The sequence below is a fragment of the Actinomadura harenae genome, assembly GCF_003696215.1.
GTDB lineage: Bacteria > Actinomycetota > Actinomycetes > Streptosporangiales > Streptosporangiaceae > Spirillospora > Spirillospora harenae.
This window is the reverse complement of the sequence record NZ_RFFG01000004.1, coordinates 57,672-171,543: the sequence shown is the minus strand read 5'-3', so window position 1 is coordinate 171,543 and position 113,872 is coordinate 57,672. Positions and strand designations below refer to the sequence as shown.

General features: G+C 71.9%; 106 protein-coding genes, 1 tRNA gene and 2 pseudogenes (2 of these 109 only partly in view). 42 read left to right on the top strand and 67 right to left on the bottom strand.

Annotation, left to right across the window (positions count from 1 at the left end):
* Window positions 1-595, bottom strand: partial view of an SDR family oxidoreductase gene (locus EBO15_RS03855; protein ID WP_122192895.1) — the 5' portion only. Its footprint begins 314 nt before the window's first position; only the first 595 of its 909 coding nucleotides appear in the window; the start codon lies at window positions 593-595; its stop codon lies beyond the left edge, outside the window.
* Window positions 596-604: 9 nt separating this feature from the next.
* Window positions 605-1,408 carry an SDR family oxidoreductase gene (locus EBO15_RS03850; protein ID WP_122192894.1) on the bottom strand — a complete coding sequence of 268 codons (804 nt, stop codon included), beginning with the start codon at window positions 1,406-1,408 and terminating at the stop codon, window positions 605-607.
* A gap of 63 nt (window positions 1,409-1,471) precedes the next feature.
* Between EBO15_RS03850 and EBO15_RS03845 the strand changes: the two genes are divergently transcribed.
* From EBO15_RS03845 to EBO15_RS03830, 4 genes are all read left to right on the top strand, one after another.
* Complete coding sequence (locus EBO15_RS03845; RefSeq protein WP_122192893.1) at window positions 1,472-2,221, top strand: enoyl-CoA hydratase family protein; 750 nt, start codon at window positions 1,472-1,474, stop codon at window positions 2,219-2,221.
* 29 nt (window positions 2,222-2,250) lie between these two features.
* Complete coding sequence (locus tag EBO15_RS03840) at window positions 2,251-3,099, top strand: CoA transferase subunit A (protein WP_199744310.1); 849 nt, start codon at window positions 2,251-2,253, stop codon at window positions 3,097-3,099.
* Window positions 3,096-3,839, top strand: a complete 744-nt coding sequence (locus EBO15_RS03835) for a CoA-transferase subunit beta (protein ID WP_122192891.1) — start codon at window positions 3,096-3,098, stop codon at window positions 3,837-3,839. Before EBO15_RS03840 ends, EBO15_RS03835 begins: the two co-directional genes overlap by 4 nt.
* A gap of 83 nt (window positions 3,840-3,922) precedes the next feature.
* Window positions 3,923-4,975: an NAD(P)H-dependent flavin oxidoreductase gene (locus EBO15_RS03830; protein WP_122192890.1), complete on the top strand. Its 1,053-nt coding sequence runs from the start codon at window positions 3,923-3,925 to the stop codon at window positions 4,973-4,975.
* A gap of 70 nt (window positions 4,976-5,045) precedes the next feature.
* Here the strand turns inward: EBO15_RS03830 and EBO15_RS03825 are convergent, their stop codons facing one another.
* Window positions 5,046-5,681, bottom strand: coding sequence for a TetR/AcrR family transcriptional regulator (locus EBO15_RS03825; RefSeq protein WP_122192889.1), 636 nt, complete (start codon window positions 5,679-5,681; stop codon window positions 5,046-5,048).
* Between the two features lie 71 nt (window positions 5,682-5,752).
* On the opposite strand from EBO15_RS03825, the gene EBO15_RS03820 reads away from it, so the two are divergent.
* Window positions 5,753-6,295, top strand: coding sequence for a peroxiredoxin-like family protein (locus tag EBO15_RS03820; protein ID WP_122192888.1), 543 nt, complete (start codon window positions 5,753-5,755; stop codon window positions 6,293-6,295).
* On the opposite strand, the gene EBO15_RS03815 is transcribed toward EBO15_RS03820, so the two are convergent.
* The 13 genes from EBO15_RS03815 to EBO15_RS46715 all read right to left on the bottom strand — a co-directional run bounded on the left by EBO15_RS03815 (window position 6,255) and on the right by EBO15_RS46715 (window position 20,476).
* On the bottom strand, window positions 6,255-7,658 hold the full coding sequence (locus tag EBO15_RS03815) for an MFS transporter (protein ID WP_199744309.1): 1,404 nt from the start codon (window positions 7,656-7,658) through the stop codon (window positions 6,255-6,257). The genes EBO15_RS03820 and EBO15_RS03815 overlap by 41 nt on opposite strands.
* 100 nt (window positions 7,659-7,758) lie before the next feature.
* On the bottom strand, window positions 7,759-8,733 hold the full coding sequence (locus tag EBO15_RS03810; RefSeq protein ID WP_122192887.1) for a quinone oxidoreductase family protein: 975 nt from the start codon (window positions 8,731-8,733) through the stop codon (window positions 7,759-7,761).
* Window positions 8,734-8,760: 27 nt separating this feature from the next.
* Complete coding sequence (locus EBO15_RS03805) at window positions 8,761-9,516, bottom strand: SDR family NAD(P)-dependent oxidoreductase (RefSeq protein ID WP_122192886.1); 756 nt, start codon at window positions 9,514-9,516, stop codon at window positions 8,761-8,763.
* Window positions 9,517-9,609: 93 nt separating this feature from the next.
* Window positions 9,610-10,470 carry a helix-turn-helix transcriptional regulator gene (locus tag EBO15_RS03800; RefSeq protein WP_122192885.1) on the bottom strand — a complete coding sequence of 287 codons (861 nt, stop codon included), beginning with the start codon at window positions 10,468-10,470 and terminating at the stop codon, window positions 9,610-9,612.
* A gap of 95 nt (window positions 10,471-10,565) precedes the next feature.
* Window positions 10,566-11,747, bottom strand: coding sequence for an acyl-CoA dehydrogenase family protein (locus tag EBO15_RS03795; protein ID WP_122192884.1), 1,182 nt, complete (start codon window positions 11,745-11,747; stop codon window positions 10,566-10,568).
* A gap of 44 nt (window positions 11,748-11,791) precedes the next feature.
* Window positions 11,792-12,613 carry an FAS1-like dehydratase domain-containing protein gene (locus tag EBO15_RS03790; protein ID WP_122192883.1) on the bottom strand — a complete coding sequence of 274 codons (822 nt, stop codon included), beginning with the start codon at window positions 12,611-12,613 and terminating at the stop codon, window positions 11,792-11,794.
* Window positions 12,610-13,791, bottom strand: a complete 1,182-nt coding sequence (locus EBO15_RS03785; RefSeq protein ID WP_122192882.1) for a CoA transferase — start codon at window positions 13,789-13,791, stop codon at window positions 12,610-12,612. The genes EBO15_RS03790 and EBO15_RS03785 overlap by 4 nt, the downstream gene beginning before the upstream one ends.
* Window positions 13,792-13,887: 96 nt before the next feature.
* Window positions 13,888-15,042 (bottom strand): acetyl-CoA C-acetyltransferase, encoded by a 1,155-nt coding sequence (locus EBO15_RS03780; protein WP_122192881.1) that lies wholly within the window; start codon window positions 15,040-15,042, stop codon window positions 13,888-13,890.
* 17 nt (window positions 15,043-15,059) lie between these two features.
* Window positions 15,060-15,677 (bottom strand): TetR/AcrR family transcriptional regulator, encoded by a 618-nt coding sequence (locus EBO15_RS03775; protein ID WP_122192880.1) that lies wholly within the window; start codon window positions 15,675-15,677, stop codon window positions 15,060-15,062.
* A gap of 14 nt (window positions 15,678-15,691) precedes the next feature.
* The gene (locus EBO15_RS03770) at window positions 15,692-16,468 is read right to left on the bottom strand and encodes an SDR family oxidoreductase (protein ID WP_122192879.1); all 777 of its coding nucleotides are present in this window, start codon (window positions 16,466-16,468) and stop codon (window positions 15,692-15,694) included.
* Entirely contained in the window at window positions 16,465-17,646 is a 1,182-nt protein-coding gene (locus tag EBO15_RS03765) for an acyl-CoA dehydrogenase family protein (protein ID WP_122192878.1), read from the bottom strand. Before EBO15_RS03765 ends, EBO15_RS03770 begins: the two co-directional genes overlap by 4 nt.
* Before the next feature lie 76 nt (window positions 17,647-17,722).
* Window positions 17,723-19,615 carry a PP2C family protein-serine/threonine phosphatase gene (locus EBO15_RS03760; RefSeq protein ID WP_233615911.1) on the bottom strand — a complete coding sequence of 631 codons (1,893 nt, stop codon included), beginning with the start codon at window positions 19,613-19,615 and terminating at the stop codon, window positions 17,723-17,725.
* Window positions 19,616-19,699: 84 nt separating this feature from the next.
* Entirely contained in the window at window positions 19,700-20,476 is a 777-nt protein-coding gene (locus EBO15_RS46715; RefSeq protein ID WP_147481370.1) for a serine hydrolase, read from the bottom strand.
* Between the two features lie 175 nt (window positions 20,477-20,651).
* Between EBO15_RS46715 and EBO15_RS03750 the strand changes: the two genes are divergently transcribed.
* Window positions 20,652-20,728 (top strand) — tRNA-Pro (locus EBO15_RS03750).
* 103 nt (window positions 20,729-20,831) lie between these two features.
* On the opposite strand, the gene EBO15_RS03745 is transcribed toward EBO15_RS03750, so the two are convergent.
* A complete protein-coding gene (locus EBO15_RS03745) occupies window positions 20,832-21,551 on the bottom strand; it encodes a site-specific integrase (protein WP_233615909.1) in 720 nt (239 codons plus the stop codon).
* Between EBO15_RS03745 and EBO15_RS44025 the strand changes: the two genes are divergently transcribed.
* Window positions 21,529-22,836, top strand: a complete 1,308-nt coding sequence (locus EBO15_RS44025) for a hypothetical protein (RefSeq protein WP_158628126.1) — start codon at window positions 21,529-21,531, stop codon at window positions 22,834-22,836. The genes EBO15_RS03745 and EBO15_RS44025 overlap by 23 nt on opposite strands.
* A gap of 336 nt (window positions 22,837-23,172) precedes the next feature.
* Here EBO15_RS44025 and EBO15_RS03735 read toward each other — a convergent pair whose 3' ends face one another.
* The 5 genes and pseudogenes from EBO15_RS03735 to EBO15_RS47205 all read right to left on the bottom strand — a co-directional run.
* A complete protein-coding gene (locus tag EBO15_RS03735; protein ID WP_158628125.1) occupies window positions 23,173-23,715 on the bottom strand; it encodes a polymorphic toxin-type HINT domain-containing protein in 543 nt (180 codons plus the stop codon).
* Window positions 23,612-24,334: a WD40 repeat domain-containing protein gene (locus EBO15_RS03730; protein WP_147481369.1), complete on the bottom strand. Its 723-nt coding sequence runs from the start codon at window positions 24,332-24,334 to the stop codon at window positions 23,612-23,614. Before EBO15_RS03730 ends, EBO15_RS03735 begins: the two co-directional genes overlap by 104 nt.
* Window positions 24,335-24,349: 15 nt before the next feature.
* Window positions 24,350-24,442, bottom strand: a pseudogene (locus EBO15_RS47215) (WD40 repeat domain-containing protein); the annotation flags it as partial.
* Window positions 24,443-24,463: 21 nt separating this feature from the next.
* Window positions 24,464-24,577, bottom strand: a complete 114-nt coding sequence (locus tag EBO15_RS47210) for a WD40 repeat domain-containing protein (RefSeq protein ID WP_122192871.1) — start codon at window positions 24,575-24,577, stop codon at window positions 24,464-24,466.
* A gap of 22 nt (window positions 24,578-24,599) precedes the next feature.
* A pseudogene (locus EBO15_RS47205) lies at window positions 24,600-24,665 on the bottom strand (hypothetical protein); the annotation flags it as partial.
* A 750-nt stretch (window positions 24,666-25,415) separates the two neighbouring features.
* Between EBO15_RS47205 and EBO15_RS03720 the strand changes: the two are divergent.
* On the top strand, window positions 25,416-26,564 hold the full coding sequence (locus tag EBO15_RS03720) for a hypothetical protein (RefSeq protein WP_122192870.1): 1,149 nt from the start codon (window positions 25,416-25,418) through the stop codon (window positions 26,562-26,564).
* 3 nt (window positions 26,565-26,567) lie between these two features.
* On the opposite strand, the gene EBO15_RS03715 is transcribed toward EBO15_RS03720, so the two are convergent.
* From EBO15_RS03715 to tdh, 5 genes are all read right to left on the bottom strand, one after another.
* On the bottom strand, window positions 26,568-27,986 hold the full coding sequence (locus tag EBO15_RS03715) for an alpha/beta hydrolase (RefSeq protein ID WP_122192869.1): 1,419 nt from the start codon (window positions 27,984-27,986) through the stop codon (window positions 26,568-26,570).
* 130 nt (window positions 27,987-28,116) lie between these two features.
* A complete protein-coding gene (locus EBO15_RS03710; RefSeq protein WP_122192868.1) occupies window positions 28,117-28,830 on the bottom strand; it encodes a LytR/AlgR family response regulator transcription factor in 714 nt (237 codons plus the stop codon).
* Complete coding sequence (locus EBO15_RS03705; RefSeq protein WP_147481368.1) at window positions 28,827-29,876, bottom strand: sensor histidine kinase; 1,050 nt, start codon at window positions 29,874-29,876, stop codon at window positions 28,827-28,829. Before EBO15_RS03705 ends, EBO15_RS03710 begins: the two co-directional genes overlap by 4 nt.
* Window positions 29,877-29,938: 62 nt before the next feature.
* Window positions 29,939-31,108, bottom strand: coding sequence for a glycine C-acetyltransferase (locus EBO15_RS03700; RefSeq protein ID WP_122192866.1), 1,170 nt, complete (start codon window positions 31,106-31,108; stop codon window positions 29,939-29,941).
* Window positions 31,109-31,120: 12 nt separating this feature from the next.
* The gene (tdh, locus tag EBO15_RS03695) at window positions 31,121-32,161 is read right to left on the bottom strand and encodes an L-threonine 3-dehydrogenase (RefSeq protein ID WP_122192865.1); all 1,041 of its coding nucleotides are present in this window, start codon (window positions 32,159-32,161) and stop codon (window positions 31,121-31,123) included.
* Window positions 32,162-32,372: 211 nt separating this feature from the next.
* Here tdh and EBO15_RS03690 point away from each other — a divergent pair, with 211 nt between their 5' ends.
* From EBO15_RS03690 to EBO15_RS03675, 4 genes are all read left to right on the top strand, one after another.
* Window positions 32,373-33,515, top strand: coding sequence for a M20/M25/M40 family metallo-hydrolase (locus EBO15_RS03690; RefSeq protein ID WP_122192864.1), 1,143 nt, complete (start codon window positions 32,373-32,375; stop codon window positions 33,513-33,515).
* Window positions 33,508-34,290 carry a GNAT family N-acetyltransferase gene (locus EBO15_RS03685; protein WP_233615907.1) on the top strand — a complete coding sequence of 261 codons (783 nt, stop codon included), beginning with the start codon at window positions 33,508-33,510 and terminating at the stop codon, window positions 34,288-34,290. Before EBO15_RS03690 ends, EBO15_RS03685 begins: the two co-directional genes overlap by 8 nt.
* The gene (gene menC / locus EBO15_RS03680; RefSeq protein ID WP_122192862.1) at window positions 34,287-35,384 is read left to right on the top strand and encodes an o-succinylbenzoate synthase; all 1,098 of its coding nucleotides are present in this window, start codon (window positions 34,287-34,289) and stop codon (window positions 35,382-35,384) included. The genes EBO15_RS03685 and menC overlap by 4 nt, the downstream gene beginning before the upstream one ends.
* A 107-nt stretch (window positions 35,385-35,491) precedes the next feature.
* Window positions 35,492-37,081, top strand: a complete 1,590-nt coding sequence (locus tag EBO15_RS03675) for a PucR family transcriptional regulator (protein ID WP_122192861.1) — start codon at window positions 35,492-35,494, stop codon at window positions 37,079-37,081.
* Here the strand turns inward: EBO15_RS03675 and EBO15_RS03670 are convergent.
* From EBO15_RS03670 to EBO15_RS03635, 8 genes are all read right to left on the bottom strand, one after another.
* Window positions 37,056-39,038, bottom strand: coding sequence for a prolyl oligopeptidase family serine peptidase (locus tag EBO15_RS03670; protein WP_122192860.1), 1,983 nt, complete (start codon window positions 39,036-39,038; stop codon window positions 37,056-37,058). The two genes, EBO15_RS03675 and EBO15_RS03670, sit on opposite strands and share 26 nt — an antisense overlap.
* Window positions 39,035-40,045 carry an erythromycin esterase family protein gene (locus tag EBO15_RS03665; RefSeq protein WP_158628124.1) on the bottom strand — a complete coding sequence of 337 codons (1,011 nt, stop codon included), beginning with the start codon at window positions 40,043-40,045 and terminating at the stop codon, window positions 39,035-39,037. Before EBO15_RS03665 ends, EBO15_RS03670 begins: the two co-directional genes overlap by 4 nt.
* Complete coding sequence (locus EBO15_RS03660) at window positions 40,027-41,856, bottom strand: ABC transporter substrate-binding protein (RefSeq protein WP_122192858.1); 1,830 nt, start codon at window positions 41,854-41,856, stop codon at window positions 40,027-40,029. Before EBO15_RS03660 ends, EBO15_RS03665 begins: the two co-directional genes overlap by 19 nt.
* A 4-nt stretch (window positions 41,857-41,860) precedes the next feature.
* Window positions 41,861-42,679, bottom strand: coding sequence for an ABC transporter permease (locus tag EBO15_RS03655; protein ID WP_122192857.1), 819 nt, complete (start codon window positions 42,677-42,679; stop codon window positions 41,861-41,863).
* Window positions 42,676-43,626: an ABC transporter permease gene (locus tag EBO15_RS03650; protein ID WP_122192856.1), complete on the bottom strand. Its 951-nt coding sequence runs from the start codon at window positions 43,624-43,626 to the stop codon at window positions 42,676-42,678. Before EBO15_RS03650 ends, EBO15_RS03655 begins: the two co-directional genes overlap by 4 nt.
* Complete coding sequence (locus EBO15_RS03645) at window positions 43,619-45,526, bottom strand: dipeptide ABC transporter ATP-binding protein (protein WP_122192855.1); 1,908 nt, start codon at window positions 45,524-45,526, stop codon at window positions 43,619-43,621. Before EBO15_RS03645 ends, EBO15_RS03650 begins: the two co-directional genes overlap by 8 nt.
* 54 nt (window positions 45,527-45,580) lie before the next feature.
* Complete coding sequence (locus EBO15_RS03640; protein WP_122192913.1) at window positions 45,581-46,918, bottom strand: serine hydrolase domain-containing protein; 1,338 nt, start codon at window positions 46,916-46,918, stop codon at window positions 45,581-45,583.
* A gap of 86 nt (window positions 46,919-47,004) precedes the next feature.
* Window positions 47,005-47,490 (bottom strand): MarR family winged helix-turn-helix transcriptional regulator, encoded by a 486-nt coding sequence (locus EBO15_RS03635; RefSeq protein ID WP_122192854.1) that lies wholly within the window; start codon window positions 47,488-47,490, stop codon window positions 47,005-47,007.
* A gap of 148 nt (window positions 47,491-47,638) precedes the next feature.
* Between EBO15_RS03635 and EBO15_RS03630 the strand changes: the two genes are divergently transcribed.
* Window positions 47,639-48,985: an FAD-dependent oxidoreductase gene (locus EBO15_RS03630; RefSeq protein ID WP_122192853.1), complete on the top strand. Its 1,347-nt coding sequence runs from the start codon at window positions 47,639-47,641 to the stop codon at window positions 48,983-48,985.
* On the opposite strand, the gene EBO15_RS03625 is transcribed toward EBO15_RS03630, so the two are convergent.
* From EBO15_RS03625 to EBO15_RS03590, 8 genes are all read right to left on the bottom strand, one after another.
* Complete coding sequence (locus tag EBO15_RS03625) at window positions 48,967-49,539, bottom strand: type 1 periplasmic-binding domain-containing protein (RefSeq protein WP_199744308.1); 573 nt, start codon at window positions 49,537-49,539, stop codon at window positions 48,967-48,969. The two genes, EBO15_RS03630 and EBO15_RS03625, sit on opposite strands and share 19 nt — an antisense overlap.
* On the bottom strand, window positions 49,536-49,835 hold the full coding sequence (locus EBO15_RS03620; RefSeq protein WP_122192851.1) for an Ada metal-binding domain-containing protein: 300 nt from the start codon (window positions 49,833-49,835) through the stop codon (window positions 49,536-49,538). Before EBO15_RS03620 ends, EBO15_RS03625 begins: the two co-directional genes overlap by 4 nt.
* A complete protein-coding gene (locus EBO15_RS03615) occupies window positions 49,832-50,551 on the bottom strand; it encodes a 2OG-Fe(II) oxygenase (RefSeq protein ID WP_122192850.1) in 720 nt (239 codons plus the stop codon). Before EBO15_RS03615 ends, EBO15_RS03620 begins: the two co-directional genes overlap by 4 nt.
* Before the next feature lie 19 nt (window positions 50,552-50,570).
* The gene (locus tag EBO15_RS47010) at window positions 50,571-51,068 is read right to left on the bottom strand and encodes a methylated-DNA--[protein]-cysteine S-methyltransferase (protein WP_122192849.1); all 498 of its coding nucleotides are present in this window, start codon (window positions 51,066-51,068) and stop codon (window positions 50,571-50,573) included.
* Between the two features lie 100 nt (window positions 51,069-51,168).
* Complete coding sequence (locus EBO15_RS03605; RefSeq protein WP_122192848.1) at window positions 51,169-51,954, bottom strand: 2OG-Fe(II) oxygenase; 786 nt, start codon at window positions 51,952-51,954, stop codon at window positions 51,169-51,171.
* 148 nt (window positions 51,955-52,102) lie between these two features.
* Window positions 52,103-53,272 (bottom strand): cytochrome P450, encoded by a 1,170-nt coding sequence (locus EBO15_RS03600; protein ID WP_122192847.1) that lies wholly within the window; start codon window positions 53,270-53,272, stop codon window positions 52,103-52,105.
* On the bottom strand, window positions 53,269-54,987 hold the full coding sequence (locus tag EBO15_RS03595) for an N-acyl-D-amino-acid deacylase family protein (protein WP_122192846.1): 1,719 nt from the start codon (window positions 54,985-54,987) through the stop codon (window positions 53,269-53,271). The genes EBO15_RS03600 and EBO15_RS03595 overlap by 4 nt, the downstream gene beginning before the upstream one ends.
* Complete coding sequence (locus EBO15_RS03590) at window positions 54,984-55,778, bottom strand: SDR family oxidoreductase (protein ID WP_122192845.1); 795 nt, start codon at window positions 55,776-55,778, stop codon at window positions 54,984-54,986. The genes EBO15_RS03595 and EBO15_RS03590 overlap by 4 nt, the downstream gene beginning before the upstream one ends.
* 102 nt (window positions 55,779-55,880) lie before the next feature.
* Here EBO15_RS03590 and EBO15_RS03585 point away from each other — a divergent pair, with 102 nt between their 5' ends.
* Window positions 55,881-56,720: an SDR family NAD(P)-dependent oxidoreductase gene (locus EBO15_RS03585; protein WP_122192844.1), complete on the top strand. Its 840-nt coding sequence runs from the start codon at window positions 55,881-55,883 to the stop codon at window positions 56,718-56,720.
* 13 nt (window positions 56,721-56,733) lie between these two features.
* Here EBO15_RS03585 and EBO15_RS03580 read toward each other — a convergent pair whose 3' ends face one another.
* The 7 genes from EBO15_RS03580 to EBO15_RS03550 all read right to left on the bottom strand — a co-directional run bounded on the left by EBO15_RS03580 (window position 56,734) and on the right by EBO15_RS03550 (window position 64,827).
* Complete coding sequence (locus tag EBO15_RS03580; protein WP_122192843.1) at window positions 56,734-57,309, bottom strand: pyridoxamine 5'-phosphate oxidase family protein; 576 nt, start codon at window positions 57,307-57,309, stop codon at window positions 56,734-56,736.
* A 2-nt stretch (window positions 57,310-57,311) separates the two neighbouring features.
* On the bottom strand, window positions 57,312-57,668 hold the full coding sequence (locus tag EBO15_RS03575; RefSeq protein ID WP_122192842.1) for a hypothetical protein: 357 nt from the start codon (window positions 57,666-57,668) through the stop codon (window positions 57,312-57,314).
* Between the two features lie 16 nt (window positions 57,669-57,684).
* On the bottom strand, window positions 57,685-58,836 hold the full coding sequence (locus EBO15_RS03570) for a peptidogalycan biosysnthesis protein (protein ID WP_158628123.1): 1,152 nt from the start codon (window positions 58,834-58,836) through the stop codon (window positions 57,685-57,687).
* Between the two features lie 94 nt (window positions 58,837-58,930).
* On the bottom strand, window positions 58,931-59,686 hold the full coding sequence (locus EBO15_RS03565) for a class I SAM-dependent methyltransferase (RefSeq protein WP_122192840.1): 756 nt from the start codon (window positions 59,684-59,686) through the stop codon (window positions 58,931-58,933).
* A 257-nt stretch (window positions 59,687-59,943) separates the two neighbouring features.
* Window positions 59,944-60,486 carry an EF-hand domain-containing protein gene (locus tag EBO15_RS03560; protein ID WP_199744307.1) on the bottom strand — a complete coding sequence of 181 codons (543 nt, stop codon included), beginning with the start codon at window positions 60,484-60,486 and terminating at the stop codon, window positions 59,944-59,946.
* Window positions 60,487-61,576: 1,090 nt separating this feature from the next.
* Entirely contained in the window at window positions 61,577-63,370 is a 1,794-nt protein-coding gene (locus tag EBO15_RS03555) for a serine/threonine protein kinase (protein WP_158628122.1), read from the bottom strand.
* 164 nt (window positions 63,371-63,534) lie between these two features.
* Entirely contained in the window at window positions 63,535-64,827 is a 1,293-nt protein-coding gene (locus EBO15_RS03550; RefSeq protein WP_122192837.1) for a cryptochrome/photolyase family protein, read from the bottom strand.
* A gap of 137 nt (window positions 64,828-64,964) precedes the next feature.
* Between EBO15_RS03550 and EBO15_RS03545 the strand changes: the two genes are divergently transcribed.
* The 5 genes from EBO15_RS03545 (at window position 64,965) to EBO15_RS03525 (ending at window position 70,056) form a co-directional block, all read left to right on the top strand.
* Window positions 64,965-65,915, top strand: a complete 951-nt coding sequence (locus EBO15_RS03545) for a MerR family transcriptional regulator (protein ID WP_158628121.1) — start codon at window positions 64,965-64,967, stop codon at window positions 65,913-65,915.
* Between the two features lie 151 nt (window positions 65,916-66,066).
* Window positions 66,067-66,567, top strand: a complete 501-nt coding sequence (locus EBO15_RS03540) for an RNA polymerase sigma factor (protein WP_122192835.1) — start codon at window positions 66,067-66,069, stop codon at window positions 66,565-66,567.
* A 41-nt stretch (window positions 66,568-66,608) separates the two neighbouring features.
* Window positions 66,609-67,580, top strand: a complete 972-nt coding sequence (locus EBO15_RS03535) for a YbgA family protein (protein ID WP_233615916.1) — start codon at window positions 66,609-66,611, stop codon at window positions 67,578-67,580.
* Window positions 67,581-67,622: 42 nt separating this feature from the next.
* Window positions 67,623-69,152: an SDR family oxidoreductase gene (locus EBO15_RS03530; protein WP_122192834.1), complete on the top strand. Its 1,530-nt coding sequence runs from the start codon at window positions 67,623-67,625 to the stop codon at window positions 69,150-69,152.
* Window positions 69,142-70,056: an NAD(P)H-binding protein gene (locus EBO15_RS03525; protein WP_122192833.1), complete on the top strand. Its 915-nt coding sequence runs from the start codon at window positions 69,142-69,144 to the stop codon at window positions 70,054-70,056. The genes EBO15_RS03530 and EBO15_RS03525 overlap by 11 nt, the downstream gene beginning before the upstream one ends.
* A 164-nt stretch (window positions 70,057-70,220) precedes the next feature.
* Here EBO15_RS03525 and EBO15_RS03520 read toward each other — a convergent pair whose 3' ends face one another.
* The 8 genes from EBO15_RS03520 to EBO15_RS03485 all read right to left on the bottom strand — a co-directional run bounded on the left by EBO15_RS03520 (window position 70,221) and on the right by EBO15_RS03485 (window position 75,155).
* Window positions 70,221-70,859 (bottom strand): hypothetical protein, encoded by a 639-nt coding sequence (locus EBO15_RS03520; protein WP_147481367.1) that lies wholly within the window; start codon window positions 70,857-70,859, stop codon window positions 70,221-70,223.
* A gap of 4 nt (window positions 70,860-70,863) precedes the next feature.
* A complete protein-coding gene (locus EBO15_RS03515; protein WP_267898377.1) occupies window positions 70,864-71,883 on the bottom strand; it encodes an IS110 family transposase in 1,020 nt (339 codons plus the stop codon).
* Between the two features lie 114 nt (window positions 71,884-71,997).
* Entirely contained in the window at window positions 71,998-72,462 is a 465-nt protein-coding gene (locus EBO15_RS03510; protein ID WP_122192830.1) for a hypothetical protein, read from the bottom strand.
* 42 nt (window positions 72,463-72,504) lie between these two features.
* Window positions 72,505-72,810: a hypothetical protein gene (locus EBO15_RS03505; RefSeq protein ID WP_122192829.1), complete on the bottom strand. Its 306-nt coding sequence runs from the start codon at window positions 72,808-72,810 to the stop codon at window positions 72,505-72,507.
* A gap of 131 nt (window positions 72,811-72,941) precedes the next feature.
* Entirely contained in the window at window positions 72,942-73,367 is a 426-nt protein-coding gene (locus EBO15_RS03500) for a hypothetical protein (RefSeq protein ID WP_122192828.1), read from the bottom strand.
* Window positions 73,367-73,837: a helix-turn-helix domain-containing protein gene (locus EBO15_RS03495; protein ID WP_122192827.1), complete on the bottom strand. Its 471-nt coding sequence runs from the start codon at window positions 73,835-73,837 to the stop codon at window positions 73,367-73,369. The genes EBO15_RS03500 and EBO15_RS03495 overlap by 1 nt, the downstream gene beginning before the upstream one ends.
* The gene (locus EBO15_RS03490) at window positions 73,831-74,169 is read right to left on the bottom strand and encodes a hypothetical protein (RefSeq protein ID WP_122192826.1); all 339 of its coding nucleotides are present in this window, start codon (window positions 74,167-74,169) and stop codon (window positions 73,831-73,833) included. The genes EBO15_RS03495 and EBO15_RS03490 overlap by 7 nt, the downstream gene beginning before the upstream one ends.
* Before the next feature lie 278 nt (window positions 74,170-74,447).
* Window positions 74,448-75,155 carry an ATP-binding protein gene (locus EBO15_RS03485; protein WP_122192825.1) on the bottom strand — a complete coding sequence of 236 codons (708 nt, stop codon included), beginning with the start codon at window positions 75,153-75,155 and terminating at the stop codon, window positions 74,448-74,450.
* A 783-nt stretch (window positions 75,156-75,938) separates the two neighbouring features.
* On the opposite strand from EBO15_RS03485, the gene EBO15_RS03475 reads away from it, so the two are divergent.
* A complete protein-coding gene (locus EBO15_RS03475) occupies window positions 75,939-76,793 on the top strand; it encodes a helix-turn-helix domain-containing protein (protein ID WP_122192823.1) in 855 nt (284 codons plus the stop codon).
* A gap of 13 nt (window positions 76,794-76,806) precedes the next feature.
* Complete coding sequence (locus EBO15_RS47005) at window positions 76,807-77,106, top strand: DUF397 domain-containing protein (protein ID WP_122192822.1); 300 nt, start codon at window positions 76,807-76,809, stop codon at window positions 77,104-77,106.
* Here the strand turns inward: EBO15_RS47005 and EBO15_RS03465 are convergent.
* On the bottom strand, window positions 76,988-77,629 hold the full coding sequence (locus EBO15_RS03465) for a hypothetical protein (protein ID WP_199744306.1): 642 nt from the start codon (window positions 77,627-77,629) through the stop codon (window positions 76,988-76,990). The two genes, EBO15_RS47005 and EBO15_RS03465, sit on opposite strands and share 119 nt — an antisense overlap.
* A 52-nt stretch (window positions 77,630-77,681) precedes the next feature.
* Window positions 77,682-82,115 (bottom strand): BREX system serine/threonine kinase PglW, encoded by a 4,434-nt coding sequence (pglW, locus tag EBO15_RS03460; RefSeq protein WP_122192821.1) that lies wholly within the window; start codon window positions 82,113-82,115, stop codon window positions 77,682-77,684.
* A 235-nt stretch (window positions 82,116-82,350) separates the two neighbouring features.
* On the opposite strand from pglW, the gene EBO15_RS03455 reads away from it, so the two are divergent.
* The 4 genes from EBO15_RS03455 to EBO15_RS03440 are packed head-to-tail and all read left to right on the top strand — an operon-like array spanning window position 82,351 to window position 90,540.
* Window positions 82,351-83,937: a TIGR02677 family protein gene (locus EBO15_RS03455; RefSeq protein ID WP_233615904.1), complete on the top strand. Its 1,587-nt coding sequence runs from the start codon at window positions 82,351-82,353 to the stop codon at window positions 83,935-83,937.
* Window positions 83,934-85,151: a TIGR02678 family protein gene (locus EBO15_RS03450; protein ID WP_122192819.1), complete on the top strand. Its 1,218-nt coding sequence runs from the start codon at window positions 83,934-83,936 to the stop codon at window positions 85,149-85,151. The genes EBO15_RS03455 and EBO15_RS03450 overlap by 4 nt, the downstream gene beginning before the upstream one ends.
* Window positions 85,148-89,302 carry a TIGR02680 family protein gene (locus tag EBO15_RS03445; protein ID WP_122192818.1) on the top strand — a complete coding sequence of 1,385 codons (4,155 nt, stop codon included), beginning with the start codon at window positions 85,148-85,150 and terminating at the stop codon, window positions 89,300-89,302. The genes EBO15_RS03450 and EBO15_RS03445 overlap by 4 nt, the downstream gene beginning before the upstream one ends.
* 11 nt (window positions 89,303-89,313) lie before the next feature.
* A complete protein-coding gene (locus EBO15_RS03440) occupies window positions 89,314-90,540 on the top strand; it encodes a TIGR02679 family protein (RefSeq protein WP_199744316.1) in 1,227 nt (408 codons plus the stop codon).
* A gap of 76 nt (window positions 90,541-90,616) precedes the next feature.
* On the opposite strand, the gene EBO15_RS03435 is transcribed toward EBO15_RS03440, so the two are convergent.
* Window positions 90,617-91,144, bottom strand: coding sequence for a hypothetical protein (locus EBO15_RS03435; protein ID WP_122192816.1), 528 nt, complete (start codon window positions 91,142-91,144; stop codon window positions 90,617-90,619).
* A complete protein-coding gene (locus tag EBO15_RS03430) occupies window positions 91,141-92,754 on the bottom strand; it encodes a CehA/McbA family metallohydrolase domain-containing protein (protein ID WP_122192815.1) in 1,614 nt (537 codons plus the stop codon). Before EBO15_RS03430 ends, EBO15_RS03435 begins: the two co-directional genes overlap by 4 nt.
* A gap of 151 nt (window positions 92,755-92,905) precedes the next feature.
* Here EBO15_RS03430 and EBO15_RS03425 point away from each other — a divergent pair, with 151 nt between their 5' ends.
* Window positions 92,906-93,766, top strand: coding sequence for a hypothetical protein (locus tag EBO15_RS03425; protein WP_122192814.1), 861 nt, complete (start codon window positions 92,906-92,908; stop codon window positions 93,764-93,766).
* Between the two features lie 413 nt (window positions 93,767-94,179).
* Here EBO15_RS03425 and EBO15_RS03420 read toward each other — a convergent pair whose 3' ends face one another.
* Window positions 94,180-94,359 carry a hypothetical protein gene (locus tag EBO15_RS03420; protein ID WP_122192813.1) on the bottom strand — a complete coding sequence of 60 codons (180 nt, stop codon included), beginning with the start codon at window positions 94,357-94,359 and terminating at the stop codon, window positions 94,180-94,182.
* A gap of 180 nt (window positions 94,360-94,539) precedes the next feature.
* The gene (locus tag EBO15_RS03415; RefSeq protein WP_122192812.1) at window positions 94,540-94,752 is read right to left on the bottom strand and encodes a cold-shock protein; all 213 of its coding nucleotides are present in this window, start codon (window positions 94,750-94,752) and stop codon (window positions 94,540-94,542) included.
* 179 nt (window positions 94,753-94,931) lie between these two features.
* Here EBO15_RS03415 and EBO15_RS03410 point away from each other — a divergent pair, with 179 nt between their 5' ends.
* Both EBO15_RS03410 and EBO15_RS03405 read left to right on the top strand, forming a co-directional pair.
* On the top strand, window positions 94,932-96,116 hold the full coding sequence (locus EBO15_RS03410; RefSeq protein WP_122192811.1) for an alpha/beta hydrolase family protein: 1,185 nt from the start codon (window positions 94,932-94,934) through the stop codon (window positions 96,114-96,116).
* Window positions 96,117-96,255: 139 nt separating this feature from the next.
* On the top strand, window positions 96,256-96,882 hold the full coding sequence (locus EBO15_RS03405; protein WP_122192810.1) for a hypothetical protein: 627 nt from the start codon (window positions 96,256-96,258) through the stop codon (window positions 96,880-96,882).
* Here the strand turns inward: EBO15_RS03405 and EBO15_RS03400 are convergent.
* A complete protein-coding gene (locus tag EBO15_RS03400) occupies window positions 96,879-97,043 on the bottom strand; it encodes a DUF3073 family protein (RefSeq protein WP_122192809.1) in 165 nt (54 codons plus the stop codon). The two genes, EBO15_RS03405 and EBO15_RS03400, sit on opposite strands and share 4 nt — an antisense overlap.
* A 224-nt stretch (window positions 97,044-97,267) precedes the next feature.
* Here EBO15_RS03400 and EBO15_RS03395 point away from each other — a divergent pair, with 224 nt between their 5' ends.
* The 7 genes from EBO15_RS03395 to EBO15_RS45105 all read left to right on the top strand — a co-directional run bounded on the left by EBO15_RS03395 (window position 97,268) and on the right by EBO15_RS45105 (window position 104,912).
* Window positions 97,268-97,618, top strand: a complete 351-nt coding sequence (locus EBO15_RS03395) for an ArsR/SmtB family transcription factor (RefSeq protein WP_122192808.1) — start codon at window positions 97,268-97,270, stop codon at window positions 97,616-97,618.
* 142 nt (window positions 97,619-97,760) lie between these two features.
* The gene (locus tag EBO15_RS03390) at window positions 97,761-98,258 is read left to right on the top strand and encodes an NADH-quinone oxidoreductase subunit B family protein (RefSeq protein WP_122192807.1); all 498 of its coding nucleotides are present in this window, start codon (window positions 97,761-97,763) and stop codon (window positions 98,256-98,258) included.
* Complete coding sequence (locus EBO15_RS03385) at window positions 98,255-100,321, top strand: proton-conducting transporter transmembrane domain-containing protein (protein ID WP_233615903.1); 2,067 nt, start codon at window positions 98,255-98,257, stop codon at window positions 100,319-100,321. Before EBO15_RS03390 ends, EBO15_RS03385 begins: the two co-directional genes overlap by 4 nt.
* Window positions 100,318-101,262 (top strand): respiratory chain complex I subunit 1 family protein, encoded by a 945-nt coding sequence (locus tag EBO15_RS03380; RefSeq protein WP_122192806.1) that lies wholly within the window; start codon window positions 100,318-100,320, stop codon window positions 101,260-101,262. The genes EBO15_RS03385 and EBO15_RS03380 overlap by 4 nt, the downstream gene beginning before the upstream one ends.
* Before the next feature lie 10 nt (window positions 101,263-101,272).
* Window positions 101,273-101,932: a hypothetical protein gene (locus tag EBO15_RS03375; RefSeq protein ID WP_122192805.1), complete on the top strand. Its 660-nt coding sequence runs from the start codon at window positions 101,273-101,275 to the stop codon at window positions 101,930-101,932.
* Window positions 101,932-103,428: a proton-conducting transporter transmembrane domain-containing protein gene (locus EBO15_RS45110; RefSeq protein WP_199744305.1), complete on the top strand. Its 1,497-nt coding sequence runs from the start codon at window positions 101,932-101,934 to the stop codon at window positions 103,426-103,428. Before EBO15_RS03375 ends, EBO15_RS45110 begins: the two co-directional genes overlap by 1 nt.
* Window positions 103,425-104,912 (top strand): hydrogenase large subunit, encoded by a 1,488-nt coding sequence (locus tag EBO15_RS45105; protein ID WP_233615902.1) that lies wholly within the window; start codon window positions 103,425-103,427, stop codon window positions 104,910-104,912. The genes EBO15_RS45110 and EBO15_RS45105 overlap by 4 nt, the downstream gene beginning before the upstream one ends.
* 20 nt (window positions 104,913-104,932) lie before the next feature.
* Here the strand turns inward: EBO15_RS45105 and EBO15_RS03365 are convergent, their stop codons facing one another.
* Window positions 104,933-105,460: an NADPH-dependent FMN reductase gene (locus EBO15_RS03365; protein ID WP_267898376.1), complete on the bottom strand. Its 528-nt coding sequence runs from the start codon at window positions 105,458-105,460 to the stop codon at window positions 104,933-104,935.
* A 124-nt stretch (window positions 105,461-105,584) separates the two neighbouring features.
* On the opposite strand from EBO15_RS03365, the gene EBO15_RS03360 reads away from it, so the two are divergent.
* The 4 genes from EBO15_RS03360 to EBO15_RS03345 all read left to right on the top strand — a co-directional run bounded on the left by EBO15_RS03360 (window position 105,585) and on the right by EBO15_RS03345 (window position 109,788).
* The gene (locus tag EBO15_RS03360) at window positions 105,585-106,178 is read left to right on the top strand and encodes a TetR/AcrR family transcriptional regulator (protein WP_122192803.1); all 594 of its coding nucleotides are present in this window, start codon (window positions 105,585-105,587) and stop codon (window positions 106,176-106,178) included.
* The gene (locus EBO15_RS03355; RefSeq protein WP_122192802.1) at window positions 106,175-107,542 is read left to right on the top strand and encodes an MFS transporter; all 1,368 of its coding nucleotides are present in this window, start codon (window positions 106,175-106,177) and stop codon (window positions 107,540-107,542) included. The genes EBO15_RS03360 and EBO15_RS03355 overlap by 4 nt, the downstream gene beginning before the upstream one ends.
* Window positions 107,532-108,995, top strand: coding sequence for a pyridoxal phosphate-dependent decarboxylase family protein (locus tag EBO15_RS03350; RefSeq protein ID WP_122192801.1), 1,464 nt, complete (start codon window positions 107,532-107,534; stop codon window positions 108,993-108,995). Before EBO15_RS03355 ends, EBO15_RS03350 begins: the two co-directional genes overlap by 11 nt.
* A gap of 61 nt (window positions 108,996-109,056) precedes the next feature.
* Window positions 109,057-109,788 carry a DUF981 family protein gene (locus EBO15_RS03345; protein WP_199744304.1) on the top strand — a complete coding sequence of 244 codons (732 nt, stop codon included), beginning with the start codon at window positions 109,057-109,059 and terminating at the stop codon, window positions 109,786-109,788.
* 57 nt (window positions 109,789-109,845) lie between these two features.
* Here the strand turns inward: EBO15_RS03345 and EBO15_RS03340 are convergent, their stop codons facing one another.
* Window positions 109,846-110,133, bottom strand: coding sequence for a hypothetical protein (locus EBO15_RS03340; RefSeq protein WP_122192799.1), 288 nt, complete (start codon window positions 110,131-110,133; stop codon window positions 109,846-109,848).
* 181 nt (window positions 110,134-110,314) lie between these two features.
* Between EBO15_RS03340 and EBO15_RS03335 the strand changes: the two genes are divergently transcribed.
* From EBO15_RS03335 to EBO15_RS03325, 3 genes are all read left to right on the top strand, one after another.
* A complete protein-coding gene (locus tag EBO15_RS03335; RefSeq protein WP_122192798.1) occupies window positions 110,315-110,998 on the top strand; it encodes a YoaK family protein in 684 nt (227 codons plus the stop codon).
* A gap of 51 nt (window positions 110,999-111,049) precedes the next feature.
* On the top strand, window positions 111,050-113,182 hold the full coding sequence (ligA, locus tag EBO15_RS03330; RefSeq protein WP_122192797.1) for an NAD-dependent DNA ligase LigA: 2,133 nt from the start codon (window positions 111,050-111,052) through the stop codon (window positions 113,180-113,182).
* A gap of 100 nt (window positions 113,183-113,282) precedes the next feature.
* A protein-coding gene (locus tag EBO15_RS03325; protein ID WP_122192796.1) for a TY-Chap domain-containing protein crosses the window boundary here: on the top strand, window positions 113,283-113,872 show its 5' portion. Its footprint extends 397 nt past the window's final position; the window shows 590 of its 987 coding nt (coding positions 1-590); its start codon is at window positions 113,283-113,285; its stop codon lies beyond the right edge, outside the window.

Sequence of the window (113,872 nt, the reverse complement as noted above, 5' to 3'; positions counted from 1 at the left end):
CGATGGCGTTGACGGTCACGCCGTAGCGGGCGAGTTCGGCGGAGGCGACGAGGGTGAGGCCGACGATGCCCGCCTTGGCCGCCGAGTAGTTGCCCTGGCCGACGCTGCCGAGCAGGCCCGCGCCCGACGAGGTGTTGATCACGCGGGCGTCGACGGGGTTCCCCGCCTTGCTCTGTGCGCGCCAGTGGAGGCCCGCGTGCTTGAGCGGGAGGAAGTGGCCCTTCAGGTGGACGCGGACGACGGCGTCCCACTCGTCCTCGGAGAGGTTGACCAGCATGCGGTCGCGGAGGAAGCCCGCGTTGTTGACCAGGACGTCCAGGCCGCCGAAGGTCTCGACGGCGAGGGCGACCAGGGCCTTCGCGCCGTCCTCGGTGGCGATGTCGTGGGGGCTGGCGACGGCCTCGCCGCCGAGCCCGGCGATCTCGGCGACGACGTCCTCGGCGGGGCCGGAGGCGGCGTCGCCGGTGCCGTCGCGGGCGACGCCGAGGTCGTTGACGACGACCTTGGCGCCCTGCCGGGCGAACTCCAGGGCGTGCGCGCGGCCGAGCCCGCGCCCGGCGCCGGTGACGATGACGACGCGGTCCTTGCAGATCATCGGTACTCCTCAGTCGCGGTTCACGGTGGCGGCGTCGAGGAACGCGGGGCGCTCTCCCCCGCCGTGCAGGAGCAGGGACGACCCGCTGACGTAGCCCGCGAGCGGCGAGGCGAGGAACACGCAGGCCGCTCCGACCTCGGCGGGGTCGGCGAGGCGGCCGAGCGGGACGGTCCCGGCGACGGCGGCGATCCCGTCCTCGCCGCCGTAGTGCAGGTGGGAGCTCTCGGTGCGGACCATGCCGAGGGTGACGGTGTTGACGCGGATCTCGGGGGCCCACTCGACGGCGAGGCTGGTCGCGAGGCTGGCGAGGCCCGCCTTGGCGGCGCCGTAGGCGGCGGTGCCGGGTGAGGGCCGGACGCCGCTGACGCTGCCGATCATGATGATCGAGCCCCCCGCGGTCATGCGGGGGCGGACGGCCCGGGACATCACCAGGGCCGAGATCAGGTTCAGTTCGATGATCTTGATGTGGCGGCGGACGTCGCCGTCCGCGAGGGGCCCGAACGGGGTGCCGCCCGCGTTGTTGACCAGGACGTCGACGCGGTCGAGGCCGCCTGCGAAGGCTTCCGCGGCGTCCGGGTCGCGGACGTCCAGGGCGGCGAACCGGGCGCGGCGGCCGTCCACTTCGGGCAGGTCGTCCGGTTCGTGGCGGGCGACGGCGACGACGTCGGCGCCCGCGGCCAGGAAGGCGCGGGTGATGCCGAGGCCGACGCCCCGGACGCCTCCGGTGACGACGGCCGTGCGGCCGGTGAGGTCGAGCCGGGGGCGGTCCGGCCCGGGGCGGTCCGGACGGGGGTGATCGGAGTGCGGTGCCATTGCGTCCTCCCCGTGGTGGCCTCTACGGTCAGTTCTAACAAATGTTTGGTGGAAAGGTAGCGCATGGGAGTCTCCACCACGACCCACGAGTCCGGGGTAGCGGAGGTCGTCGTCGCCGCGCCGCCGGTGAACGCGCTGACGGTGGCGGGCTGGCACGAGCTGGCGGACGCGCTGCTCGCGGCCGGACGCGACCCGGCCGTCGGAGCGGTGGTGCTGCGCGCCGACGGCCGCGGCTTCAACGCCGGCGTCGACATCAAGGAGATGCAGCGGACGGACGGCCACACCGCGCTGGTGGGGGCGAACCGGGGCTGCTTCGCGGCGTTCGCGGCCGTCTACGACTGCGAGGTCCCGGTCGTGGCGGCCGTCCACGGGTACTGCCTGGGCGGCGGGATCGGGCTGGCGGGCAACGCCGACATCGTCGTGGCGTCCGACGACGCCTACTTCGGCTTGCCGGAGGTCGACCGGGGCGCGCTCGGCGCGGCGACGCACCTGGCGCGGCTCGTCCCGCAGCACCTCATGCGGGCCATGGTCTACACGTGCCGGAACGTGACCGCGGGCGAGCTGCACCGGCACGGTTCGGTGCTGGAGGTCGTGCCGCCGGACGAGCTGCGCGGCAAGGCGATGGAGGTCGCCGAGAACATCGCGGCGAAGGACCGGTACGTCATCCGCCGGGCGAAGGAGTCCCTGAACGGCATCGATCCGGTCGACGTGAAGCGGTCGTACCGGTACGAGCAGGGCTTCACGTTCGAACTGAACCTCGTCGGCGCGGGCGACCGGGCACGCGACGCGTTCGTGGAGAAGGGAGCGCGGTGATGGCCTCCGGCAACACAACGAGCAAAGTGATGACGGTGGACGACGTCGTCGGGTCGCTGTCGGACGGCATGACGGTCGGGATCGGCGGCTGGGGGTCGCGGCGCAAGCCCATGGCCCTGGTGCGCGCGATCTGCCGCTCGCCCCTGCGCGACCTGACCGTGGTGTCCTACGGCGGGCCGGACGTGGGACTGCTGTGCGCGGCGGGGAAGGTCCGGCGGCTGGTCACGGCGTTCGTCACGCTCGACACGATCCCGCTCGAGCCGCACTTCCGCGCGGCCCGGCAGGACGGCGCGATCGAGCTGACCGAGTACGACGAGGGCATGTTCATGTTCGGCCTGTACGCGGCGGCGCACGGGCTGCCGTTCCTGCCGACGCGGGCCGGGCTCGGCTCGGACGTCATGCGCGTGAACCCGTCGCTGCGGACCGTCCGGTCGCCGTACGGGGACGACGAGCTGGTCGCGGTCCCGGCGCTGACGATGGACGTCGCGCTGGTGCACATGAACCGGGCCGACGCGCGCGGGAACGCCCAGTACCTCGGGCCCGACCCGTACATGGACGACCTGTTCGCGAAGGCGGCCGGGACGGCGTACGTGTCCTGCGAGCGCCTCGTCGACACGTCCGACCTGCTGAAGGAGGGCCCGCTCCAGTCGCTGCTGATCAGCCGGGCGCATGTCGCGGGGGTCGTGGAGACGCCGAACGGCGCGCACTTCACGGCGTGCGAACCCGACCACGGGCGCGACGAGGCGTTCCAGAGGCTGTACGCCAAGGCCGCCGCCGATCCGGCGGAGTGGGCGGCGTTCGAGAAACGGTTCCTGTCCGGTGACGAGGCCGCCTACCAGGACGCGGTGCGCGCCTTCCGAGAGGAGTCTTCGCGATGACCCCGACCGTGACGGACGCTTCGCGCGCCGAGGTGTGCGCGGTCGCGTGCGCCGAGCTGTTCCGGGGGGACGGCGAGATCGTGGCGGCCGCGGTCGCCGGGTTCGTCCCGATGCTGGGTTCGCGGCTGGCCCGCGCGACGTTCGAGCCGGACCTTCTGACCACGGACGGCGGCCCGGTGCTGTCGGCCGCGCCGACGCCGCTCGGGTCGCCTGCGACGGAGGTCGAGGGCTGGCTGACGTTCCGCGACCACCTGTGGCTCGTGCTGAACGGGCGGCGGCACGTGGTGATGGGCCCGAGCCAGATCGACCCGTTCGGCAACATGAACATCTCCGCGATCGGCGACTGGGCGAGGCCGTCGCGGCAGCTGCTCGGGTCGCGCGGCGGGCCCGGGAACACGCGGCTGAACCCGACGAGCTACTGGGTGCCGAGGCACTCGGCGCGCGTGTTCACCGAGAAGGTCGACTTCGTCAGCGGCGTCGGCTGGGATCGCGGCGCGCACGAGATCCGCGCCGTGGTCACGAACCTGTGCGTGCTCGACTTCGCGACGCCGGACCGGCGGATGCGGCTGCGGACCGTCCACCCGGGCGTCCGCGTGGACGATGTGGTGGCGGCGACCGGGTTCGAGCTCTCGATCCCGGACGAGGTGCCCGAGACGCGCCTCCCGACCGCCGAGGAGCTGCGGATCATGCGCGAGGTGCTGGATCCGAAGGGCCTGCGCGACCGCGAGGTCCCGGCGTGACCGGCGCGGCGGGTGCGGCGGGTGCGGCGGGTGCGGCAGGCGCGGGCAGTGCGGGCGGCGCGGGCGGCGCAGGCTCGGAGCGGGTGCTCGAGACGCCGTTGACCCGGCTGGTCGGCGTGCGGCATCCGGTCGTGCAGACGGGGATGGGCTGGGTCGCCGGGCCGCGCCTGGTCTCGGCCGTCGCGAACGCGGGCGGCCTCGGGATCCTGGCGTCCGCGACGATGACGCCGGAGCGGCTGCGGCTGGCCGTCCACGAGGTGAAGGACCGCACGGACGCGCCGTTCGGCGTGAACCTGCGCGCGGACGCGGGCGACGCGGACGACCGCGTCGACCTGCTGATCAAGGAGGGCGTGCGGGTCGCGTCGTTCGCGCTGGCGCCGCGCCGCGAGCTGATCGCGAAGCTGAAGGACGCGGGCGTCGTGGTGATCCCGTCCGTGGGGGCGCGGCGGCACGCGGAGAAGGTCGCCGCGTGGGGCGCGGACGCGGTGCTCGTGCAGGGCGGCGAGGGCGGCGGGCACACCGGCCCGGTCGCGACGACGCTGCTCCTCCCCCAGGTCGTGGACGCCGTGGACGTCCCGGTCATCGCGGCCGGCGGCTTCTTCGACGGCCGCGGGCTCGCGGCGGCGCTCGCGTACGGCGCGTCCGGGGTGGCGATGGGCACGCGGTTCCTGCTGACGTCCGACAGCTCCGTCCCGGACGAGGTGAAGAGGGTCTACCTCGGCATGGCCGAGACCGTCGTGACGCGGCAGGTCGACGGGATGCCGCATCGCGTGCTGCGCAGCGACCTGGTGAACGCGCTGGAGGACGCGGGCCGGGTGTCCGGGCTCGTGCGGGCGCTGCGGAACGCGGCCCGGTTCAGGCGGATCTCCGGGATGTCGTGGCGGGCGATGCTCGCCGACGGGAGGGCGATGCGGCACGGCAGGGACCTGTCGTGGTCACAGGTGCTGATGGCGGCGAACACGCCGATGCTGCTGAAGGCCGCGATGGTGGACGGCCGTCCGGACCTGGGCGTGATGGCGTCCGGGCAGGTCGTCGCGGTGATCGACGACCTGCCGGGGTGCGCGGAGCTGATCGGCGGGATCGTGGCGCAGGCCGCCGAGGTGCTGGCGCGGCAGCCGTCCTACCTGGTGCGGTGAAGGGGGCGGCCGCGGCTCGCGAAGGGGCAGTGGCGGGTCAGAGGCGGGGCGGTAGCGGGTCAGTGGCGGGTCAGAGGTCGTCCCGGCCGGCGGCGCGGCTGTCGAGGCCGTTCAGGAGCAGGTCGAGGCCGCGCCGGAACTCCTCGTGCGAGGAGATCGCGCGGGCGCGTCCTCCGGCCGCCGCCATGTGCGGGAACTCGTCCTCGGGGAGGGCGGCGATCGCGTCGGTGCCGGGCCCGGACAGCGGGCCGAGGTGCTCGAGCTGGATCGCGCCGATGATGTAGGCGGTCACGCCGCGCAGCGCGATGATGCGCGCGTCGCCGCCGAACCCGGCGTCGGCGAGGACCCCGAGCATGGTCTCCGACCAGCGCAGGAGCGTCGGTGAGCGGTGCCGGTAGGCGGGCGTCAGCGGGATGACCTCGGGGTGCGCGCCGACGGCGAGCCGGATCCGCTCGACGAGCGCGGCGATCCGGTCGCGCCACGGGCCGTCCGGCGGCGGGCCGGTGTCCATGCCGGACATGACGCGCTCGACGACCAGGCCCTCGATGTCGTCGCGGCCGTCGACGTAGCGGTAGAGCGCCATGGTGCTGACGCCGATCTCCTTGGCGACGGCGCGCATGGACAGCGCGGCGAGGCCGTCGCGGTCGACGACGGTGAGCGCGGCGGCGGCGACCTGCGGACGGGTCAGCGAGCGGGGACGCGGCATGGTGGTTGACAGCGTACGCGTTACGCCTACCCTTGTAGGTGTATGGCGTACACCTACAGGGAGGTACCCCCGTGCGCACCTACGAACTGACCTCCGTGACCGGCGCGCCGGTCCCGATCCCGGACCCGGACCGCGTCGTCCACCTGCAGTTCCGCCGCTTCGCGGGCTGCCCCGTCTGCAACCTGCACCTGCGCTCGTTCGCCGTCCGGCACGCCGAGGTCGAGGCGGCGGGCGTCCGCGAGGTCGCGGTGTTCCACTCGTCCGCGGACGAGCTGCGCGAGCACGTCGCCGACCTGCCGTTCGACGTGATCCCCGACCCGGAGCGCGCGCTCTACGTGGAGTTCGGCGTCGAGTCCGGTCCGCGCGCGCTGCTCGACCCGCGCGTGTGGCCGACGATCGTCCGCGGCCTGCTGGCCGGACGGCGGCGCCGCGACAAGTGGCCCGCCCTCCGGCCGAACGGCGGGCGGTTCGGGCTGCCCGGCGACTTCCTCATCGCCCCGGACGGCTCGATCCTGGCGAGCAGGCTCGGCGTCCACGCGGGCGACCACTGGTCGCTGGACGAGATGCTCGCCCTCACGAAGCCCGCGTGGATCTCGCTCGCGCAGCGAGGATGACGATCGCCAGGCTCGGGACGACGAGCACGCCCAGCGCCGGGCCGAACCGCGCCACGGACCCGGCCGACGCCGCCGACACGGCCGTCCCGAGCAGCGCCGAGGCGAGCGCGAGGATCCCGATCTGGCCGAGGTTCTGGCTCGTCTGCATCGCACTGCCCGCGTAGCCCGTCCGCCCGGACGGCGCGTGCCCGAGCGACAGGACGGTCAGGGTCGGCGCGGTCGCGCCCATGCCGACGGCCGCGACGACCAGCGCGGACGCCGGGATCCACGCGGGCAGCCCGGTCGCCGTCGCGATCGCCGCACCGCCGGTCGCGAGGGCGAGCAGGACGGCGCCGCCCGCCACGAGCAGATGCCGGGGGCGGCCCGCGAGCCACCGGCTCTGCGCCCACGAGGAGAGGGCCCACGCGACGGCCGATCCGGTGAAGGCCAGGCCGGCGACGGCGGGCGCGACGCTTCCGTCCAGGTTCAGCAGCAGCGGCACCATGGCCTCCAGCGTGAAGAACGTCCCGGACGCCAGGCCGTTCAGCAGCACGGTCGCGGGAAGGCCCGGCGCGGCCCGCCACGTGCCCGGCGGGACCATGCGCCGCACGAACGCGGCGAGCACCAGCAGCGCCGCCATCCCGCAGGCCAGGTGGACGGCGCTCCGCCCGGACAGCGCGTACTGCCCGAGCCCGGCCCCCACGCTGACCGCCAGGGCCACGACCAGGCCGGGGCTCTCGGCTCCGGCCGGCGCGTCCCGCCGGGGCAGCCTGCCCAGCGAGGCGATGACCGCGAGGCCCGGCAGCACCATGAGCGCCGCGAGGCCGAGGAACACCCAGCGCCAGGACCACCAGGAGACGACAAGCCCGGCGAGCGGCGGGCCGATCAGCGACGGCCCGACCCACGCGGCGCTCAGCAGGGCGAGGGCGCGGGGGCGCAGCCGGTCCGGGAAGGTCTGCGCGATCGCGGCGTTGGTGGCGACGACGATCATCCCGGCGGCGACGCCGTCCAGGAAGCGCCCGGCGGCGAGCTGCCAGACGGTCCCGGCCGTCCCGGACACCACCAGGGTCGCGACGGCCAGGGCGAGGCCCGCGGCGAGCGGACGGCCCGGACCCGACCGGTCCGACCAGGCGCCGCCGATCACCCCGCCGACCAGGCCCGCCGCCACGAACGCGCTCGCGACCAGGGGGTACAGCCAGAGGCCGTCGAGCGCGCGGACGGCGACCGGCAGGGTCGGGACGACCGCGAGCCCGGACAGGGCGGTGAGCACGGTCAGCGCCGTGAAGGCCGCGAACGGGGCGGCGTACTCCCCGGCGAACAGCCGCTCGCGTCCCCCGGGCGCCGCGGCCCCGGTGTCAGTGCCGTCCCGGAGCCGCACGTCCACCCCTGAATTGTTAGGAAACTTTCTTGAAAACAGGACGGTAGGGACGCATACCGCGGGTGTCAACGGCTTTCCCGCGGGCCGGAACCGGGGCCCCCGCCGGTCAGGAGCGGACGGCGAGGACGAGCTTGCCCGTCGTCGTCCCCGACTCGATCCGCCGGTGCGCCTCGGCGGCCGCCTCCAACGGCATCTCCTCCACCCGGACGCGCAGGTCACCGGACGCGACCGCCGCCACGGCCCGCCGCAGCGCGCGGCCCGCCTCCGCCGGATACAGGGCACTGAAGGCCGCGAGGTTGAACCCCGAGACGGTCTTGCTGGTGATCCACAGCTCGTTCGGCGACAGCGGGACGTCGTCCGCGCCGGACGCGTTGCCCAACGCGACCAGCCGTCCGAACGGGGCCAGGGCGTCCAGGCTCGCGCGGCGGGCCTCGCCGCCGACCATGTCGGCGACGATGTCGAAGCCCGCCCCGCCGGTCAGCTCGCCGACGCGTCCGGGCAGCTCGTCCCGCAGGACGACATGCTCGACGCCCAGCTCGCGGACGGCGTCGGCCTTCGCCGGGCCGCCGACCGTCCCGACCACCGTGCCCGCGCCGAGCAGCCGCGCGACCTGCACGAGCTGGCTCCCGACGCCCCCGGCGGCGGCGTGCACGAGCACGCGCTCGCCGGGCGCGATCCGGGCGACCCGGTCGAGGACGAGGTGGGCCGTGGTGCTGTTGGACGGCACGCCCGCCGCGACCGCGGGGTCTAGGCCGTTCAGCGGCGCGACCAGGTCGGCGGAGGTGACGGCGACCTCGGCGTATCCGCCGCCGTCCACGATCGTCAGCGCGGCGACGGGCTCGCCGACGCGCAGCCCGCCGACGCCCGCGCCGAGGGCCCGGATCCGTCCGGAGACCTCGATGCCCGGGACGAACGGCAGCGGCACGTCCGCGAGGCCGCGCCGGTACAGGACCTCGGCGAAGTTCGCGCCCGCGTACTCGACGTCGATCGACACCTGGCCCGGACCGGGCTCGGGCACCGCGACGTCGTCGAGCCGCAGGACGTCGGCGCCGCCGAACTCGGGGATGGTGATGGCCTTCATGGCGTGCTTCCTTTTGGGGGTCGGGGTTCAGGCGGGGAGGGAGGAGACCAGGCCGCCGTCGACGACGAGGTCCTGGCCGGTGACGTAGGACGCGTCGTCCGAGGCGAGGAAGGCGACGGCGCGGGCGACGTCCCCGGGCGTGCCGAGCCGTCCGGCGACGACCTGCCGGGCGTACCCGGCGGCCTCCTCGTCGGTCGGGGCGGCCCCGCGGAACATCGGGGTGTCGATGAAGCCGGGGCTGACCGAGTTGACGCGGATGTTCCGGTCGGCGAGGTCGCTGGACAGCGTCTGCGCGAGGTTGCGCACGGCCGCCTTGGACGCCGAGTACACCGACGCGACGGCCATCCCCCGGTACTGCGTCCAGGACGCGTTGAGCACGATCGACCCGCCGCCGGTCATCAGCGGCACGGCCTTCTGAACGGTGAAGAAGACGCCCTTGAAGTTGGTGCCGACGACCTGGTCGAAGTCGTCCTCGGTGACGTCGGCGGCGCGCTGGAAGGCGCCGACGCCCGCGTTGGCGAACACCACGTCGAGGCGTCCGAACCGGTCCCGGATCCGGCCCGTGAGGACGTCCAGGTCGGCGAGGTCGGCGGCGTCCGCGCGGACGGCCAGCAGGCGGCCGCCCGCGTCCAGGTCCTTGGCGGCGGCGTCCAGGCGGGCCTCGTCGCGGCCGGTGACGACCACGTTCGCGCCCTCGTCGAGCAGGAGCCGGGCGGTCGCGAGGCCCATCCCGCTGGTGCCGCCGGTGATCAGGGCCGTCTTGTTCGTGAAGCGCTTCGTCATGCCCGCAAGACTGCCGCCGGGCGTCGGAACGGAGCAGTGTCAGGTCATCCTGGGTGTGGCACCACCACCCTCAGCGGGACGGCCGCGCGTGGGTCAGCCGGCCTCCGCCAGGCGCGGGCCGCTGCTCATCAGCCGTTCCAGGCGTTCCATCGTCCCGGTCTCCGGGCGCGGGTTGTGCAGGACGAGGTTCAGGCCCGGACGGTCCGGCAGGGGCAGCAGCGTCGCGTCGAAGACCAGCTCGCCGACCTCGGGGTGGACGATCGCCTTGGTCGCCTCCGCGCCCGTGCTCACGTCGTGCCGCTCCCACAGCCCGGCGAAGTCGGGGCTGGCGGCGGCGAGGTCGGCGGCGATCCGGGGGAACTCGGGGTCGCCCGGATAGCGGGCCATGTCGGCGCGGAACCGCGCGACGACGCCCGGCGCGTTGCGCTCCCAGAGCGTGTTCGTCATCCGGAACCGGGCGTTGGTGAAGTAGCTGACCAGGCAGTTGTGGTCGGTGTCGCCGTAGCCGAACACGACCCGCGCGGAGTCGTTCACGGCCTGGAAGCCCCAGTGCCGGTCCTGGATGTAGGCGGGACGCGGCGACCAGGCGTCCAGCACCCGGATCAGCTCCGGCGACACCGGGACGGCCGGGACGGCCTGCACGCGCGGCGGGTTCAGCCCGGCGAGCAGGTACAGGTGCTCGCGTTCGGCGCCGGACAGGCGCAGGGCCCGCGCTATCGCGTCGAGGACGTCCTCGGAGACGCGGATGTCGCGGCCCTGCTCCAGCCACGTGTACCAGGACACCCCGACCCCGGCGAGGACGGCGACCTCCTCGCGGCGCAGGCCGGGCGTGCGGCGGCGGCCCGCGTCGGGCATGCCGACGTCGGCGGGGGTGAGGCGGGCGCGGCGGGTGCGCAGGAACTCGCGCAGGCCGTCGCGGCGGCGCTCGTCCTGGTCCGGGGACATGTCGGGCATGAACGAGACCCTAGCCGCAGCCCGCCGCGAGCCGCCGCCCGTGGGCCGCCGCCCGCGCCCGTGAGCCACCGCCCGCGGGCCGCCGTCCGCGCTCGTCAGGCGTCCTCGGCGAGGAGGCGGCGGCCGATGATCATCTTCTGGATGTCGGCGGTGCCCTCGCCGATGAGCAGCATCGGCGCCTCCCGGTACAGCCGCTCGATCTCGTACTCGGTGGAGTAGCCGTAGCCGCCGTGGATGCGGAAGGCGTCCTCGACGACCTCCTTGCAGTACTCGCCCGCCAGGTACTTGGCCATGCCCGCCTCGAGGTCGTTGCGGTCGCCGCCGTCCTTGCGGCGGGCGGCCATGACGGTCATCTGGTGGGCGGCCTCGACCTTCGTGGCCATCTCGGCGAGCCGGAACAGCACGGCCTGGTGCTCGGCGATCGGCTTCCCGAACGTCTCGCGGCGGCGCGCGTAGTCGCGGGCGAGTTCGTAGGCGCGGCGGGCGACGCCGCAGGCGCGGGCGGCGACGTTGACGCGGCCGACCTCCACGCCGTCCATCATCTGGTAGAAGCCGCGGCCCGGCTCGCCGCCGAGGATCTGACCTGCGGAGATGCGGTACCCGTCGAAGAGCAGCTCGGTGGTGTCGACGCCCTTGTAGCCCATCTTCGCGATCTTCCCGGGGACGGTCAGCCCCGGCGCGACCTCACCGAAGCCGGGCGTCTTGTCGACCAGGAACGTCGTCATGCCGCGGTGCCCGGCGTCCGGGTCGGTCTTGACCAGCGTCGCGACCAGGTGGGACGTGCCGCCGTTGGTCAGCCACATCTTCTGGCCGGTGACCAGGTAGTCGCCGCCGTCCCGGACGGCCCGGGTGCGCAGCGCCGCGACGTCCGACCCGCAGCCCGGCTCGGACATGGAGAACGCGCCGCGGACCTCGCCGGCCGCCATGCGCGGCAGGTAGTGCGCGCGCTGCGCCTCGGTGCCGTGGTGGGCGATCATCCAGGCGACGATGAAGTGGGTGTTGACGATGCCGGACACGCTCATCCAGCCGCGCGACAGCTCCTCCACGACCAGCGCGTAGGTGAGCAGCGACTCCCCCAGCCCGCCGTACTCCTCGGGGATCGTCAGCCCGAACAGGCCGAGCCCGCGCATCCCCTCGACGATCCGCTCGGGATAGGCGTCGGCGTGCTCCAGTTCGGTCGCGACGGGCAGGATCTCCTTCTCCGCGAACGCCCGCACCGTCGCGACGATCTCCCGCTGCTCCCCGGTCAGCCCGAACGTCTGCTGCAGCCGTCCCACCGCACACACCTCCGCCGCAAGTGCCCGCTTACATCAGGGTCACCCTACGAGAACGTGGCGGTCAGCGCGGACACCGGCCCCGACGCGTACGCCGCGCCGATCACGGCCAGCTCGCCGTCCGGATGCCCGACCACGGCGACCGGCTGGCCCGCGTACACCGGGCGCCGCGCCCGGAACGAGAACTCGGTCACCTTGTGGCCCGCCAGGCGCGGCAGCTCCAGCAGCAGGATCGCCAGCAGCGGCGCGTGGACGACCAGCCCGGCATGCCCCTCGACGTTGGTCGCGTAGTCCTCGTCGTAGTGGATGCGGTGCGCGTTGTAGGTCAGCGCGCTGAACCGGAACAGCAGCACCGGGTCGGCGATGAACGTCGTCCGCCAGGGCGTCTTCTGGAGCACCGGCTCCTTGTAGGACGGCTCGGGCGGCGCGGAGTCCGGCGCGCCGCAGCGGTACATGAGGTCCTGCTCCTCGACGGCGATCTTCTGCCCGTGGCGCAGGAACGTCTGCCGGACGGTCACGAACAGCAGCTCGCCGGTGCGGCCCTGCTTGATGTTCGCGGCGACCATCTCGTCCCGGCGCGTGACGGTGTCGCCGACGCGCAGCGGCTCGCGCTGCAGGAACCGTCCCCCGGCGAACATGCGGCGGCGGTTCGGGATCGGCGGCAGGAACCGTCCCTCGGCCGGGTGCCCGTCCGGGCCGAGCACGTCCTGCGGCGGACGCTCCAGGAAGTACAGCCACTGCCACAGCGGCGGCAGCTCCACGCCGTCGAACGGCGCGCCGAGCAGTCCCGCCAGGCCGTGGGCGGGCCCGGGCTGGATGATCTCGGTGGTCTCCTGCGGGGACGGGCTCCAGCCCTCGATGTCGATCATGCGACGACGCCCTTCGCACGTAGGTCGGCAGGGGAAAGGCCCAGCCCGGAGAGGATCTCGTCGGTGTGCTCGCCGAGCTCCGGCGCGGGGACGGCGGCGCGCCGTCCGGTGCCGGTGTCTGTAAAGCCGGTGTCCGGGGGGCCGGTGTTCAGGGGGGACGCGGGCGCCCGGATCCGGCCCACGCCCGGCTGGTCGATCTCGTCCATGAGCGCGCTGGCGGCGAGGTCGAGATCGGTGAACCGCCGGTACGGCGCCCACAGCACCGAGCCGGCCTTCAGCGCGTCCTCGACCTCGGGCAGCGTCCGCCCGGCGAACCAGGGGGCGAGGAGCGCGGCGAGCGCCTCGCGATGCCGGTAGCGGTCGCCGTCCACCGAGAAGTCGGCGCGCAGGAGGCGCGCGAGCTCGCCGACCGTCCCAGCCGTGCCGGTCGCCTCGCACAGGTCGGCGAAATGCCGCCCGGTCAGCGCGACGACCATCACCCGGCCGCCGTCCGCGAGCGCGAAGTCGCGTCCGAAGCCGCCGTACAGGTGGTTGCCGACGCGCTCGCGCTCCACGCCGAACTGCGCCTCGGCGAGCAACCCGAGGTTGCCCGCGGTCGCGAGCGCCACGTCGTACAGCGGAAGCCTGATGTGCGCGCCCTCACCCGTCCGGGAACGGCGGCGCTCGGCGGCGAGGATCCCGACCGCCGCGTACAGGCCGCACGCCACGTCCCAGGCGGGCAGCACGTGCGACACGGGCGCGGCATGGTCGGGCGGGCCCGTGACCAGCGGAAACCCGATCTCCGCGTTCACCGTGTAGTCGACCGCGGCGGTGCCGTCCGGATGCCCCTCGACCTGGAGCACGATCACGTCCGGACGCGCCTCGCGCAGCGTCTCGTACGTCGGTCCGCCGCGTCCGGCCGTGTTGGTCAGGACGATCCCGGCGTCGGCGGCCAGGCGGGCCACCACGTCGCGGCCCTCGTCCGAGCGGAGGTCGACCGTGATCGACCGCTTGCCCTTGTTCATGCCCGTCCACAGCAGGCTCGTCCCGGACGGCGCGAGCGGCCAGCGCGCGGTGTCGGCCGCGCCGCCGAGCGGATCGACCCGGACCACGTCCGCGCCGAGCTGGGCCAGCGTCATGCCGCCGAGCGGCGCGGCGACGAAGCTCGAAATCTCGACGATCCGCAGACCTTCGAGCATGGGCGTCCTCCCTGGGGGGCTCCGCCCGAGTATGCCGGAGACGCCGGAGTCCACGGGCCACCGCCCGGCCTCCCCGGCGCCTCCCGTCTCAGGGCGCTACAGCCGTTCGAGGACGGTCACGTTCGCCTGCCCTCCGCCCTCGCACATCGTCTGCATGCCGTACCGCCCGCCGGTGCGCTCCAGCTCGTGCAGCAGCGTCGTCATCAGCCGCGCGCCGGTCGCGCCCAAGGGGTGGCCGAGCGCGATCGCGCCGCCGTTGGGGTTCACGCGCGCCGGGTCCGCGCCGGTCTCGCGCAGCCAGGCGAGCACCACGGACGCGAACGCCTCGTTGATCTCCACGACGTCCATCTGGTCGATCCGCATGCCGCTCTTCTTCAGCGCGTACGCGGTCGCCGGAATCGGCGCGGACAGCATCCGGATCGGGTCCTCGCCGCGCGCCGACAGATGGTGGATCCGGGCGCGCGGCGTCAGCCCGTGGTCGCGGACGGCCCGCTCGGACGCCACGAGCAGCGCGGCGGCGCCGTCGGAGATCTGCGAGGCCAGCGCGGCGGTGAGGCGCCCGCCGTCCACGAGGGTCCGCAGGCCCGCCATCTTCTCCGCGGTCGTGTCACGGCGCGGGCCCTCGTCGTCGGTGACGCCCTCCAGCGGCGCGATCTCACGCGCGAACCGGCCCTCGTCGACCGCCGCGACGGCCTTGCGGTGCGAGCCGAGGGCGAACTCCTCCATCTCCTCGCGGGAGATGTCCCAGTCGCGCGCGATCTGCTCGGCGCCCGCGAACTGCGACACCTCGCCGTCCCCGTACCGCCGCACCCAGCCCCTGGACCCCGCGAACGGGCCGCGGTCGAAGCCGAGCGGCTCGGCGGCGGTCATCGCGTACCCGATCGGGACCTGCGACATGCTCTGCACGCCGCCCGCCACCACCAGGTCCGACGTCCCCGACAGCACGGCCTGCGCCGCGAAGTGCACCGCCTGCTGGGACGAGCCGCACTGCCGGTCCACGGTGACGCCGGGGACCTCCTCGGGCAGCCCGGCCGCCAGCCACGCCGTCCGCGCGATGTCGCCCGCCTGCGGGCCGAGGGTGTCGACGCAGCCGAACACCACGTCCTCCACGGCGGACGGGTCGATCCCCGACCGCTCCACCAGCGCGTTCAGCACGTGCGCGCCGAGGTCGGCGGGATGGACGGCGGCCAGCCCGCCGCCGCGCCGTCCGACCGGGGCGCGGACGGCGTCGACCAGGTATGCCTCGGCCATCGGGGTCTCCTTCTGCGCTAGGTCGCCTGGATGCCCTCCAGCACCATGGCGAGGTACTGCTTGGCGATGTCCTCGGCGGACAGCCGTCCGCCGCGCTGGTACCAGTTCGCCGCCACCCACACGGTGTCGCGGATGAACCGGTAGACGAGCCCGCGGTCGAGGTCGGCGCGGAACGCGCCCTCGGCGACACCGCGTTCCAGCAGGTCGGTCCACATCTCCTCGAACCGCCGGTGCGAGTCGAGCAGGTAGCCGAAGCGCTCGCCGGCCGCCAGGTGCTTGGACTCGTTCTGGTAGACCACGACGGCGGGCCGGTGCCGGTCGATCGACCGGAACGACTCGACGACCAGGGCCTCGAGGGTCTCGCGCGCGCCGAGCCCGGCGTCGAGGACGCGGTCGTAGGAGGCCCACATGTCGTCCAGGAACGTCGAGAGGATCTCGTCGGCCATCGACTCCTTGGAGTCGAAGTGGTAGTACAGGCTGCCGCCGAGGATCCCGGCCGCGTCGGCGACCTGCCGGATCGTCGTCGCCGAGTACCCCTGCGAGGCGAACACCTCGGCCGCGGTGGCGAGCAGCTCGGCCCGGCGTTCCGCGCGCGCCGCGGCGGTTCCCTCGGCGTCGCGCCGTCGTGGACTCATCGTGGTTTCTGTTCCTAAGGATGCTGGGAGGAGACGGAGACGACCTCGCCCGTCATGTAGGACGAATAGTCGCTGGCCAGGAAGACCATAACGTTCGCGACCTCCCACGGCTCCGCGTGGCGGCCGAACGCCTCGCGCGCGGTCAGCTCGTCCAGGAGGTCCTGGGAGGTGACCTTGACCAGGTGCGGGTGCATCGCCAGCGACGGCGAGACCGCGTTGATCCGGACGCCGAACTCCGCCGCCTCCAGCGCCGCGCACCGCGTCAGCGCCATCACACCCGCCTTCGCCGCCGCGTAGTGCGACTGGCCCTTCTGCGCCCGCCATCCGATCACCGACGCGTTGTTGACGATGACGCCCGCCCCCTGGCCGCGCATGTGCCGCAAGGCCGCGCGCGTGCAGCGCATCGTGCCGTTGAGGGTGATGTCGAGGACGCGCGTCCACTGGTCGTCGTCCATGTCGACCAGGTTCGCGGTACCGCCGAGACCGGCGTTGTTGATGGCGACGTCGACACGTCCGAAACGCTCGACGGCGGCGGCGTACAGCGCCTGGACCTGCGCCTCGTCGGTCACGTCGCAGGGCCGCGCGGCGACGCGGTCCTCGCCGAACTCCTTGGTCAGCTCATCAAGGGACGTCGCGAGGCGGCGTTCGTGCGCGTCCGAGATCAGGACGCGCGCGCCCTCCTCCAGGCAGCGGCGCGCGGCGGCCCCGCCGATCCCGGCCCCGGCCGCGGCGGTGATGACGACCGCCCTGTCCTTCAGCAGCCCGTGCCCGGGCACGTACGTCGGGATCATGGACGGGCCTCCCTCGGCAGTCCGAGCACCCGCTCGGAGATGATGTTGCGCTGGATCTCGTTCGACCCGGCGTAGATCGTGTCGGAGCGGGAGAACAGGAACAGCCGCTGCCAGTCGTTCAGGTCGTACGGCTCGCCGTCCGCGACCAGGCCGGCCGCGCCGAGCACGTCCATCGCCAGTTCGCCCAGCTCGCGATGCCACGTCCCCCACACCAGCTTGGAGATGGACGACTCGGGCCCCGGCGCCCCCGACGCCACGCCCGCCATCGTCCGCACCGCGTTGAGCCGCATGACCTCCAGGCCCGACCAGGACCGGGTCAGCCGGTCCCGCAGCAGCGGGTCGTCGATCGCGCCGGTGCGGCGGGCCAGGTCGATCACGCCCTCCAGCTCGCGCCGGAACCCGACCTGCTGGCCCAGCGTCGCCACGCCGCGCTCGAACCCGAGCGTCGCCATCGCGATCCGCCAGCCGTCGCCGGGCGCGCCGACGATGTGCGCCGCGTCCGTGCGCGCGCCGTCGAAGAACACCTCGTTGAACTCCGACGTCCCGGTCGGCTGGACGATCGGGCGGACGTCCACGCCGTCCTGCCGCATCGGGACGAGCAGGTACGACAGCCCCCGATGCCGGGACGAACCGGGCTCGGTGCGGCACACCACGAAGCACCAGTCGGCCTCCAGGGCCAGCGACGTCCACACCTTCTGCCCGTCGATCCGCCACCGCCCGTCCTCGATGACGGCCCGCGTCTGGACGTTGGCGAGGTCGGATCCGGCGTCCGGCTCGGAGTACCCCTGGCACCACAGCTCGTCCACCGCGACGATCGGCGGCAGGAAGCGGGCACGCTGCTCGTCGGTGCCGAACGCTATGACGGTCGGCCCGAGCAGGTTCTCACCGATGTGGTTCACGCGCGCGGGCGCGTCCGCGAGGGCGTACTCCTCGTGGAAGACGACCTGCTGCTCAAGGCTGGCGCCGCGTCCGCCGTACTCCTTCGGCCAGCCCACGCACGTCCATCCGGCGCGCGCCATGTGCCGCTCCCACGCGAGCCGCTCCTCGTGCGCCTCGTGCTCGCGGCCGGGTCCGCCGAGGCCCCGCGCGTGCGCGAAGTCCCCGGACAGGTGCGTCTCGAGCCAGTCGCGGACCTCGGCGCGGAAGGCCCGGTCCTCGGGGGTCTCGTTCCGGTTCACGCCCCGGACTCTACCAAACGGTTGTTAGAAAGAATGGCCGAGGGGGCCCCTCTCGGGGCTTCCCTCGGATGTCGCCTCAGACGACGCGGAAGGCGAACAGCGTGGTGTCGTCGGCCGAACGGTCGTGCTCGATGCGCTCCAGCACCCGGTCCAGGACCGCGTCGGGCTCCGGGTCCTCACACTCGCAGAGGATCTCCGACAGCCGCGCGATCCCGTCCTCCAGATCGGCGTCCCGCCGCTCGACCAGCCCGTCGGTGTAGAACAACACCAGGTCACCGGGCTTGAGCAGAGTCGAGTTCGTCCCGTAGTCGTAGTCCGGCACCGCGCCAAGCAGCGGATCGGCCTCGGCCGCCAGCGGACCGGCCCGGCCGTCCCGCAGCAGCACCGGCGGCGGATGCCCGGCACTCGCCCACTCCAGATACCGCGACTGCGGCTCGAAATGCGCCACCACCGCCGTCCCCGTCGCGGCGGGCTCCAGATCCCCGACCAGATCGTTCAACCAGCCGACGAGCCGACCAGGCGAACGCCCCGTGTAAGCCATACCGAGCAGGCCGTTCCGCATCCGCGCCATCGCCGCCGCGGCCGGAAGCCCATGCCCCGCGGCGTCCCCGACCGCCATCAGCGCGCGCCCGTCCGGCAGCGAACGCGTCGCGAACCAGTCACCGCCGATCCGCGCCTCACTCTCGGCCGCCAGCGACCGCACCGCGATCCGGACCCCGGGCAGCCTGCGAACGCCGCCGCTCTCCGGATCCGGCAGGATCGCCCGCCGCAGCGTCGCCGTGACCCGGCGCTCCTGCGCGTTCAACGCCTGCTGCCGCAGGATCTCCCGCCGCGTCCGCGCGAGCGCCCGCTCGACACCACGGCGCCGCGTGATGTCCTGCGAGACCAGGTTGATCGTCACCGGACGACCCGACGCGTCCAGCACCGGCTCGGCGAACACCCACAGATGCCGCTGCCGGCCGCTCGGCAGGACCACCCGGTGCTCCACCTCGACCGGCTCCCGGCGCGCGAACAGCGTCCGCAGCCCCTCCGAGATCAACTCCCGGTCCTCACCGTGGATCACCGCGCCCAGCTCGTCCGGCACCAGCGTGCCGTCCACCGCGTCCAGGCCGTAGTTCGCCGCCATCTGCGGCGACCCCGTGATGCGGCCCGTCGCGAGATCCCACTCGGCGAACCCGATCGCGACCAGGCGCTCGGCGCGCTCCAGCCGCCACCGCATCCGGTCCTCCCCGCGCAGGTACCGCCAGGACACGACCACCCCGGTCCGGACCGGCACGCACCGCACCGTCATCCGCGACGCCCGCGTCACCCCGTCCCGCGCGGACGAGTACAGGAACGGCCCCCGCACGAACGGCTCGCCGCCCTCCAGGACCCGCACGTACGCCGCGAAGAGCCCCGACAGCGCCGCCCCGGGCTCGATCCGCAGCAGGCGCCGCCCGACCAGCTCGTCCGGGGCACGCTCGAAAAGATCATCGACCGAGGCGTTCACCCCGGCGTAGAGGAAGTCGACGACGCGTCCGTCCGCGTCCCGCACCGGCACCAGATGCGCCGCGGACGTCAGCGACGCGTCCAGCACGGCCCGCGCGCCCGGATCGTCCTGCACCGACGCGAGGATCACCGCGTCCTGCGCCGTGTCGGCCGCCGCGACCCGCCGCAGCAGCTCCTCCGCGACCGGCTCGGCCGCCGGCGGGGCCTCCGCCACGACCGCCCCGCGCCCGACGCCGCCCACCGGCGCGTCCGGATTCTCCGCGACGGCCCGATCGCCCTCGACGACCAGCGCGGCCGCCTCGTCCAACTCGAGATCGAGATCCCTGGCCAGCCAGATCAGATGCTGCAGGGCCTCACCGGACGGGCATCCCAGCCGGTCGGCGAGCACGACACGCGCCTCCGCGAGGACCGCGCGCTCCCGCGCTCCGTCCCCTACGCCGGCCAACTCGGCGCTCATCGGCATCGCACCCGTCTCCGTCACCCGGTACCCCTCACGACATTCACGACCGTACAGTCACGAACGCCATGTAAACGGATGCTCATCCCTTAAATCAGTAAAGTCCGATCACCCCCCGGAGGCCCGGAACACCTCCCCCGTAAGCCCTGTGAGCTGCCGATACGCCGTCGAGAAGGATGTTCCGGCAGGCTGCAACGTGAGCACCACCACGATCTTGTCGCCCACGATCCCCGTCGTATGGAGCACCGGCCGCCCGATCCCGAGATCCGGCCCCAACGCGGGCTCCGCCCCGGTCACACACGGACGCCCCGGCGCGTCCCCGAATCCGGACCACCCCTGCTTCACCGCCCACGGCCGCTTCAACGCACGCGGAATCCCGAAGTACTGGTCGAAATGATCGGTCCCGCACCGCGTCGCCCGCCGCAACTCCCCCAGCACCTTCTCCCGCGCCGCCTCAGGCGCCCGCTCCAGCAGGTACCGGTAGATCTTCACGACATCCGCCGCACTCAGCGCCGAATACCCCCAGAACCCCGGCTTCTCCGCCGGCGGCGGCGCCGTCTCGGTCAACCCGATCTCCCGCGCCATCCGCGTCACGATCGCCCCGCGCCCGTTCCGCCGCCACAACTCCGACGCCGCCGAGTCGTCACTCGACCGCAGCATCGGCCCCAGCAGCGGATCGTCACCCTTCTCCAGCTGGTCCAGCGCGATCAGCAACTTGATCACCGACGCCGACCGGAACACCCGGTGCGGCTCCCGCTGCACCAGCATCGCCCCATGCTCGAACACCGCGTACGAGACCCGCGTCCCGTCCGGCACCCGAACCGAGGCCCGCGCCACCGGCGTCCGCCCCTCAGGCGTCCCACTCGTGACCGTGCTGCTCTCCACCGCGACAGGCGCCCTTCCGTCCGCACACCCGGCGAGCACCAACCCCAAGCCGACGACGGCGCCCACCCGGCACCCCACCGCACCCAGCACCGACCCGCCACCCGCTTTCCCGGTACGCACTAGCCCTGGAACTGCGCTAGAGTAATCACGCCCGCTCAACGAGGGGGCAAAACACCGGGACGTAGCGCAGTTTGGCAGCGCACTTGACTGGGGGTCAAGGGGTCGTGGGTTCAAATCCCGCCGTCCCGACCAGGCGTTAAGCCAGGTCAGAAAGGGCTTCGGAGCATCGCTCCGGGGCCCTTTTTTCGTTCCCGGAAGTACCGGGGAGCCAAACGGGGAGCCACCTGCACCGGACCTACGCGGACTTGCCGCGACCGAACACGGAGTTGATGGCCTCCGCGCCCTTGGTGATCACCGGCTTGAGCTGGTGCCGGTAGACCTCCTCGGTGACCGCCGTGGACGAGTGCCCACAGAGGTCGGCGATGTTCTCGATCGGCACTCCGCTGTCACTCATGATCGAGACGAACGAGTGCCGAAGCTCGCGAGGTGTCCACTTCTCACCAATCTTGGCCTTCTTGGTGATGAGGCGGAACGCGCGCCGCACGTTCGCGGCGTCGAGCGGCGTGCCGGTCGGCGAGCAGAACACGAGGTCGTTGTTCTGCCACGACTCCCCCGCTTTGAGCTTCTGCGCGGCCTGGCGAGCATGGTGCGCCTTGAGCGCCTCGGCAGCCCGCTCCGGCAGCTCCAGCGTGCGACGAGACTTCTCAGTCTTGGTGTCGCCGTGCTTGCGGACGGAGCGCCAGACGTACAACGCGAACCGCTTGTGCCTGAACCCGGCCTCAGAGACCGGACGCCACACCTTGCGCTTCGCGTCCCACGCGACGACGTGCTCCCAGCGGAGGGCACGCGCCTCCTCGGTGCGGATGCCGGTCATCAGGCTGATGACGACGTAGGCATGCAGCCGGGAGGACTTGGCCTGTTCCAGGACTGCGTTCGCCTGATCGAATGTGAGAGCCCGACTCGGACGCCCCGCCTTGCCCTCGGCTGACGGGATGCCGAGTCCGTCCCACAACACCAAACGGTGTTTCCCGGTCAAGTGGGAGCAGCCGGACAAGAAGCTGATCAACGACTGGTATCACAAGTACGTCGTCACCGGTGTCCTGGAGTCCGACGACACCGGCGGGTCCAAGACCCAGCAGACCCACTACACCTACGTGGGTAATGCCGCCTGGCGGTATGCCGAGGACGACGGCATGACCAAGGACAGGTGGCGGACCTGGTCGCAGTGGCGCGGCTACTCCAAGGTCCGCGCCGTCCTCGGCGACGGTGAGGACGGTCCGCAGACCCGCACCGAGACCACCTACGCCCGCGGACTGGACGGCAACTACCAGGGCAAGGGCAACCCGCGCGACAGCGTGACCGTCAACGACAGCAAGAACCTGCTCGGAGGGATCACCGACCGCGACCAGTTCGCCGGCGTCGTGCTGGAATCCCGCACGTTCAACGGGGCCTTCAGCGACGACGCGGAGATCTCGGCCAGCGTCGCGATGCCCAGGTGGGACAAGACGATCAGTCGGACCTTCCACGACACCAACTCCGACGACGACATCACCGTCGATGGCGGACGCGTACTGACCCAGTGGTCCAAGGGACGGTCCCGCAAGGCCGACGGCACCGACTTCACCACCCAGATCACCACCGACTACGACGACCTGGGCCGCACCATCGCCGTCGACAACGAGGGCGACACCACCACCAGCGCCGACGACACCTGCGAGCGGACCGTCTACCCCAGCGGCACGCCCCCGGCCGGTGCGAACCTGACGCTGCCGATCCGCACCCTGTCGGTGTCGGTCGACTGCGACAACGCCGCCAGCAACGAGCCCAACCTGGTCGCCGGGGACATGATCTCCGACACCAAGATGCTCTACGACGGCAAGGCCTACGGCGCCTACCCCACCACCGGTGACCTCACCAGCGCCGAGAAGGTCACCGGCGTTTCGGGTGGCCGTTCGACCATGGCCACCGACGTCACCAGCACCTACGACGGCTACGGCCGAGTCCTCACCACCACCCAGGTCGGCGACACCAACACGACGAACGACGACCGCACCACCACGACCGTCTACACCAACGCCCCCGAAGGCTGGCTGAAGTCCAGCACCCTGACCAGCCCCCCTGAACGGTGCCCTCGGCTCTGTCAACGACAACCCCGACGACCCACCCACCGCAGCAGTCGTCCGCTGACGTTGCCGTCAGCCTTGCCGTCAAAACGCCACAGGAGCCCCGCCGGAATTTCCTTCCGACGGGGCTCCTCGATTCCCTCAGATCTCTTATCGGGACGCTTCAGTGGCTTATAGATCCCTGGCCTGATGCCCCATTACCGTGGACCGAAAACAGGGCGCTCTCAATTGCGTCACAAAGATACGGACGCGCGTTTCCTGCGTCAGCCTTTCCTAGCAGGATCGGAAGGAATTCTGAATCCGGGTAACCATCTCCCTCAGCATCCTTCATAGCCCACACTTGCAGCCAGATGGCGATCATCATCTCGTTGCAAGCTCGGGCTTGTTGCAGTGCATCCGAACTTCCCTCCGAGAAAATGAAGCGCGCCGATATCCCCAGCCGGTGTCCCAAGGCCAGCAGGAACACTTCCTTGGACTCGGACTCCAGGACCGCAAGCACTCGATCTCGAATATTCATTGATCCATGTCCCAGAAATCCTCGTCCGTCATTGGGCGACTGCTGCCATAGGGTTCGCGAGGCAAGGAATCGACATCGTATCCGCGATCCCGCAGGACCTTGATCCGAGTGTTTCCATTCGCGATCGTCCCGTCCGGCTTCACTCTCAGCGCCTCCTTCGCCCCCGGCCTCAAGGAAAAGAGGATATCTTCCGTGTCTTGCTTGCCCCAGAAGTCCAGCGAACTCTTATCGAGCGAGCTGTCAGGGTGCAACGACTTCAGAGGCGGATCGCAAGGGCCAGAATTGTGAACCAGGACCGGCGTGGCCCCCGCCAGCACATAGTACGTGTGGTCGCGTTCGATCGTGAGGTTGCTGACGGCGGCGAAGCGGATGCTAGGTGTTGCCTTGGCCACCTGGACGGTTGTTCCGGTGTCGGTGCGAAGGGTGGTGCCCGACTTAAGGTTGGCTGCGGCGATCCACTGACGTTGGGCAGGACTCCAGAATGGGTGGCCGTCGGTGGCCCAGATAGTGCTGGAGGTTCTCTTCCCCTTGGCCGCCACGATCTGGATCGCGACAAGGAAGGTCCACGCCTGCGACGGCCTCTGGGATGCCGCTCGTGTAGGGGATGACGGCACGGGGTTGCCCGTGGACGGGACCTGACCAGAGGCGGACGGTGCGATCGCTCGAGGTTGTGACCAGGCCTTGCGGGCTCAAGGTGGCGTCGAGGATGGCGTCGTCGTGGCCGGTGATGGTGTCCATGGGTTCAGCGGTCTCGGCGTCCCAGACGCGCAGAGTGCGGTCGTCCGATCCGGTGACCAGCAGTCCTGGCGATCTCGTCCCGTGGCGCTCCGAGGGCGCGCGGTAGGCCAGGGTGCGGACGGGTGCCTGGTGGCCGGCGAACTGCAGGCGCTCGCCTCCGCGCGGGTTGACGTCCCAGAGCCTTGCGGTGCCGTCGGAGGAGGCGGTGGCGATCCGGGCACCGTCGGGAGACCAGTTCAGTGCGCACACATCGCTGGCGTGGCCGCGAAGGACGGAGATCTCCTCGGCGTTACCGGGATTCCAGATACGGGCGGTTCGATCGGCTCCGCAGGTGGCCAGTCGGGTGCCGTCGGGTGACCAGGCGACGTTCCAGACGCGGTCGGTATGGCCGCGCATCAGCATCAACTGGCGGCCGCTCACACTGTCCCAGACTCGCGCGCTCTTATCGCCCGAAGCGGATGCGAGCAACCTCCCGTCGGACGTCCAGGACACGCCTTCGACAAGGTCTTCGTGTCCTTCGAGGGACAGGGCATCTCCGGTCTGAAGGTTTCAGATCCTGACTGTCCGATCGTGGGAGCCGGTGGCCAGGCGGAGATTGTCCGGAGCGAAGGCGATGCCGAGGATATTGTCGGTGTGACCGCTGAGTTTCGCTGGTGAGGTCATATGTCGCGGCGTCCCAGATGCGGACGGCCAGGTCGCGTGATCCGGCTGCGATGCGTCGTCCGTCCGCTGACCATGCGACCGTCCGCACTGAGCTTCCCCCCGTTCCGCGGACACTCAACCTGCTGGGGGCATACCTGTGTGGGGGGAGCAGTAGAGGTGCCAGCGTTGGCGTTTGTCAGAGGTGGAACCATCCCCGCGTACGCGGGGAGCAGCGGTGCGGGTGGGCCAGGTCGGCGACTCTGCAGGGACCATCCCCGCATGCACGGGGAGCAGCTTTGTGGCGTCACATGGCGGACAGTGGGTCGGGGACCATCCCCGCATGCACGGGGAGCAGGCTTACTGACCTGCAGGTTTGCGTGGCCGCTGCAGCAGTTTCGAGCACTTCATGGGAGACGGGCACATCGGAAATAACGGCAGCAGAACTGCCGACGAAGAGCCGAACGCCGCCAGAGCGGACGCGGTGTGCGGTGGATCAGCGGTTTGGACCCGCCAGCAGGTGCATCGAGAACTGTCTCACAGTGCCAGGCGGTGCGCGAATGGTCGACGGTGTTCTCGTGAGGGTGTGTCAGGGATATGTCGGTGATCGCTTCCGCCTCATTGGACGACCATCCACGCAATCGGGTGCGCTTCACCCCGTGGGCCTTCGCGTTTCTGTGTCTCGCCGGCTCGGGGGGCATCACGTTCCCGCCAGGGCATTGTCCGAGGTTCGTCAGGCTTGCTGTGTTCTTCGGAGCGCTAGGTGATCATGGGCGTTGGTATGAACGGAGCGTGGACGGTGTGTCGGCGCGCAACTTCTGAGGGAGATCTGGCAGTGGTTCTCCGAGCTCGTTTGAGTGCCGTGGCGATCGTGGTGGCGTCGTTGGTCGGCGTGCCTGGCGTCGCCGAAGCGGACAGTGGCCCTCCCGGGTCGGTGATGTCCAGGTATGAGACCGCGACGGGTGCGGTGTTGGAGCGTGACGCTGGGCAGAGTTCGCCGGTTCCGGGGCAGCCGGGTAAGAGTCTGTGGGTGTTCGGTGACACGCCGATCGCGGTCAACGGGTCCGTTTGCGATACGTGCTTCATTCCCGGGAGTTCGGCCGCTGTCAGCACCAACACGCCTGGCAAGGTGCCGGACGGGCTCAGTGAGCTGCCCACGCCGCCTGCAGCGCCGACGCTTCCCAACAGCAATGCGCCCAAGGTGTTCCTCCCGAACCGGACCGATCTGAAGCTTCCGAGCGGGGCGGACTGCGGGACCGGGGGGTACTCGGCGTCCTGGGTGTCGGGGGCGACGCCGGGGCCCGACATGCCCCTGAAGTACAACGGGACCTCTTACAACGCCGCCAAGCTCATCTTTCTCACCTACGGCACGTTCTGCGTAACGAAGAGCGCGATGATCAACGAGGGCTTCGCTGCGACTTTCTACGACCCGGTCGCCAACGCGTTCGTCGATCCGTCGCTCATCTTCGGTCAGGCGGCTGATGGCAGCGAGAGGCCGTGGCAGCAGAACTTCAGCTCGCCGATCTTCTCGGACGGCTATCTCTACATGTACGCCACCTGCAGCCCGTTCAACTGCTCGGGCGGCGGAAGCACGACCGTCGTCCGGACTCCCGTGGCCAAGTGGAACAGCGGCTCGTCCTATCAGTGGGCGGCCTCGGCCTCGCCGACGGGCGGGGTCACCGGCTGGACCGGTGACCCCGCCCAGGCCGTGACCGTCCTGCCGGGGCAGGCGGCGCTCACGCAGGTGGACGTCAAGTCCTATCCGGGGCACGGGCTGATCATGCTTGGGCAGACCGACTTCAACGGCGCGTACCAGGAGTGGACGGCTTCCTCCCCGGCGGGCCCGTGGAAGGCGGGGTCCTCCGGTCGGCTCGGTGAGTGCGCCACCTACACCCGTAGCTGGTGCTACGCGGTCACCGGTCATCCCGAGCTGAGCACCTCGGCCGGGGCGATGGTGTCGTACCTCCGGCCCGACAGCGACCGCCTACGGATGGACGTCATCCCCTGGTAGGAGTCAGTTCAGTAGGAAGGTCGTTAGGGCGGTTCGACCGGTTTGGCCTTGTTCGCGGTTCTGGATGGAGTGGGCGGCGCCCTTGACGATGACCAGGGTGGTGCTGGGTGGGCTTACGGCCAGTTCCTGTTCGGCCCATTCGAGGGGAGTGCTGAGGTCGTGGTCGCCGGCGAGGATCAGGGTGGGCAGGTCGGGTAGGCGGCCGGACGGGTTGGAGTTCGGGGGTTCGGCGGGCCAGCGGAGGCAGGTCCGGACGCTGCTCTGGGCGAGGGCGACCGCCTGGGTGTAGGGCCAGGTAGCGGATTCGGGCAGGGTCAGCTGGCCGAGGTAGCTGTGGCGGAGGTTGGACGGGGTGGCCGACGTTCCCCAGGGGAAGCGCAGGTCGTCGCAGATGGTGGCCGCGTGCAGGCCCGCGCTCAGCTGGCCGGCCGGTGTGCCGTCGGCGGGGGTCAGGACGGCCTCGATGGCGTCCAGGCGGCTGGTGTCTCCGGCGACGACCTTGTGCATCGCGTCGATGATGTCGCCCGGCAAGCCGCTGCCGGGGATCGGGTCGGGGCTGCGGTAGGTCGGGTCGATGAACTCGTAGCCGACGACAGCGCCGAACAGGGTCAGTCCGTCGGCCGGGGTGCGGCGCCGGACGAGCGCGGCGAGGTCCTGCGCCGGGTCGAAGGCGCAGGCGGGCGCGGACCTGCAGGCGTCCCGGAGCACTCTGGGCTGGGCGGTGAGGCCGACGAGGTTCAGGTCGCCGGCGACCGTCCAGTGGTGGGGGACGACCGAGTCCATGACCAGTTTGGCCACGTTCCGGGGGTGGGCGATGGCGTAGCGGGCGGCGGTGAAACTGCCGTAGGAGACGCCGTCCACGGTCATGGTGTCCACGCCGAGAGCTCGCCGGAGGTCCTCGAAGTCACCGACGCTCTGGTCGGAGCCGTAGAAACGTGCCCGGTCGCCGAGCAGGTGGCTGCATTCGGCGACCGCTTCGGGGGTGGCGGGGGTGCTGTCGGAGCCGCTGACCTGGGCCTGCATCGCCGGGCAGTCGACGGCGCCCAGGGGACCGGTGCCGCGCTGGTCGAGCATGACCAGGCGGTACTGCTTGAACACCTCAGGCATGCGTCCGGCGATGCGCTGGAGCAGGGCGACGCCTTCCTGTCCGGGGCCGCCGGTGAGGAAGAGCAGTGTGCCCTTGGGTTTCGCCGGGCCGTCGGCGGTGCCGGCCTGGAGGTCGAGTGTGCCGGGCGTGCGGCCGGAGTGGTCGAGTGGGACGGTCAGTGTCCAGCAGGTGAAGCCCGGTTCCACGGCGCCGTCGTCGTCGCGGCAGGCGTGGGGATCGCGGAGGTTCTGGGTGGTGGCGTGGGCGGCGGGCGTGGGGGCTGTGAGGGCGAGGCCGCAGGTGAGGGCGGCGAGGATTCGGGGGATTGTTCTCATCGCGACTCCCGCTCGGTGGGGAAGGTCCGGCGCTCGTGGTTCTGCCGGGCTCACCCTAGGAGCGGCCTCGGGACGGTGGGCGGAGCGAGACGGCGAACGGGAGGAGACGACCGGTGAACGGGAGCGTCGGTCAGGTAGGCAGGCCGAGGGCGGTCCGCACCTGGTCCCGGTAGGCGCGGCCGGAGATGAGGGTGTCGCCGGAGTTGAGGGTCAGCCGCATCTCGCCGTGGGCGAGGATCTCGAGCTCGCGGATCCGGTCGACCCGGACGATCACCGAGCGGTGGATCCGCAGGAACTCCGTGGGGCCGAGACGTTCCTGCAGGTTGGCCAGGGTGCCGCGGATGAGGTGTGAGCGGGTGCCGGTGTGGACGCGCAGGTAGCCGTCCTCGGCCCGGACGTAGTCGATCGCGTTCAGGTCCAGCAGGCGGATCCGGTCGCCCATCTCGACGGGGAGCCGGTTCAGTGGCGGGGTGGTGGTGCGCCGGGCCAGGTGGTCGCGGACGCGGGTGAGGGCCGAATCGAGCCGATCCTGGCCGTACGGCTTGAGGAGGTAGTCGACCGCGTCGATCTCGAAGGCGCGGACGGCGTGGTGGCTGTAGGCCGTCACGAACACGACGGCGGGGTCGTGCCGTCCCCAGATGGCTTCGAGGATGCCGAACCCGTCGCCCTCGGGGAGGTGGATGTCGAGGAAGACCAGGTCGGGGCGGTGCTGGTCGAGGGCGGCGATGGCCGTCTCGGGTGAGCCGCAACCGGCGAGGAGGTGAAGGTCCTTGTGGGTGGCCAGCATGCGTTGCAGGCGTCGCCGGGCGGGTGGCTCGTCGTCGACGATCAGGGTCTTGATCATGTTCGTGCCGTCCGGAGCGGGAGCCGTACGGTCGCGGTGACGCCGCCGTCGGGGCGCGGCTCGACGCTGAACCGGTGCTCCGCGCCGTACATCTGGGTGAGCCGGGCGCGTGCGTTGGCCAGGCCGATCCCGGTGCGCGGACGGCCGGGTGGCAGGCCGACGCCGTCGTCGGTGACGACCAGCCGCAGCCAGGATCCTTCCGGCCTGGCGGAGATGGTGACGGTGCCCGGGGCGTCGCGGGGTGAGATGCCGTGGCGTACCGCGTTCTCCACCAGTGGCTGGAGCAGCAGCGGCGGGACGAGCGCGTCCAAGGCGCCGGGATGGAGTCGCCAGTCGACCGCGAGCCGGTCCTCGAATCGGGCCCGCTCGATGTCCACGTAGGCGGACAGGACCTCCAGGTCCTCGCGGAGGGGCACCTCCAGCGAGCCGTCATGCTCCAGGGACTGCCGCAGCAGGGTGCTCAGCCGGACGACCATCTCCTCCGCGCGGCGCGGGTCGTCGTGGACGAAGGCGGCGATCGTGTTCATCGCGTTGAACAGGAAGTGCGGCCGGACCTGCGCCCGCAGGGCCTGCAGCGCGGCGTGGGCCAGTTGTTCGCGGGCCTGTGCCAGTTGCTCACGGCGCCGCCGGTGCTGGGCGAAGTAGTAAACCCCGTGGGCGACTCCGACCCATTCGAAGTACATCGCCAGGTAGGCGCCGAGGTTGCGGAGGTACTCCTCGCCGAAGCCCCGCGCGGGCGGCAGCCAGTGCAGCACCGGGTCGAACAGGAACATCCGCCCGCTGAGCCAGCAGAGCGCGACCAGGTAGCCCGCCAGGTGGACGAGCAGCGCCCGCGCCACGTGCGGCCGGCTGATCGGACACCACATGGTGAGCAGGTACACGCCGATGTTCACCGGGATCCACGACAGGGAGGACGCCATGGTCTGCGCGAGCCCCAGCCCGGCGCTGTGCGTCCCGTCCGCGTAGTCCTTCCACCACCCGAGCGCGTCCACCAGCGCGAGCAGTGACACGACCGCGGTCCAGATGCTGAACACGCGCCGATTCACGCCCGTACCGTAACGACCCCCGCCCGCCGCCGCCCGACCGCTTCCGGACAGGGAGGTCGCTGTCAGGCGGTGACCGCTCGGAAGGCCGAGACCGCGTGGTGGACGTCTTCGGGTGTGTGGGCGGCTGAGAGCTGGACTCGGATGCGGGCCTTGCCCTTCGGGACCACGGGGTAGGAGAACGCGGTGACGAAGATGCCGTGGGCGAGGAGGTCCGCGGCGATTCGGACGGCTGTGGGGGCGTCGCCGAACATGACGGCGACGATCGGGTGGGTTCCCGGCAGCAGGGTGAAGCCCGCGGACGCCATCTCCGCACGGAAGAGGGCGGTGTTGGCGGCGAGGCGGGCGCGGGCGTCGTCCGAGGCGGCGAGCAGGTCGAGGACGCGCAGGGACGCCCCGACGATCGACGGGGCAAGCGAGTTGGAGAACAGGTAGGGACGCGACCTCTGGCGCAGCAGCTCGACGATCTCGGCGCGGCCGGAGACATAGCCGCCGCTCGCGCCGCCGAGGGCCTTGCCGAGCGTGCCGGTGAGGATGTCGACGCGGTCGGCGACGTCGTGGAGGGCGGGGGTGCCGCGGCCGCCGTCGCCAAGGAAGCCGACGGCGTGGGAGTCGTCGACCATGACCAGGGCGCCGTGCCGGTCGGCGAGGTCGCAGATGCCGTCGAGTGGTGCGAGGGAGCCGTCCATGGAGAAGACGCCGTCGGTGACGATCAGTTTGTGGCGGGCGCCTTCCGCGTCGGTGAGCGCGCGTTCGAGGTCGGCCAGGTCGCGGTTGCGGTAGCGGTACCGGGCCGCCTTGGACAGGCGGATCCCGTCGATGATGCTGGCGTGGTTGAGCTCGTCGGAGATGACCGCGTCGACGTCGGTCAGGAGGGCTTCGAAGACGCCGCCGTTGGCGTCGAAGCAGGAGCTGTAGAGGATCGTGTCGTCGGTGCCGAGGAACTCCGACAGGCGTGACTCCAGTTCGCGGTGCGGTGCCTGGGTGCCACAGATGAAGCGGACCGAGGCCATGCCGAAGCCCCACTCGTCCAGGGCCTGTTTGGCGGCGGCGACCACCTCGGGGTGGTCGGCGAGGTCCAGGTAGTTGTTGGAGCAGAAGTTGATGACGTCGGCGTCGCCGACGCGGATGCGCGCCGACTGCGGGCTCACGAGGATCCGTTCGTCCTTGAACAGGCCGGCGGCGCGGATGGCGTCGAGTTCGGCGGCGAAGTGGCCGCGGGATCGTTCGTCCATGGTGGCTCCTGGTCAGGCGGTCTCGGGGGTGGTCCAGTCGATGACGACCTTGCCGCAGCGGCCGGAACGGGCCGTCGCGAAGGCCTGCTCGTGCTGGGCGTGGCCGAAGCGGTGGGTGATGACGGGCGCGATGTCGAGGCCGTTCTGCAGCAGCACCGACATGGCGTACCAGGTCTCGAAAATCTCGCGGCCGTAGATGCCGCGCAGGGTCAGCATCCGGGTGACGACCGTGGCCATGTCGACGGGGACGTCGCCGGTGGGCAGGCCGAGGGCGGCGATCCGGCCGCCCGGTCCCATGTGGGCGATCATGTCGCGGAGGGCGTCGGCGCGGCCGGACATCTCCAGGCCGACGTCGAAGCCCTCCGCCATGCCGAGCCCGTCCTGGGCCTCGGTGATGGTCGCGCGCGTGACGTTCAGGGTGACCGTGGCGCCGAGCTTGCGGGCGAGGTCGAGGCGGTCGTCGCTCACGTCGGTGACGACGATGTTGCGGGCGCCCGCGTGGCGGGCGATCGCGACGGCCATCATCCCGATCGGCCCGGCCCCGGTGATGAGGACGTCCTCGTTGAGGACGGGGAAGGCGAGCGCGGTGTGGACGGCGTTCCCGAACGGGTCGAACACCGCGGCCACATCGGGGTCGACGGGATGCCGGTGCGCCCAGACGTTGGACTCGGGCAGGACGACGTACTCGGCGAACGCGCCGTCGGTCGCGACGCCGAGGCCGATCGTCCGGATGCACAGGTGGCGGCGGCCCGCCCGGCAGTTGCGGCAGGTCCCGCAGACCAGGTGGCCCTCGCCGCTGACCAGTTCGCCCTCGGCGAGGCCCCGGACGCCCGGCCCGGTGGCGGCGACGGTCCCGGCGAACTCGTGCCCGACGACCAGGGGCGCGCGGACGGCGCGCTCCGCCCACGCGTCCGAGGCGTCGATGTGCAGGTCCGTCCCGCAGATCCCGGTCCGCAGGACCCTGATCAGGACCTCCCCCGGGCCCGGCTCCGGCGTGGGGACCTCGACCATCTCCAGTCCCGGGCCGGGTCTCGTCTTCATGAGCGCTTTCATGGCGGGAACGCTAGGCACTCCCCGCGCCATCCCGTTGGGGGGCGGCGACGAATCATCGCGGCCCTGTTCGTCGGCTGCGATGAACCCCGCCCGGCGGCGGTGGACAGCGCCCGGCGGCGCGGCCGTTCTTCGTCGGGACGGCCCAACCGGCGGCGTCGATGTCGTCGGGGACGACAGGTCGTCCCGGCCGCGTGTTCGGGACCCTGGCGGCATGAACGCAGCGTTGATCAGCGATATCGAGCGGCTCGTGGCGTGCGAGTCCCCGTCCGGGGACCTGGCGGCGGTCGCCCGGAGCGCCGAGGTGGTCGCGGAGGTCGGGGCCGGGCGGCTGGGGGTGGAGGCGGAGCGGATCGTCGTCGAGGGGCGCACGCATCTGCGGTGGCGGTTCGGCGGGCGGCCCCGGGTGCTGGTGCTCGGTCACCATGACACGGTGTGGCCGATCGGGTCCTTGGAGCGGCGTCCGTTCGAGGTCCGGGACGGTGTGCTGCGCGGGCCGGGCTGCTTCGACATGAAGGCGGGGCTGGTGATGGCGTTCCACGCGATCGCCGCGCTGGACGACAGGTCGGGCGTGACGTTGCTGGTCACGGGCGACGAGGAGCCCGGCTCCCCCACCTCGCGGACGCTGATCGAGGACGAGGCGCGCCGGTGCGCGGCGGTGCTGGTGCTGGAGGCGGCGGGTCCCGGTGGGGCGTTGAAGACCGAGCGCAAGGGCGTGTCCCGTTACGAGGTGCGGGTGACCGGGCGGGCGTCCCACGCCGGGCTCGACCCCGAGAAGGGGGTGAACGCCGCGTTGGAGGCGGCGCACCAGCTGCTCGCCGTGGCGGCGCTGGGCGATGGCGGGACGACCGTGACGCCGACGACGCTGACCGCGGGCACCACGGTCAACACCGTCCCGGCGGAGGCGGTCTTCGAGGTGGACGTCCGGGCGTGGACGGAGGCCGAGCAGCGGCGCGTCCATTCGGCGATGCTGGCGCTGCGGCCCCGGCTGGACGGCGCGGTGGTCGAGGTGGTGGGCGGCCCGAACCGTCCGCCGCTGGAGGCCGGGTCCTCGCGGGACCTGTTCGCGCTGGCCTGCCGGGTCGCGGGCCGGACGCTCGCCTCGGCGGCCGTCGGCGGAGCGTCCGACGGCAACCTGACCGCGGGCGTCGGCGTCCCCACGCTGGACGGCCTGGGCGCGGTGGGCGGCGGCGCCCATGCCGCCGACGAGCATGTCGTGGTCGCCGAGCTTCCCGGGCGCACCGGGCTGCTGACCGGTCTGCTGGCTTGTCTTCTCGAACGAAATCAGGACTTTCGTTCTGTTCGTCCGGACCAGATCGCCGATGCGGCCGTCTGGAACCATCCCTGGCGTGACTGAAGTGGACATCCGCCTCCTCGAGGAGGTCGGCGACCTGGAAGCCGTTCGCCGCCTGTACGAACGGATCTGGCGGACCGGGGCGACCGGCTCGCCGGTGACGGCCGATTTCCTGCGCGCGCTGGCGAAGGCGGGCGGCTACGTGAGCGGGGCCTGGGAGGACGGCGCGCTGGTCGGCGCCTGTTTCGGGTTCTTCGCCCCGCCCGCCCGCGAGGCCCTGCACAGCCACATCGCCGGGGTGCTGGCGGAGGCGCAGGGGCGGAACATCGGCTTCGCCCTGAAGGTCCATCAGCGGGCCTGGGCCCTGGAGCGCGGCGCGCGCGAGATCTGGTGGACCTTCGACCCGCTGATCCGCCGCAACGCGCACTTCAACCTGGTCAAACTGGGCGCCGGGGCGACCGAGTACCTGCCGGACTTCTACGGCCCGATGGACGACGACGTCAACCGGACCGACCCGACCGACCGGCTGTTCGTCCGCTGGCGGCTGGCGTCCCCGGACGTCGAGGCCGCCTGCGCGGGCACCCCGCGGACGGCGACGGCCTCCGGGGAGGCGCTGCTCGCCAAGGGCCCGGACCACGGGCCGCGGGCCGGCCGGACGTCGGCGAAGGTCGTCACGGTCGCGATCCCGGACGACATCGAGGCCCTGCGCGAGCGCGATCCCGCGCTGGCCTCGGCGTGGCGCATGGCCGTCCGGGACGTCCTCGGCGGCCTTCTGGACGACGGGGGCACGGTCATCGGGTTCGACCGCGCCGCCGGATACCTCGTGGAGAGAGCATGAAGATCTCGGGTGTGGAGCTCCGGACGATCCGGATGCCGCTCGTCGCGCCGTTCCGCACGAGCTTCGGCACCGAGACCGTCCGCGAGGCGGTGCTGGTGCGCGTCGTCACCGACGAGGCCGAGGGCTGGGGCGAGTGCGGCGCGGGCCCCGCGCCGCTGTACTCCTCCGAGTACACGCACGCCGCCGTCGACGTGCTGACGCGCCATCTGGCCCCGGCGGTCGCCGGCGTGCGCGGCGCGGACGGGGTGGGCCCCGCGCTGGCGGCGTTCAAGGGGCATCGGATGGCCAAGGCCGCCCTGGAGACCGCCGTCCTGGACGCCGAGCTGCGCGGACGCGGCGAGCCGCTGAGCCGGGCCCTCGGCGCGACCAGGACGGAGGTCCCGTGCGGGGTCTCGGTGGGCATCACCGACACGATCCCCCGGCTCCTGGACGTCGTCGCGGGCCATCTGGAGGAGGGCTACCGGCGGATCAAGCTGAAGATCGAGCCGGGCTGGGACATCGAGCCGGTCAAGGCCGTCCGCGAGCGGTTCGGCGACATCCCGCTCCAGGTGGACGCCAACGCCGCCTACGTCATCGGCGACGCCGGCCACCTGGCCGCGCTCGACGACTTCGGCCTGCTCATGCTGGAGCAGCCGCTGGCCGAGGACGATCTGCTCGGCCACGCGGAGCTGGCGAAGCTCATCCGCACCCCGATCTGCCTGGACGAGTCGATCGTCGACGCCCGCGCGGCGGCCACGGCGATCGCGCTCGGGGCCTGCGCGATCGTGAACATCAAGCCCGGCCGGGTCGGCGGCTACCTGGAGGCCAAGCGCATCCATGACGTCTGCGCGGCCCGCGACGTCCCCGTCTGGTGCGGCGGCATGCTGGAGACCGGCCTCGGCCGGGCCGCGAACGTCGCGCTCGCCGCGCTGCCCAACTTCCGGTTCCCCGGCGACACGTCGGCGTCCGACCGGTATTACACGACCGACATCACCGAGCCGTTCCGGCTCGAGGACGGCCACCTGAGGGTGCCGACCGGTCCTGGTCTGGGTGTCGGTCCCGATCGCGGGCTCCTGGACGCCGTGACCGCCGAAACGGCATGGATTCGGTCTTAACAGTGCTAATTCGGTCAAATCAGACGGCACTTATGGCATGATCTCGTCATGGTGAACGCACGACCACGCACCGGAGTCGCACCGGCTCCGGGCGCGCACCCCACCCCGTGACCAGCCTCGTCCGCGTCCTGGAGGAGTTCGGCTCGACCCTCCTGGAGGTGGTCTGCGGAGACCTGCCGCAGAGGGAGATCGGCGGCGTCGTCATCCACGACCCGCTCGACGAGCCCGAGCTGTCGGCGGACGCCCTGGTCCTGGGCGTCGGCCTGCACGAGGACCTGGCGCGGTTCGTCACCCGGCTGGGCGAGCGCGGGGCCCTCGGGCTGGTCGTCCGCGCGCCGGTCGCTCCTGACGCCGACCTCCTGGCGGCGGCCGAGAAGTCGGGGGTGACCGTCCTGGCGTTCGCGCGCGGCGCCTCATGGAGCCACCTGGCCGGGATGCTCCGCGCGCTGACCGCCGACGGCGACCCGTACGGCGCCGCGAGCCAGGCCCGCTCCGGTGACCTGTTCGCCGTCGCGAACGCGATCGCGGCCCTGCTCGACGCGCCCGTCACCGTCGAGGACCGCAACTCCCGGCTGCTGGCGTTCTCCAGCCGCCAGGACGAGGCGGACCCGTCCCGCGTCCAGACGATCCTCAGCCGCCAGGTCCCCGTCCACTACACGCGGATCCTGGAGGAGCGCGGCGTCTTCCAGGCGATCTACCGCAGCGACCGCCCGGTGTTCGTGGCGCCGCTGCCGGAGTCCGGCGAGCTGCCCCGCGCGGCGATCGCGGTGCGGGCGGGCGACGAGATCCTCGGCACGATCTGGGTGGTCGTCCCCGAACCGCTCGACGAGGAGCGGAGCGGGCTGCTCTACGAGGCGGCCAAGCTCGTCGCCCTGCACCTGGTCTGGCAGCGCGCCGACGCCGACAAGGAGCGCCGCCTGCGCGCGGAGCTGCTGGGCGCCGCCCTCGGCAGCGGGCCGGAGAGCCGCGAGGCCGCCCGCCGGCTCGGGCTCCGGGACGAGCCCGCGATCGTCATGGCGCTCACCGTCGCGCCCGCCGCGGCGGAGACCCCCGCCCAGATCGGCGCGGAGCGCAAGCGGCTCGCGGACGCCTTCGCCATGCACCTCACCGCGGCGCACCCGCGCTCGGTGAGCGGCCTGATCGGCGACGTCGCGTTCGGGGTCCTGCCCCTGGCCCGGGAGGGCGCCGAGGAACGCGCGACCCTGATCGCCCACGAGTTCCTGGCCCGGGTCGGCTCCCGCCTGCGCCCGCTGATCGGGGTGGGCCGTCTCGCCCGGGACGGCTCGGCGCTCACCCGCTCCCGCTCCAGCGCCGAGCAGGCCCTGCGCGTCCTGCGGGCCGGGGTCCTGGACCAGCAGGTGGCGCTGCTGGACGAGGTCCACATCGAGGCGCTGCTGCTGGAGCTGTCCGACCTGATCCCGCAGGCCGACCTGCCCAGCGGGCCCGTCGCCCGGATCGCCGCCTACGACCGGGAGCACCAGGCGAACCTCATGGAGACGCTGCGGGCGTGGCTGGACGCGTTCGGCGACGTCGCGCTGGCGTCCACGGCGATGTTCGTGCACCCCAACACGTTCCGTTACCGGCTGCGCCGGGCGGCCAAGGTCGGCGGGATCGACCTCGGCGACCCGGACGCCCGGCTGAGCGCGATGATCCAGCTGCGCCTGATGTCCGTCAGATCCGCAGGCCGAAACTCCTGAGCAGGAACGCCAGCCACTCGGTGTCCTGCTCGACCGCCACGTCATGGCCGGTCGCCGCGCCGTGCCCGGCGTCCTCGAAGACGTGCACCAGGATCGGCGCGGCGCCCCGCTGGGCGGCCTGGAGGCGCGCGGCGAACTTGCGCGCGTGCCAGGGACGGCACCGCGGATCGTTCGCGCCCGCCTGGATGTACAGGGCGGGGAACGCGCCGTCCCGGATCAGCTCGTAGGGCGACAGTGTCAGGAAGCGCCGGACGTCGGCGGGATCGTCGGGGTCGCCCCACGCCTTGCGGAGGACGAACTCCAGGTAGGGGTCGCGGGTGCCGCCGATCAGGTCGAGCAAGGGCGCGCGCGGCAGCACCGCCCGCCACAGGTCGGGACGTGTCGTCGCGGCGACGCCGCACATCAGCCCGCCGTCCGACCCTCCGGTGAGCGCGAGCCCGCCGGGGGCCGCCCGTCCCGTGTCGATGAGATGCTCGGCGACCGCGACGAGGTCGGCGTCCCGCACCTGCTTCCGCTCCCGGTGCGCGGCCATCCACCAGTCCCGGCCGAACTCCCCGCCGCCCCGCAGGTACGCCTGGACGACGGCGCCGCCCGCCGCGACGAAGGCCGCCAGATCGGCCTGGTAGGCGGGCAGCAGCGGCACCCCGGCCGCGCCGTACGCGGAGACGAGCACGGGCGGGTTCGACGGCTGGGGCGCGTCGGACGCGTCGGCACGGCCGCTGATCAGGTGATACGGGATCGGGACGCCGTCGGAGGCGATCGCCTCGCCCACCTCGACCGTGGCGTCCAGGGTCACCGCGGGAGGCACGAGAGTCTCCAGCGGAGCGCCGAAGCGATGGGCGTGGACGGCCCACGACGTGGTCGGCGTGGAGAAGGCGAAGACGTAGGACGGGGCGGGGTTCCCCACGGCCAGGGCGGTCAGCGGGAAGAACGGCGAGGACAGCGCGCCCCGTCCGGGCAGCGGCACCTCGCCGACGACCGCGCCGGCCCGGTCGAGGATGCGGACGCGCGCGAAGGTCGCGTCGAACTCGCTGAGGTACAGGTGGTCGCCGACCGGTGTCAGGGAGCGCAGGACCGTGTCGCCCTCGGGGACGAGCTCGGTCCAGTCGGACGGGTCGTCCAGCGAGATCGCGACGACCCGGCCGCGCGGGGCGTCCACGTCGGTGACCGCGACGTAGCGGTCGCCGACGATGTGCCCGGCGATCGTTCCCGGGCTGTCGGTGAGGAACGGACGCCATGTCCCGCCGACGCGCCGGACCGCGATGGGGAAGGGCGCGCCGACCCGGTGGGCGGCGACCTCCCACCGGTCGCTCGTCTGGATCAGCGTGTACTCGCGGGAGGTCCCCACCGGGACGGGTTCCAGTGTGGTGCCAGCGCCCAGCCGGTGCAGGAAGACCGCCTGCCGGAACTCCTCCGGTGGTCCGGTGAGCGCGAAGAAGTAGAACCCGCTGCCGTCGGGCAGCCAGGAGACGCCGCCGACCCACGCGCTGTGCAGGACCTGGGTCGGGGCGCCGTCGAGCTCCCGGCCCGTGGCCGTGTCGAACAGCCGGATCGTGTTGTGCTCGCTGCCGTCGTCGCAGATCCCGGCGGCCAGGACGCTCCCGTCCGGCGAGGGCGCCAGCCAGGACGGCACGCCCTCGCCCAGCGACGCGATCCGCCGTCCGTCGCCGTACGGGGTGCCGGAGACGACCACGTCCGTCCCGACGGCGCGGAACCACCGGCCGGCCGCGTACCTGGGCGGATCCGGGCGGGCTCCGGTGTCGAAGGCCAGCACCAGCTCCCGGACGGCGTCCCGGTCCACCCCGTCGAAGATCACGGAGGCGGCCAGGTCCGCCTGCGCCCGCTGCCAGTCCCGGACCTCGGGCGTCTCCTCCTCCAGCCAGCGGTAGGGGTCCGGCACCGCGATCCCGGCGACGTCCGCGACGATGTCGACGGTCCGGGTGGGCGGGTACTTCATCGGTACTCCTCGAACTCGGCGCGGAGCCGTTCGAACGCTCCGGGGATGAGGGTGGCGTGGTCGAGCCGGACGAGCGCGTCGAAGCCCTCGGCCGACTCGGCGGGGTCGCCCGGTCCTCGCTGCTCGAGGTGGACGTCCCAGTCGAACGGCCGCGCCGAGCGCTCGGTGAAGCGGATCACCGGTCCGGAGTCGTAGGTCATCCCGACGACGGCCATCGCGGGGCCGAGCTCCGCGTCCAGCAGGGCGCCCATCATCGGACGGCCGTCCAGCGGCGTCCGCTGGACGTGCCCGTTGTGCGCGCTGACCACGACGCGTTCCTCGCGTTCCAGAACCCAGCGCACGGTGTCGGCCATGAAGACGTCCCGGGGATAGGGCTCCCCGTCGCGGACCGGTTCCTGTTCGTCGAGGAACGCCGCCAGTGAGGCGGCGGCGCGCGCCACGACGCCGTCGCGCGAGTCCCTGGCGCGGAGGGTCAGGGCACGCAGGTCCGCCAGCAGGGCGTCCCGTTCGGCGGACGGCAGGGCGGCGAGGCGCACCACCGCCTCGGTCCGGCCGCCCAGGTCGCTCCGCCGGGCCAGGTCGCGCAGGTCCCGGCCGGGCGTCCGCTCGGCGATCACCCGGACGGCGGGCCTCGGCGAGGTGGACGACCCCGGCAGATCCATCCCGTAGAAGCCGACTCCGGCGGTCCGCATCCATTCCAGTTGCCGCCGCATCGGCGCGCACTCGCCGAAGCGGTAGGTGATGCCGTCGCGGGCCACGTCCGCGACGGCCGCGACGGCCGCTACATCCCCTTCATCCGCCGGGCCGCCGCGGAGCCAGGCGTCGACGCCCAGCCCCTCGGCGAACCCGGACTCCATGACGAACGCCGTGAACCCGTGCTCCTCGACCAGGTGCCGGAGGATCCGGTCCTTGAGCTCGTAGAACTCGGTGATGTTGTGGGCGCTCTCCCCGAGCGCCACCACCCGGACGTCGGCTGGCAGCTCGGTGATCAGTCGTGGAAGTACCATTGCTCCGGCGCGTACAGGTAGCTCAGCAGGGCCTTGAACGACGAGGTCGGGCCGGACAGCGTGTTCTTCCAGACGACCAGGGTGTTCGGGGTCGGGAAGAGCAGCACGGGCTGGTCCTGGGCGAGCGCGGTGGCCTCGGCGGACAGGGCCTTGGGGTCCGCGCCGAACGTCGAGGCGTTGATCAGCTTGTCGACCTGGGGGTTGGCGTAGGAGCCGAGGTTGAAGCTGCCGCCGGTGTTGAACACCGTGTTGCCGCTGGGGTAGCCGACGGCGAGGTAGAGCGGCCCGAAGTCCTGCATCGCCCATTCGTTGGCCTTGGCCGGGGCGAAGGAGTTGCCGTAGTTCTCGTACATGTAGTTGAGCGACTTGGTCACGATCTTCACCTCGATCCCCAGCTTCTTGGCGGCCGAGACGAACGCGATGTCGCGGGCGCCGACGTAGCCGGGCGTGTTGGCCGAGGCGAGCGTGAACCCGATCGTCTGCCCCTGCTTGATCCCGGTACCGCAGAGCGACGGCTGCTCGCACGTGGTCGTTCCCCCGGGCACGACCTTCCAGCCGTGGTCGGTGAGCAGCTTGGTCGCCGCCGCCGGGTCGTACGGGTAGGGCGCCTTGTCACCGAAGGACGGCGGGTAGGGCGAGTCGGCCCCCGCCGTGGTGTGGTTCTCCGCCCCCGCGCCGTTGTAGATGCCGCGGCTGCTGATGTAGCCCTTCTCGTCGATCAGCCGCTGGAGCGCCTGCCGGACGTACGGCTGCGCGATGACCTTGTCGAAGCCGCCGACGGTGTGCTTGAAGTTGATCGTGAGCGCGTCGATCCGGGCCGGGGCCGGACTGCTGTAGACGGTGTAGCCCTTGGCCTTGAGCGCGCCGGCCTGCGAGATGAACGTCGAGTCCAGCGTGCCGACGGTGAGGTTGCCCGCCTTCATCTGGTTGAGGACGGCGGCGGCGGACGTGAACGCCTTGAAGTCCACCTGGTCGAGGCGCTTCTCGCCCGGACCGCTGTAGGACTTGTTCGCGGCCAGGGAGAACGAGCCGGTCGTCGGGTCGAAGCTCTTCAGCTTGTACGGCCCGTTGACGACCTGCCAGAGCGGGTTGGTGGCGAACGTCTGCTGACGGCTCGACTGCTTGGTGAGGTAGCCGTAGATCGCCTTGGCGTTCTTCGGATCGGTGTAGTCCAGGTGCGGGCCGCCGTCCTTGGCGATGTTCCACTCCTGGGACGGCATGACGTACAGCAGCGCCAGCATGGACAGCAGGTAGGACGGGTTGTACGCGGTCTTCAGGGTGAGTGTGAGGGTGTCCGGCCTGGTGGCCTCGGCGGTCACGCCGTCCGGGAACTGGCCGGGGGTGTAGAAGCTCCAGTTGGCCGGGCTCACGGCCAGCGCGGCCTTGAGCAGGTCGAGAGAGAAGACGACGTCATCGGCGGTCACGGGACGGCCCGTGGACCATTTGAAGTCCTTCATCTTGATCGTCACGGTCCTGCGGTCCGTGCTGTAGACCGGCTGCTCGGCCAGGCTCAGCGCGGGGTCGACGATCTGGCTTCCCTCGCCGCTCGGCCGGTACAGCGAGCGCCACAGCTGGCCGCGGGCGATCACCGTGCCGTTCGCCGAGGCGGGCGGGTAGGGGTAGATGTAGTTCGGGCTGAGACCGGGGGTCAGCGCGACGACGGCCGTGCCGCCGTCCTTCGGGGTGCCGGTCTGCTTCGGGGGCACGGTGATGATGCTCTTGGCCGTCCCGCCGCCGCCGGAGCCGCACGCGGTCGTGGCGAGGGGGACGGTGAGCAGGGTGGCGAGCACGATCGAGATGCGTCCGCGCATGCTGCTAGCTCCTTGCTGAGGTGGGGCGCCCGATCGCGTCCCGGAGGGCGTCGGCGAGCAGGTTGAGGGCGAGGACCGTGAGGATGATGCAGGCGCCGACCGGGTAGATCAGCCACCAGTAGTCGGCGGAGATGTAGGTGACGCCGCTGGCGAGCTGGCTGCCCCAGTCCGCCGTGGGATAGGTCAGGCCGAAGCCGAGGAAGCCGAGCGCGGACACGACGATGATCGCGTCGGCCACCTGGAAGGTGACGGTCACGATGATCACGCCGAGCGCGTTGGGGATCAGGTGGGTGAGGATGACCCGCCGCCGCGAGGCGCCCATGACCTTGGCCGCCAGGACGAACTCCCGGACCCGCAGCGTCAGCACCTCCCCGCGGACCAGCCGCGCCGACAGCAGCCAGGAGAAACCGCCGATGACCAGGCTCAGCGACAGCGCGTCGGCGTGGAACCGGGCGGAGAGGATCAGCACGAAGAACAGGAACGGGATCGACAGCATCACGTCGACCAGCCGCATCATGAACCCGTCCACCACTCCCCCGGCGAGCCCGGCGACCGCGCCGTAGAGCGTGCCGATCGTGGTCGCGACGAGCGCGGCCAGCAGGCTGATCTCCAGCGACACCCGGCCGCCGGTCATCAGCCGTCCGAGCACGTCGAAGCCGTTGGTGTCGGTGCCGAGAGGATGGTCGCCGCCGGGGGGCAGCGCCGCGTCGACGAGGTCGACGTCGGTCTGGTTCGTCGGATGCAGCAGCGGGCCGAGGACGCAGAACCCCACGACCAGCAGCAGGAGCAGGCCACCGGCGAGCGCGAGCGGATGCCGCCTCATTTCCCCACCTCGATTCGGCGATCGGCGGCGGCGACCAGGACGTCGGCGAGGAAGTTGCCGACGACGGTCAGGAGGCCGCCCATGAGGGTGTAGGCGAGGAGCAGGGGATAGTCCTCGCGTTGCAGGCTGTTCAGGAAGAGCAGGCCGAGGCCCGGGTAGTTGAAGAGCGACTCGACGATGACGTTCCCGGCGAGCAGCGTCGGGACCAGCGTCCCGACCAGCGTGATCAGCGGCATGCAGGCGTTCCGGAGCAGGTGGCGGGTCAGGATCTGCCGTTCCCGCAGGCCCTTGGCCCGCGCGACGCGGATGTAGTCCTGGCCGAGCTGGTCCAGCGCCGAGGAGCGCTGGTGCTGCGCGAAGACGGCGACGCTCCCCGCGGCCAGCGTGATCACCGGCAGGGTCATGGCCCGCGGATCGGTGAAGACCGCCCAGGGCGAGTGCGACTGGGACGCCTCGGCCGGGAAGAGGCCCACCTGCTGGCTGAACACCGCGATCAGGACGAGTCCGAGCAGGAACGACGGCGTCGCGTACAGCATGTAGGACACGGCCGTGGCCGCCCGGTCGAGCAGGCCGTTGCGCCGGACGGCCTGGAGGATCCCGAGCGGGACCGCGACGGCCAGCGCCAGGACGAGCCCGGCCAGCGACAGCATCGCGCTCCGCCCGGCGTTCTGCGCGATCAGCGTGGAGACGTTCTCGTTCAACTTGTAGGACCGGCCGAGGTCCCCCTGGAGCAGCTGCTTCAGGTAGTCGAGGTACTGCACGACCACGGGCCGGTCGAAGCCGTGCTCGTGGTTGAACGCCGCCACCGCCTCGGGCGACACCCGCTGGCCGAGCACGACCCGGCCCGGACTGTCCGAGACCAGGTGCAGCATGAAGTAGACGACCGCGGAGATCCCGAGCATGACGAGAGCGGAGACCACCAGGCGGTGGAGAACATACTTAGCCATTCCGGCCCTCTCGCAACGGATAGTGGCAGGCCACCCGGTGAGTGCCGGTGACCGGCGTCATCGGGGGCTCGGTCGTGGCGCACTCCTCGGTGGCCAGGGCGCACCGGGTGCGGAACCGGCAGCCGCTGGGCGGGTCGACGGGGCTGGGCGGCTCGCCGCGCACCGGCGTTCCCGTCCGCTCGCCCTCCGGGACGGCGGCCAGCAGGCCCGCGGTGTAGGGGTGCGCCGCGGCCCCGAACACCTCGTCCGTCGTGCCGGTCTCGACGAGCTTGCCGAGGTACATGACGCCGACCCGGTCGGCGAGGTACCGCACGACCGCGAGATCGTGCGAGATGACGACGCCGCTCAGCCCGCGTTCGGCCTGGACCCGGCGCATCAGGTTGAGGACCTGGGAGCGGATGGAGACGTCCAGGGCGCTGACCGGCTCGTCGGCGACCAGCACCCGCGGGTCCAGGGCGAGCGCGCGGGCCAGGCCGACGCGCTGGCGCTGGCCGCCGGACAGCTCGTACGGGTACCGGTCGAGGACGCTCTCGGGCAGGCCGACGTCGTCGAGCAGCCCGCGCACCCGCTCCTCCCGGTCGCCGATGCCGTGGATCGCCAGGGGTTCGCGGAGGATCCGCCCGATCCGCATCCTCGGGTCGAGGGCCGCACCGGAGTCCTGGAACATCATCTGGACGGCCCGGCGCGGGCGGGTGATCCGCTCACCCGCGAAGACGACCTCGCCGCCGTCCGGCCGGTCGAGGCCGACGAGCAGGCGGCCGAGGCTCGACTTGCCGCAGCCCGACTCGCCGACCAGGCCGAACGTCTCCCCCGCCGCCACCTCGAAGCTGATGCCGGAGACCGCCTTGACGGTCCGGCGTCCGGTCGGGTGCTCGCGGACGAGGTCGACGACGCGCAGCAGCGTCTCGCCGCTCTCGCTCGTCTCGCCCGGCTGGAACCGCTCGCGGCCCGCGGACGTGACGGGGCCGTCGACCGGGTGCCAGCAGGCGTACGTCCCGTTGAAGGGCGGCAGCTCCTCGCGGCACTCGTCGGTCGCCGCGTCGCAGCGCGGCGCGAACGGGCAGCCGGGTTCGGGGCGCGCCAGGTCGGGCGGGGCGCCCGGGATGCTGAACAGCTCCTCGTCCTTGTCCTGCGCGAGCGTCGGGATCGACGCCAGCAGGGCCCGCGTGTACCGGTGCCGCGTCCGGTCGAAGATGTCCGCCGTGGGCGCGGACTCGGCCACCCGCCCGGCGTACATCACGCCGACGCGGTCCGCCCGCTGCGCGATCACGCCCATGTCGTGCGTGATGAGGATCATCGACATGCCGCGCTGCGCCCGCAGCCCGTCGAGCAGGTCCAGGATCTCGGCCTGGATCGTGACGTCGAGGGCGGTGGTGGGCTCGTCGGCGATGACGACCTCGGGCTCGCAGACCAGCGCCATCGCGATCATCACCCGCTGGCGCTGCCCGCCGGAGAGCTGGTGCGGGTAGCCGTCCCGCTGGACGCCGACCCGCGCCAGCATCTCCCGGGCCCGGTCCCGCGCGTCCCGCCGGGACCCGCCGCGGTGCAGCCGGACGGGCTCGGCGACCTGTTCGACGATCTTCTTGGTCGGATTCAGCGAGGTCAGCGAGTCCTGGAAGATCATCGCGACCTCGCCGCCCCGGTACCGCCGGGGGTCCATCGCGAGCAGGTCCCGGCCGCCGAGCTCGATCGAGCCGCCGGTCACCCGCCCGCCGGCCGGCAGCATGCCCATGATCGCGAGGCCGGTCATGGACTTGCCGGACCCGGTCTCCCCCACGATCCCGAGGGTCTCCCCGCGCCCCAGCTCGAGGGTGACGTCCGCGACAGGGCGGACAAGCCTGTCACCACGCCTGATCTCCACGGACAGGCCGCGGACGATCAGATTCTTCTGCGAATCCATTCGACGATATTGGGGGCCGTACCACGACCGGTGTTCGTCCGGTCCGGCGAATGTTCAGCCCCGGTTTCGTCCGTCCGCACCAACATCCGCCCGCACGTCCGCACGGGCGTCCGCCCGGATGTCCGCGCGGCCTGTGTGCAGGTAGAGGGCCTTTCCTTCGCCGTCGTCCCCCAGGAACGCGACGGGCCCGTGCCCGGGCGCGACGGGGAGCAGCGCGTCGCCCCGCCATGCGACGAGTTCCGTCCGGAACGGCTCGTCCCCGACCTCCGCCGCGATCCCCAGCGGGACCCGGTCGAGCCACAGCCGTCCGGTGTCGTCCTCGCTGACCGTGGTCGCGCTCGTGTCCGACACGTAGGTGCCGGTATGGCGCGTCGCGTTCACGCGGGCCGCCGGGTCGGGGACCGGCTCGTCCGGCAGCTCCAGCACCCACCCGCTGATCTCCTTCATCAGCGGTTTGGGGTTCCCGCCGTTGGTGAGGATCGCGAGGACCACGTCGCGCGCGGGATCCACGCGCAGGATCGCCGACTGCCCGATCGTGTTCCCGTCGTGGCCGAAGACGGGCCCGCCCGGCAGGTCATAGAGCTCCCAGCCCAGGCCCCAGGCCGTCCCCCATCCGATGTCCGGCAGTGTGACCTGCGGTTCCCGCATGGCGTGCAGGCTCGGGTCGGCGAGGTGCGCCCTGGCGAAGGCCACCAGGTCCCTCGGCGTCATGGCGAGCATCGACCCCGCGGGGGCGTTCGACCGGGCCATCGCCCACACCGGGCTCGGCATGCCCCCGAGATGCCCCACCGCCGCCCGGTGCAGGATCGCCTCGTACGGGTCGTTCGCCGCGTGCGTCATGCCGAACGGCGTGAACAGGTGATCCCTCATGCACGCGTCGAACGGCTTGCCCCGCACGACCTCGACGATCCGTCCCAGCACGCTGTAACCGGCGTTGTTGTAGGAGAACATCTCGCCGGGCTCGAAGAGCTGCGGGACCTCCGCCAGCAGGTCCACGTACAGGGCCAGGCAGTCGTCACCCTTGCCCGTGTCAGTGAAGATGTCCCCTTCGAACCCCGCCGTGTGGGACATCAGCTGCCGGACGGTGACCTCCGGAAACCCCGTCCGGAACCCGGGAAGGTAGGTCCCCACCGGGGCGTCGAGGTCGATCGCGTCTTCCCCGGCCAGTTGCATCACGAGGGTCGCGGTCAGAACCTTGGTGACGGACCCGATCTGGAACACCGAGTCGACCGTCGCCCCCACGCCGGTGGCGGTGCTCAGGACCCCGGCCGCCTCTTCGACCATCTCCCCGCCGGTGCCGATGGCCACGGCCACCCCCGGCACCCCGTGTTCCTCCGCCAGCCCCGGCAGCCGCTCCCGCAACCGCCTCTCAAGCACATCAACCCTCATCATCCGCCCCACCGTAGCCAGCCGGCCGCCGCCTGAACTCGTCCGGACCGACCACCGTCACCGGCCCGTTTCGTCGTCCCGGCCAAGCCCTAGCCTCGGGCGAGGCGTTCGGCGTGGTCGTGGTGCCGGCGGGTGGCGAAGCGCAGGAAGTCGATCATCCGGGTCAGGTCGGCCGCGTCCAGCTCGCGGAGGTAGACGGCGCCCTCCTGGGCGATCGGCGCGAAGATCTCGGCGACCATCGCGTAGCTCTTCTCGGTGGGCTGGACGGTCACGCGCCGCCGGTCGGCGGTGTCCCGTACCCGGGTCGCATAGCCGGAGCGCTCCAGCCGGTCGATGGCGGTCGTCACGCCGCCGGTCGTCAGCCCGGCCGCGGCGGCCAGCTCCCCCGGGCTCATCGGGGCGGGGCCGAAGAGCAGCTCCAGGCAGCGCAGGTCGGTGCGGTTGAGCCCCAGCCGGTCGGCGACGCGCTGGTCCAGCGTGTCGGTGGACCGCTGGAACTCCTGCATGACCTGCCCGAACTCCTCGATCAACTGCTCGCGGGCATCGGTCGCCCCCGCCTCCTGCGGCACGGTCACGTCGGCTCCTCCCGAGATCTCTTGACATTCTAGCGATCCACTTCTACGGTCTCCTCGTAGATTACTAGAGAATCTAGTGACTAGATAGTCTGCCAATCAAACCTCCCCTCCCCTCCGGGGCCCGCCGTGACCGAACTGGAGACGCCTCATGTCCGACAACCGTCCGCACGTCCTGGTCATCGGGGCCGGGTTCGGCGGGCTCACGCTCGCTCACGGCCTTCGGAAGGCCGGTGTGTCCGTCGCGGTCCACGAGAGGCAGCGCAGCCGCACCGACGGCCTGTACGGCTACCGGGTCGGCATCGACCCGGCCGGCAACCGGGCGCTCAAGGAGTGCCTGCCGCCGAAACTCTTCGACACCTTCCTGGCCACCTGCGCGCGTACGCCGCTCTACTTCAACGTGCTGACGGAGAAGAAGAAGCGCACCGCCGCCATCCCGCTGCGCGGTGACGCCGACGAGATCAACTCCGAGCGTTCGGTCTCACGGCAGACGCTGCGGCAACTCCTGCTGACCGGGCTGGAGGACGTCGTCCACTTCGACAAGGAGCTCACCCACTACGAGCAGCGCGAGGACGGCACGATGGTCGCCCACTTCGCGGACGGCGGCACGGCCACCGGTGACGTCCTGGTGGCGGCCGACGGCGCGCACTCGGCCGTGCGCAGGCAGTACCTCCCGGACGCCACGCTCAAGCCCGCCGGGATCACCACGATCGGCGCCAAGGTGCCCTTGAACCGCGAGACGCTGGCGCTGCTCCCCCGGGAGTCGCAGCAGGGCCTGTCACTGGTCTTCGCCCCCAAGGGCTTCATGTGCATCTGGCACGTGATGGAGTTCGGCTGGGACGAGCGCGGCGGGATCAAGGACAGTGCCGCGGGCAACGACGCGGAGCTGCTGCGGGCCTGGCCAGGGATGCTGTTCGACAACACCCGCGACTACATCTCCTGGGGCATCTGGGCGGCGGACGACAAGTTCCCCAAGGACGTGCTCGACCTCCGCGGCCAGGACCTGATCGACCTGACCCTGAAGCTCACCCCGAAATGGCACCCGGACTTCCGCAGGCTGTTCTCCATGGCCGACCCGACCACGCCGTTCCCGCTGCGCATCGCCACCTCCGAGCCGGTCCCGGCGTGGAAGACCACCAACGTCACGTTGCTGGGCGACGCGATCCACACCATGACGCCCGGCCAGGGCGTGGGGGCCAACACCTCGCTGCGCGACGCGATGCTGCTCACCCGGGCGCTGACCTCGGTCCAGGACGGCTCCCGTGACCTGCTCGGCGCGATCGGCGAGTACGAGGCCGAGATGATCCCCTACGGCTTCGCCCGCGTGAAGGACTCGCTGGCCCAGAACGGCACCTCCGGCGACGACCCGCTGCACAAGCCGGTGGTGGGACGCGCCGTCCTCGCGGGCGCGCGGGCCTACTTCAAGGCCGTCGACAAGGTCCCCCCGATGCGGCGCAAGTTCCTGGACGACCTGTACACCTACCGCGGCGCCGAGTAGGTCCCCGTGCGGGCTTCAGGGTCGTGGGCGCTCAGGTGGTCGCCGTCGACGTCCCAGGTGCCGCCTTCGGGAGTGGCTCCGCGGAGGCCGTCCAGGACGCCTGGTCCGGCGAGGCCGGGGAGCCGGGGGTCCTGGAGGGAGGCGAACGCGAAGGTGCGGGCGGGGTCCCAGTCGGTGGAGTGGCGCAGGCGCCGCGCGAGTTGCGCGAAGCCGAGCGGGGCCGCGGCCATCACCCACGCGTCGGGCCGTGGCGTGGTCAGCCGGGTGGCGGCCCGCAGCCAGGACGCGGCCTCCTCCGGCCAGCTGACGACGGTGAGGACCCTGCCGCCGCGTGCCGTCCACGCGTCGGCGAGGGCATGGGCGGCCTCGCGGGACGGCTCGTCCCGGCTGTGACCGACGGCGAGGATCCTGGTCCTGGCGTCCCGGCATGTCAGCAGGGAGATGAGCGCGGCGAGTTCCGCGTCGGTGTGCGGAGCGGGCGGGGCCGGGTCGAGGCGGTGGACCGGCCAGAGCAGGGGTGAGCCGGGCGGCCTCCGGCGAACGACGGTGATCATGATGTGGCGGCGCCTCCTCGGGTCGCTTTCCATTGGGTGTACCGGGCGGGCAGGCAGACGGCGCAAGGCCGGTACCCGGCGGCCATCGCGGTGGCCTCGTCGGCGAAGAACACCCGGTGCCTCACGTAGTGCCCCCGGGCGATGGCCCGGAGCGCGGACGGGCAGTCGAGGCGTCCGTAGAGGAGCCCGCGGCGGTTCCCGCCCAGCGTGCCGGGTGCCGGGCTGGAGTAGGGGCGGGCGTCCGGCCCGAGGAGGGTGTAGGTCCGTTCCTGGGGCCGTGTCGGCGTCCCGGTCATGCCGCGTCGTGGAAGACGAGTCCGAGCGTGCGCCGCCGTCCGGTGCGGACGGTGCTCACCCCGTGCCGCATCGGCCCGTTCGACCAGCCCCGCTTCGAGGGCACCGGCCGGTCCCGCGTGGTGAAGATCAGCCCGTGGCCCTGGGGAAGGGTGGTGGACGACCCTCGCGACTGCGCGCGGGGACGCTGCTCGGTCATGATGAACTCGCCGCCGGTGAAGTCCGTGCCGGGGGCGTCGAGGCCGATGACGACCTGGAGCGGGAAGAGCATCTCGCCGAACACGTCGCGGTGCAGGGCGTTCCAGTCGCCGGGGCCGTAGCGCAGCAGGATCTGGGCCGATCTGCCCTGCCCCGCCGCATGGCACATCTCCACCCACGTCGCAAGGTCGTCCGGCCAGGGCGCCGGACGGCCGAGCCTGCCGGCCCAGTCGCGGGCCACGGGCAGCAGCCTCGGGTAGAACGCCGCCCGCAGTTCGGCGACCGTCTCGGGCAGGTCGTGGGTGAAGTAGCGGTACTGGCCGGAGCCGAAGCGGTGCCGGGCCATGTCGACGGTGGTGCGGAAGTGCTCCTCCTGGCCGTACAGGTCGGCGATCCCCCGGCACTCGGCGGGGGTGAGCAGCGGCCCGGTGAGCGCGTGGCCGAACTCGCCGAGCTCGGACGCCAGGGCCTTCCAGTCCTGGCGTCCGACCCGCTCGGCCGGGGTGACGGTGTCCTTCATGGTGCTGTTCCTCGCGGGTTCAGGCGGACCGGTGGGAGTTCTCCAGGTCCAGGAGCCGCTGCTTGCGCTCCGGGCCTCCGGCGTAGCCGCTCAGTTCCCCGTTCGACCGGATGACGCGGTGGCAGGGCCGGACGACCAGGAGCGGGTTGGCGCCGATCGCGGTGGCGACGGCCCGCACCGCGGAGGCCGAGGCGCCGATCCGCGCGGCGACCGCGCCGTAGCTGACGGTCGTGCCGTAGGGAATGTCGTCCAGCGCCGCCCAGACCTGCCGCTGGAACTCGGTCCCCTCGCAGGTGAACGCGAGGTCGAACGTGGCCAGCTCACCCGCGAAGTAGGCCTCCAGCTGCCGGGCGACCTCGGCGAACGGCCGCGGATCGCGGCGCTGGACGGACGAGACGTCCGGGGCGTTCTTCTGGCCGGGCATGGACAGCGAGGTCAGCGTGACGCCGTCCCCGGCCGGCTCGCCGACCAGGAGCAGCTCTCCGAGCGGGGTGCCGAGCGTCGTGCAGACGGTCATGATCGTTCCTCCTTCGTCGTGTTCCGTCTTCCAGCCTGGGCCGTTCCAGCCCGGATGGCTGGCGGTTTTCGGACATCACGTTGAGGGGGCGCGGCACCGGTCAGCGGGCGTTGTGGAAGATCAGGCCGAGGGTGTTGCGGCGTCCGGTCTCGACCGCGTTGGTCCCGTGCCGCATGGCGTGGCGGCGGTAGCCGTGCTCTCCGCGGAACGGCCGGTGCCGGACGGGGAAGATCATGCCCTGGCCGAGCCGCGGCCTCATCACGATGGCCCGGGACTGCGAGCGGGGGCGCTGCTCGACGAAGACGTTCTCGCCGCCGGTGAAGTCCTCGCCGGGCTGGTCGAGCATGACGGCGATCTGGAGGGGGAAGACGATGTCGCCGTAGACGTCCTGGTGGAGGCAGGCGTAGTCACCCGGTCCGTAGCGCAGGATCAGCGGGGTGGGGCGCCGCTGCCCGTTGTCCGCGCATTCGGCGACCAGTTCGGACAGCGATCCGGGGAAGGCGCGTTCGCCCAGCTGCGCCGCCCACCGGTTCGCCATCCAGGCCAGTGGCGGGTAGAGCCGTTCGCGCAGCGTCCGAATCAGCGGGACGGCGGCGGGGTCCGCGTAGTACTTGTAGGTTCCGCGCCCGAAACCGTGACGCTGCATCACCACGGTGGAGCGGAAGAGTCCGGGGTCGTCGAAGGTCGCGATGATCTCCTCGCACTGCGCGCGGGACAGCAGCGGAGGCGTGAGGGCCACCCCTTCGTCGTTCAGCCGCCCGTACAGCCCGTCCCAGTCCAGCGAGCCGAGCGCGGGCAGCAGGGCGTCGTCCGGGACGCGGGGCGGTGCGCCGCCCGCCGCGGGGACGTCGAAGAGCGGCTCCGCCGCGGGGAAGGGCTGAGGCATGTCGGATCCCTCGGGGACGGCGTCAGGGACGGAGGGCGCCGTGGTGCCGGCGCCGATGGCCGGCCCGAGGCCGCGCCGCGCCCGATGATCACCCGAGCCGGACGCCGATGCCGGCGGTAATCCGACATGGCGTTCGTGGACGGCCCCTTCAGGGCCTCCGGAGGGTGATCGGGAAGCCGGTGACGCCGCGCACGAAGGCGTTCCGGAGGATGCGCGGCCCCTCGGAGTCGGCCCACTCGGCCGCCCCCACCCGCGCGACGAACTCCTCGAAGAAGATCCGCAGCTCGAGCCGGGCCAGGGACGCGCCGAGGCAGAAGTGCGGGCCGAGCCCGAACGCGATGTGGTCGCCGGGCGCGCGCGTCACGTCCAGCACGTCCGGACGGTCGAACACCTCCTCGTCCCGGTTCGCCGACCCGTACATGAGCAGCACCTGCTCCCCGGCCGGGACGGTCACCCCCGCGATCTCGGCGTCCCGGTCGGCCGTCCGGCACATGTTGAGGAGCGGCGTCGTCCAGCGGACGAACTCCTCGACCGCTCCCGGGATCAGGGTGGGATCGTCGCGCAGGAGCCGCCACTGGTCCGGGTGCCGGATCAGCGCGTCGATCGCGGTGGCGATGACCGTCCGGGTCGTCTCGGCTCCGCCGACGAGCAGGAGCAGCGCCTCGTGCGCGAGATGCTCGTCGTCGTAGCGCGGCAGGTCGCCGTCGGCGTTCGCCCAGATCGTGAGCAGGTCCGAGGTCGGGTGTTCGCGCCGGTCCCCGGCCATTTCCAGGACGGCCAGGGCGAACTCCCCGACGGCCACCGTCGCCTCGTGCGTGACGTACCGCCGTCCGCCGCCCGCGTACACGGCGGTCGCGGACCAGTGCGCGAGCTTCGGCCACGCCTCCTCCGGGAACCCGAGGAGCCATCCGATCACGCGGGCGGGGAGCGGCGCGGCCAGCGTCTCCACGGCGTCGGTCGTGCCCTGGTCGAGCGCGTTCTCGATGCAGTCCACGGCCGTCGCCCGGATCCGCTCCGCGTACCGTGACACGCCGCGCGGCGTGAACCGGTCGTAGACCATCCGGCGGCGGCGCGCGTGCTCCGGGTCGTCCTGCCCGATCATGGACGGGTCGGACGGCAGCTGCGGCCGGTACCCGCCCGAGCTCCGCCACAGCCTCGGGTTCCGTTCGACGGCGAAGATGTCGGCGTGCCGGGACACGCCCCACAGCCCGTTCGCCTCGTCGTGGTAGACCGGGGCCTCGGCGCGCAGCCACCGGTAGACCGACCAGGGGTCGGTCGCGTACATCTCGCCGTCGAGCAGGTCGATCGCCGCGTTCACGACCGGCCCCCTCGGACGAGCCGTCCGGGGAGTTCGCCGGTGTGCTCGCCGCCCGCGAAGGTCTGGACGCCGTTCACGAACGTGGCGAGGTAGCCGTCGGCGCGCTGGACGAAGCGCCGCCCGCCGGCGGGCAGGTCGTGCCGCATCTCGGGACGCCGCAGCGCGACGTTCTCCAGGTCGACGAGGTTGAGGTCGGCGCGCATGCCGGGCGCGATGGCCCCGCGGTCGGACAGCCCGTAGAGCCGGGCGGTGTCGCGGGTCATCATCTTCACGACATGCTCGACGGGCAGCTTCTCGCCGCGTTTCCGGTCCCGCGCCCAGTGCGCGAGCATCGTCGTGGGAAGGGACGCGTCGCAGATGAAACCGCAGTGCGCGCCTCCGTCGCCCAGGCCGAGCACCGCGCGCGGGTGCGTGAGCATCTCGCGCTGCGCGTCCAGGTCGAAGTTGGAGTAGTTGAGCAGCGGCATCAGCAGGACGTTGCGGCCCTCGTCCGCCAGCAGCTCGTCGTAGAGCAGCTCCATCGGATCGCGCCCGGACGCCGCCGCCCGCGCCGCCACCGAGGTGTCGGGGTGCGGCTCGTAGTCGGGGGCGCGGTCGGCCAGGGGGAACAGCCGCTCGGGGAAGCCCCGGACCATCGCCGCGAGGACGTCCTCCGGGTCGGGCCGCTCGGCGAGGATCCGGGCCTTGACCCCGGGGTCCCGCATCCGCGCGACCCGCTCGGCGCGGGGCAGCAGCGCCATCTCGACGTAGGACGGGTGGTCGCCGAAGGCGTGCAGCGAGTCCAGGCTGATCAGCATCCCGAACGGACGCGACGCCACCTGCGGGAACAGTGGCGCGGCGGCGTCGGACGCCGACAGCTCCAGCAGCTCGCGCCACAGGTCCGGCACCGCGTCGATCTGGAGGAGCGCGAACGACACGGGCCGCCCGATCGCCTTGGCGAGCCGCCGCATCCAGGCGATCTCCCGCACGGGCGCGTTGACGTCCTCGCCCGCCGCGCCCGCCGGGGCCAGCTCGTACACGCCGCGTCCCAGCTCGCGGAGCGCCTCGCCGATGCCGAACAGCTCGTCCTCGGCGGCGAAGGTGCCCGGCACGTACTCGCCGTCGATCGCCTTGTGCGTCAGCGTCCGCGAGGTCGAGAAGCCGAGCGCGCCCGCCGCGAGGCCCTGCTTGACGATCGCCTTCATCGCGGCGATGTCGGCGGCGTCCGCGGGCTCGTTGCGCGCCCCGCGCTCGCCCATCACGTACGCGCGGACGGCCCCGTGCGGCACCTGCGTGCCGACGTCCATCGTGAACGTGCGGCGGTCGAGCGCGTCGAGGAACTCGGGGAACGTCTCCCATTCCCAGGCGATGCCCTCGGCGAGCGCGCTGCCGGGGATGTCCTCCACGCCCTCCATCAGCCCGATCAGCCAGGAGTGCCGGTCCGGCCGGGCGGGCGCGAACCCGACGCCGCAGTTGCCCGTCACGACCGTCGTCACGCCGTGCCATGAGGACGGCGCGAGGACCGGATCCCAGGTCGCCTGCCCGTCGTAGTGCGTGTGGACGTCGACGAATCCGGGCGTCAGCGCCGCGCCGCCCGCCTCGACCGTCCGCCGTGCCCGTCCGACGTCGCGGCCGACCTCGGTGATCGTTCCGTTCTCGACCGCGACGTCCGCCGTCCGGGGCCGGGCGCCCGTTCCGTCGACGACGAGCGCGTTCCTGATGACCAGGTCGTTCATGGGGCCTCTCCCCGCAGCGCGCCGGCGCCGAAGACCGGCTCGAGGATCGCGTGGTAGTCGGGGCCGCGCCGCAGGTGGTGACCGCCGTCCACGTCGATCATCTGGCCGGTGATCCAGGACGACTCGGGCCCGGCCAGGAACCGCGCGGCCTCGGCGACGTCCTCGGGCTCCCCGATCCGGGAGATCGGCATGCAGGAGAGGTAGTCCTCCAGGACCGGCCCCTGGTCGGCGACGCCCGCGACCAGTTCGGTGCGGACGAGCCCGGGCCGGACGCCGTTGACCCGCACGCCCACGCCGCCCAGCTCGTCCGCCGCGACCCGGACGAGGTGGTCGACGGCCGCCTTGGACGGCCCGTACGCCCCGAACCACCGGTGCGTGGTGGACGCGGCGAGGGAGGAGATCGCGACGAACGCCCCGCCGCCGGCGCGCGCCATCCGGCGGGCGGCGTGCTTGAGCGTCAGCATCGTCCCGGTCGCGTTGAGCTCGAACGTCTGTCGCCAGGCGTCCGCGTCGAGCCCCTGGATCGGGCCGATCGACGTCGAGCCGCCCGCGCTGTGCACCACGGCCCTCAGCGGCGCGTCCTCGCCGGCCTTCGCGACCGCGTGCGCGATCGCGTCCTCGTCGGTGACGTCGGCGACGACGTGGCGGAACCCGGTCTCCTTCAGCTTCGCCTCGGTGCGTCCGCACACCGTGACGAGCGCGCCGTCGGCGGCCAGCCTCCGCGCGCAGGCCAGCCCGATCCCGCTGCCACCCCCGGTGACCAGCGCGGACGTTCCTTCCAGCGAACCCACCTGGGCCTCCCGGTGTGAGACTGCAATCTAAACTAACGTCCCAAACAAGCAATTGGTAGGTTCGTTCCGCCAGGCGGAACGGCACCGGGCGGGAGGCCCCATATGGAACGTCTCGAAGGACGCGTCGCCGTCGTCACCGGAGCGGGCAGCGGCATCGGCCGCGCCCTGGCCGAACGCTTCGCCGCCGAAGGCATGAACGTCGCGATCGCCGACATCGAGAAAGAGCCCCTGGACGACGTCCGGCGCGACCTCACCGAACGCGGCACACCGGTCCTCGCGCAGGTCCTGGACGTCGGCGACGAGCAGGCCGTGCACACCTTCGCCGACCGCGCCTTCGACCGCTTCGGAGCCGTCCACCTGCTGTGCAACAACGCCGGGGTGTTCAGCGGCGGCCAGATCTGGTCACGCCCCGCGAGCGACTTCGCCTGGGCGCTCCAGGTCAACCTCTGGGGCGTGCTGCACGGGATCCAGGCGTTCGTCCCCCGCATGATCGAAGGCGGCGACGAGGGCCACATCGTGAACACCGCGTCCGTCGCGGGCCTGTTCGCCTCACCGTTCTCCGGCCCGTACTCGGTCTCGAAGTTCGCCGCCTACGCCGCGACCGAATGCCTGGCCCACGAACTCGTCATCACCGGCTCGAAACTGCGCGCCTCGGCACTGTGCCCCGGCGGCGTGGCAACCCGCATCCACCAGTCAGACCGCAACCGCCCCGCACCCAGCGCACCGACCGGCGACCAGGCGTTCGTCGACCAGATCATCGCCGACACCGTCGCAGGCGGCATCCCACCGGCCCAGGTCGCCGACCAGGTCGTGGACGCCGTCCGGACACAGCGCTTCCTGATCCTCACCCACGACACCTACCGCCCCGGCCTCACCGCCCGCGCCAACGCCCTCACCGCAGGCGCCCTCCCCGACCTCCCCGACTACGAACCGCGAGCCTGACGAAGGCGCGCCACTACTCGGGCTTCGCTCGCGACGGCGTCCCTCCGGACGACCTGCCGGACGCGCCGCTTGTACGGTTCTCCAGCAGGCGCAGGGCTTGGACGGGTACCTCGATGCGCTGGTCGTGTTTGTCGGTGAGCCAGCGGTCGATGTCCAGGAGCCACCAGTGGCGGACCCGAACCACGTAGAACCTCCGCGGGCCCGTGCCGTGGAACTCGGACCGCGGCAGAAGCCATTCGCGCCGGGTGTCCTCGTCGGGGAAGTTGAGCTCGTAGTAGGTGCGGTGGGCTTCCGCCAGCTGGTCGGAGCCCACGGCATGGCAGTGTCCGGTGAACTGGGCCCCGTCCAGGCCGAACCCGGGAAGGCCGGTCATGTAGATCGAGCCGGACACGAGGGGGTTGTTCTCCACGTTGAGGGAGTGGCGGGCGGTGAGCAGGGAGTAGTACAGGAGCCTGAGGGGCTGGTGCAGGGCGACGAAGTTGACGGTCGACGCCCACGGTTCGTTGCCGTCGATGGTGGCCAGGGTCATGAAACGGGCGTCGGCGAGCAGGTGGTGGCTGCGTTCGGCAAGTTCCTTGCTCTCGGCCATGCTCACTCCCCGGGAGTGTGGTCGAAGCCCAGGGCGACCGGGGGGTCGCTGTGCAGGGCGGCGTCGAGGATCTGCCACCAGGTCCCCTGTTCCGTGCGGCGTTCCTCCCAGACGGGGTCGAGGCTTCGCTCGGCCACCTGGCGGCGGTAGCGGCCCCAGGCGGCTTCGTCGGCGAACGTGACGGTGTGCTCGAGCGTGTGGACGCCCGCTCCGACGGTGCGCACCGTCCACCTTGCGGCAAGGACGGTGTCGAGGCCCTCGTAGAACCACTTCTCGCGTTCCTGCGCCCAGTTCCAGAACGCGCGCGGGTCGGCCTCGGCGGCGGGGGTGAGCCTGATGCGGTAGACGAGGTAGAGCACAGGGGGTTCCTCCTGTTCAGGATGCGGAAGGCGGTTGAGCGGCCCAGTCGTCCCACCCGCGGCCGAGTGCACGGGGCCGGCCTGCCAGCCGGCCCTGCCACTGCCGGGCCACTTCGTGGTTGAAGACAGCGGCGCGCTGGGGGCTGCACACGTCGTGGCCCAGGGCGAGGACGACGGCGGCGAGCGGGGAGAGCGTCGCGCCCCGGCGGGCCTTGACGTCCCAGGCCGACACCGCCAGCCGGTAGCGGTGCAGATTGTGGACGGCGGCATAGTCCAAGGGGGCGCAGTAGGCCAGGACGAAGTACTCGCAGGCCGGTTCGGCATTGCGGTAGTCGAAGCCGTAGTAGCGCGCGTAAAGACGGTCATGGTGGGTGTAGCAGACGGTGACGGCCACCGGCCGCCCGTCGCGGATCCCGAAGTGGCCGACGGCCTGGTCGAGGACACCGCAGCGGCGCTGGGCCGCGAAGGAGCGACGCATCCAGCGGGGGTCCGCGGTACCGCCGTGGCGGGCGCGGTTCTGGGTGATCAGGTCCGCCGCCACCCGGGACGTTGCTCCGGTCAGCGCCCGCCATTCGACACGCGTACCGGCCCGCTCGAAGGCGCGCAGTTCCGCACGGCGCCGGGTACGGTCACCCTGCGGCATCCCCGCGAGGTGCTCCGCGAACCCGCCCGCGGGCAGGTCCATGGTGGCGTCCGCGTCGTGCAGCAGGACCGTGGCGCGGGGATGGGCCCGGGCCAGGTCTCTGGCGTCCGCCGCGGCCAGGTAGGGCATGATCACCCCGGCCGCGCCCCTGGACCTGGCCACCGTCCGCGCGCCGTGGAGAAGCGCGGCGAGCGCGCGATCACGCAGCGGACCGCGGACGCACAGGAGTTCGTTGTACACCGAGCGCCTGGCGCCCAGCCACAGCCAGTCGCCGGGCCAGGTGCCGGCCAGGCCCGGGAACAGGTCCGGCGGGCAGAACAGGCCCGGGGCGCCGGCTTCGCCGGGCCACGTGGGCATCGCTCCCAGCAGGACGCCGTCCCCGGTCGTCGTGGTCACGACGGTGTCGCTGCCGTGGGCGAGTTCGAGGGCGTGCAGCCAGCGGTGGCTGTTGTAGAAGTTGTCGGGCCCCACGAGTGCGTCCCAGTCCTCGCGCGCGATGGCGCCGACACCGGCGGTGGTGTGCACGGTGATGCGCCCGGGCGGTGAAGACCGTCGGCGAGGAACTCCGGCCGAGGCGGGTGTCGGGTCGCGTCGGTGTCTGCCGATGGTGTTGCGGGTCTCACGGTTCATGCGCGGCGCCGATCGCTTTTCGGCAGTCGATGATCACGGTGTGGGGGTGGGTGAGGTAGTCGTTCCAGAACGCGGCCCCGTGTTCGGCGATGCCCTCCTCGCTCACCACGAGGTCGCTGAACCGCGGGGAGGTGAACCCGGCGTCCCGCAGGGCGTCCTCCAGGGCGGCCCTGCTCCAGTAGCGGGCGGTGATGTCGTGGTCGTGGCCGTTGAACCGCAGGTTCAAGGAGACCGGCGAGCCGTCGGCCAGCGGCTCCCCGGCGGTCATCTGGAAGCCGTAGGGCGCGTAGGAGACGGCACCGGACCGGAAACAGGGATGGACGGGCAGCGTCACGAAGCGTCCGCCCGGACGCAGCGCCCGCGCGGCAGTGGCACACAGGTGACCGAGTTCGGCGCGGGTCGTCGCGTACGGCAGTACATACACCCCCAGCACCAGGTCGAAGGTGCCCGCGAGGCGGTCGGGGAGGTCCCCGAGGAAGTAGTCGACGCCCAGGGGCTGAGCGCCCTCCAGGGCACGGGCGTGGGCGATCATGCCCGCGGAGACGTCCATGCCGCTCACGCGGGCGGCTCCGCGCCGTCTGACGAGCCGGGTGTAGGCGCCCGATCCGCAGCCCAGGTCGAGCACCGTCGCGCCGCGGACGTCGCCGAGGACGCCGAGCACGCTGGGGGTCTCCAGGAAGACACGGAAAGGGGTTGTGGTGAAGTCGTCGTAGGTCTCAGGGAGCGTGTCGAACTGACTGGCCATCCGAATCCCTCCGGGAACGCCCCGGGTACGAGAACGAGCGGGAACGGATATTTCTGGGGGAAGGAACAGCGGACCACGGCCCGCCTCGATGGCGGACCGCAGTCCAGCGCCACGCGGAAATGAAGTGCAGGCGGTGTCAGGCCGGGCATCGGCGTCAAATGAATTCCGGCCAAGGGGGACCGCCGCCTTCACTCCGCCGGAATCAGCGGGAACCCACTGACTCCGGCAGTGCTTTCACTCGTGGTCTCGTTCGGAGCTCAGACGCCGGCTTTGATCGGGCCGATGAGCCAGTTGCCCGGAGCGTCCATGTCCTCGCTCAGGTAGAACTCGGTGATCGCCGTCCGGAACTCCTCGTGGCTGATCGACCCGCTGCCGTCCCGGTCGAGTCGGCGGAAGGCGTCCCTGGAGTGCTTCGGGGGGACGCCGAGCTCGCTGTACATGCGGACGTACTCGTCGTGGCTCAGCACGCCGTCGCCGTTGGTGTCGAGCGCCCTCATCAGGGCGTCCGCGATGGCCAGCACCGCCTCCCCGAAGTGCTCCGGGCTGGTGACGTTGGCCAGCATGAGGGTCAGGAACTCCGGGCGGGTGATCCGGCCGTCGCCGTCGGTGTCGCCGTAGGCCAGCAGCACCTGCCACCACTTCTCGAACGCGTCGCGCATCGCGGAGGCGTTCGCATGGTCATCGCTCGTGTCCAGGTCGGCGAAGAGCTCGCCCATCGCCTGGAAGTCGTCGTGCGTGAGGAGGCCGTCACCTCCCTGATCGAACCAGTTGAACAACATGTTGAACTTTTGGTTTTTCACGGGGGTCGACACTATTTCTTCCCTCTCCGTGCTTGACTGGAGCCTGCCGACTCCAGCCGGGTCGTTAAAACGCTAGCAGGAGGCCGGGGCCGAGCGAGGCTGATAATTCATCGATATTTCGGATGAAAGTGAGATATGGGCGCGCCCGAAGGTGCGACTTCTGTGGTTACCGAAGCTAGAGAAAGGTAACCGATGCGATGCCGTGCGAAATCTACGGGGAATTGCCAGACCACTGAACGAACCAATCCCGCTTCACAGGTGGTCGAGCATCCCGGCAGGCACGCGGGCCAGCGGGCGGGACGACCACTGGCCCGCCCCCCGCGGTCGTAGGCCTTGGTGGTGGAGGTGGTGTCGTCCAGGTGCAGCCCGACCACCTCATCGGACCGGCCCCCCTCAGCGGGCCCGTCCCCGCGAACGGCAGGCGCCGCTGCGGTACGCGCTGCTGCGGCGGGTCGAGGCGCTGTTCGATCAACGCCCAACTGATCCGCACCGGTCACGCCTCCGAAGCCTGGCGGCGCGCCACGCCCGACAGTGCCCACACACGACATAGAAATCACCTCGAGCGTCCACGGAATCTCCGACGCGCACGTTGTCCGAGGCCCCATCACCCAAGCAACGGCACCGTCCCGAATCGAGCCACGTTCCGAATGCGTACTCGTCGTGGACAAGGCCACAGGCCGAACGGCGCTCTGGCCACTCATACCTCTGCAGATGCTGAACTCCGGCCGCACCCCAGTACCGACGCCACGCCAGGCCTGTACTGGTGAACCATGAAGCGCCTGCCATCAAGAAAAGGAGCGAGGTTCGATCCGCCGGGGACGTCGTACTCCGGGACCCGCGCCGGAAGGATCAGCGCCTGGTGGACCAGGCAGGCGTGGCTGACCACGACACGCTTAGCCGTCCGGCCGTCCCGCTGGTGCAGACGACGCCTGCGGGGGCCTCGCCGCCCCGGCAGGCGTCCTCGACCGGACACCATGCCGAGGCTGCCCCGCTCGTGGTGAAGGCATAGGCCCGGCTCCTGGAGCCGTCGTCGGGGAACCCGGTCGCGACCGAGAGTCACGCCACGGCCCGCCGCCGGGCTTCCCGTGATTCACGACGGAGACCTGACGGGTGGAGCCATCCCCCACTGGTTGTAGGTGGTGGTGAAAGCAGCGTCCAGGCGGTCACCACTGTCAACAGAGATGGCGAAATGGAACTCGACCTGCCGGGGAAGGTAGTCGGCTCCCAGTTCGATCCGGAAGACGACCGAGGGCGCATTGGCGTAGGCCGAGAACAATCGCGCGGCCGGATTTCCGGCCACCAGGTCACTGGTGGCGGCGGTGCCTCGCAGAACGAGCCCGTCCTGACCGTGGGTCTGGGTGATCACGTGGCCGGCGCGCAGCAAAGTCGCGACGTTGTACGGCGTGCTCGCCCATCTCACCTGCACGATTCCGGACAGGCAGCCGTCCTCACCAGGGTAGGAGCCCTTGGGAGAGGCGTCGAAGGCCGCCTGATCCCCTGGTAGGGAGCTGTATCCGGTGTTCCCGATGAGGGTCGCGCTCACCGGGACCTGCGCACAGCCCTTGTCGAGACTCATCTGATAGCTGGTGGACGCGCTGCCGTCGAACGACAGATCACCGGTGGCGTGAAGCTGGTACTCCCCCTCGGTCTGCTGATTCGACAACTCGAACGAGGCGGTGCGCGCGCGGGACATGGCTTTCATGGCCGAGGCGCTGACCGCCTCCGCTGACGCGTCACCACGGGTCGTCCGTGTGGAACCGGCAGCGGGCGCGGCCAGTGTCTTGCGCGCCGCAGGCGGGGAGGCGGCGACGGCGGCCGTGTCCTGCGATCGCAGCCCACGCACCCAGAACGCGCCGCCGATCACGCCGATCACCAGAAGGACGGCAGCGGACGCCACGACGGCTCGACGAGCCGTCGGGCGCCTGCTGACCTGCACCGCCGTGGGCGTTACCTGAAGCAGAGGAAGCGCCAAGGTGGCTGCGACCGCCGCCCCCTCCGACAGGATCACCGTGGCATCGTGAGCCACGTGATCGGGCTCGCTGGCGGGGACTGCCAGGCCGGTCCGATCCAGCAGCGCGCGCAACAGGCCCGGCGCGTCCGGCCGGTTCTCTGGGTTCTTGTCCAGGCAGGCGGTGAGGGTGTCACGTAGGTGTTCGGGAACCCCGTCCAGCCGAGGCGGCTCCTGTAGGACGCGGGTGATGACGGCGGGAATCGAGTCATCGCCGAACGGTGGACGCCCCGTGGCGGCGAACACGGTCAGGCTGGCCCAGGCGAACACATCAGCCGCCGCGCCACCGGACCGGCCTGCGAGTTGTTCGGGGGCCATGTAGGCGGGTGTGCCGACCACGTCGCTGGTCACGCCGGTCGCCGTATCCAGGGCCTTGGAGATGCCGAAGTCGATCACGCGGGGACCGTCGGCCGCCAGCAGGACGTTGCCGGGCTTGAGGTCGCGGTGGACGATCCCAGCCTGGTGGATCGCCGCCAGTGCCGTGGCCGTGCCCACGGCGAGCCGGTCCAGCTCGTCCGCGGCCAAGGGGCCGTTGTCCCGCACGACGCGCAGGAGGTTCGGCCCCTCGACGTATTCGGTGACGAGATAGCAGTCTTCACCCTCCATCCCGCTGGCCAGGACTCGCGCGGTGCAGAACGCGGCCACCCGTCGCGCGGCGGAGAGCTCCTTCGCCATCGCCCGCTGCGAGCTCAGGTCCCCATGGGAATGGAGCAGTTTGATCGCCGCGAGGATGCCCTCGTCATCGCAGCCGAGGTAGACCACGCCCTGGCCTCCCGCTCCGAGCCTGCCCAGCAGCGTGAAACCGCCGATCGTGCGGGGATCAGAATGACGCAAAGGCGAGGCGGTGGAAGGCACGCCATCAGACGAGGAGATCACGGGTATTGGAGGCTCCATGCCGATCCGGAAGGTCCGCGGATCATACTTGCGAGCGCATGCCGACGTCCGGAGGAGACGCAGTTCAGACCGGCTGCGGCCATCCGTGATGACATTTCGAACAGTGGCCGGAATTAATCTTGCCTTGGCTGCTGGTGAATGACGGGTTATTCGAGGTCGAGGATCGGGGGTGGGTAGTCGAGGCCGTGTCTGCGGGCGGTGGGGAGCGTCCAGGGGCGGTGGACGCGGGGGCCGTCGACGTCGGCGAGTTCGGGGACGTGGCGGCGGACGTAGTCGCCCGTGGGGTCGAAGCGGGACGCCTGACGGAGCGGGTTCATGGTCTGGCCCGGGCGGGTGTTGTTGCCGGTGCCGGCGACCCATTGCCAGTTCCCGGCGTTGTCCGCGATGTCGCCGTCAGTGAGCCAGGCGTTGAAGTGGCGCAGCCCGTGCCGCCAGTCGATTCCGAGGTCGCGGGTCAGGAAGGACGCGGTGACCAGGCGGGCACGGTTGTGCATGAAGCCCTCCTGGCGGAGCTGCCGCATCCCGGCGTCGACGATCGGGATGCCGGTCATGCCCTCTCGCCAGGACGACAGCGCGTCCTCGTCCTGGTTCCACCGGTGTCCGCGTGACCGGTAGTCCGCGCGGGGCAGGTCGGGGAAGGCCGCGGCGACCTGGTGGTGGAAGTCGCGCCAGGCGAGTTGGCGGCGGAATCCGGCGGGGCCCGCTTCGGCCGCCTCGCGGGGCGAGACGCAGCCGAACTTCAGGTACGGGCTGAGCCGGGACGTGCGGTCGGCGGCGAGGTCGTCGTGGACCGTGTCGTAGTCCTCCGCGTCGTCCTCCAGCCAGTGCAGCAGGCGCCGCCGTCCCGCTGTCTCGCCGCCTTCGGCCAGGTCACGGGACGTCGCGGAAGACGTCAGGTCGTCCAACTGCGGCAAGGAGCCGGCTCGAATGCCGGAGGGGAGGCGGACGGTGCGGGGGGTCGCCGCGAGCGGACGCCACCGGGTCGCCTCCCAGGCGCGCCAGTACGGCGTGAAGACGCGGTAGTGGTCACCGCCGGACGGCGTGAGATCGCCTGGAGGGACCACGGTGATGCCGGGGTGCGCGGTCACCTTCGGTCCGATTTCGCGGAGTCGGGAGAGGCGGCGTCGGGCGTAGGCCGACCGTTCGTCGGCGAGGAACAGTTCGGTCGCGCCCGTCCGGTGGGCAAGGCGCCCCACCTCCGCGACCGGGTCCCCGCGCCGCAGCACCAGGTCGCCGCCCAGCGCGCGCAGCGATCCGCGCAGGTCCGTGAGGGCGTCCAGGAGGAACCGGACGCGGTTGGGGGCGGCGAACGGGCCGTCGAGGAGATCGTCGTCGAAGACGAAGACCGGGACGGTCCGGTCGGCGCGGCAGGCGGCCGCCAAGGCGGGGTTGTCGTGGATCCGCAGGTCACGGGTGAACAGCATCAGCGAGGTACTCATCACCTGGTGTTCGGTGCCGGCGGGGTGTTCGGTTGGCCGGTCCCGTGCGAATCTGCTTCCCCGGGGCAACCGGAGTGGACGCCGGCCACGAACTCCAGGTGAAGGGCCGTCGTGGCGGAGGAATCGGGGAGGGATTCGTGGGCGAGGCTGAGCGGCCTCGGGTGCGGGCGGACGCCGGACTCGGGGTCGGGGCGGTGGCGCGGCGGCTGGGTGTGGCGCCCTCGACGCTGCGCACCTGGGACCGCCGCTACGGCATCGGTCCGAGCGGGCGCAGCCCGGGCGGGCATCGCCGCTACACCGCCGACGATCTCGCCCGCCTGGAGGACATGCAGCGGTCGATCCTCACCGGCGCCTCGCCCGCTGAGGCCGCCCGGGTGGCGCTCGGCGCACCCCTGGTCCGGCCGGTGGTGGCGCGCGGACATGGCGCGGGCGGCAACCGGGTTCCGCTCAGCCTCACCTCAGAGGGGGCGGCCGACCGTGCCCGCGGCCTCGCACGGGCCGCGATGGCGCTCGACGCGACGGCGATGACCGCGACCGCGCGCGCCGCGCTCGCCCAGGACGGCGTCGTGGCGGCGTGGAACGGGGTGTTCGTGCCCGTCCTGGACGGGATCGGGCGCAAGCACGCGGCGTCCGGTTCCCATGTGGAGGTCGAGCACCTGCTGTCGGCCGTCCTGGTGCAGTGCCTGACCGAGACGACGCTGTCGGACGGCGCGCGTCCGCGTCTTGCCGGGCGGCCGGTGCTGCTGGCGTGCGCTCCCGAGGAGCAGCACAGCCTCCCGGTGTACGCGCTGGCCGCCGCGCTGGAGGAGGCCGGGATCGCGGCCACCGTGCTGGGCGCGCGAGTGCCGTCGGCGGCGCTGACGGCGGCGATCGAGCGGATCGGGCCGCGCGCGGTGTTCGTCTGGTCGCAGACCTCCGACACCGGCGATCCGTCCTGGCTCGCCGACCTCCCCCGGACCCGGCCGCCGCTACGGACGGTGATCGGCGGGCCGGGGTGGGCGCGGGGCCGCGTCCCGGACGGCGTCCGTCTCGTGGCGTCGCTGCCGGAGGCGGTCGGCGCACTCGGCGACCTGAACCCGCGCCCCTGACCGAGCGACCACCGATACCGAGATTTACGCTGGTCAGTGGCCACCAGTGCACCTGTTCCGATATTGCCGCGGGTTGACCGGCAGAAGGTTCCCCGTGTCCGCCGAAGCGACTATGAATAAGTTTTGAAGCGATTTCGGAGGACGTGACGCGATGACGACCCTGACCGAACGCCTCTCCCGCGGGGAGGAGTCCGCACTCACGGAGTGTTACCGGATTCTCGGTCCGCGCGTCCGCCGCCATGTCGCCCGCCTGGTGCCGTCCGCGGACGTGGACGACATCGTCCAGGCCGCCTTCTGGGAGCTGTGGCGGACCCGTGAGCGCCTGAACGCCGACCGTGAGCTGGGGCCGTGGCTGCTCACCATCGCCCGGCGCCGGGCCGTCGACCGGCTCCGGTCCGAGGCCGCGCGGCGGCGCCGGGTCCTGCGGGCGGCGGGCCGTCCCGGCACGTCCGATCCGTGTCCGGTCGTCGACACGGTCTGCGACGTGCGCGCGGCGCTGGCCGTCCTGCCCCCGCGGCAACGGCAGGCGATCGCCCTGGCCCATTACGAACAGCTCACCCAGCGGGAGATCGCCGAACGGCTGCGGATCCCGATCGGGACCGTCAAGGCGCGCACCGCCTCCGGCATGCGGAGGATGCGAGAGCTGCTGTGACCTCACCGACGCACGCGCACGCACCCGCGGAGGACGGGCGGATCCCCTGGTGGGACGAGGCACGGCCGCGGCTGGCGGTGTCGAGCTGCCTGCTGGGCGCGCCCGTCCGCTACAACGGCGCGCACAGCAGGGACCGGTTCCTCACCGGGCCGCTGTCCCGGCACGTCGACTGGACGCCGGTCTGCCCGGAGATGGAGATCGGCCTGGGCGCGCCGCGACCCGCGATGCGGCTGCGCACGGACGGGCACCTCGTCACCCGGGACGGCGGTCGCGACCTCACCCGGGACATGGTCGCCCTCGCCGAACGCCGGCTCCCCGAGCTGGACGAGATCGACGGATACGTCCTGAAGTCCCGCTCCCCCAGCTGCGGGCTGCTCAAGCTGCCGCGCTACGCGTCCGGCCGTCCCGGGGAACGCTCCGACGGCCAGCCGGTCGACCACGACGGCCGCGGGATCTTCGCCGCCCTGCTGCTGGACGCCTACCCGGACCTCCCCGTCGAGGAGAGCGGCCGCCTGAACGACCCGGTGCTGCGCGAGCACTTCGTCGAGCGGGTGTTCGCCCAGGCCAGGCTCCGCGCGTTCTTCGCCGCCGACTGGCGGTCCCGCGACCTCGTCGCCTTCCACAGCCGCCACAAGATGCAGTTGCTCGCGCACTCCCCGGAGGGATACCGCGAGACCGGACGGATCGTCGCCCGCGCGGGCGGGCGTCCGCGAGCGGACCTGGAAGGCGACTACCGCCGCGCATTCACGGCCGCCCTCGCCGTCCGCGCCGGTCGGGGCCGCCACACCAACGCCCTCCAGCACGTGCTGGGATTCCTCAGCGACGTTCTCGACCCGACGCGCCGCCACGACATCCTCACCGCCATCGACGCCTACCGGAAGGGGCAGACGCCCCTGACCGTCCCGATCGCCCTGCTGCGCCACCACGCCGAGGGCGAGCACTTCGACTACCTCGCGACGCAGACGTACCTCGCCCCGTTCCCCAACGACCTTCTGCTGCGCAACAACCTGTGACCCCCGTCGGGGCCAGGCCAGGCGAACGGACGGAGACGGACCGTGGACGCACCTGCCGAGAACCATGACGGACGGCTGTGCCTGGTGACCGGGGCCAGCGGCTACATCGGCGGACGCCTGGTCCCCGAGCTGCTGGACGCCGGATACCGCGTGCGGTGCATGGCCCGTTCGGCGCGGCGGCTGCGCGACCATCCCTGGGCCGGGCGCGTGGAGATCGCCGAGGCCGACGCGACCGACCCGGCGTCGACGCGCCGCGCCCTGGACGGCGTGGACGTCGCCTACTACCTGATCCACGCGATCGGCGGTGAGGGACGCTTCAGCGAGACCGACCGCCGCGCCGCCCGCACCTTCGCCGCGGCGGCCCGCGACGCCGGTGTGGAACGGCTGGTCTACCTGGGCGGCATGGCTCCGGAGGAGGAGCTCTCGCCGCATCTGGCGTCCCGTGCCGAGGTCGGCCGGATCATGCTGGACGCCGGAGTCCCCGCCGCCTGGCTGCGCGCCGCGGTGATCATCGGGTCGGGGTCGGCGTCGTTCGAGATGCTACGGTACCTGACCGAGCGGCTGCCGGTGATGGTCACTCCGCGCTGGGTCCACACGCGCATCCAGCCGATCGCGATCCGGGACGTCCTGCACTACCTGGTGGCGTCCGCCGCCCTGCCCGCCGACGTCAGCCGGGGCTTCGACATCGGCGGTCCGGACGTCCTCACCTACCGGGAGATGATGCGGCGCTACGCCGCCGTCGCCGGGCTGCGGCGGCGGCTCATCATCCCGGTGCCCGTGCTGAGCCCGTGGTTGTCGAGCCTGTGGGTCGGGGCGATCACCCCGGTGCCGGGCCGGCTGGCGCGTCCGCTGGTGGAGTCGCTGCGCAACGAGGTGATCTGCCGCGAGCACGACATCGCCCGTCACATCCCTCCGCCGGCGAGGGGGCCGACCGGGTTCGAGCGCTCGGTGGCGCTGGCGCTGCGGCGCATCCAGGAGGCCGACGTCGCGACGCGCTGGTCGTCGGCGAGCGTCCCGGGCGCGCCGAGCGACCCGCTCCCCACCGACCCGGACTGGGCGGGCGGCAGCCTCTACACCGACGAGCGGGCCCGGGACACCGGCGCCCCGCGACAGCGGCTCTGGGAGGTCATCGAGGGCATCGGCGGGGAGCGCGGCTGGTACTCCTTCCCGCTCGCCTGGAGCGTCCGCGGCGTCCTGGACCGCCTGGTGGGCGGGGTCGGCCTGCGCCGCGGGCGCCGCGATCCGCGCCGGCTCAGGATCGGTGAGACGGTCGACTTCTGGCGTGTGGAGGAGATCGAGCCCGGGCGGCTCCTCCGCCTGCGCGCCGAGATGCGCCTCCCCGGCCTGGCCTGGCTCGAACTGCGCATAGCCGAGCACGACGGCCGGGTCCGCTACGTCCAGCGGGCCCTGTTCCACCCGAGAGGGCTCCTCGGCCACCTCTATTGGTGGGCGTTCAAGCCGTTCCACAACCGCGTGTTCGGCGGCATGTGCCAAGGAGTGGCCGAGGCCGCCGAGAAGCCCCGTCCACGCACCCCGCATGTTCTTGCAGGAGGCGAACGCCATGCCCGTTGAATCTGTTCTCGTCACCGGCGCCGGGGGCGGCGTCGGCGGAGTCGGACGAAGGGTCCTCGAACGGTTGCGGGCGCAGAGCGTGCCTGTCAGGGCTCTCGTCCACCACGACGACGAACGCGCCGCCGAGTTGAGGGCGATGGGTGGAGTCGAGGTGATGGTCGGTGACCTCACCCGCGGCGCGGACGTGGTCAAGGCATTGGCCGGCTGCCGGCGGGCCTACTTCGGCATGAGCGTCTCACCCGCCTACCTGGAGGCGGCGACGACGGTGGCCGCCGTCGCCCGGGAGAGCGCGACCCTGGAACTGCTGGTGAGCATCTCCCAGATGACCGTTTCGCAGATGGACCTCACCAGCGACACCGAGTCCGGGCAGCAGCGGCTGCACTACCTGGCCGAACACGTCCTCGGCTGGTCCGGGGCGCCGGTCGTCCACGTCCGGCCCACCGTCTTCATGGAGAACCCGCTCTTCGCCAGGGTCGCGGCCGCCTCGATCCGGCGGGACGACACGATCCGCCTGCCCTTCGGCCCGGCCCGAACCTCACCGATCGCCGCCGCCGACGTGGCCGACGTCATCGCGGCACTCCTGCTCGCGCCTGTCCCTCTTGACCATCACGTCTACGAGCTGACCGGAGCCCGATCCCGCGACATGACGGCGATAGCGGCCGAGTTCTCCGCCGCCCTGGGACGTGAAGTGACCTACGTCGACGTCCCCTACCGGGAATGGCTGGAACACGACCTCAAGCCCCAGAACCTGCCGGCCCATGTCTTCGAGCACATCGCCACCATGGCCAGGCTCCACAGCGAGAACCGCTACGACCGGGTGACAACCGACGTCGCCACCCTCCTCGGCCGCCCCCCACAGGGCTTCGACACCGTCATCAGGAACACCCTCGCCCAGCGCCCATGAACGGTCAGTGCCCAGATGCGTTGGCGTCTCACAAAGGGATTGCTCCGACGGTGAAAGGGAGACCTCGACGCATCTCGCTGGCGTGTGCCAAGCCGAACCGCCAGCATGGACGAAGGTGACCACGTGGTGAGGTGACCAGGTCGCCTGAGTGGCGGCAGCGGCTCCTATCCCATGAAACGGACAGGCTCGTCGAGGACGGCAGCGGCGTTCTCCAAGTCCGCAAGCCGAGCCGCGAGCGTGGCCATGGCCAGCCGCTCGGGTAGCGCTTCAGAGAACTTCAGCCCTCGCAGCGCCCTTTCGTCGACGTCGGGCAGGCAGAGTCGTTCAGCCGCATCGGTGACACCCGATCGCCAGATATCGCGGGTGAGGTCGGAACGGAGTCGGATCCAGTCGTCCTGGAATCGCTGCTTCTCGTCGGTCACGCCCGCCAGGGTCGCGGCCAGCACCGCGTTGGCCCGATAGCCCGCCCAGGTCCACCAGCGCACATCCTCACCATCGCGGCTGATGACGAGTCCGCCCGGATGCACGCTCCCAACGTCGTCGTCTCGCGCTTCCGCAAGTCCTCTGACCGCACGGTCGGTCAACTCGACCTCTGGGCTTTCACCCAGCAGAACCGAGCGGCACGCGCGGCTCAGTTCGAAGCTCGTCCCGCCGACGGCCGCGCCGAACCAACGGGCTTTGCCAGGAAGGTCGGACGGCTCGACAAAGCAACGGCGGCGCTTCCAGTCGATCCAGGTGACGCGCCAGTTGCGGCCCGCCAGCAGCAGGACGCGGGGCCCTGCGACCTTCTCGGTCAGCAGCATGGGATCAGTCCGGCCGATCTCCCGTCGGCCCGACAGCACGGTGAACTGAGGCGGTGCCGTGAAGACAGCGGTCATGTCCATGAAGTGGCGGCGGCCGAAGCGCTCCTCCGCAGCCGGACCGATGAAGAAGTACTCGCCGTCCCTCTCCACGAAGCCGTGGTCGAGCAGATGACGGATGATCGGCGACGAACTCGGCGCCGAGCAGGACGCCGATGCCGGGCATGCTGACGATCACCTCGGCGGACGGATGGCGACGAAACCGGTCCTCGATGAGAGCGTCGAGGTCTTTGAGCTGCTCGTTGAGGGTGGTCACCCCCTGGGCGAGCTGGGCGGCCAAGAGCGCGGCCGTCCGCTCGGCGGGCAGGGTGGTGTGTTGGGACTGCGCGGCGGTGACGGCCTTGGCCGCCAGAGCGGCGGCGTTGCGGACCTTGCGATCTTTCAGCCAGGTCGTGAGGCCGCCGACACCGATCGCGCGCAGCGCGGTCGGTGTCTGGAAGCCGGTCAGCAAGGTCAGCGGGCCCTTGGTCGTCAGGTCCAGAGCGCGCTGGAGGGCGGGGCAGATGGCCAGCAGCTGATCGTGCAACCGGTTGACCGCCCGGGTGCGGTCGGCGGCCAGGTCCTTGCGGCGGGCCACCAGCATCCGCAACTCGACGACCAGGTCGTCGTCGCCGTCCAGGACGGTCAGGTCGCGCCGCATCCGCGCCTGGTCGGCGATGATCAGGGCGTCCTTGGCGTCGGTCCTGCCCGCGCCGCGGTAGCCCTCGGCGGCCCGGTTGACCACCATGCCGGGCACGTAGACGACCTTCTGACCGTGGTCGAGCAGCAGCGTCAGCAACCGCACCGACTCGCTGCCGTGCAGGTCGATCGCCCAGGTCACCTCCTCGGCCAGGCCAAGAACGTCCCCGATCGTCTCCAGCAGCGCGGTCTCGTCGTTGGCGACCCGGCGGGAGAACACCCGCTCGCCGTCACCGTTGACGACCGCCACGTGATGATGCTCTCGGCCGATGTCCGCACCGGCCCACACTCGCGTCAACTCGACCCTCTCACCAGCAGGTTCTGTGTTCAGCCCGCAGACGACCTCGCCGTCAGGTCCCTACTCAGCGATCGGTTCGCAGCTCTTAATCAGAGGCCGAGTCCGTCACGAAGGGGCGGGCGGCGAGTCGTCGGGAGCCACACGAACGGCAGACCACTGAAAGCCACACCCGCCCCTTCCGGGGCATCTGAACCCTACGAGCCCAGATGCCTCAACGGTAGGGACCACTGATCCCCCCTTGGAATCAACCATCTCGTCGCCGTAGGGCGCCGTGAACGCCTGGTCGAGCAGCTCCGTGGTCCAGCCACCGTCGGACTTGCGGTCAAGGTTCGGAAGATCGCCCTCGTCCTCGCCGTCCAGGGCGATGCCGAGCAGGCCGGCGAACTGCTCGTCTCCGAGCCTCTCGCGCATGTTGCGGGCGTCCGCGAGCATCGCGTCGCTGCGGTAGACCGGCGGAGCGGACAGCCCGAGCCGCCGGGCCTCCCGCGCATATCCGCCGAGGATGGCCGAGCCCAGGTCGGTCGCACCGATCAGGTGGAAGGGAATCATGAGGAACCGGCGGTCCCTCATCCACTCCTTCTCGTGGTCGTCGATGAGAGTCCGCAGCCTGTCCTAACGCTTGGCCGCCGGGTCGCCCGACAGGACGGCGTGCAGAACGGTAAGGAAGTGGCTCTCACCTGAGCCAAAGGAACCACGCAGGTAGGCGGCCTCGGACTCGTTCCTGGTGACGGCGCCCTTCACCATGCCAAGCGCGGTAGCGAAGGCGCGTTCGAGCTGGTCGGTGACGACGTACTCGTCCACCCGGCGCGCGACGTCGTCGAACCCTCCGGACAGCTCGACCTTGAAGTCACCGGCGTGCACCATCTCGGGGATGACCAGCACGTCCCGCAGGTACACCACGTCCGCCGCCCCGCTCATGCCGACACCACCGCGCAGTCCGCCACCGTTGTCCCCATTCTTCGGGCGTTTTCCGGGCACCAAAGATAGTGGGCGAGGTGGCAGCTTGACCTGATGTTTACAGGAGGGTGATCAACCTGGATCGATCGTGTTCACGCGGACTCAACGGCCGGCTTCACCACGTAGAGCTCAACCTGCTCGGACTGTTCGGTACCGTCGGAGAAGCGAGCAGTCACCCGGATCGCATGCGTGCCGTACGCCACCGGCACAAAGAGGACCTCGGCGGGAACGTCGAGCGTGGGCCGAACCTCCGGCCACGGCACCTGCCCGCCCAGCTTCGCTTGCACCTCGAAGGACGTCATCACCTGGTCGCCAGGGTCGAGCATGGCGAAAAGTACCGTTACCTCGTCATCCGCGGCCAGCTCACCTGCATCAATGTGAGCGATCACCGCCCGCCTGTTCTGGGTGGGCAGAGACGGGGTGACAACGACGTTCTGATTCAGCCCGATCAGGGTGATCGCGCCGCGGGCATCGACCCCCAAACCCTCGGCAAGCAGTAGGCCGTCCAGCCGTGCCATCAGTGCCCTCCTGCCAGCGGCGGTGAGACCGAAGGCGAACGCCACTCGGAGATCCGGGGGCCGACACTGGAGTCACTCGACGCGTTCTTGATCTGGACGATCATCGAGACACTCGACGTTGTCCTGCCAGCCGTGGCATTCGCCCAGTTGGTCGAGGCTTCCCGAGCGCGTCCCTGCAGAGCCGCCTGCCTCGGCCTCCCCGCCTCGACGAGGGTCAGTGTCGCCTCGTATCCCATGGCATGGAGGTATTCGGCGAGCGTGTCGATCCGCACATTGCCGTCACCTCGGAAGACCTGGTTGACGGCCGAGCGCCGGATCCCCAGCCGCTTGGCGACCTCCGCCTGCGTCAGGCCGGAGGACTTGAGTGACCGGTGCAGCAGGTTGAGCGCGCCTCGACGCAGTCGCGCGGCTGCAAGTCCCCGCTTACCTTCGGGCGTCCGAGCAAGGCGCTCATAGAAGCCGTCTAGCATTTGCGGTCCTCCTCAATGATCGCCAGGCCCCGACGGATGTGAGCCCTCGGTATCTTGCCCTCCGCCGTCTTCCCCTTGGCCTTCTCGAAGACATGCGTGATCCGGGCGATCCTGCCGTGCTCGGCGTCCATCAGCTCGTAGTAGGGGAGCCGCAGTTCCGTGGTCTTGAGCTCCCAGAGCTCGCCCTCGAGTTGACGGTGCTGAAGCGGGTTCTCCAGTACACCGGTCGCGCCGAGCTCCTCCAGCAGGATGGCCACATCGAACGCCTGACGCCGCTTCCTCTTCGAGCGCGCCGTGGCCAAGCCCAGCAGGTACTCGGTTGCCTGCTCCACGCGGTCACGATCTCGCGCAGCCTCAATCACGACAGTTCGCCCCGGTTCCAGTACGGTCCGTGCGCAAGTGGGACACGACTCCCGCTCCCGTACAGTCAAAACTGTACCCTCCCGTCCTGGCCCTGCCGAGGGGCGATCGCGGATTCCCGAGGTTAGGAGAGTCAGGGCACGATCGCAGGAAGTCGACGAATCTTGCTGCAGGCACATCAGAACGCCGCAGATGGGCAGGGCCGCCGCGGACCGGCGCCACGCGCGCGGCCCTGCCGCTTTGCGAGGGTTCAGGGGGAATCGACGTGGGCGATGATGGCCTCGATCGCCTCCTGGGTGTTCGGCAGCGGCACGTGGACCAGCTCGCCGTCCGCGCCGCACCAGGTGTAGTGCGTGCTGGTGATCTCCACGCACAACTCCTCGACCGTCACCAGCACCGACGTGTCGAATTCGTTGATGTGCGCGGCGAAAAGGCCCCGCAGGCACAGCTCGATCAGCAGCCCGCATCCGGCCTGCAGCGGCGTGACCGTCTCGCACGGCTCCAGCCACGCGTCCGGAAGAGCCAGTGAGAACCACACCGCCTTGCCACTGACAGGACACGGCCGCAGCCGCGACCTGCTGCAGTGCGTGCCCATGTCCTCGGCGAGCGCGGCCACGATCGCCAGACCCTTCCCCGACTCGGCGAGGAGGTCCCGGCACACCGGCGTGACCAACTCACGAGGATCGGCGTCGAACACCGACACGACCAGCGCGGGGTGCGGAGTGGTCCTCACCCATACCCAGAGCTCGGCCGCCTCCCCGTTGGCGTGCACCAAGGCATTGGTGCTGAGCTCCGACACCGCGAGCGTCCCGTCGTCGATCAGGTCGGCCGGAAGACCCATCTCGTGCATCACGATCGAGAGCGCCGATCGCGCCACCGATGCGCACGTCCGGTCGGGCGGCAACGGGAACACCCGCGCCTCCCCTGCCATCAGGACGGGCGTGTCGCTGCTCAGCACAACCCACCCCGCAGTTCCCGCTCGCCACGCGGAGCGTCCTGTGCGCAGCACTCGTACGGACACGCGGACGGCTCAGCGGACCGACCGCGCAGCACACGCCGCACCAGCCCACCCCGACCGTTCTCTCCGAGGTGCGAGCCGGACCCGGACGGCGGCATCGCCACACCCTCCGCATGCACCGGCGCGAACCGCATCAGCCTCGGCTTGGATGAGACGTCCACGTCCGGCCAAGGCGAGACGGGCGGCATGACCGCCTGCCCGCCCCCAGACTGCGTAGCCAGCAGCCGCACGAGCTCGTCGGCATCGCGGGCCTCGATCAGCCTGCCGTCCCGCGACAGGAACCAGAAGCTCCCGGTCTTCTCTCCGTACCAGCAGACCATCCGCGGGCACCAAACCCGCAACACAGCCAGCACCTCCACCGGCCTCCGGCCGACGCCCAGCGCAGTGCGCTGAGGCGCGAACTGCAACTGAACGGGTGGCCTCTCAGAGCAGGCCGCCGCCGCTCCCCCCGCGGCCGGTTTCGTGGGATCGTAGATCACAGTCGGACCTCCGTTGTCCGATCAGGTCCCGGCCGGTGTGCAACCACCGCGTCCGGGACCGCCTCTTTTCCGAACCTCCCCAGGAAAACGATCTTCCACTGGGGCTTCTCCGCTCCCCAGAGTGAACCCGCAAGCTAGAATCTGCAATGCAGAAATTCAAATCAGTCCAAAACGCGTTTGGATGTCCGGTTGCAGGTGATCGAACTATCGTCGTCACGACACAGCCCCATCCTGGAGATGCACCGTGAATGATCAAAGGCGCAGCCCAACCGTGCGCCGACGTCGCCTTGGGATTGAATTGCGCAAATTGCGCGAGTCCAACGAGATGACCGCGCAGGACGTAACAAGATCGCTGGAGTGGTCTCCTGGCAAGGTCACCCGCCTCGAGAAGGCACAGGCGGTCAAGCCGATGGTCGTAGACACCCGTCTGCTGCTCGATCTCTACCGCGTCACCAGCGACGACCCCAGGTACGACGAGCTCGTCACCTTGACACGCCAGGCACGGCAACGCGGCTGGTGGAACTCCTACAAGGACGTCCTCGACGACTCGTACGTCGAGTTCGAGGCCGGGGCAGCGAGAATCCATGGGTTCCAGCTCTCGGTGATCCCTGGACTGCTCCAAACTCCCGAGTATGCGACCAGCTTGATCCGCGGCAACCTCACCCGCGACCCGACTGAGGTCGAGCGCCTGGTACAGCTCCGTATGCGTCGTCAGGAGTTGCTCAGCGACCCGCATCCGCCGTACTTCTGGACAATCATCGATGCCAGCGCCGTCATGCGCCCCTTCGGCAACGTCGAGGATCAGCGTGCGCAGCTACAACGCCTCATCGATACCGATCACATGGAGCACGTCAACATCCAGATTCTGCCCCTGGACGCTGGGCCCCATCCGGGCCTGGCGGGATCGTTCGTCGTCCTGGACTTCCCTGATGAAGACCCGAGCCTGGTGTACCTGGAGACGCAACAAACCAGCATCTACCTCGAAGAAAGCGAGGAACTCCAGCGCTATGGCATGATCTTTCAGCATCTCAGCGCCATGGCCTTGAGCCCGGACGCCAGCGTCGCATACTTGAAGGATCTTGCTGGCCAGCTCGGCTGACGACGGAGGAACCATGCCCGAGGACCTTGCGGTGACACCAGAAACCGCTTGGCGGAAGTCCAGCCACAGCCAGGGCAGCAGCGGCGACTGCGTCGAAATAGCCGAGCTCACCAACAGCGTGATTGCTGTACGTGATTCCAAGCTCGTCCAGGCGCCCCTGCTCACACTCGCCCGTGCTGCCTTCGCAGACCTAATCACCATCGTCCGCCTAAGAACTCCGGGGTCTGGAGCAGCGCGTACGTCTTCCGAGCGTGTGTCGAGAGGTCCTGGTAAAGGTCACCGAGGAAGCGAGTCCCCAGATCCGGGTCGGTGAAGTCGTGGACGGACTCACCGTCAGATCCAACACGTCGCCAGAACTTCAGCAGATCGCTTGCTGCCTCGTAGGACGGCTTCAACTCCCAGAGAGGGTTGTGGTCACGGTCGAACAGACCCGCGACCGTCCCGTTGGTCCAGGCGAGATGGTCGAAGGCGGTGATGAGCCAGTCGCGGTCGTTCTTCTCCGGATGTTCGCGGAAGAATCTCTGGTGGCGTTCATCCGCCACGACCAGGCGTTCGCCGGGACCAGCGATCCACGGGTCGGTGATTAGGCCGTTGTCCTCGCAGAACCGGACGAAGACCGTTGCCAAGATCCAAGCCACCGCTGCCTGCGTCACGCGATCATCGCGCCATGCGCCGTAGGTTGCCGCGGTGCGCTGGGCTGCGCGGGCCCGCTCGTACTCCGCTTGCAGGGCCTGGTGGTACTTCGGTTCGGGCTCAGTCCGTTCGCGCAGGTCGTCTTCCAGGGCTGTGACCTGCTTTCGCAGGTCCTTCAGCAGGGCGGCCTGGTTCACGGTCACTCGATTGTCCTCTCCGAAAACGGCTCACGAAGGGTCGAACAGGAACGAGGGGTTACGCTGCGCGGGGGCCGTGGAGGCGCTCAACGGACTCCCGGTCGAGCACCACCCACTCGGCGTCGCCGCCGATGGCCTCGACGGTTCGGCCGTCCAGGTTCGGCAGGGCGCGTGGGGACTCCGACGGGCACAGCAGCCACAGCCCGTGCGGGGCATCGCCGGGGCGGCGGGCTGCTTTCTGTAGATCCGCCAGCAGCTGGCGTCCGCCCACGTCGAAGTAGCGGGCCAGCAGGCCCGCGTTGTGGAGGAGCAACACGCCGGTTTCCCGGGTCAGCAGAGCGTCACGAGTGTTGTCCATGACACGGGTGACGAACGAGCGGAGGCCGCCAGGGACCTTCCCCTGCTCGGTCATCCGCTCGTCTGCCCGAAGTACCTGGGACCAGTCCACGCCTTGTTCGTCCGCAAGCTTGCGGAACTCGGTCAGAAAGACCTCGGCGACGTCGACCAGGACGACCGGGTATCGGTCCGCGAGAGCTTCGGCGAGGCCGGGGAGGCGCTTGTAGTGCACCGTCAGTGCCAGGAATCCGCCTTGGCGGTGTGCCGAGTCCAGTTTGGCGGCGACGGCGTCTTGGTGCACCTGTTCCGGTGTCGCCACCCCGCGGCCGAGCGGCTTGCTTGTCGCGGTGATCGACGACGTGAGTGCCGGAGCCGGGGCCGGGGGCAGGAACCTTTTCTGCTCACGGCCGTAGACGAGCGGGAAACCGGCGTCCTGTAGTGCCGCCTCCATCGTGATGTACGTGGGCGATGAGGCGTAGGCATCAAGGTCAGGGAATGCAGCCTGGACCTTGGACATCAACCTGTCCAGGGTGATGCCGTCCGGGTGGCGGACGCCCGCTCCGGCCTGTGCCAACCGCAACGCCTTCGCCAGGGGAAGGTCACGCCGGTAGAGCTGCATTCCCGGCGACATCAGCACGCCCGGCGCGATGGCCGCGGCAAGGGCGATCAGGCGGGCGTCGGCGAGTGCGGCCATTCCTTCGGGAGGCGTGACGGCCCGCAGCGCTCGCAGGACCTCCGCGCGGCCTGGCAGTGGCTCGGCCTCTGCCAGAGAGGCGGCTTCGCCGCCGAGCTTGTCGGCGTAGTCGGCGAGTTCGCTGGGGGTGGGGTCGTCGGTCCCGGGCAGGGATTCGAGGGCGACGAGCACCTTGCCTCGCTGGCGCAGGCGGGCCAGTCTCGGCTCGTCCTCCTCCGACTGGCCGACTCCGACGTACATCTCGGCCTCGACGGCGGCGCGTACGACGGCCAGGGCCATGGCGGCGACGGTCTCGGGAGCGAGGCCCGACGCGGCTCCGTGGCGGACGCGCAGGGCGGCGGCAAGCTCGCCCGCGGTCGCCACGCCTCCCAGGGCGCCGAGCCGTTCGACGATCTCCGCACGGACGGGATCGAGCCAGCTTGCAGCGGCCCAGTCGGCGGTCGCCGCCTTGTGGTGTCGTGACACGGTCGCCTGGGTGAGGCTGTGCCTCTTGGCGACTTCACCCTGGGTGGGCCAGCCGAGATCTGGAAGGGTGCCGTCCGGTGCGGGCAGGCCGAGCAGCAGCCGCAGAACCTCATTCTTGCTGGAGCTCTTCCGCGTACTGGATGGAACGAGGAGCGCGGCGAGCTCGTCGACGCGCAGACGGTCCCGGTCTTCCGTCGCAGGGGAGGGCGTCGCCGGGCCGGTGGGCGAGCTTCCGGCTACGGTCTTGTCTCCGGCATCGCCGGTGGGTTCGGGTGTGCCGTACTTGGCGGTCCACTGCCTGTGGCGGAGGTTGAGCTCCTTGCGGGCGATCGCGCCCGCGCCGCGGGCCCTGAAGATCAGATATGGGGGCACCCGCAGGAGCTGGCCGATCGTGGTCGCGCCGAACCGTCGGGCCACCGATACCCCTCGCGGCGACAGGCCCGCGGCCTCGAGTGGCGTATCCAGCGTCGCAACCTCGGCGGCGGCGTCGCGGGCGGCCTGGAGCGCTTCGCGGTCGAGGATGGGGTCGGTGTTCTCGCCGCTGGCCGTGATGGGTGCACCGGCTGGTGCACCCACCGGGGCGGTCTGGTCTGCCTGTTGGAAGATGGCCCGCCAGGCCGACGTCATCTGGGCGAGCGACTCGAACCGTTGCGAGGTGTCTCGGTGCAGCGCCTTCCGGAAGTAGGCGGTGAGGCCCTCGCGCAGGGCGGGTTCGAACACGTCCTCGGCGATGCGCGGCAGGTCGTCGGCGGCGGTGCGCGGGTCGGTCTTGCCGTCGCCCCAGACGGGCCGCTCGCTGGAGGCCATCTCGTGGAGGGTCACCGCGGCGGCGTACCACTCGGCGTGGTCGTCGAAGAACGGGCGGCTGAGCTGGCCGACGAAGGGGTCGACGTAGCCGCGGGTGCCTGCGGTGATGTCGCTGTCGGACACGCCCGCGTGGGAGAAGTCCAGCAGCTTCAGTGCCCAGGTGCGGTCGGCTCGCAGGAGGACGCCGAAGTTCTCCGGCTTGAGGTCCCGGTGCCGCAGGCCCTCGGCCGCGAGTTGGTCCAGTGCCCGGAACAGGTCCTCGGAGAAGCGTTCGAGCTGGTGGTAGGTGAGCCTGCCCTCTTCGGTGAGGACGCGGGCGAGTGTGCGGTCACCGGCGAACTCCAGGTCGAGGACGGTGCGTCCGGCGACCTGGCGGGGGCCGTCGTACAGCTTGACGACCGCTCCGCCGCCGGCTTTGGCGAGCGCGTCCGCCTCGATCTGGAGCCGGTCGGCCCGAGACTCGTCCAGTGCGATCTTCAGGACGCGCCGCTGCACGACCTCCTCGCCGTCCTCGTCTTCGACCGGACGGGTGACGAGGATCGCGCGGGCGGTGCCGCCGGTGCCGAGCTGGCGTTCCATCCGCCAGGGCCCTTCGACGTCCCCGTCCACGGCCTGGCCGGGTTGCGCGATGAGCGGGTCCACCGCCTCCCAGTCCTGGTCGCCGGGCTCGCCGGCGGGGACGGCGTTGTCCTCCTCGGCCTCGTCCAGCAGGTCCAGGAACTCGTCGGCCGATGCCAGGCGGAGCGCGGGCTCACCGGCGGTCGCACGGTAGACGAGCTGGTCGAGGCCGTCGGCGACGGCGTACGGGTGCAGGCCCCCCGCTCCACGGCTCGACACCCGGTCGATGAGGGCCGGGCGGTCCGGCGCCGGCTGCTCGCCGGTGAGGATCAGGTAGGCGACCGCTCCCATGCCGAACACGTCCAGCTCGACGGGGTCGGCGTAGGAGTTCTCGAACTCGGGGGCCAGGTACACCTGAGCGGTGTCCTGGAGATGGGCGTCGGTCTGCGGGGAGTTGCCGATCGTGGTCGAGGTGTCGAAGTCCCGGGCGGCGGCCTGCCAGTCGATGATCCGCAGGACGGGCCGGGAGCCGTCGTCCGCGGACGACACGTACACCGACCGGGCCGCGAGTGCCCGGTGGTACAGCGATCGGTGGTGCGCGTACCGGACGGCCTCGGCGAGCTGGCGGACCAGGTCGAGCCGCGTCTCCGGCGTCAGTTCGGACGCGTACTGGTCGAGGTAGGTCTCCAGCGGCTGGTCCGCCGGGTCGTGCCGGAAGAGGATGGCCGGAGCACCGCGGTGGTCGCGGATCAGCTGGGCTTGGGCGATGCCGCGGTGGTTGATGCCTTGGAGCACCTCGTACTCTCGGCGCGCGGCGCGTTCGACCGAGACGTAGGTGTCTTGGGTGGCCTGCTTGCCGACCAGGTAGACGCGCACGCGCCCGGCCTCGTGGACGAGTCCGGTCCGTGCGGCGAGGCGGTCCTCCCAGGTCGGCCCGGAGTCGAGGACGTCGGAGTCGAGTCTCCAGCCGTCACCGAAGTCCAGGTGTGCCAGGGAGTGGGTGATGCCGATGGCCTCCATCAGCCTCGGCAGGTGCTGGGACAGGAGCGAGCCGACGCGACGCGCCTCGGTCTGCGGCGGGCGCCCCAGCAGGTCGGCCCAGATCTTCGACAGCCCGTGGGAGACGTCGTCGCGACCGTAGACGTTGCGGTCCTGGACCTCGTCGAGCCGGCTGACCAGTCCGATGTCGGAGAGGAACACCGCCGGCTCGATCCGGGGAATCCTGAGGCTCGAACCGGGAAGTACCTGGTGGACGGCCCATTGGAGCTGGCTCTTCAGCTCCTTGCTCTTCTGGTCGGTGAGGTGCAGCGGGTTGCGGATGCTCTTCGGACGAGCCGTGCCGTAGCGGAACGTCCACCAGCCGCCATTGTTGGAGACCTCTCCGCGGTGCCCCTTCAACTCGACGAGATACAGGCCGCCAGGGGTGGCGATGAAAAGGTCGCACTCGTTCACTCGGCCAGAGCGGGCGGTGAAGGAGAACGTCGCCCACGCGCGATAGGGTTCCGTCCGGGGCATCAGGTTCTTGACGAAGTCGAGGCCCTCCTGCTCCCAGGGGTACTCGGACGGCAGCTCCTGGAACCAGCGGCGCTGGGGCCTCGGAGGCCGTGGCACCGGCCCGCTCACGTCCGCCACCGACAATCCTCCCCGTGGAATTTTGCGTAGATCTTGACCAGTCGGTCCCGTCAGCGCACCGTAGTTCGGGCGAACGATTACCACCCGGACCGTGGCCTGGATAGCCTGAATTGCTCCGGGACACGGGAGCGGTGCGGAGCCGAGTGCTGACTCGTCCCGAAAACCCGCAAGACACAGCGGTCAACGGGGGGCAATATCGGTCACCGCGCCTTGGCATGGGGGGTACATGGGGAGCATGACCGCGCGTCCGTTCGCGCATCTCGACACATCGCTCGTCGAGACCTATCGCCGCGTGATGCGGGTCTTCGTGGCCAACAAACAGCGCTTCGTCGTGCATCTGCGTCCTGAGGACGTGGCCGAGGCGCTGCGGCAGGACGGCGGGCCGCCGCTCGGCGAGGACGCCGTGGACGCGGCGTTGAAGTCGCTCACCGGGTGGGTGAACCTTCGTTCGTCTCCGGACACGGGCCGGGTCACCACCGTGGAGGACTTCAACCGGCCGCGCCACCTCTACCAGTTGAGCCGGGAGGGCGAGGCCGCCGAGCGGGCCCTCGAGGTGTACGAGCAGGAGATCGGTCGGCGCGGTGAACTCCAGGCGGTCGCGCTCGAAGACATTCGAGTGAGGCTGCGGGCTCTGCGCGATCTGCCGGAGCACCCCGACCCCGCGGTGGTGCACAACCTCCTGCTGGAGCTGATGGGGCGGCTCGACAGCCTGGCCGCCAACGCCGGCGCGTTCATGAGCGGGCTCCAGCGCACGATCGAGTTGCAGGACGTGGACGAGGAGGCGTTCCTCGCCTACAAGGACCGCCTGATCGTCTATCTGGAGCGGTTCGTCTCCGAACTGGTCGTCAAGCAGCACGACATCGGCTCGACGCTGCAGGCCTTGCCGACCGGGCGGGTCGCGGTGCTGCTGGCCCTCGCCGCCGAGCGTGAGGCCTCCGACGCCGCGCCGGAGGGCACCGCGTCCGGGAACGCGCCGGGAACGGGCGACGTCGAGGCCGGTGAGCCGGTGATGACCGTTTCGGTGGGCGAGAAGCTGGCCTTGTGGGAGAGCCGCTGGTCAGGGTTGTGGTCGTGGTTCGTCGGCGGACGCAGCCATCCCAGTCAGTCCGACCTGCTGCGCACCCGGGCGCGCAAGGCGATTCCCGATCTGCTGGCGACCATCAGCGTGCTCCAGGAGCGTCGCGCGGGACGCAGCGACCGGTCCGCCGACTTCAGGACGCTCGCCCGCTGGTTCGCCGAAGCCCCCACCGAACAGGACGCGCACCGGCTGTGGCGTGCGGCCTTCGGCCTGTCCACCGCTCGCCATCTGACGGCCGAGAGCGACAGCGAGCCCGCCGATGTGCCCGCCGCGACGAGCTGGGCGGACGCGCCGGAGGTGAAGGTCTCGGCGCGGCTGCGGGCCACCGGTCAGTACGCCAAGCGCGGTCCGAAGAAGCGGGTGCGCGACCGCTCGGCGGAGCGGCGGCTGCTCGCCGAGGAGATCGCGGACGAGCGCGAGCAGATCGAGTCCGCACGCCGGGCCCTGGCCACGGGGCGGCCCGTTCTGCTCAGCGAGCTGGGCAAGCTCGACCGCCGGGAGTTCCGGCTGTTCCTGCGCCTGCTCGGCGACGCGCTCGCCGCCGGGCCATCCGATCCGTCCGATCCGTCCGGGACGGTCCGCACCCGGACGTCCGACGGCTCACTGGAGGTCACCTTGCGGCCGTGCGACGGCCTGGCGGAGATCGTCACCGAGGACGGCGTGCTGCGCGGTCCCGAACACGAGATCACGATCGTCGACCTGAGCGTCCCCCGTCCGGCGGACCCGGCGGAGGCGGCCCGGTGAGCGGCGACCTCACGGACGTGCTGGACGAGCGGCGCGACGACGAACGCCGCCGCGCGGTGCGCGCGCTGCTGCGGAGTCCGCTGCTCACTCCCCGCGACCGGGACTACGCGCTGGTCCGCAGGCACGCGGGGTACCTCGGCCAGTGGTTCCCCCGCGAGACCGGCTGGAGCCTGTACACCGACCCGGGTGTGGCGCGGCTGCGCAAGGTGCCGGGCGACCTGTCCGACGGCAGCCGGGCGGCGTCGGTGCGCGGCGGCGGAGCCCGGGCGCGGCTGCCGTTCAGCCGCCGCCGCTACGTGCTGACCTGCCTGGCGCTGGCGGCGCTGGAGCGCGCCGAGTCGCAGATCACGCTGGGGCGGCTGGTCGACCGGGTGCTGATGTTCGCGGCCGACGAGCAGATCACCGCGGCCGGGATCGTCTTCACCATGGAGAACCGCGACGAGCGCGGCGACCTGGTCGCGGTCGCGCAGCTGCTGCTGTCGCTGGGCGTGCTGGCGAAGATCGCCGGTGACGAGCAGGCGTTCGTCAACAGCACCGGCGACGCCCTCTACGACGTGGACCGGCGCGTGCTGGCCGTCCTGCTCGCCACCCGGATCGGTCCGTCCCTGGTGGAGACCGGCGACCACGACATGCGCCTCTCGGCGGTGACACGCGACCTGGTCCCCGACACCGAGGACGGCCGCAACCGGCAGGTCCGCCACAGCATCGCCCGGCGGCTCCTGGACGATCCCGTCCTGTACTACACCGACCTCACCCCTGAGCAGCGCGCCTACCTGGACATGCAGCGCGGCCCGCTGCTCAAGCGGCTCACCGAGGCGACCGGGTTCCTGGCCGAAGTGCGCGCCGAGGGCATCGCGCTGGTCGATCCGACTCACGAGGCCACCGACTTCGGGATGCCCGACGAGGGGACCGAGGGCCACGCCACGCTCCTGCTGGCCGAGTACCTGTCCGAGCGGCTGCGTGACGCGGCCGGCGCCACCACCGTCGCCGACGCCGAGCGCCGCATGACCGAACTCATCACCGAGCACTCCGGGCACTGGCGCAAGAACACCCGCGATCCCGGCGCCGAGCGGCCCCTGACCGCGCACGCGCTGTGGCGCCTGGAGGCCCTCGGGCTGGTCCGGCTGGAGGGCCAGGTCGTGACGCCGCTGCCCGCGCTGGCCCGCTTCGGCTACGCCGACCCCACGATCATCGGAAAGCGAGACGACCAATGACGGCCATCGCCGACGCCGTTCCCGGTCCGGCCGGGCCGGCGGATCTGCCGATCGCACGCACCTCACGCTGGCAGCCGCTGCGCAGCGGCCTGGTCGACCTGTTCTACTACGACGCCCAGGAGTTCTGGTTCCGCGACGGCCGCATCACCTTCATCGGCAACAACGGCACGGGAAAGTCCAAGGTCCTGGCGCTGACCCTGCCCTTGCTGCTGGACGGCGTCCTCACCCCGAGCCGCGTCGAACCGGACGGCGACGCCAAGAAGCGCATGGACTGGAACCTGCTGCTCGGCGGGCGCTACGACGAGCGGCTCGGCTACACCTGGCTGGAGTTCGGCCGGGTCACCGAGGACGGTGAACACGCCTACCTGACGGTCGGCATCGGCCTGAAGGCCGTCGCCGGACGCGGCATCACCGACCACTGGTTCTTCCTCACCTCCCAGCGGATGGGCCAGGACCTGTTCCTCATCGGCCCGAGCGGGACGACGCTCACCCGCGACCGCCTCACCGAGGCGATCGGCCCGCACGGCCAGGTGGTGCAGACCGCCGAACGCTATCGGCGCATGCTGGACGAGCACCTGTTCCGGCTGGGTGAGGAACGCTACGACGCCCTGGTCAACCTGCTGATCCAGCTCCGCCAGCCCCAACTGTCCAAGCGTCCGGACGAGAAGCGGCTGTCGAAGGCCCTGTCGGACGCGCTCACTCCGGTCGACCAGGCGGTGCTCAGCGACATCGCCACCGCGTTCCACGACCTGGAGCAGCAGCGTGAAGAGCTGAAAGGCCTGCGGGACACGCGCCGTCACGTCTCCCGGTTCCTGCAGCGCTACCGCCGCTACGCGCAGGTCGCGGCGCGTCGGCAGGGACGTGAGCTCCGCACGGCGCACAGCGCCTACGAGAACCTCCAGCGCTCCCTGTCCGGGCTACGTGAGGAGATCGCGGAGGCCCGGGCCAAGGAACGGCAGGCGGGCGAGCGCATCGAGGCGTCCCGAACCGAACGGGCCGAACAGAACGCGGTCCGTGAGGAACTGGGCTCCGACCCTCGGCTGAAGAACCTCGCCGACGCCCAGCGGTACGCCGAGCAGGCCGAACGGGAGGCCGCCCGCGCCCGCGACACGGCCGAGCGCGCCGGACGGACCCGCAACGAACGGCAGACCCGCCGCGACGGCGCCGCGCGGTCCGCCGAGTCCAGCGCCGCGGCCCTGGACGAGGCGCGCGGGCTCGCCGCGAACGCCGCGGACCGGGCCGGAATCGCCGGACAGCACGCGGAGATCGTCCTCGAACCGCTGAACGACGAGGTCCTCCGCAGGTCCGAGCAGCGAGCCACCGCGATCGCCGATTCCCGCGACGAGGCGATCCGGCATGTCACCGCCCTGGCGGGGAAGGTGACCGGTGCGGAGGCCGAGCTCGGCCAGGCGCGGCGGATCCTGGCCGAACGCGAAGCCGACCGCGATGCCGCGGCCGACGCACTCGGCGAAGCCCAGGACACGCTCATCGGCCGGATCGGCGAGCACGTCGCGGGGTGGCGCGACTACGGACGATCGCTCGCCGAGCTGACCGTCCCCGATCCCGACGATGTGGGCCTGGCGGACTGGGCCGAGAGTCTGGACGGCCCGCATCCGCTGGTCACGGCGTTGCGGCAGGCCGCGGACGGCGCACGAGAAGTGCTGGCCACCGCCCGTGCCGAGGCGAACGCCCGCGCCACCGGCGCCCGGACCGAGCTGGAGGAGCTGACCGCCGAGCGTGAGCGGCTCGTCTCAGGAGCCGTTGAGCGCCCGCCCGTCCCATATACCCGGGGAACGGGCACACGCACCGGTTCAGGTGCCGCACTGTGGCAGGTCGTGGACTTCGCGCCCGGCCTGGGACCGGACGAGCGCGCCGGTCTGGAGGCGGCGCTCGAGGCGTCGGGCCTGCTGGACGCCTGGCTCACCCCTGACGGCCGGCTGTGGAACGCGGACACCCACGACATGGTCGCCCTCCCGGGGGCTCCCGCGGCGCGACCGCTGACCGGAGCGCTCACCGTCGCCATCGACCCTGACGACGCGCAGGCCGCCGCCCTGTCGCCGGAGACCGTGAGGGCCGTCCTGGCCGGGATCGGCCTGGGCGAGCAGGACGCGCCCGCATGGGTGGAGCCGTCCGGCCGCTGGCGGGTCGGCCCGCTACGCGGCGCGTGGGCCAAGGACGCCGCGGCGCACGTCGGAGCAGGTGCCAGGGAAGAGGCGCGCAGACGCCGGCTCGCCGAACTCGCGGAACTGATCACCGCCGCCGAGCAGTCCGTCGCGGACGCGCTCGGTGCCGTGCGGCGGATCGACCTCCGCCGTCAGGCGCTCGAGGCCGAGCTGCGACGGGAGCCGTCCGACCAGCCGCTGCGAGACGCCCACAGCGCCGTGACGGGAGCGGCGGGTGTGCTCGCCCGCGCCGCCGAACGCCGTGGCCGAGCGGCCGAGGCCGTCGAGTGGGCCGAGCATGACCTCTCCGCCGCTCTCGCCCGGCGCGACCAGGCGGCCGCCGACCTGGCGCTGCCCGGCGACCCGGCGGGCCTCGCCGAGGTCTCCGGCGCGCTGGCCGACTACCGCCGGGACATGACGGGCCTGCTCTCCACGGCTCGCCGGCACTCCGACCGCCTCGCCGAACTCCGCACCTGGACCGAGGAGCTCGCCTCCGCCGCCGAGGCCGCCGCGGAGGCCGAGGAGACGGCAAGGGGCGCCGGGGAGCGCGCCGCCGAGGAGCGCGGCCGGCTCGAGGCGCTGCGCGCGTCGATCGGGGCATCGGTCGAGGAGCTGCGCGACCGGCTGGAACAGGCCCGGCGGCGCATCGCCGAACTCGACAGGGACATCAGGGAGCTCGAAGGCGAGCACCGCCGCGAGGGTGAGCGCCGGGCCCGGGCGCAGGGCCGGGAGGAGCAGCAGGCCGAACAGCTCGGCCAAGCGATCGGCCAGCGGAACCGCGCGGTCGACGAGCTCCGGCGTTTCGCCGATACCGGACTGTTCGTGGTGGCCTGCGACGACCTGCCGATTCCCGATCCGGCCGAGGCATGGGCCGCTGATCCCGCCGTTCGCCTCGCCCGCCGCATGGAGGAGCGCCTGCGGGACGTCGAGGACGGTGACGAGGCGTGGCGGCGCGTCCAGGACGAGATCACCCGCTCCTACACCGACCTGAACGAGGCGCTCAGCAGGAACGGCCACCACGCCCACGCGGGGCTGACCGACTGGTTCGTGGTCACCGTGACCTTCCAGGGCCGTGAGCGCACACCGACCGAGCTGACCGAGCTGCTCGGCGGCGAGGTCGACTACCGCGAGCGGATGCTCACCGCCAAGGAACGCGACCTGCTGGAGGAGCATCTGGTCAACGACGTCGCCAGTCACCTCCAGGAGCTGATCGGCGAGGCGGAGGAACAGGTCGGGTTCATGAACAGCGAGCTGGAGGAGCGTCCGACCTCCACCGGTATGCGGCTGAGGTTGCGCTGGGAGGCGCTGTCCGAGTCCGACGGAGCGCCGATCGGGCTGGCCGAGGCCCGAACCCGACTGCTGCGGCAGGGCTCCGACCTGTGGTCCGCGGCCGACCGCGCCGCCGTCGGCGACTTCCTGCAGCGCGAGATCGAGCGGGTGCGGGCCGCCGACGAGCACGGCACCTGGCAGGACCACCTGCGCGAGGCTCTGGACTACCGGGCCTGGCACCGCTTCGTCATCGAGCGGCACCAGGACGGCCGCTGGCGCAGCGCGCTGGGACCGGCCTCGGGCGGTGAGCGCGTCCTCACCGTGTCGCTGCCGTTGTTCGCCGCCGCTGCCGCGCACTACCGGTCCGCGCATCCGCATGCGCCGCGCATGGTCGCGCTCGACGAGGCCTTCGCGGGGGTGGACGACGACGCGCGCCGCAAGTGCCTCGGGCTGCTGACCACCTTCGACCTGGACGTGGTGATGACCTCCGAACGCGAGTGGGGCTTCTACGACACCGTCCCCGGCCTGGCGGCCCACCAGCTCCGCCGGCGGGACGGCATCGACGCCGTCCACGTCACCACCTGGGAATGGGACGGGAGCACGCCCGTCCGGGCCGACCGCGAGACCCGCTCACGTCCGCCCGCCGCCCGCCCGAGCCCCGAGGAGACGAACGCAAGGCCGGATGCGGCCACGGACTCCGACGAGGATTCGCTGTTCTGAGCGGAGAGCATGTGGACGTCGATCTGCCCAGGCTTCGCCGGACGCTCGGCGCCACTTCACTCGACCGGCTGGTGCGCAGACTCGCACGGCGGGTGGAACTCGGCCGGCCGCTGACGGGACCACTGGTCCTGGACGCCCCGTCCGGCGACGAGATCAAGGCCCTGCGGTCCCTGCTGGGCTCGGGGAGGCTCCGCACGGCAGGCACGGTGACGGTCGACCTGGACCGTCTCTCGGCCGTCCTCGCCGACGCGGGCATCGCCTCCGGCCTGCCGGCCGCCGTCGAGGCGCTGACCGGGCCGATCACACCCCGCGAGCAGGTCCGCGCCGCCGACCGGTCCGCCCGGGAGGCGGTGGCCGCGACGTTGGCGACGAGCAGGCACGCGGAAACCGGCTGGTACCGGGAGTGGGCGGAGACGCTGGGCCGTGAGGGCGTCCTCACCCGGATGCTCCGTCGCGGCGGCACTCGCACCGCCGCCATGGCCGTCGCCGTCCTGGACGCGCTCCCCGCTCCCGGGCTGCCGCTTCCGGTAGTGGCCGAACGCGCCACCGGCGACACCAAGGCGTTGTCCGGAACGCCGCTGGCCACCTTGATCCTGCGCGCCCTCGCGGTTCGTGCGGGAGTCCCGGCCGCGCGCGGGGCCGAGGCCGAGCGCCGGGTCTGGGAGTCGGCAGGAGTCCTCACCGACGACCTGTCCAGCCAGGTTCTGGTCCTGGGGCTACCCGCGGAACCCGGCGGGCCGCTGGCCGGCTGGCTGACCGAGGCCGCCCGCCTCCGCACCCCGTTCCGCGTGACCCTGCACCAGCTGGTCACCATGCCGCTCGTGCCCAGGGCGGCCGAGGTCTACGTGTGCGAGAACCCTTCGGTCCTGCGTGCCGCCGTCGCGGCTCCCGCAGGCGCACCGCTGGTCTGCACCGAAGGAATCCCGTCGGCCGCCTGCCACCGTCTGCTTGAAGCCGTGCGGGACGCCGGGGCGTCCGTCCGCTGGCGCGGCGACTTCGACTGGACGGGCCTGCGCACGACGGCGATGGCGATCGACCGCTACGGCGCCGTCCCCTGGCGGATGACCTCCGCCGACTATGCGGCCGCCCTCGCGGAGGGTGAGTCCGAACCTCTGCGTGGTGCGTCAGCGGCGAGCCCCTGGGATCCCTCCCTGGAACGACGCCTGCATGCCACCGGCCGTGCGGTCATGGAGGAACGCCTCGTCCCCCTCCTCCTTGACGACCTCGCCCAGGGGTGACCGAATCGGTCGGCCTGGTGGTGGCGGCCTTGGCCCGGGGATTCTCGGGCCAAGGCCTCTCTGCGGTTGGAGGTGGTCAGTGGCCGCAGATGTGTTGGTGCTCTAGTTCGAAGGGGATCGCTCCGGTGGTCGAGGGAGTGATCTCCAGGATGAGGTCGCCTGCTCGGTAGGTGGGGCGGACGAAGTCGTGGGTGGACAGGAGGGTTTCGGGAGGTAGGGGGCCGCCCAGGGACTCGATGCGGTCCACCGCGCCGGTGGCCAGGGCCTCATCGAGGGTCAGGGTGCCTTTCAGGAGGTGCTGGCCCTCGAAACGGACGGCCCGGCCCTCGCGTCGGTGCAGGGCCAGGGCGAGGGTCGCGCCGGGGGTGTGGTCGTCCGGGCCGGTGACCTGGGCGTCCTGGGCCACGGCCGCGCCCTGGGCGAGGAACGCCTCGGTCGCCGCGGTGGCGGCGGACGGGTCCAGTTCCACGGACGCGGCGTGGTGGGCCTGGACGTGCTGGACGGGATGGGTGCACAGCAGGATCGGGTCCGGGACGACGTCCAGGATCATGCGTTCCAGGGCCGCGCGGTCCCGGTGGCCCGCGTCGACGCCGAGGACGGTCACCGGACGTCCACGAAGACCGGGTTGGCGTAGCACCAGAGGTCGTCCCAGGGGGCGGCCGCGCCCTGGACGTCCATCATCGGCTCGAGGCCGTTCGAGCGCTTGCCGTCGGTGCCGCGCAGGCGCAGGTAGAACGGCTCGCGGACGTTGCGGAAGCGGTGCTCGACGCGCAGGACCGTCTCGTGGCGGCGCGGGGTGAAGGACTCGACGACCGAGACCTGCGGGTTGGTGAAGCCGTCGCGGTCGGCGGCGCGGCCGGTCACGGCGCCGCGGATGAGGTCGAGGCGGGCCAGCCGGGGGATGTCCCCCACGGCGTTGGGCCTGGTGGCGAGGCGTGCGGTGATGCGGACGGTGACGTTCGCGCCGCGGCGGACGGTGACGCGCCCGCCGAGGGTGGCGGGGTGTCCGCCGCCCTCGCCGTGGACCTGGACGTCGAGGTCGTCCAGCAGGCCGCCCATGGCCACCCAGACGCGGCCCTGGCGGATGGCGTCCATGACGCCGCGGAAGTCGTGGGTGGCGGCGCCGACGACGGTGCGGCTGAACTGGCCCGGCCAGAAGTCGGCGTACCGCTGCGGGACGCCCGTGTCGACGGGGTCGGGGTAGCGGCCGTGGGCGTCGTACCAGCCGTCCGGGACGGTGGGCGAGGTGAGCGTGCTGCCGTTGGCCGAGTGGATGTCGGAGTTGCTGGTGATCCACCAGCCGCGGCCCTCGGCGAGCATCGCGTCCCAGAGGCCGCCGAGGCGGGCGGTCATCCAGTCGAAGCCGCCGAACGTCCGGTAGGACTCGGACGGCCAGCCGTTCCAGGAGTCGGTGCCGGGGGCGTTGCCGTAGCCGCCGCGGTGGCCGCCGTCGTTCTGCGCGCCGGGCGAGCCCTCCATGCCGACGGCGATGTGCGGGGCGGTGTCGCGGTAGTTGCGGAACTCGTGCGGCGAGTAGCGGCCGTTCCGGCTGGGGTGGTTGGCGATCATCAGGGCCGAGTCGATGACGCCGCGGTCGATCTGGCCGGACATCCAGCGCAGCCCGGCGAGGGCGGTCGCCTCGTTCTCGGGGGACGTGTGGTTGGTGCCGTTGATGTTGCCGTCGAAGAGCTTCTCGAAGGCGCGCAGCGCGGCGAGCTCGTCCCGGGCGGCGTCGAAGAAGACCGTGGCGTGCTCGCCGGACGGAACGTTCCACTCCAGGCCCTGCCAGAGCAGCATCCGCGGGTTGGCCCGCCGGGCCTTCAGGACGTCGGCGTAGGTCTGCTCGACCGCGAACTTCTCGTGCGCGACGTGCCCGTGGTCGGTGATGACCATCCAGTCGAGGCCGTTCCCGCGTCCCGCGGTGACCTGCTGCGCGACGGTGTGCATCGCGTCGTAGCTGGACTGCGTGTGGACGTGGTGGTCGCCGGCGAGCCAGCGCAGGCGGCGGGGGTCCGGGGTGTGCGGCCGGTGGCCCTGGCCCGCGGACGCGGGGGTGGCCAGCATGCCGACGCCGGTCGCCGCGGCCCCCACCAGCCCGAGCCGCTGGAGGAAGCGGCGGCGCGCCAGGTCCCCGGGACGGAGCTCGGTGTCGGGCACCGCCTCGTCCGCGTACGGCGCGTCGTGGTGGTGCTGGTGATGGTGGTGGTGTCCCACGTACCCCTCCTCATTGACAAAGCCATGCGAGGCAGACCGTAAACGCATGAAACGACGGCAATGGGTACGAGAGATGACTATTCATCGAAGAGCACCCGGTGTGTGAGGAGGGTTCACCTTCGAGTCACATGGGGACGGGACGCTGCACGCCATGATCAGTAAGCGCATCACGGCGACGCTCACGGCGGCCGCCGTCGTCGTCCTCGCCGCCGTCGTCCCCGGGACGGCCTCGGCCGACACGCTCCGGCTCGGTCCCTGGAAGCCGGCGGGCAGCGTCGTCCGGCCGTCGGCCACCAGCAACCAGGGCCTGGCGTCCGTCCGCGGCAAGGGCCTGTACTTCACCGGGAACGGCACGGTGCCGGACGAGTTCCGGGCCGCGGGCTGGGGCCACATCGGCGACCCCGACTCCGCCCGCGGGTACATCTTCGACGCCTACCAGTGGACGGCCGCCGACCCCACCTCGAAGATGTTCGCCGTCACGACGCCGAGTGGCGCGCGCTACCAGTACGTCCACCCGCTGGCGCCCGGCGAGATGATGAACAACTCCTACGCCGCGGTCTCCCCGGACGGCCGGTGGATGGTCAGCGGCGAGTGGGACACGATGACCCGCCTCCTGGTCCTGCCGACGCCCATCCTGAACTCCCGGACGCCGCGCAAGGGCGGGACGCTCCCGCTCGCCGGCCAGATCAAGCTGGACCGGCCCGTCCGGGACGTCCAGGGCTGCGACTTCGTGAGCTCGACCTCGCTGGTCTGCGCGACCGACGACACCGGCACCGACCTGTTCCCGACGGGACGGCAGCTGCTGCGGATCGACCTGGCCCAGCCGCTGCACGGACGGGACGTCACGGCCCGGGTGACCTCGCTCGGCCAGGTGCCGCTGATCAGCGAGTGCGCCGGGACGTTCGAGACCGAGGGCGTCGACTACGACCGGACCACGGGCCTGCTGCGCGTCGCGGTCGTCCCGCCGAGCCCCTGCGACGTCAACACGACGATCTACAGCTTCCGGCGCTGAGCGACGGGCGGAGGCCGCCGCATCGGGGATCCGGTGCGGCGGCCTCCGCCCGCGTGCCGGTCGGTTCAGGCGGAGGCGCCGGACGCCGGTGCGGTTCGTTCCCGCGAACAGCCGGCGTCCGTCACCGCTGGTGACGGGCGAGGACGTGCCGGGGCTCGGCAGCCCGGCGCTGATGTCACGCCAGGTCACGCCCCGGTCGTCACCGCGCCACACGCCCTGGCGTCCGCCGCCGGTGCTCACGCCGATCGTGTCGAGGCCCTCGGTGACGACGGTCCGCCCGGACACCGCGAGCTGGAGCGGTCCGTCCTGGGTGTCGTGGCGGAGCGTCTTCCAGGTGGCGCCCCGGTCGGTGCTGCGCATCAGCCGACCCTCGTGCGCGCCGAAGCCCGACCCCTTCACGACCAGCAGGTACATCAGCCGTGAGTCGGCGGGGCCGACGACGAAGGCGGCGCGGACGCGTTCGCCCGGGGAACGGTGTCACGCGGCTTCCAGTCGAGGGCCGCGCCTGCGGCCAGGGCGGTGGCCAGGGCGGTGGTCCGCGACCCGAGCCGGGTTCCACGGGAGTGGCCGGGCACGATGACGTTCCGTCTCACGCGATGGTCTCCTTCGAGGGGATGATCATCAACGTCACCGAGCCTGATCGACTGCTCCCGGGTAGGGGAGACCGATCACAGCGGAGTCCCTGGAACCCGAATGTCACCCCGAGTCGGACCTCCGGCCCCGCCTCCCCGGACCGGCGCGCGGACGGAGCGCGCACCCGGGGCGGCGCGCCGCTACCCCTCGATCCGGACCCGGTCCGCCTGCATCCCCTTCGGCCCCTGGACGGCCTCGAAGGTCACGTGCTGACCCTCTTTCAGGCTCTTGAAGCCCTCCGTCTCGATCGCGCGGAAGTGCACGAACAGATCTTCTCCGGACTCCGGGCTGATGAAGCCGTAGCCCTTGTCGTCGTTGAACCACTTCACGGTGCCGCTCTGGCGTTCGGCCATGACAACTCCTGCTCTTCACTCGGCCTGTTGGCCCAGCGATCATCTCACGCAGAGCGCCGGGGTCAACACTGATCGTGACGGCGTTGCGTGGACGGCCACCTCACCCCCACTCCCGCCGGGCGGACGAGGCCGGCATTGACAACCGCGCGACAACACTACTTAACTATATATCTATGAATATGGATAAAGTCTCCCCGTTCCGGGCCCGCGCGCCGCGGCTGGCCGCCGCCGTGACGGGCCTCGCCCTGGCCGCGACGGCGTGCGGCGGCTCGCCGGCGCCGAACGCGGCGTCCACGCGGAACGTCCGTCCCGCGGCCGCGCAGTCGCCGACCCCGGCGCTCCCCCGTCCGACCGGCCCGCACGCCGTCGGCCGCGACACCCTGAACCTCGTGGACGACCACCGCCGCGACCCGTGGGTGCCGTCGGCCGGTCCGCGGCGGCTGATGGTCTCGATGTACTACCCGGCCCGTCCCGGGACCGGCGGGGACGCGCCCTACATGACCACCGAGGAGGCCCGCCTGTTCTTGCAGGTCAAGGCGCCCGGCTCGCCCTACCCGCCCGACGCGCTCGCCAGGACGCGCACGTGGGCGCACACCGGCGCCCGCCCGGAGGACGGCCGGTACCCGCTCGTGGTGCTCTCCCCCGGGCTGACCCTCCCGCGCGCCACCCTCACCGGCCTCGCCGAAGACCTGGCCAGCCGCGGCTACGTGATCGCGCTCGTCGACCACACCTACGAGTCCTCCGGCGTGACCCTCACCGACGGACGCACCTTGGCCTGCGTCATCTGCGACAAGCCCCCCGCGGGCGGCACCCCGGCCATCGCCCGCAGCCGCGCCAAGGACGTCTCGTTCGTCCTCGACCGGCTGACCGCCCGCAGCCCGGCGTGGCCGAACTCCGGCATGATCGACCCGGACCGGATCGGCATGGCCGGGCACTCCATCGGCGGCAACGCCGCCGCCACGACCATGGCCGCCGACCACCGCGTCCGGGCCGGGGTGAACATGGACGGCACCTTCTTCGAGCGCCTCTCGCCCAACGGCCTGAACCACCGCCCCTTCCTGATGTTCGGTGCCGCGCACGCGGCGCCCGGCGGAGACAAGACCTGGACGCAGGCGTGGAGGAGGCTCAACGGCTGGAAGCGCTGGCTGACGGTCGCCGACTCCGACCACGGCACCTTCACCGACATGGCCGTCCTGAACGCGTGGGCGGGCAGGCCCGGCCCGGGGATCTCCCCCGAACGCGCGGAGGCGGTCACCCGCACCTACGTCGGCGCGTTCTTCGACCGGAGCCTCAAGGGAACCGCCCAGCCCGTCCTCGACGGACCCACTCCCGGAAACCCGGAAATCACCTTCCACAACCCCTGACACACGCGGAAATCGCCACGATCTGTCGCACCTGGTGAGTCCGAGTGGTAGATCATTTGGCGTGGATGGGGTGCCGTCGGGCGTTCCGGGGAGGGCGGTTGTGGCTGAGGTTCGAAGGCTTTCAGGGTGGCGGCCGGCCGTGTCGGTGGTCGGGTTCCTGGTGGTCGGGGCCGCGTTCGGAGCGGCGACGTCGCTGCTCAACGCGTGGTCCGGGCACTATGCCGACCTGAGCAGCCGCGAGGCGACGATCAGCGGGGCGTCGCCCCTGGAGGTCGCCAGCACACTGCTGGACTCGGGATGGGCCTGGGCGGGGATGGCGGTCGGCGTGGGGTGGTTGTTCACCCGCGCCGACCGCGCGCCGGGCGTGGAACTGGCGGTGGGGGCCGCCGCCGGCGCACTGGCCCTGTTCGCCGCCACGGCCGCGTACGGCGCCGTCGACGCGGTCCGTGAGGGCGGAGCGTCCGACTGGCTTCTGGCCCAGTCGGTGGTGTGGTGGGTGGCCAGCTTCGTGTTCGGGGCTCCCCTGGGCGCCGTGGGCGCGTGCGCCAAGCGGCCCACGGCGGTCGGGCTCCTCGCGCGGCTGACCGTCCCGGCCGGGGCCGCCGCGCAGATGCTGGTCCTCCCGCCCGGACGCAACGAGCGGATCACCCAGATCGGGCAGGCGGTCGTGGGGACGGCGGCCGTGGCCGCCGCCGCGCTGGCCGTGGGGTTCTTCCTCGTCACCAGGCGGCGGAGCACCGGCGCGCCCGGCGCGGGCGCCCGTTAGGACGGGCGCCGCTCCGGGCGGTCCTCGGTGTCGTCGCGGGGGGCCGGGCCGGTGGTGGCGCCCAGCTCCCGGCGGAGCCGTTCGAGGTCGGTCATGTCATGGTCGTACTTCAACTTGCGCGCGACCTTGGCCTGCATGGCCTTCGCTCGGCCCCGTCCCATCCGTCCCGCCCTCCCGGCGCCCTGTCCGGCGCCGACACCTCCGATGCAAGTTGCCAGTATAGGCAATTGCACATTCCGGCAACTGCGTGGCCGGGCCGCGCGGTCGCGGCCGGACTCAGGGTGATCGGCGGCTTGCTAATCTCGCGAGCTGAGGCTTCGTGGTGGAGGACACGTGATCGGTATGGGGGCGACGTGATGGGCCGGACGCTGAAGGGCCGGACGCTGTGAGCGCGCCGCTGTACCAGCTGAAGGCGGAGTTCTTCAAGACGCTCGGCCACCCCGCGCGGATCCGGGTGCTGGAGCTGCTCAGCGAGCGCGACCACGCGGTGGCGGAGATGCTGCCGGTGGTCGGCATCGAGCCCGCGCACCTGTCCCAGCAGCTGGCCGTGCTGCGGCGGGCCGGGCTGGTGGCGTCCCGCAAGGAGGGCGCGACGGTGATCTACTCGCTGACCAGCCCGCGGATCGCCGAGCTGCTGGCGGTCGCGCGGGGGATCCTGACCGGCGTCCTCGCCGAGCAGGTCGGACTGCTGGACGATCTACGCGCGTCGGGAGGCGGGCGCTCCGGCGCGTCCTGACGACCGGAAGGGCGTCCTGACGACCGGGGACGGCGTCCGGACGCGCGGGCGCTGTCATGCCGAGCAGTTGCTAAAGTTTGCAATTGCGCACATCTGCATCTAGTGTGCGTCCGCATCAGAGGACACACCTTCCGAGGACGCCGTGAGAGAGCTGCTGCGCAAGATCCGCGCGACCGGCCGGGTGGCCGAGCCCCCGCCGGAGCGGCCACGGGACGAGACACCGGCCGAGGTCCTGGACAAGGCCCGTGAGCTGGGCGGATCCGTCCAGATCCGGCATGTGGACGCCGGGTCCTGCAACGGCTGCGAGATCGAGATCGCCTCGGCGTTCGGTCCGGTCTACGACGCCGAGCGCTACGGCGCGCGGCTGGTCGCCTCGCCCCGGCACGCCGACGCGCTCGTGGTGACCGGGCCGGTCACCCGCAACATGCGGATGGCGCTGCGCCGCACCTACGAGGCCGTCCCGGAGCCGCGGCTGGTCGTCGCGCTCGGCGACTGCGCGCGCAACTGCGGCGTGTTCGCGGAGGCGTACGGGGTCGAGGGCGCGGTGTCGGACGTCGTCCCGGTGGACGTCGAGGTGGCGGGCTGCCCGCCCGCGCCCGAGGCGATCGTGGCGGCGCTGCGCGGGCTCACCGGCCGGTGAGCGGAGCATCCGCCCTGGCCTCCGGGGGATCCGCCCTGGTCTCTGGGGGAAGCGTCACCGGTGTCGCGTTCGCGGTCGCCATGGGAGCGGGGCTGGCCGGGGCGGTCGCGGGGACGTGGCTGCCGCGGCGGGTCCGTCCGCTGGGTGCGGGCGTGGGCACGGCCGTGTCGGGCGCGGCCGGCGCGGTCGCGGGCGTCGCGGCGGTCGCGGGGCATCCCTGGTCGGCGTGGCTGCCGGACGTGCTGCCGCTCGCCGGGGCACGGCTGACCGTGGACGCGCTCGGAGGGCTGTTCATCGCCGTCACCGGTGTCGTCGGCGTGTGCGCCGGGGTCTACGGGATCGCGTACTGCCGTCCGCACCGGTCGCACGCGCTGGACGGACGCGCCGTCCAGGCGGTGACGCCGCTGTTCCTCGCGGCGATGCTGCTGGTGCCCGCCGCCGCGAGCGTGAGCACGTTCCTGCTGGCGTGGGAGCTGATGGCGGTCGGCTCGCTGGTGCTGGTCCTGGCCGAGCACCGGCATCGGGCGAGCGTCCGGGAGGCCGGTCTCTGGTACGCGGTGATGACGCAGCTCGGGTTCGTCGTGCTGCTCGGCGGGCTGGCCGGGTTCGCGGCGGCGGCGCACGGCGAGTCGTTCGCGCGGCTGCGGGAGGCGGGAGGGGCGCTGTCGCCGGGCGTGCGGGCGGCCGTGTTCGCCGCCGTGTTCGCGGGGTGCGCGTCGAAGGCGGGCGTCGTCCCGTTGCACGTGTGGCTGCCGCGCGCGCATCCCGAGGCGCCCGCGCACGTGTCGGCGCTGATGAGCGCCGCGATGGTGAACCTCGGCGTGTACGGGATCGTCCGGGTGGGGTTCGACCTGCTGGGCGGCGGCCCGGCGTGGTGGTGGCTGATGGTCCTGGCGGCGGGCGCGGGGTCGGCGCTGTACGGCATCCTCCAGGCGACCGTGGCGACCGATCTCAAGCGGCTGCTGGCCTATTCGACCTGCGAGAACATGGGGCTCGTCCTGATCGGGGTCGGGGCGGCGGGGCTGCTCGGGCACGCGGGGGCGAGGACGCTGGCGGCGCTGGCGATGACCGCCGCGCTGCTGCACCTGGTGAACCACTCGGCGTTCAAGACGGTGCTGTTCCTGGCCGCCGGGTCGGTGGTGCGGGCGGCGGGCACCGGGGACCTGGACGCTTTGGGCGGGCTGCGTTCGCGGATGCCGGTCACGACCGTCCTGTTCGGGCTGGGCGCGCTGGGGGCGTCCGCGCTGCCGCTCGGCAACGGGTTCGTCAGCGAGTGGCTGCTGCTCCAGGGGCTGGTCAAGGCGCTGGGCTCGGGCGGGACGGCCGTGGCGGTCACGATGCCGGTGGCCGTCGCGGTCGTGGCGCTGACCGCCGGGCTGGCCGTCGCGACGTTCGTGAAGGCGTTCGGCGTCGGGTTCCTCGCGCGGGCGCGGAGCGTGAAGGCGGAGCGGGCCGAGGAGAGTCCGCCCGCGATGCTCGCCGGGACGGCGCTCGCGGCGGCCGCCTGCGTGGTGCTCGCGCTCGGGCCGGTGGCGGTGCTGCCGGGGATCGCCGGGGCCGTCCGCGTGATGCTGCCGGGGCCGGACGCGGTGACCGGGCCGGTGACGCTGCGGCTGCACGGGGTCGCGAGCACGCTCTCGCCGCTGTGGATCGCGGTCGCGCTGGTCGTGGTCCTGGCCGTCCTGCGGATGACCGTGACGCGGCGGGCGCGGCGCCGGGCCCGGCTCTGGGACTGCGGCATGGGGCCGCTGTCGCCGCGCATGGAGTACACGGCGACGTCGTTCGCCGAGCCGTTGCAGCGGGTCTTCGACAACGTCCTCGCGCCGGAGACCGACCTGCGCGTCACCCCGTTGGAGGAGTCGTCCTACCTGGTGGAGAGCGTGACCTACCGGGCGCGGCTCGGTGACCGGATCGAGCACCGGCTGTACCGGCCGGTGATCGCGGCGGCGGGGTGGTTCGGGGACGTCGCGCGCGGGCTGGGGAACGGCAGCGTGCACCGCTATCTGGGGTACGGCTTCTGCGCCTTCACCGGCGTCCTGATCGTGCTGGCGGTGACCCGGTGACGCCGGCCGGAACCGTCGGGGCGGCGGCGCAGGTGCTGCTGGTCGGCGCGGGCTCGCCGCTGCTGGTCGGCGTGATGCGGCAGGTGCGCGCCCGGATGGAGGGACGCGCGGGCGCGGGCGTCTGGCAACCATGGCGTGACCTGCGGAAACTGCTGCGCAAGGAGGCCATCGCACCGGACGGGACCGGGCCGTTGTTCCGGCTCGCGCCGCTCGTCCTCGCCGGGACGGCGCTGGTCGTCGCGGCCGTCGTGCCGATCGCGACGACGGCGTCCCCGCTGGACGGATCGGCGGACCTGTTCGCGGTCACGGCGCTGCTGGCGCTCGGCACGGTCGCGCTCGCGCTCGGCGGCCTGGACACCGCGACCGCGTTCGGCGGGATGGGCGCGAGCCGGGAGATGGTCGTCCTCGCCCTGGTGGAGCCGACGATCCTGATGTCGGTGTTCGCGCTGTCGGCGCGGGTCGGGTCCACCGACCTCGGCGCGATCGTGACGTCCACGCTGCACCGTCCGGAGCTGGTGGCCTCGCCCGCGAGCCTGCTGGCGGCGGTCGCGCTCGCGGTCGTCGTCATCGCCGAGACCGGGCGGCTCCCGGTGGACAACCCGTCCACGCACCTGGAGCTGACGATGATCCACGAGGCGATGGTGCTGGAGTACGCGGGTCCTGATCTGGCGCTGGTCGAGTGGGCGTCGGCGATGCGGCTGACCGTCCTGCTGGGGCTGTTCGCCAACCTGTTCGCGCCGTGGGGCATCGCGGGGGCGTCGCTGGTGATGCTGCCGGTCGCGGTCGTGGTGTTCACGGTGAAGGTGGCGCTGCTCGGCGGCGCGCTCGCCGCCGGTGAGGTGTTCATGGCCAAGCTGCGGATGTTCCGCGTCCCGGAGCTGCTGGCCGGTTCGTTCGTCCTGGCGGTGCTCGCCGTCGCCGCGTCCTTCTTCCTGGTCTGAGGTGGGGGCGATGACCGGCACCTTCTACGTCCAGTCGCTGGACCTGGCCTGCGGGGCGCTCGTCCTCGCGGCCGTGCTCGTGCTGTGGCGGCGCGACCTGCGGGCGATCGTCCGGCTGTTCGCGGCGCAGGGCGTCGCGCTCGCCGCGCTGGTCGCGGTGCTCGGCGTCCACGCGCACGACGCGGGCCTGGTGGCGGTGGCCGCCGGGGTCGGCGTCCTGCGCGGTCTGCTGCTCCCGCTGCTGCTGCGCCGCGCGATGCGGGCGGGGGGCGCGGGCCGCGAGACCGAGCCGCTGGTGAACGTGGCCGCCTCGCTGGTGGTGGCGGCGCTGCTGGCGCTGCTCGCCTACGCGGTGACCCGCCCGGTCGTGGCGCTCGAGCCGTCGCCCGCGACGCACGCCGCGCCGGTCGCGGTGACCGTGGTGCTCATCGGGTTCTTCGTCCTGGTGACGCGCCGCCGCGCGCTGGCGCAGGTGGTCGGGTTCCTGCTGGTGGACAACGGGATCACCGCGCTGGCCTTCCTCACGACCTCGGGCGTGCCGCTGGCGGTGGAGCTCGGGGTGTCCCTGGACGTCCTGCTCGCGGTGCTGGTGCTGCGGGTGCTGACCACGCGGATGCACACCGCGTTCGGCGGCACCGACCTCGACGACCTGCGGGAGCTGCGCGACTGATGACCGTTCTGCTGCTGGTTCCGCCCGTCCTGCCGCTGCTCGCCGCCGGGCTGCACGCCGTGTTCGGATGGCGGCGCGGCCTGGCGTGGCTGGGCGTCCCGGCGGCGGCCGGGCTGCTGGGCGCGGGGATCGCGCTGGCCGTTCTCGTCTCGTCCCGTCCGCGCACCGGTCTGGGCGGGTTCCTGCGGGCGGACGCCCTGAGCGCCTACATGCTGATCGTGATCGGCGCGGTGGCGTTGCTGGCGTCCCTGGCCGCGCCGTCCTACCTGGCCGCCGAGAAGGCGGCCGGGCACGCCACGGACGCCGACCTTCGGCGGTACGGGGTGCTGAGCCAGGCGTTCGTCGCGGCGATGGCGCTGGCCGTGCTGGCCGCGAGCCTGGGCGTCCTGTGGGTCGCGGTCGAGGCCACGACGATCCTGACGGCGTTCCTCGTCGGGTTCCGCCGGACGCGCAACGCGACCGAGGCGGCGTGGAAGTACGTCGTGATCTGCTCGGCCGGGATCGCCCTGGCGTTCCTCGGGGTCGTGCTGCTGCACTTCGCCGCGCGGCACGCGCACGTCCCCGCGTCCGGCGCGCTGGACTGGGCGCCCCTGGTCCAGCACGCGCGCGCCCTGGACGCGGGGGTGACGCGCATCGCCGTCGCGCTGCTGGTCCTCGGGTTCGGGACCAAGGCCGGGCTCGCGCCGATGCACGCCTGGCTCCCGGACGCGCACAGCCAGGCCCCCGCGCCCGTGTCGGCGCTGATGTCCGGGGTGCTGCTGTCGGTCGCGTTCTACGCGGTGCTGCGCGTCCGGGTCATCGCGGACGCGGCGCTCGGCGCCGGCTTCACCCGGACGCTGCTGCTGATCGTCGCGCTGGCCTCGCTGGCCGTCGCCGCCTCGCTGCTGCTGGCCCAGCGCGACTACAAGCGGCTGCTCGCCTACTCCAGCATCGAGCACATGGGGCTGCTCGCCCTCGGCACGGCGATCGGGACGCCGCTGGCCCTGACCGCCGTGCTGCTGCACGTCCTCGGGCACGGGCTGGCCAAGTCCGTCGCGTTCCTGGCGTCGGGGTTCGTGCACCAGGCGGTCGGGAGCAGCCGGATCGAGGACGTCCGCGGGCTGCTCGCGCGCGGCCCCCTCGTCGCCGGTTGCCTCGCCGCGGGGCTGCTCGCGCTGCTCGGGTTCCCGCCGTTCAGCCTGTTCGCCAGCGAGCTGGGCATCGTCCGCGCCGGGTTCGACGCGGGCCTCGGCTGGGCGGTCGGCATCGCGCTCGCGCTGCTGGCCGTCGTCCTCGCGGGGATCGGCGCCCGGACGAGCCTGATGCTGCTCGGCACGCCGTCCGGACGGCCCGGGCCGGGGGCCGCGACGTTCCCGGCGGCTCCGATCCGTCCGGCCGTGCCCGCCGCCCTGGCCCTGCTGCTGGGGCTCGCCGCCTGCGCGGCGCTGGGCGTCACCGCCTGGCCGCTGCACTCCCTCCTGCACCACGCCACCGCCGTTCTAGAAGGCCGTCCTTGAACGTCACCGCCACCGAGGTCACCCCCGCCGAGCTGCCCGGACGCGCCGCAGCGCTCCTGGACTCCGGCCACCGGCTCGCCCTGGCCGCCGCGCACGAGGACCCGGACGGGTCGCTGCGCGTGGTGTACCTGTTCACCGCCGCCTCCCCCGAGCGCCGGGCCGAGCTGCGCGTCCGGCTCGACCCGTCCGACCCGGTGGTGCCGAGCCTGGCGCATCTGAGCTTCCCGGCCGGACGCTTCGAACGCGAGATGCACGACCTGTACGGGATCGTCCCGGCGGACCATCCGCTGCCGCACCGGCTCGTCCGGCACCACCACTGGCCGCGCGGCTGGTACCCGATGCGCGCCGACGCCGGACCGCCCCCGGAGTTCGGCGACCCCGAGGGCCCCTACCCGTTCGTGCAGGTGGAGGGGCCGGGCGTCTACGAGATCCCGGTCGGGCCGGTGCACGCCGGGATGATCGAGCCCGGCCACTTCCGGTTCTCGGTCGTCGGCGAGAGCATCCTGAAGCTGAAGGCGCGGCTCTGGTTCGTCCACAAGGGCCTGGAGAAGCTGTTCGAGGGCCGCCTCCCGGCCGACGCGCTGCCGCTCGCCGAACGCGTCAGCGGGGACACCGCCGTCGGGCACGCCCTCGCGTTCTGCCTGGCCGTCGAGGACGCGACGGGTGTCGAGGTCTCCCCCGGCGCCCAGCGCGCGCGGGCCCTCCTGCTCGAACTCGAACGCCTCTACAACCACGTCACCGACCTCGGCGCGCTCTGCAACGACGTCGGCCACTCGATCCTGAACGCCCAGTTCGGCCGCGTCCGCGAGCGGCTCCTCCGGCTGAACGCCGCGACCACCGGGCACCGGCTGCTGCGCGGCGGCGTCGTCCCGGGCGGATCGGTGCTGCTCGCCGTCCCCGATCCGGAGCGGTTGAAGGGGCTGGCCGACGACATCGGCGAACTGGTCGGCCTGGCCCTCGGCCACACCGTCGTCCTCGACCGCTTCACCGGGACCGCGCCGCTCTCCCTGGACGCGGCCCGCGACCTCGGCGTCCTCGGGTACGTCGCCCGCGCGAGCGGTCTCGACGTCGACGCCCGGCGCGACCATCCGCTCACCGACCTGCGTCCGGCGCTGACCGTCCCGACGCGGGCGTCCGGCGACGTCCTGGCCCGGTTCGAGATCCGGGCCGAGGAGATCGCCGCGTCCATCGCCCTGGTGACCGACCTCGCCTACGGCATGTCGCCCGGCCTGACCAGCTACTGGCCGCCGCTGTCCGCGCCGGGCGAGCGCGCGTCCGGGGTCGGGATCGTCGAGGGGTGGCGCGGCACGATCGTCCACCGCGTCGAACTCACCGCGGACGGCACGCTCGCGCGCGTGAAGATCGTCGACCCGTCCTTCTTCAACTGGCCCGCCCTGCCGGTGGCCCTCACCGGCGCGATCGTTCCCGACTTCCCCCTGGTCAACAAGAGCTTCAACCTGTCCTACGCCGGCAACGACCTGTGACCGGCGGCCGCTGAGCGGCGTCAGCCGCCGACCGCGTCCAGGAGCCGGGTGATCGTCTCGGCCAGCCGGGCCCGGACGCCGGGGTCGGTGATGACGCCCGCCTCGTCCACCTGCGCCCGGTCGACGGGGAGGTGGACGCACGCCTCGTCCACGATCGCCGCGCCGGTGTAGCCGAGGACGGTGCGCAGCGTGGCCGCGGCGCCGCCGCCCCGGCCGGGGGCCGCCGCGGTCACCCAGGCGGACGGCTTGTCGCCGATCTCGGTGCCGCCCACGGTCCAGTCGAGCAGGTTCTTGAACGAGCCGGGCAGGGTGCCCGCGTACTCGGGGGTGCAGATCAGCAGGGCGTCCGCCTCGGCGATCGCCGCGCGCAGCCCGGTCACCGGCGCGGGGAGCGGGTCGGTGTCGTCGTCGGGGTTGAAGTGGGGCAGGTCGGCCAGGCCGGTGTAGCGCACCGCGCGGACGCCGGGCGGGGCCACCTCCCGGGCCGTCCTCAGCATGACCTCATTGGACGAACCGGCACGCAGGCTGCCGCTCAGAAGCAAGATCACAGACTCTGTCACCGCTTCAACGTAACGCCCTGCGGCCGGTTCCGAATGCCCCGCCTCCTCCGCGGCGAACGGGCCTCCATCAAGTGATTGACGGAGAGGCGTGAGGAGTTCTAGGTTGGGCGCCATGAGCGTCGACTCCGCACGTGAGCGGATCCTCGATGTCGCGACCGGGCTCTTCGCCGAGCTGGGCTTCGACGGGACGTCCACGCGCCTGATCGCCGAGGCGTGCGGGCTGAACATCGCCACGGTCGCCTACCACGTCGGGAACAAGCGGGACCTGTATCTGACCGTCATGGAGCGGGCGCACCAGCGCGAGCGCGCCGCCCTCGAGGAGGCCACGGCCGGCCTCACCCCGGACGTCGAGGGGGTGATGCACCTGCTCGACCGCTACGTCGACTTCTGCGCCGCCAACCCCGACATCCCCGCGCTGTGGATGCACCGGTGGCTCTCCGACGCGGCGGACGTGGCGCACCTGGAGAACGCCTACGTCCAGCCCCTGATGGAGATGGTCGGGGACGTCGTCGGGAAGGTCGCCGGGGACGACGTCGACGTCGAGTACCTGGTGTGGAGCGTCATCTGGTGCACCCACGGGTTCGCGCAAGGCGGCGTGCTGCGCGGCGACGGGGAGCGGCACCGCATGGACGACCCGAGCGCCCTGATCCGCTTCCGCGCCCACATGCGCCGCATGGTGACCACCACCCTCGGCGTCTCACCATGAGCCCGCCTCCGGCGACACAGGACACCCCGCTGTCCCGGCGGCGGCTGCTCGGGTACGGGATCGGCTCGGTCGGGACGGGCGTGTTCTCCGCCGTCCCCGGCCTGCTGCTCCTGTACTACCTGACCGACGTCATGGGCGTCGCGGCGGGCGTCGCGGGCGCGGTCCTGGTGATCCCCAAGGCGTGGGACGTCGTGCTCAACCCGATCATCGGGGCGGCCAGCGACCGGGAGGCCGTCCGCACCGGGCGGCGCACGCGGCTGCTGCTCGCCGGGGCGGTGACCCTGCCGGTGCTGTTCGCCGCGATGTTCGCCGCGCCCGTGGACACGCCGGGGTTCGCCGCGATCTGGTCGGGGCTGGCGTTCCTGCTGGCGGCCAGCGCCTTCGCCTGCTTCCAGGTGCCGTACGTCGCGCTGCCCGCCGAGATCTCCGACGAGCCCGCCGAACGCGGGCGCGCGATGGCCTGGCGGATCGTCTGCCTCACGGCCGGGATCCTGCTGGCGGGCGGCGCCGCCCCCGCCCTGTCGGACGCCGCCGGAGGCGGGCGCGGCGGGCACGCCGTCATGGGCGTGGCCGTCGGGCTGCTCATGGGCGCGGCGATGGTGGCCAGCACGCTCGCCACCCGCTGGATCCCGGCGCGTCCGGGGCCGCGTCCGCTCGGGCTGGCCGCCGCGCTGCGCGCCGCCCGGGGCAACCGCCCGTTCTTCGCGCTGCTCGGCGCCTACGCGGCCCAGTCGCTCGCGATCGCGGTGATGCTGGCCGGGGCGCCCTACGTCGCGGTGTACCGGCTGGACGACCACGGACTGACCTCCGTGATGTTCGTGTGCATGGTCGGCCCGAGCGCGCTGGCCGTCCCGCTGTGGCGGCGGCTCGCCGGGAAGTACGGCCATGTCGGCTGCTACGTCACCGCGGTCGTGCTGTTCGCCGTGGCGGACGTGGCGCTGCTGCCCGCCGTCACGACCGGGACGACGGCCGCCGTGCTCGCGCTGACCGCGCTGGTCGGCGTCTGCTACGCGGCGCTGCAACTGCTGCCGCTGTCGCTGCTGCCCGAGACCGTCCACGCCGACGCCGGACGGACCGGGCAGGCGCAGCCGGGCGCGTTCACCGGCATCTGGACGGCCGCCGAGACCGGCGCGATGGCCCTCGGGCCGGGCGTGTTCGCGCTGATCCTCGCGGTGACGTCGTTCCACTCGTCCGACCTCGACTCGCCCGTCCGGCAGCCGGACTCGGCGCTGACCGGGCTGACCGCCGGGTACACGCTGATCCCGGCCGTGCTCCTGCTGCTGAGCGTCCCGCTGCTGCTGGCCTACCGCGGGCTGGCCGCCGCACACCGATCCACCGGAGAGCCGCAACCCCATGCCGTCTGAAACCGCACCGTCCGAAACCGCCCTGCCCGAGAGCGGCCGGCCGGCCGCCGAGGTCCTCGCCGAGCTCGCGCGCCTGCGCGAGGGGGACCTGCCCGTCCGCGGCGGCAAGGTCACCGCCTACGTCTACGACACCGGACGCGACGCCGTGCACGACCTCGCCGCCACCGCGCACCGGGAGCTGCTCGAGGTCAACTGCCTGGACCCGACCGCGTTCCCCAGCATCGTCGCGCTCGAGCGGGCGGTCGTCGCGGCGGTCGCCGGGCGGCTCGGCGGGGACGCCTCGACGCCCGGCGTGTTCACCAGCGGCGGCACCGAGTCGATCATGCTGGCGGTGAAGGCCGCCCGGGACGCCCGCCCGGTCGAGGGGCGGGCGCAGATCGTCGTGCCGTCGACCGCGCACCCGGCGTTCCGGAAGGCCGCGCACTACCTCGGCGTGGAGGCCGTGACCGTCCCGGTCGACCCGGAGACCTTCCGCGCCGACCCCGGGGCGATGCGCGCCGCGCTCACCGCGCGGACCGTCCTCGTCGTGTGCTCCGCGCCGTCCTACCCGCAGGGCGTGCTGGACCCGGTCGGGGAGATCGCGGCGCTCGCCGCCGCCGCGGGCGTGCCCTGCCACGTGGACGCGTGCGTCGGCGGCTGGGCCCTGCCGTGGCTGCGGGACCTCGGACGCGACGTCCCGCCGTTCGACCTGTCCGTGCCGGGCGTCACCTCGCTCTCCTGCGACCTGCACAAGTACGGGTACGCGCCGAAGGGCGCCTCGGTCGTGCTGTTCGCGGACGAGGCGCTGCGCCGCCGCGCCTACTACGCGTCCGCCGAATGGCCGGGGTACACGGTCATCAACTCGACCGTGCAGAGCAGCCGGAGCGCGGGCCCGCTCGCCGCCGCCTGGGCGACGCTGCGCGCGCTCGGTGCGGACGGCTACCGCGAGCTGGCCGCGTCCGCGATGGGGGCGGCCGACCGGCTGCGCGCGGGCGTGGCGGAGATCCCCGGCCTGCGCGTCCTCGGCGACCCGGCGGTGCCGCTCGTCGCGGTGACGTCCGACGACCCGGCGCTGGACGTCTTCGTCGTCGCCGACGAGGCCCGCACGCGCGGCTGGTTCTTCCAGCCGCAGCTCTCCTACCAGGGCATCCCGGCGAACCTGCACTTCACGCTGACCGGTGTCACCGACGTCGAGGCGCTGCTGGCGGCCCTCGCCGAGGCCGTGGAGGCCGCCCGCGAGGCGGGTCCGCCCGACGTGCCGTCCGACCTGGTCGACGCCCTGGCCTCCCTCGACCTGGACGGCATGACCGACGCGGACTTCGCGGGGTTGCTCGAGGCCGTCGGCGTCCGGCTGGACGGCGACGCCGAACCGGAGATGGCGTTCGTCAACACCGTCCTGGACGCCCTTCCGCCCGCCACGCGCGAGGGCCTGCTGGTCCGCTTCCTGTCCGTTCTGTACTCCGACGCCCTCTGACCAGGGACGACAGCCACCCCCACCCCTCACTCTCGATAATCGCCCTGCTACCGTGGGTAGCATGAATGATCTTGCCTGGATGGCCGCGGCGGGTCCCGATCTGAAGATCGACTGGGCCCGGATGCCGACCTACAACACGATCATGGCGGTCGCCGCCGGGGCCGGGCTGCTGCTGGTCGTGGGGCTCGGCCGCCGCCTGCTGCACCCCGAGGGGCGGGTCGAGACCTCGGGATGGGCCCTGGCCTTCGGGGGCCTGGGGCTCATCCTGACCCTCACGGGCCTGCACATGACGCTCACCTGGCCCCTGGCCGGGCAGGGCTTCCCGTTCGACAACGTGATCTTCGGCGAGCCGTCGCTGGCGTTCGGGGTCCTGCTGCTCATGGCCTCGCTCTTCCTCTGGAAGCGGGGCGAGGTGCTCGACGAGGCAGGCCCCGGCCGGGTGGGGCTGGTGTCCCGGCTCTCCGGCCCGACCTCGATCTTCGTGTTCGGCATGGGCCTGGCGTGCTTCGGCATCGCCGCGGCGGGCTGGAAGTACCAGCTGTTCGCCGCCCCGCCCCAGGAGCCGATCTCGGGCAAGTTCGCCGACCAGAAGTGGCTGGAGGCGACGTTCATCTCCGGCCTGTACGTGCTGGTCGGCATCGGGGCGGTGCTGTTCCCGTTCGCCCTGCGCACGCCGTCGGGCTGGATCGTCAAGGTGATCGGCATCGTGTGGGCGGTCTCGGGCGTCCTGTTCCTGCTGTTCGGGGCGCTGAACTACTTCACCCACATCGGCCTCATCATCAACACGTCCTGATCCGGCCGTCCGGGCACGATCCCGGACGACCGGACGAGGCGATGCGAGGGTGTGGGATCAGAACCAGCAGGGGCCGGTGCCCCAGGCCCACGCCCATTCCTGCGGGGCGAAAAGGTGGATGTAGCAGGGCATGTCGCCCCACACGATGTAGGGCCCCTGCGCGTCCCAGCCGAGCGTCCCCGGGACCGCCGCGGCCGCCCTGAGCTGGGGCGGCAGCTGCCGGAGCACGCTCTTCGGGACCTGGGGCGCGGGCTTCGGCCTCGACGCCGCCTCGGCGGGCGTGGTGGCGAGGACGAGCGTTCCGGACAGGGCCAGCGCCGCACCAGCGGCTGCGATCTTCCTCATCCCCCCATGCTCCCGGGAATCGCCCGGGGGTTCTTGTCACGTGCGCGACAAATCCGCCAGTGCGAACTGGCATCGTTCGCGCGGGCGAGGTCCGGCCGTGCGCGCCTTCTGTCGCCGGAGGGGCGTCCCGCCTAGTCTCGGCGCAGGGATCGACAGGCTCCGAACCACTCCGGAGGGTGCGATGGCGGCGACCGGATCCGAGGCGCTCCAGCCCGTCAAGACCATCGGCGACCGGCATCCGCTCGCGCTCACCCTGACGGCGCTCACACTGGTCAGCGGGTTCGTCGACGCCGTGTCCTACCTGGGGCTCGGGCGCGTGTTCACCGCCAACATGACCGGCAACGTCGTCATCCTCGGCTTCGCCGCCGCGGGCGCCCCCGGGTTCTCGGCCGGACGCTCGCTGGCCTCGCTCCTGGCGTTCCTGGCCGGTTCGGTCTGCGCGGGACGCACCGAGGCGTACTTCCGGGAGCGGTCCCGGGTCCACTGGGTCCGGAGCACGCTGGCCGCCGAGGCCGCGCTCCAGATCATCGCCACGGTCGTCGCGTTCGCCACGGACGCCGACTACGCGCTGATCGTCCTGCTCGCGCTGGCCATGGGGCTGCGCAACGGCACGGTGCGGAAGCTGGGCGTCCCGGACATGACGACGACCGTCCTCACGATGACCCTGACCGGGATCGCGTCCGACTCGTCCCTGGCGGGCGGGACGAACCCGCGGATCGTCCGGCGGGCCACCGCCGTCGTGGCGATGGCGGTGGGCGCCTTCCTCGGGGCCGCGCTGCTGCGGGGGCCCGGACTCGCCTGGAGCCTGGCCGCCAGCGCCGTCCTGATCACGATCGCCGCCGTCGCCTACCGCGAACGCCTCTAGGAACGGCCCGCCGACACGGAAACTGTCGGTGGCAGGCGGGAGAATCGGTCCGTGACTTCAGCTGCGATCACCGAGATCTCCGACGAGGCCGCCTACGCCGCGGCCGTGCAGACCGCGCTCGACGCGGCGGCCGCGTACTACGGGGACGGGACGTCCTCGCTGGACGACGACGACTACGACCGGCTCGTCCGCGGCATCGCCGCCTACGAGACCGCGCATCCCGAGCTGGTGCGGGCCGACTCGCCGACCGGCAAGGTCGCCGGCGGCGCGGTCGTCGGGGACGTCCCGCACACGGTCCCGATGCTCTCGCTGGACAACGTGTTCGGCGCGGAGGAACTCGTCACGTGGGCGGCGGGCCTCGAGCGGCGGCTCGGCCGCCCGGTCGGGCGGTGGAGCGTCGAGCCGAAGCTGGACGGCCTGGCGATCTCGGCCCGGTACGTGGACGGCCGCCTGGTCCAGCTGGTGACCCGGGGCGACGGCGCCGCCGGGGAGGACGTGTCGCACGGCATCGGCAGCGTCCTCGGGCTGCCGCGCGAGCTGGCCGAGCCGGTCACCGTGGAGGTCCGCGGCGAGATCCTGATGACGACGGCGCAGTTCACGGACGCCACGGAGAAGCGGGTCGCGGCGGGCGGCACGCCGTTCGCGAACCCGCGCAGCGCCGCGGCGGGATCGCTGCGCGCCCAGGACCGTCCGTATTCGGTGGAGATGACGTTCTTCGGCTACGGCGCGCTGGCGCTTCCGGCCGACGCCGGGTTCGGCGCGGGCACCGCGGGCGACCTCGCCGAACGGCTCGCGGACCTGGCGCACAGCGAGGTCATGGCCCAGGTCGAGGCGTGGGGGGTGCGGACGACCTCGGACACGCCGGTCGCCGCGTCCACCGCCGAGACGCTGGAGGCCGTCCAGGAGCGGGTCGAGCGGATCGCCGAGGCCCGCGCCGACCTGGAGTTCGGCATCGACGGCATCGTCGTCAAGGCCGACACCGCGGCCGACCAGCGGGAGGCCGGGTTCTCCTCCCGCGCGCCGCGCTGGGCGATCGCCTACAAGCTGCCCGCCGCCGAGAAGATCACCCGGCTGGTCGGGGTGGAGTGGAACGTCGGCCGCACCGGCATCATCGCGCCGCGCGCGGTGCTGGAGCCCGTCGAGGTCGACGGCGTGACCATCACCTACGCGACGCTGCACAACGCCGCCGACATCGCGCGGCGCGACCTGATGCTCGGCGACAGCGTGACGGTGTACCGCGCGGGCGACGTGATCCCGCGCGTGGAGGCGCCCGTCGTCCAGCTGCGCACCGGTGACGAGACCGCGATCCCGATCCCCGAGGTATGCCCGCGCTGCGGCGACGCGATCGACTCCTCGCAGGAGCGGTGGCGGTGCGTCCGCGGGCGGGCCTGCCACGCGGTCGCCTCGATCCGCTACGCGGTCGGACGCGACACGCTCGACATCGAGGGCCTCGGCGAGAAGATCGTCGACCAGCTCGTCGACGCCGGGCACGTCACCGACTTCGCCGACCTGTTCACCCTGGAGCGCGAGCAGCTCCTCGGCCTGGAGCGGATGGGCGAGACCAGCACGGCCAACCTGCTCGCCGCGATCGAGGCCGCCAAGACCAAGCCGCTGAACAAGGTGTTCTGCGCGCTCGGGGTGCGCGGCACCGGACGGTCGATGTCCCGGCGCATCGCCCGGCACTTCGGCGCCATGGAGGCCATCCGCGCCGCCGACGCCGAGGCGTTCACCGAGGTCGACGGGATCGGCCCGGAGAAGGCCCCGGTCATCGTCGCCGAGCTCGCCGACCTCGCGCCGCTCATCGACAAGCTCGTCGCCGCCGGGCTCACCATGACCGAGCCGGGTGTTCCCGCCGGTGGCCTCCGCTCGGTGGCCGAGACCGAGGAATCGGGCGCGGACGGCGAGACCGGTGCGGACGAGGGCGAGGCGGACGCGCTGCCACTCGCGGGCATGACCGTGGTCGTCACCGGGGCGATGACCGGGGCGCTCGCCGACCTGAGCCGCAACGAGATGAACGAGCTCATCGAACGCGCCGGAGGCAAGTCGTCCTCGTCGGTGTCCGCGCGCACGTCCCTGCTGGTCGCCGGTGAGAAGGCCGGGTCGAAGAAGGCGAAGGCCGAAGGCCTCGGCGTGCCGGTCAGCACTCCGGAGGAGTTCGCCGACCGCGTCCGCGACCTGCTGTGACCGGCGGCGCCCGACCCCCAGGGGTCGGGCGTATCGCCTTCTTCAGGGCGCATCGCCTTTTCCATCTCGAAACGGGACGAGATCGCTAGGATCGTCCGCCATGGTCCCCACCGATGATCAGATCCGGGAACTCGTCCGCCGGTTCGCGACGCTCGACATGACGGGATGGGACGACGCCGCGTTCGACCGCGCCGCCGCGCATCTCGGCTGGCGGCCGGTGACGGACGACGCCGGGGCACGGCCGTCGCGGACCGAGTGGTACGACACCGGGATCGGGACGGGGCAGGGGTATCTCGCCCGGAACGGCGCGGACGACGAGGGCTCCACGGTCTCCGTGAGCATGGGAGACGGCGACGAGCTCTTCCTCCGTGTCCGCTCGGCGCTCGTGGACGAGCTCGGCGCCGCGTCGATCATGCGGGGGCCGGGGCCGCTGCTGCGGTGGCGCGGACCCGTCCGGCTGCTGGAGCTCGAGCGGATCGGCGACCGCGCGCATCTGGCGGTCCGTCCCACCGAGGCGGTCGAGAACGACGAGTACCGCACGGCGAAGTGGGCCGAGCCGGACGACGGTCTCGGGCTGCTCGGCTACTGGCAGGTGATCGGCCGCGGTCCGGAACTGGACGGCACGTCCTTCCCCGGCGGCTACTGGGCCGACGACTGGACGGAGTTCGAGGAGCGGCTCGCGACGACGCT

Coding starts and splice junctions, on each gene's coding strand:
- EBO15_RS03790 (WP_122192883.1), bottom strand. CDS start 12,613: ATGATCGACATCGAGGGCTGGAGCCCGTCCCCGCAGGAGACCACCGAG.
- EBO15_RS03445 (WP_122192818.1), top strand. CDS start 85,148: ATGACGGCCATCGCCGACGCCGTTCCCGGTCCGGCCGGGCCGGCGGAT.
- EBO15_RS03665 (WP_158628124.1), bottom strand. CDS start 40,045: ATGGTACTTCCACGACTGATCACCGAGCTGCCAGCCGACGTCCGGGTG.
- EBO15_RS03620 (WP_122192851.1), bottom strand. CDS start 49,835: ATGACCGGGACGCCGACACGGCCCCAGGAACGGACCTACACCCTCCTC.
- EBO15_RS03565 (WP_122192840.1), bottom strand. CDS start 59,686: ATGGCCAGTCAGTTCGACACGCTCCCTGAGACCTACGACGACTTCACC.
- EBO15_RS44025 (WP_158628126.1), top strand. CDS start 21,529: ATGCCGAGTCCGTCCCACAACACCAAACGGTGTTTCCCGGTCAAGTGG.
- EBO15_RS03455 (WP_233615904.1), top strand. CDS start 82,351: ATGACCGCGCGTCCGTTCGCGCATCTCGACACATCGCTCGTCGAGACC.
- EBO15_RS03585 (WP_122192844.1), top strand. CDS start 55,881: ATGGAACGTCTCGAAGGACGCGTCGCCGTCGTCACCGGAGCGGGCAGC.
- tdh (WP_122192865.1), bottom strand. CDS start 32,161: ATGAAAGCGCTCATGAAGACGAGACCCGGCCCGGGACTGGAGATGGTC.
- EBO15_RS03605 (WP_122192848.1), bottom strand. CDS start 51,954: ATGCCTCAGCCCTTCCCCGCGGCGGAGCCGCTCTTCGACGTCCCCGCG.
- EBO15_RS03630 (WP_122192853.1), top strand. CDS start 47,639: ATGTCCGACAACCGTCCGCACGTCCTGGTCATCGGGGCCGGGTTCGGC.
- EBO15_RS03415 (WP_122192812.1), bottom strand. CDS start 94,752: ATGGCCGAACGCCAGAGCGGCACCGTGAAGTGGTTCAACGACGACAAG.
- EBO15_RS03340 (WP_122192799.1), bottom strand. CDS start 110,133: ATGAGGAAGATCGCAGCCGCTGGTGCGGCGCTGGCCCTGTCCGGAACG.
- EBO15_RS03690 (WP_122192864.1), top strand. CDS start 32,373: ATGAACGCAGCGTTGATCAGCGATATCGAGCGGCTCGTGGCGTGCGAG.
- EBO15_RS03700 (WP_122192866.1), bottom strand. CDS start 31,108: ATGGACGAACGATCCCGCGGCCACTTCGCCGCCGAACTCGACGCCATC.
- EBO15_RS03845 (WP_122192893.1), top strand. CDS start 1,472: ATGGGAGTCTCCACCACGACCCACGAGTCCGGGGTAGCGGAGGTCGTC.
- EBO15_RS03655 (WP_122192857.1), bottom strand. CDS start 42,679: ATGAGGCGGCATCCGCTCGCGCTCGCCGGTGGCCTGCTCCTGCTGCTG.
- EBO15_RS03580 (WP_122192843.1), bottom strand. CDS start 57,309: ATGGCCGAGAGCAAGGAACTTGCCGAACGCAGCCACCACCTGCTCGCC.
- EBO15_RS47210 (WP_122192871.1), bottom strand. CDS start 24,577: ATGACCTCACCAGCGAAACTCAGCGGTCACACCGACAATATCCTCGGC.
- EBO15_RS03425 (WP_122192814.1), top strand. CDS start 92,906: ATGATCAGTAAGCGCATCACGGCGACGCTCACGGCGGCCGCCGTCGTC.
- EBO15_RS03510 (WP_122192830.1), bottom strand. CDS start 72,462: ATGAGGGACCGCCGGTTCCTCATGATTCCCTTCCACCTGATCGGTGCG.
- EBO15_RS03775 (WP_122192880.1), bottom strand. CDS start 15,677: ATGAGTCCACGACGGCGCGACGCCGAGGGAACCGCCGCGGCGCGCGCG.
- EBO15_RS03625 (WP_199744308.1), bottom strand. CDS start 49,539: ATGATCACCGTCGTTCGCCGGAGGCCGCCCGGCTCACCCCTGCTCTGG.
- EBO15_RS03835 (WP_122192891.1), top strand. CDS start 3,096: ATGACCCCGACCGTGACGGACGCTTCGCGCGCCGAGGTGTGCGCGGTC.
- EBO15_RS03410 (WP_122192811.1), top strand. CDS start 94,932: ATGGATAAAGTCTCCCCGTTCCGGGCCCGCGCGCCGCGGCTGGCCGCC.
- EBO15_RS03595 (WP_122192846.1), bottom strand. CDS start 54,987: ATGAACGACCTGGTCATCAGGAACGCGCTCGTCGTCGACGGAACGGGC.
- EBO15_RS03850 (WP_122192894.1), bottom strand. CDS start 1,408: ATGGCACCGCACTCCGATCACCCCCGTCCGGACCGCCCCGGGCCGGAC.
- EBO15_RS03520 (WP_147481367.1), bottom strand. CDS start 70,859: ATGCTGCTGACCGAGAAGGTCGCAGGGCCCCGCGTCCTGCTGCTGGCG.
- EBO15_RS03400 (WP_122192809.1), bottom strand. CDS start 97,043: ATGGGACGGGGCCGAGCGAAGGCCATGCAGGCCAAGGTCGCGCGCAAG.
- EBO15_RS03360 (WP_122192803.1), top strand. CDS start 105,585: ATGAGCGTCGACTCCGCACGTGAGCGGATCCTCGATGTCGCGACCGGG.
- EBO15_RS03345 (WP_199744304.1), top strand. CDS start 109,057: ATGAATGATCTTGCCTGGATGGCCGCGGCGGGTCCCGATCTGAAGATC.
- EBO15_RS03525 (WP_122192833.1), top strand. CDS start 69,142: ATGCCCGTTGAATCTGTTCTCGTCACCGGCGCCGGGGGCGGCGTCGGC.
- EBO15_RS03780 (WP_122192881.1), bottom strand. CDS start 15,042: ATGGCCGAGGCATACCTGGTCGACGCCGTCCGCGCCCCGGTCGGACGG.
- EBO15_RS03645 (WP_122192855.1), bottom strand. CDS start 45,526: ATGGATTCGCAGAAGAATCTGATCGTCCGCGGCCTGTCCGTGGAGATC.
- EBO15_RS03540 (WP_122192835.1), top strand. CDS start 66,067: ATGACGACCCTGACCGAACGCCTCTCCCGCGGGGAGGAGTCCGCACTC.
- EBO15_RS03505 (WP_122192829.1), bottom strand. CDS start 72,810: ATGAGCGGGGCGGCGGACGTGGTGTACCTGCGGGACGTGCTGGTCATC.
- EBO15_RS03800 (WP_122192885.1), bottom strand. CDS start 10,470: ATGCCCGACATGTCCCCGGACCAGGACGAGCGCCGCCGCGACGGCCTG.
- EBO15_RS03805 (WP_122192886.1), bottom strand. CDS start 9,516: ATGACGAAGCGCTTCACGAACAAGACGGCCCTGATCACCGGCGGCACC.
- EBO15_RS03660 (WP_122192858.1), bottom strand. CDS start 41,856: ATGCGCGGACGCATCTCGATCGTGCTCGCCACCCTGCTCACCGTCCCC.
- EBO15_RS03710 (WP_122192868.1), bottom strand. CDS start 28,830: ATGATCAAGACCCTGATCGTCGACGACGAGCCACCCGCCCGGCGACGC.
- EBO15_RS03670 (WP_122192860.1), bottom strand. CDS start 39,038: ATGAAGTACCCGCCCACCCGGACCGTCGACATCGTCGCGGACGTCGCC.
- EBO15_RS03495 (WP_122192827.1), bottom strand. CDS start 73,837: ATGCTAGACGGCTTCTATGAGCGCCTTGCTCGGACGCCCGAAGGTAAG.
- menC (WP_122192862.1), top strand. CDS start 34,287: ATGAAGATCTCGGGTGTGGAGCTCCGGACGATCCGGATGCCGCTCGTC.
- EBO15_RS03550 (WP_122192837.1), bottom strand. CDS start 64,827: ATGAGTACCTCGCTGATGCTGTTCACCCGTGACCTGCGGATCCACGAC.
- EBO15_RS47005 (WP_122192822.1), top strand. CDS start 76,807: ATGCCCGAGGACCTTGCGGTGACACCAGAAACCGCTTGGCGGAAGTCC.
- EBO15_RS03355 (WP_122192802.1), top strand. CDS start 106,175: ATGAGCCCGCCTCCGGCGACACAGGACACCCCGCTGTCCCGGCGGCGG.
- EBO15_RS03615 (WP_122192850.1), bottom strand. CDS start 50,551: ATGAAGGACACCGTCACCCCGGCCGAGCGGGTCGGACGCCAGGACTGG.
- EBO15_RS03785 (WP_122192882.1), bottom strand. CDS start 13,791: ATGCTCGAAGGTCTGCGGATCGTCGAGATTTCGAGCTTCGTCGCCGCG.
- EBO15_RS03650 (WP_122192856.1), bottom strand. CDS start 43,626: ATGGCTAAGTATGTTCTCCACCGCCTGGTGGTCTCCGCTCTCGTCATG.
- EBO15_RS03810 (WP_122192887.1), bottom strand. CDS start 8,733: ATGAAGGCCATCACCATCCCCGAGTTCGGCGGCGCCGACGTCCTGCGG.
- EBO15_RS03825 (WP_122192889.1), bottom strand. CDS start 5,681: ATGCCGCGTCCCCGCTCGCTGACCCGTCCGCAGGTCGCCGCCGCCGCG.
- EBO15_RS03840 (WP_199744310.1), top strand. CDS start 2,251: ATGACGGTGGACGACGTCGTCGGGTCGCTGTCGGACGGCATGACGGTC.
- EBO15_RS03335 (WP_122192798.1), top strand. CDS start 110,315: ATGGCGGCGACCGGATCCGAGGCGCTCCAGCCCGTCAAGACCATCGGC.
- EBO15_RS47010 (WP_122192849.1), bottom strand. CDS start 51,068: ATGACCGTCTGCACGACGCTCGGCACCCCGCTCGGAGAGCTGCTCCTG.
- EBO15_RS03640 (WP_122192913.1), bottom strand. CDS start 46,918: ATGATGAGGGTTGATGTGCTTGAGAGGCGGTTGCGGGAGCGGCTGCCG.
- EBO15_RS03375 (WP_122192805.1), top strand. CDS start 101,273: ATGACCGGCACCTTCTACGTCCAGTCGCTGGACCTGGCCTGCGGGGCG.
- EBO15_RS03500 (WP_122192828.1), bottom strand. CDS start 73,367: ATGGCACGGCTGGACGGCCTACTGCTTGCCGAGGGTTTGGGGGTCGAT.
- EBO15_RS03350 (WP_122192801.1), top strand. CDS start 107,532: ATGCCGTCTGAAACCGCACCGTCCGAAACCGCCCTGCCCGAGAGCGGC.
- EBO15_RS03770 (WP_122192879.1), bottom strand. CDS start 16,468: ATGATCCCGACGTACGTGCCCGGGCACGGGCTGCTGAAGGACAGGGCG.
- EBO15_RS45110 (WP_199744305.1), top strand. CDS start 101,932: ATGACCGTTCTGCTGCTGGTTCCGCCCGTCCTGCCGCTGCTCGCCGCC.
- EBO15_RS03715 (WP_122192869.1), bottom strand. CDS start 27,986: ATGAGAACAATCCCCCGAATCCTCGCCGCCCTCACCTGCGGCCTCGCC.